Source organism: Acidovorax sp. (assembly GCF_021287135.1).
Taxonomy (GTDB): domain Bacteria; phylum Pseudomonadota; class Gammaproteobacteria; order Burkholderiales; family Burkholderiaceae_C; genus Acidovorax.
In genome coordinates this window covers 1-115,343 of sequence record NZ_JAJTBB010000021.1, presented here as the reverse complement: position 1 = coordinate 115,343, position 115,343 = coordinate 1, and the positions used below count along the sequence as shown (strand labels likewise).

At 64.0% G+C, this 115,343-nt stretch carries 92 protein-coding genes, 1 tRNA gene and 1 pseudogene (1 of these 94 running past the window's edge); 58 read left to right on the top strand and 36 right to left on the bottom strand.

Annotated features, from left to right (window positions below; genetic code table 11):
• The 3 genes from boxB to LWW96_RS05240 form a co-directional block, all read right to left on the bottom strand.
• Nucleotides 1-596, bottom strand: partial view of a benzoyl-CoA 2,3-epoxidase subunit BoxB gene (gene boxB, locus LWW96_RS05250; protein ID WP_291484722.1) — the 5' portion only. It extends 832 nt beyond the left edge of the window; only the first 596 of its 1,428 coding nucleotides appear in the window; the start codon lies at nt 594-596; its stop codon lies off the left edge, out of view.
• A 75-nt stretch (nt 597-671) separates the two neighbouring features.
• Nucleotides 672-2,342: a 2,3-epoxybenzoyl-CoA dihydrolase gene (boxC, locus tag LWW96_RS05245; RefSeq protein ID WP_291484720.1), complete on the bottom strand. Its 1,671-nt coding sequence runs from the start codon at nt 2,340-2,342 to the stop codon at nt 672-674.
• A gap of 153 nt (nt 2,343-2,495) precedes the next feature.
• Nucleotides 2,496-3,410, bottom strand: a complete 915-nt coding sequence (locus tag LWW96_RS05240; protein WP_291484984.1) for a helix-turn-helix transcriptional regulator — start codon at nt 3,408-3,410, stop codon at nt 2,496-2,498.
• Nucleotides 3,411-3,660: 250 nt separating this feature from the next.
• On the opposite strand from LWW96_RS05240, the gene LWW96_RS05235 reads away from it, so the two are divergent.
• Nucleotides 3,661-5,211, top strand: coding sequence for a benzoate-CoA ligase family protein (locus LWW96_RS05235; protein WP_291484719.1), 1,551 nt, complete (start codon nt 3,661-3,663; stop codon nt 5,209-5,211).
• Nucleotides 5,208-6,041, top strand: coding sequence for an alpha/beta hydrolase (locus LWW96_RS05230; RefSeq protein ID WP_291484717.1), 834 nt, complete (start codon nt 5,208-5,210; stop codon nt 6,039-6,041). The genes LWW96_RS05235 and LWW96_RS05230 overlap by 4 nt, the downstream gene beginning before the upstream one ends.
• Nucleotides 6,042-6,181: 140 nt before the next feature.
• Here the strand turns inward: LWW96_RS05230 and LWW96_RS05225 are convergent, their stop codons facing one another.
• The 3 genes from LWW96_RS05225 to LWW96_RS05215 form a co-directional block, all read right to left on the bottom strand.
• Entirely contained in the window at nt 6,182-6,667 is a 486-nt protein-coding gene (locus LWW96_RS05225; RefSeq protein ID WP_291484714.1) for an HU family DNA-binding protein, read from the bottom strand.
• A gap of 215 nt (nt 6,668-6,882) precedes the next feature.
• Entirely contained in the window at nt 6,883-7,014 is a 132-nt protein-coding gene (locus LWW96_RS05220; RefSeq protein ID WP_291484712.1) for a hypothetical protein, read from the bottom strand.
• Between the two features lie 6 nt (nt 7,015-7,020).
• Nucleotides 7,021-7,158 (bottom strand): hypothetical protein, encoded by a 138-nt coding sequence (locus LWW96_RS05215; RefSeq protein WP_291484710.1) that lies wholly within the window; start codon nt 7,156-7,158, stop codon nt 7,021-7,023.
• A 180-nt stretch (nt 7,159-7,338) separates the two neighbouring features.
• On the opposite strand from LWW96_RS05215, the gene LWW96_RS05210 reads away from it, so the two are divergent.
• Both LWW96_RS05210 and LWW96_RS05205 read left to right on the top strand, forming a co-directional pair.
• Complete coding sequence (locus LWW96_RS05210; protein ID WP_291484707.1) at nt 7,339-8,349, top strand: M14 family zinc carboxypeptidase; 1,011 nt, start codon at nt 7,339-7,341, stop codon at nt 8,347-8,349.
• A gap of 25 nt (nt 8,350-8,374) precedes the next feature.
• Complete coding sequence (locus LWW96_RS05205; protein WP_291484705.1) at nt 8,375-9,190, top strand: alpha/beta hydrolase; 816 nt, start codon at nt 8,375-8,377, stop codon at nt 9,188-9,190.
• Here LWW96_RS05205 and LWW96_RS05200 read toward each other — a convergent pair.
• Together LWW96_RS05200 and LWW96_RS05195 are read right to left on the bottom strand one after the other, a co-directional pair.
• The gene (locus tag LWW96_RS05200; protein ID WP_291484703.1) at nt 9,177-10,451 is read right to left on the bottom strand and encodes an SPOR domain-containing protein; all 1,275 of its coding nucleotides are present in this window, start codon (nt 10,449-10,451) and stop codon (nt 9,177-9,179) included. The two genes, LWW96_RS05205 and LWW96_RS05200, sit on opposite strands and share 14 nt — an antisense overlap.
• A gap of 240 nt (nt 10,452-10,691) precedes the next feature.
• Nucleotides 10,692-12,989 (bottom strand): heavy metal translocating P-type ATPase, encoded by a 2,298-nt coding sequence (locus tag LWW96_RS05195; protein WP_291484701.1) that lies wholly within the window; start codon nt 12,987-12,989, stop codon nt 10,692-10,694.
• A 150-nt stretch (nt 12,990-13,139) separates the two neighbouring features.
• Here LWW96_RS05195 and LWW96_RS05190 point away from each other — a divergent pair, with 150 nt between their 5' ends.
• Complete coding sequence (locus LWW96_RS05190) at nt 13,140-13,802, top strand: DsbA family oxidoreductase (protein ID WP_291484699.1); 663 nt, start codon at nt 13,140-13,142, stop codon at nt 13,800-13,802.
• Nucleotides 13,803-13,922: 120 nt separating this feature from the next.
• Here LWW96_RS05190 and LWW96_RS05185 read toward each other — a convergent pair whose 3' ends face one another.
• The 3 genes from LWW96_RS05185 to cphA (LWW96_RS05175) form a co-directional block, all read right to left on the bottom strand.
• A complete protein-coding gene (locus LWW96_RS05185) occupies nt 13,923-14,375 on the bottom strand; it encodes a CreA family protein (RefSeq protein WP_291484982.1) in 453 nt (150 codons plus the stop codon).
• A gap of 32 nt (nt 14,376-14,407) precedes the next feature.
• Complete coding sequence (gene cphA, locus LWW96_RS05180; RefSeq protein ID WP_291484698.1) at nt 14,408-16,987, bottom strand: cyanophycin synthetase; 2,580 nt, start codon at nt 16,985-16,987, stop codon at nt 14,408-14,410.
• Nucleotides 16,988-17,110: 123 nt separating this feature from the next.
• Nucleotides 17,111-19,321, bottom strand: a complete 2,211-nt coding sequence (gene cphA / locus LWW96_RS05175) for a cyanophycin synthetase (protein WP_291484697.1) — start codon at nt 19,319-19,321, stop codon at nt 17,111-17,113.
• Between the two features lie 232 nt (nt 19,322-19,553).
• Between cphA (LWW96_RS05175) and LWW96_RS05170 the strand changes: the two genes are divergently transcribed.
• The 3 genes from LWW96_RS05170 (at nt 19,554) to LWW96_RS05160 (ending at nt 23,115) form a co-directional block, all read left to right on the top strand.
• Entirely contained in the window at nt 19,554-21,860 is a 2,307-nt protein-coding gene (locus LWW96_RS05170; protein WP_291484695.1) for an ABC transporter ATP-binding protein, read from the top strand.
• 23 nt (nt 21,861-21,883) lie between these two features.
• The gene (locus LWW96_RS05165; protein WP_291484694.1) at nt 21,884-22,384 is read left to right on the top strand and encodes a DUF1854 domain-containing protein; all 501 of its coding nucleotides are present in this window, start codon (nt 21,884-21,886) and stop codon (nt 22,382-22,384) included.
• A gap of 299 nt (nt 22,385-22,683) precedes the next feature.
• Nucleotides 22,684-23,115 carry a hypothetical protein gene (locus tag LWW96_RS05160; protein WP_291484692.1) on the top strand — a complete coding sequence of 144 codons (432 nt, stop codon included), beginning with the start codon at nt 22,684-22,686 and terminating at the stop codon, nt 23,113-23,115.
• Nucleotides 23,116-23,213: 98 nt separating this feature from the next.
• Here the strand turns inward: LWW96_RS05160 and LWW96_RS05155 are convergent, their stop codons facing one another.
• The 3 genes from LWW96_RS05155 to gspF form a co-directional block, all read right to left on the bottom strand.
• A complete protein-coding gene (locus tag LWW96_RS05155; RefSeq protein ID WP_291484980.1) occupies nt 23,214-23,522 on the bottom strand; it encodes an EF-hand domain-containing protein in 309 nt (102 codons plus the stop codon).
• Between the two features lie 210 nt (nt 23,523-23,732).
• Nucleotides 23,733-24,653: a 5'-nucleotidase gene (locus LWW96_RS05150; protein ID WP_291484690.1), complete on the bottom strand. Its 921-nt coding sequence runs from the start codon at nt 24,651-24,653 to the stop codon at nt 23,733-23,735.
• Between the two features lie 7 nt (nt 24,654-24,660).
• On the bottom strand, nt 24,661-25,893 hold the full coding sequence (gspF, locus tag LWW96_RS05145) for a type II secretion system inner membrane protein GspF (RefSeq protein ID WP_291484688.1): 1,233 nt from the start codon (nt 25,891-25,893) through the stop codon (nt 24,661-24,663).
• Between the two features lie 219 nt (nt 25,894-26,112).
• On the opposite strand from gspF, the gene LWW96_RS05140 reads away from it, so the two are divergent.
• The gene (locus LWW96_RS05140; RefSeq protein WP_291484686.1) at nt 26,113-26,862 is read left to right on the top strand and encodes an SDR family oxidoreductase; all 750 of its coding nucleotides are present in this window, start codon (nt 26,113-26,115) and stop codon (nt 26,860-26,862) included.
• A gap of 228 nt (nt 26,863-27,090) precedes the next feature.
• On the top strand, nt 27,091-27,870 hold the full coding sequence (locus LWW96_RS05135) for a hypothetical protein (RefSeq protein WP_291484684.1): 780 nt from the start codon (nt 27,091-27,093) through the stop codon (nt 27,868-27,870).
• Between the two features lie 108 nt (nt 27,871-27,978).
• Here LWW96_RS05135 and LWW96_RS05130 read toward each other — a convergent pair whose 3' ends face one another.
• On the bottom strand, nt 27,979-28,998 hold the full coding sequence (locus LWW96_RS05130; protein WP_291484660.1) for an LLM class flavin-dependent oxidoreductase: 1,020 nt from the start codon (nt 28,996-28,998) through the stop codon (nt 27,979-27,981).
• A gap of 211 nt (nt 28,999-29,209) precedes the next feature.
• Here LWW96_RS05130 and LWW96_RS05125 point away from each other — a divergent pair, with 211 nt between their 5' ends.
• The 16 genes from LWW96_RS05125 (at nt 29,210) to LWW96_RS05050 (ending at nt 47,410) form a co-directional block, all read left to right on the top strand.
• Nucleotides 29,210-29,695, top strand: a complete 486-nt coding sequence (locus tag LWW96_RS05125; RefSeq protein WP_291484659.1) for a CZB domain-containing protein — start codon at nt 29,210-29,212, stop codon at nt 29,693-29,695.
• 381 nt (nt 29,696-30,076) lie between these two features.
• Nucleotides 30,077-30,445 (top strand): DUF2304 domain-containing protein, encoded by a 369-nt coding sequence (locus tag LWW96_RS05120; RefSeq protein WP_291484657.1) that lies wholly within the window; start codon nt 30,077-30,079, stop codon nt 30,443-30,445.
• Nucleotides 30,446-30,447: 2 nt separating this feature from the next.
• Nucleotides 30,448-31,920 (top strand): mannose-1-phosphate guanylyltransferase/mannose-6-phosphate isomerase, encoded by a 1,473-nt coding sequence (locus LWW96_RS05115; RefSeq protein WP_291484654.1) that lies wholly within the window; start codon nt 30,448-30,450, stop codon nt 31,918-31,920.
• A gap of 41 nt (nt 31,921-31,961) precedes the next feature.
• Nucleotides 31,962-33,053 carry a GDP-mannose 4,6-dehydratase gene (gene gmd, locus LWW96_RS05110; protein ID WP_291484651.1) on the top strand — a complete coding sequence of 364 codons (1,092 nt, stop codon included), beginning with the start codon at nt 31,962-31,964 and terminating at the stop codon, nt 33,051-33,053.
• Nucleotides 33,046-34,146, top strand: coding sequence for a DegT/DnrJ/EryC1/StrS aminotransferase family protein (locus tag LWW96_RS05105; protein ID WP_291484649.1), 1,101 nt, complete (start codon nt 33,046-33,048; stop codon nt 34,144-34,146). The genes gmd and LWW96_RS05105 overlap by 8 nt, the downstream gene beginning before the upstream one ends.
• Before the next feature lie 8 nt (nt 34,147-34,154).
• The gene (locus LWW96_RS05100) at nt 34,155-35,612 is read left to right on the top strand and encodes a hypothetical protein (protein ID WP_291484647.1); all 1,458 of its coding nucleotides are present in this window, start codon (nt 34,155-34,157) and stop codon (nt 35,610-35,612) included.
• A 41-nt stretch (nt 35,613-35,653) separates the two neighbouring features.
• Nucleotides 35,654-36,391 (top strand): ABC transporter permease, encoded by a 738-nt coding sequence (locus tag LWW96_RS05095; protein ID WP_291484645.1) that lies wholly within the window; start codon nt 35,654-35,656, stop codon nt 36,389-36,391.
• Complete coding sequence (locus LWW96_RS05090; protein ID WP_291484643.1) at nt 36,388-37,152, top strand: ABC transporter ATP-binding protein; 765 nt, start codon at nt 36,388-36,390, stop codon at nt 37,150-37,152. Before LWW96_RS05095 ends, LWW96_RS05090 begins: the two co-directional genes overlap by 4 nt.
• Before the next feature lie 90 nt (nt 37,153-37,242).
• A complete protein-coding gene (locus LWW96_RS05085) occupies nt 37,243-39,504 on the top strand; it encodes a glycosyltransferase (RefSeq protein ID WP_291484641.1) in 2,262 nt (753 codons plus the stop codon).
• Nucleotides 39,495-41,156: a glycosyltransferase gene (locus LWW96_RS05080; RefSeq protein WP_291484639.1), complete on the top strand. Its 1,662-nt coding sequence runs from the start codon at nt 39,495-39,497 to the stop codon at nt 41,154-41,156. The genes LWW96_RS05085 and LWW96_RS05080 overlap by 10 nt, the downstream gene beginning before the upstream one ends.
• Nucleotides 41,116-41,775, top strand: coding sequence for a NeuD/PglB/VioB family sugar acetyltransferase (locus LWW96_RS05075; RefSeq protein WP_366117931.1), 660 nt, complete (start codon nt 41,116-41,118; stop codon nt 41,773-41,775). Before LWW96_RS05080 ends, LWW96_RS05075 begins: the two co-directional genes overlap by 41 nt.
• A 246-nt stretch (nt 41,776-42,021) precedes the next feature.
• Nucleotides 42,022-43,044: a glycosyltransferase gene (locus tag LWW96_RS05070; RefSeq protein WP_291484634.1), complete on the top strand. Its 1,023-nt coding sequence runs from the start codon at nt 42,022-42,024 to the stop codon at nt 43,042-43,044.
• A gap of 5 nt (nt 43,045-43,049) precedes the next feature.
• Entirely contained in the window at nt 43,050-44,027 is a 978-nt protein-coding gene (locus LWW96_RS05065; RefSeq protein WP_291484978.1) for an NAD-dependent epimerase/dehydratase family protein, read from the top strand.
• A gap of 13 nt (nt 44,028-44,040) precedes the next feature.
• A complete protein-coding gene (locus LWW96_RS05060) occupies nt 44,041-44,742 on the top strand; it encodes a class I SAM-dependent methyltransferase (protein WP_291484632.1) in 702 nt (233 codons plus the stop codon).
• A gap of 6 nt (nt 44,743-44,748) precedes the next feature.
• The gene (locus tag LWW96_RS05055; RefSeq protein WP_291484631.1) at nt 44,749-45,135 is read left to right on the top strand and encodes a GtrA family protein; all 387 of its coding nucleotides are present in this window, start codon (nt 44,749-44,751) and stop codon (nt 45,133-45,135) included.
• Nucleotides 45,136-45,226: 91 nt separating this feature from the next.
• Nucleotides 45,227-47,410, top strand: a complete 2,184-nt coding sequence (locus LWW96_RS05050) for a hypothetical protein (protein ID WP_291484629.1) — start codon at nt 45,227-45,229, stop codon at nt 47,408-47,410.
• Nucleotides 47,411-48,344: 934 nt separating this feature from the next.
• Here the strand turns inward: LWW96_RS05050 and LWW96_RS05045 are convergent.
• From LWW96_RS05045 to LWW96_RS05015, 7 genes and pseudogenes are all read right to left on the bottom strand, one after another.
• Entirely contained in the window at nt 48,345-50,408 is a 2,064-nt protein-coding gene (locus LWW96_RS05045) for an acyltransferase family protein (protein ID WP_291484627.1), read from the bottom strand.
• Between the two features lie 192 nt (nt 50,409-50,600).
• Nucleotides 50,601-51,555: pseudogene (locus LWW96_RS05040) on the bottom strand (IS5 family transposase); the annotation flags it as partial.
• A gap of 145 nt (nt 51,556-51,700) precedes the next feature.
• Nucleotides 51,701-52,027, bottom strand: coding sequence for a hypothetical protein (locus LWW96_RS05035; protein ID WP_291484625.1), 327 nt, complete (start codon nt 52,025-52,027; stop codon nt 51,701-51,703).
• Between the two features lie 8 nt (nt 52,028-52,035).
• Entirely contained in the window at nt 52,036-54,306 is a 2,271-nt protein-coding gene (locus LWW96_RS05030; protein ID WP_291484623.1) for a pre-peptidase C-terminal domain-containing protein, read from the bottom strand.
• Between the two features lie 188 nt (nt 54,307-54,494).
• Nucleotides 54,495-56,339 (bottom strand): glycosyltransferase, encoded by a 1,845-nt coding sequence (locus LWW96_RS05025; protein WP_291484621.1) that lies wholly within the window; start codon nt 56,337-56,339, stop codon nt 54,495-54,497.
• Nucleotides 56,340-56,351: 12 nt separating this feature from the next.
• Complete coding sequence (locus tag LWW96_RS05020; RefSeq protein ID WP_291484619.1) at nt 56,352-58,355, bottom strand: tetratricopeptide repeat protein; 2,004 nt, start codon at nt 58,353-58,355, stop codon at nt 56,352-56,354.
• Nucleotides 58,356-58,575: 220 nt separating this feature from the next.
• Nucleotides 58,576-59,304, bottom strand: a complete 729-nt coding sequence (locus LWW96_RS05015; protein ID WP_291484617.1) for a TetR/AcrR family transcriptional regulator — start codon at nt 59,302-59,304, stop codon at nt 58,576-58,578.
• 346 nt (nt 59,305-59,650) lie between these two features.
• Between LWW96_RS05015 and LWW96_RS05010 the strand changes: the two genes are divergently transcribed.
• The 5 genes from LWW96_RS05010 to LWW96_RS04990 all read left to right on the top strand — a co-directional run bounded on the left by LWW96_RS05010 (nt 59,651) and on the right by LWW96_RS04990 (nt 66,809).
• A complete protein-coding gene (locus tag LWW96_RS05010; protein WP_291484615.1) occupies nt 59,651-61,021 on the top strand; it encodes an NAD(P)-dependent oxidoreductase in 1,371 nt (456 codons plus the stop codon).
• A gap of 30 nt (nt 61,022-61,051) precedes the next feature.
• Entirely contained in the window at nt 61,052-62,359 is a 1,308-nt protein-coding gene (gene preA / locus LWW96_RS05005; RefSeq protein WP_291484613.1) for an NAD-dependent dihydropyrimidine dehydrogenase subunit PreA, read from the top strand.
• 184 nt (nt 62,360-62,543) lie between these two features.
• Nucleotides 62,544-64,001: an NCS1 family nucleobase:cation symporter-1 gene (locus LWW96_RS05000; RefSeq protein ID WP_291484611.1), complete on the top strand. Its 1,458-nt coding sequence runs from the start codon at nt 62,544-62,546 to the stop codon at nt 63,999-64,001.
• Between the two features lie 73 nt (nt 64,002-64,074).
• The gene (gene hydA / locus LWW96_RS04995; RefSeq protein WP_291484609.1) at nt 64,075-65,526 is read left to right on the top strand and encodes a dihydropyrimidinase; all 1,452 of its coding nucleotides are present in this window, start codon (nt 64,075-64,077) and stop codon (nt 65,524-65,526) included.
• Nucleotides 65,527-65,552: 26 nt separating this feature from the next.
• Nucleotides 65,553-66,809: a Zn-dependent hydrolase gene (locus LWW96_RS04990; protein WP_291484607.1), complete on the top strand. Its 1,257-nt coding sequence runs from the start codon at nt 65,553-65,555 to the stop codon at nt 66,807-66,809.
• A gap of 98 nt (nt 66,810-66,907) precedes the next feature.
• Here the strand turns inward: LWW96_RS04990 and LWW96_RS04985 are convergent, their stop codons facing one another.
• The 4 genes from LWW96_RS04985 to LWW96_RS04970 all read right to left on the bottom strand — a co-directional run bounded on the left by LWW96_RS04985 (nt 66,908) and on the right by LWW96_RS04970 (nt 71,992).
• On the bottom strand, nt 66,908-67,945 hold the full coding sequence (locus tag LWW96_RS04985) for a bifunctional nicotinamide-nucleotide adenylyltransferase/Nudix hydroxylase (protein WP_291484605.1): 1,038 nt from the start codon (nt 67,943-67,945) through the stop codon (nt 66,908-66,910).
• 229 nt (nt 67,946-68,174) lie between these two features.
• Nucleotides 68,175-69,875 (bottom strand): NAD+ synthase, encoded by a 1,701-nt coding sequence (locus LWW96_RS04980; protein ID WP_291484976.1) that lies wholly within the window; start codon nt 69,873-69,875, stop codon nt 68,175-68,177.
• A gap of 5 nt (nt 69,876-69,880) precedes the next feature.
• Nucleotides 69,881-71,077, bottom strand: a complete 1,197-nt coding sequence (gene pncB, locus LWW96_RS04975; RefSeq protein ID WP_291484603.1) for a nicotinate phosphoribosyltransferase — start codon at nt 71,075-71,077, stop codon at nt 69,881-69,883.
• Between the two features lie 45 nt (nt 71,078-71,122).
• The gene (locus tag LWW96_RS04970; protein WP_291484601.1) at nt 71,123-71,992 is read right to left on the bottom strand and encodes a cysteine hydrolase; all 870 of its coding nucleotides are present in this window, start codon (nt 71,990-71,992) and stop codon (nt 71,123-71,125) included.
• Nucleotides 71,993-72,132: 140 nt separating this feature from the next.
• Here LWW96_RS04970 and LWW96_RS04965 point away from each other — a divergent pair, with 140 nt between their 5' ends.
• On the top strand, nt 72,133-72,810 hold the full coding sequence (locus LWW96_RS04965; protein ID WP_291484600.1) for an NUDIX hydrolase: 678 nt from the start codon (nt 72,133-72,135) through the stop codon (nt 72,808-72,810).
• A 32-nt stretch (nt 72,811-72,842) separates the two neighbouring features.
• Here LWW96_RS04965 and LWW96_RS04960 read toward each other — a convergent pair whose 3' ends face one another.
• The 3 genes from LWW96_RS04960 to metK form a co-directional block, all read right to left on the bottom strand.
• Complete coding sequence (locus tag LWW96_RS04960; RefSeq protein ID WP_291484598.1) at nt 72,843-73,298, bottom strand: hemerythrin domain-containing protein; 456 nt, start codon at nt 73,296-73,298, stop codon at nt 72,843-72,845.
• Between the two features lie 48 nt (nt 73,299-73,346).
• Nucleotides 73,347-73,532, bottom strand: a complete 186-nt coding sequence (locus LWW96_RS04955) for a DUF1328 domain-containing protein (RefSeq protein ID WP_291484596.1) — start codon at nt 73,530-73,532, stop codon at nt 73,347-73,349.
• A gap of 828 nt (nt 73,533-74,360) precedes the next feature.
• Complete coding sequence (gene metK / locus LWW96_RS04950) at nt 74,361-75,542, bottom strand: methionine adenosyltransferase (RefSeq protein ID WP_291484595.1); 1,182 nt, start codon at nt 75,540-75,542, stop codon at nt 74,361-74,363.
• 131 nt (nt 75,543-75,673) lie between these two features.
• On the opposite strand from metK, the gene LWW96_RS04945 reads away from it, so the two are divergent.
• The gene (locus LWW96_RS04945) at nt 75,674-76,531 is read left to right on the top strand and encodes a lysophospholipid acyltransferase family protein (protein WP_291484594.1); all 858 of its coding nucleotides are present in this window, start codon (nt 75,674-75,676) and stop codon (nt 76,529-76,531) included.
• Nucleotides 76,528-77,397: a lipid A biosynthesis acyltransferase gene (locus tag LWW96_RS04940; protein ID WP_291484593.1), complete on the top strand. Its 870-nt coding sequence runs from the start codon at nt 76,528-76,530 to the stop codon at nt 77,395-77,397. Before LWW96_RS04945 ends, LWW96_RS04940 begins: the two co-directional genes overlap by 4 nt.
• A 65-nt stretch (nt 77,398-77,462) precedes the next feature.
• Here LWW96_RS04940 and LWW96_RS04935 read toward each other — a convergent pair whose 3' ends face one another.
• A complete protein-coding gene (locus tag LWW96_RS04935; protein WP_291484592.1) occupies nt 77,463-78,368 on the bottom strand; it encodes an alpha/beta hydrolase in 906 nt (301 codons plus the stop codon).
• 48 nt (nt 78,369-78,416) lie between these two features.
• The gene (yihA, locus tag LWW96_RS04930) at nt 78,417-79,181 is read right to left on the bottom strand and encodes a ribosome biogenesis GTP-binding protein YihA/YsxC (protein ID WP_291484590.1); all 765 of its coding nucleotides are present in this window, start codon (nt 79,179-79,181) and stop codon (nt 78,417-78,419) included.
• A gap of 82 nt (nt 79,182-79,263) precedes the next feature.
• Here yihA and LWW96_RS04925 point away from each other — a divergent pair, with 82 nt between their 5' ends.
• The 5 genes from LWW96_RS04925 to LWW96_RS04905 all read left to right on the top strand — a co-directional run bounded on the left by LWW96_RS04925 (nt 79,264) and on the right by LWW96_RS04905 (nt 85,365).
• A complete protein-coding gene (locus LWW96_RS04925; RefSeq protein ID WP_291484588.1) occupies nt 79,264-79,893 on the top strand; it encodes a c-type cytochrome in 630 nt (209 codons plus the stop codon).
• Between the two features lie 161 nt (nt 79,894-80,054).
• Nucleotides 80,055-82,214 (top strand): cytochrome c biogenesis protein ResB, encoded by a 2,160-nt coding sequence (locus tag LWW96_RS04920; protein ID WP_291484587.1) that lies wholly within the window; start codon nt 80,055-80,057, stop codon nt 82,212-82,214.
• On the top strand, nt 82,211-83,539 hold the full coding sequence (gene ccsB / locus LWW96_RS04915; RefSeq protein WP_291484585.1) for a c-type cytochrome biogenesis protein CcsB: 1,329 nt from the start codon (nt 82,211-82,213) through the stop codon (nt 83,537-83,539). Before LWW96_RS04920 ends, ccsB begins: the two co-directional genes overlap by 4 nt.
• A gap of 150 nt (nt 83,540-83,689) precedes the next feature.
• Nucleotides 83,690-84,694, top strand: coding sequence for a protein-methionine-sulfoxide reductase catalytic subunit MsrP (msrP, locus tag LWW96_RS04910; protein WP_291484583.1), 1,005 nt, complete (start codon nt 83,690-83,692; stop codon nt 84,692-84,694).
• A 71-nt stretch (nt 84,695-84,765) separates the two neighbouring features.
• Nucleotides 84,766-85,365: a protein-methionine-sulfoxide reductase heme-binding subunit MsrQ gene (locus tag LWW96_RS04905; protein ID WP_291484581.1), complete on the top strand. Its 600-nt coding sequence runs from the start codon at nt 84,766-84,768 to the stop codon at nt 85,363-85,365.
• 128 nt (nt 85,366-85,493) lie between these two features.
• Here the strand turns inward: LWW96_RS04905 and LWW96_RS04900 are convergent, their stop codons facing one another.
• On the bottom strand, nt 85,494-86,312 hold the full coding sequence (locus LWW96_RS04900) for an MBL fold metallo-hydrolase (protein ID WP_291484579.1): 819 nt from the start codon (nt 86,310-86,312) through the stop codon (nt 85,494-85,496).
• 105 nt (nt 86,313-86,417) lie between these two features.
• Complete coding sequence (locus LWW96_RS04895) at nt 86,418-86,627, bottom strand: lipoprotein (RefSeq protein WP_291484974.1); 210 nt, start codon at nt 86,625-86,627, stop codon at nt 86,418-86,420.
• Nucleotides 86,628-86,642: 15 nt separating this feature from the next.
• On the opposite strand from LWW96_RS04895, the gene cyaY reads away from it, so the two are divergent.
• Entirely contained in the window at nt 86,643-86,972 is a 330-nt protein-coding gene (cyaY, locus tag LWW96_RS04890; protein ID WP_291484577.1) for an iron donor protein CyaY, read from the top strand.
• Between the two features lie 69 nt (nt 86,973-87,041).
• Here cyaY and LWW96_RS04885 read toward each other — a convergent pair whose 3' ends face one another.
• Nucleotides 87,042-89,447 (bottom strand): penicillin-binding protein 1A, encoded by a 2,406-nt coding sequence (locus LWW96_RS04885; protein ID WP_291484575.1) that lies wholly within the window; start codon nt 89,445-89,447, stop codon nt 87,042-87,044.
• A 270-nt stretch (nt 89,448-89,717) separates the two neighbouring features.
• Here LWW96_RS04885 and LWW96_RS04880 point away from each other — a divergent pair, with 270 nt between their 5' ends.
• From LWW96_RS04880 to LWW96_RS04805, 16 genes are all read left to right on the top strand, one after another.
• Nucleotides 89,718-90,797 (top strand): pilus assembly protein PilM, encoded by a 1,080-nt coding sequence (locus LWW96_RS04880; protein ID WP_291484573.1) that lies wholly within the window; start codon nt 89,718-89,720, stop codon nt 90,795-90,797.
• Nucleotides 90,794-91,402 carry a PilN domain-containing protein gene (locus tag LWW96_RS04875; protein ID WP_291484571.1) on the top strand — a complete coding sequence of 203 codons (609 nt, stop codon included), beginning with the start codon at nt 90,794-90,796 and terminating at the stop codon, nt 91,400-91,402. Before LWW96_RS04880 ends, LWW96_RS04875 begins: the two co-directional genes overlap by 4 nt.
• A gap of 1 nt (nt 91,403) precedes the next feature.
• Complete coding sequence (locus LWW96_RS04870; RefSeq protein ID WP_291484569.1) at nt 91,404-92,084, top strand: type 4a pilus biogenesis protein PilO; 681 nt, start codon at nt 91,404-91,406, stop codon at nt 92,082-92,084.
• Complete coding sequence (locus LWW96_RS04865; protein ID WP_291484567.1) at nt 92,081-92,623, top strand: pilus assembly protein PilP; 543 nt, start codon at nt 92,081-92,083, stop codon at nt 92,621-92,623. The genes LWW96_RS04870 and LWW96_RS04865 overlap by 4 nt, the downstream gene beginning before the upstream one ends.
• Nucleotides 92,624-92,640: 17 nt before the next feature.
• A complete protein-coding gene (locus tag LWW96_RS04860; protein WP_291484972.1) occupies nt 92,641-94,764 on the top strand; it encodes a type IV pilus secretin PilQ in 2,124 nt (707 codons plus the stop codon).
• 23 nt (nt 94,765-94,787) lie between these two features.
• Nucleotides 94,788-96,326, top strand: a complete 1,539-nt coding sequence (locus LWW96_RS04855; RefSeq protein ID WP_291484565.1) for a putative Ig domain-containing protein — start codon at nt 94,788-94,790, stop codon at nt 96,324-96,326.
• Between the two features lie 162 nt (nt 96,327-96,488).
• Nucleotides 96,489-97,625: a 3-dehydroquinate synthase gene (gene aroB, locus LWW96_RS04850; RefSeq protein ID WP_291484563.1), complete on the top strand. Its 1,137-nt coding sequence runs from the start codon at nt 96,489-96,491 to the stop codon at nt 97,623-97,625.
• Between the two features lie 71 nt (nt 97,626-97,696).
• Entirely contained in the window at nt 97,697-98,869 is a 1,173-nt protein-coding gene (locus tag LWW96_RS04845) for a deoxyguanosinetriphosphate triphosphohydrolase (RefSeq protein ID WP_291484561.1), read from the top strand.
• A 65-nt stretch (nt 98,870-98,934) separates the two neighbouring features.
• The gene (locus tag LWW96_RS04840; RefSeq protein ID WP_291484559.1) at nt 98,935-99,561 is read left to right on the top strand and encodes a DUF1415 domain-containing protein; all 627 of its coding nucleotides are present in this window, start codon (nt 98,935-98,937) and stop codon (nt 99,559-99,561) included.
• Entirely contained in the window at nt 99,561-100,499 is a 939-nt protein-coding gene (locus LWW96_RS04835) for an SAM-dependent methyltransferase (protein ID WP_291484557.1), read from the top strand. Before LWW96_RS04840 ends, LWW96_RS04835 begins: the two co-directional genes overlap by 1 nt.
• 3 nt (nt 100,500-100,502) lie before the next feature.
• Nucleotides 100,503-101,198, top strand: coding sequence for a transposase (locus LWW96_RS04830; RefSeq protein ID WP_291484555.1), 696 nt, complete (start codon nt 100,503-100,505; stop codon nt 101,196-101,198).
• Nucleotides 101,199-101,383: 185 nt separating this feature from the next.
• Nucleotides 101,384-106,057: a glutamate synthase-related protein gene (locus LWW96_RS04825; RefSeq protein WP_291484553.1), complete on the top strand. Its 4,674-nt coding sequence runs from the start codon at nt 101,384-101,386 to the stop codon at nt 106,055-106,057.
• On the top strand, nt 106,050-107,510 hold the full coding sequence (locus LWW96_RS04820) for a glutamate synthase subunit beta (protein WP_291484551.1): 1,461 nt from the start codon (nt 106,050-106,052) through the stop codon (nt 107,508-107,510). Before LWW96_RS04825 ends, LWW96_RS04820 begins: the two co-directional genes overlap by 8 nt.
• A gap of 304 nt (nt 107,511-107,814) precedes the next feature.
• Nucleotides 107,815-109,269: a pyruvate kinase gene (pyk, locus tag LWW96_RS04815; RefSeq protein WP_291484548.1), complete on the top strand. Its 1,455-nt coding sequence runs from the start codon at nt 107,815-107,817 to the stop codon at nt 109,267-109,269.
• A gap of 96 nt (nt 109,270-109,365) precedes the next feature.
• Nucleotides 109,366-109,451 (top strand) — tRNA-Leu (locus LWW96_RS04810).
• A gap of 68 nt (nt 109,452-109,519) precedes the next feature.
• Nucleotides 109,520-110,113, top strand: a complete 594-nt coding sequence (locus LWW96_RS04805) for a response regulator (protein ID WP_291484546.1) — start codon at nt 109,520-109,522, stop codon at nt 110,111-110,113.
• Between the two features lie 56 nt (nt 110,114-110,169).
• Here LWW96_RS04805 and LWW96_RS04800 read toward each other — a convergent pair whose 3' ends face one another.
• On the bottom strand, nt 110,170-110,943 hold the full coding sequence (locus tag LWW96_RS04800; protein ID WP_291484544.1) for a DUF554 domain-containing protein: 774 nt from the start codon (nt 110,941-110,943) through the stop codon (nt 110,170-110,172).
• A gap of 134 nt (nt 110,944-111,077) precedes the next feature.
• Here LWW96_RS04800 and LWW96_RS04795 point away from each other — a divergent pair, with 134 nt between their 5' ends.
• Nucleotides 111,078-111,659: a GNAT family N-acetyltransferase gene (locus LWW96_RS04795; RefSeq protein ID WP_291484542.1), complete on the top strand. Its 582-nt coding sequence runs from the start codon at nt 111,078-111,080 to the stop codon at nt 111,657-111,659.
• 130 nt (nt 111,660-111,789) lie between these two features.
• Here the strand turns inward: LWW96_RS04795 and LWW96_RS04790 are convergent, their stop codons facing one another.
• Complete coding sequence (locus LWW96_RS04790) at nt 111,790-112,182, bottom strand: hotdog fold thioesterase (protein ID WP_291484540.1); 393 nt, start codon at nt 112,180-112,182, stop codon at nt 111,790-111,792.
• Nucleotides 112,183-112,250: 68 nt separating this feature from the next.
• Between LWW96_RS04790 and polA the strand changes: the two genes are divergently transcribed.
• Complete coding sequence (polA, locus tag LWW96_RS04785; protein ID WP_291484538.1) at nt 112,251-114,926, top strand: DNA polymerase I; 2,676 nt, start codon at nt 112,251-112,253, stop codon at nt 114,924-114,926.
• The last annotated feature ends 417 nt before the right edge of the window (nt 114,927-115,343 follow it).

The window sequence follows — 115,343 nt, the reverse complement described above, 5'->3', positions numbered from 1 at the left end:
GTCTTCTCGTTGAAGGCGCCCAGGATGCGGGGGTTGTCCACGTCGCCCGACTGTCGCTGCAGCAGCGCCTCGGCCTCCTCGCGGCCGTCGCGGCCGAAGTGCTTGTGCAGCAGGTACACCATGGCCCAGAGGTGGCGCCCTTCCTCCACGTTGATCTGGAACAGGTTGCGCAGGTCGTACAGGCTGGGCGCCGTGAGGCCCAGGTGGCGCTGCTGCTCCACCGACGCGGGCTCGGTGTCGCCCTGCGTCACGATGATGCGGCGCAGGTTGGCGCGGTGCTCGCCGGGCACGTCTTGCCAGGCCTTCTCGCCCTTGTGGTCGCCGAAGTGGATCTCACGGTTGGCGTCGCCCGGGTTCAGGAAGATGCCCCAGCGGTAGTCGCGCATCTTCACATGGCCGAACTGCGCCCAGCCGCCCGGGTCCACGCTGACGGCGGTGCGCAGATAGACCTCATGGTTCGTCGAGCCCTCGGGGCCCACGTCGTCCCACCACTGGATGAAGTTGGGCTGCCAGCCCTCGAGCGCGCGCTGCAGCGTGCGGTCTTCGCCCAGGTTCACGTTGTTGGGAATCTTCTCGCTGTAGTTGATGGCGCTCATGGTTGTCTCCTGCAGGATGGGGAAGCCGGCGACCCGTTCGGCCTGCGCCAGAACGGCCGGGGTGGTGGTGGATGGCTAGACGCGGTTCCAGTCGAATCCGGCCTTCTCGCCCGTGCCATAGACCTTGAGCGCGCCCTTGTCGCCCACCGCGTTGGGGCGGTTGAAGATCCAGTTCTGCCACGCTGTCAGGCGGCCGAAGATGCGGGTTGCCATGTTCTCCTGGCCCGCAAAGCGCAGGTTCGCCTCCAGCCCGGTCAGCGCGTCGGGCGACATGGCGGCGCGCTCTTCGATGGCGATGCGGATTTCGTCGTCCCAGTCGATGTCATCGGGTGCGGCGGTGACCAGGCCCAGGCCCAGTGCGGCATCGGCGTCCAGCGCCTGGCCTGCGGCGGCGCGGGCGGCTTCCAGCGGGGCGCTTTCCGCGTAGAAGCGGCGCTGCAGGCGGCTTTGGCCGTTCACCAGCGGCAGCAGGCCAAAGTTGAATTCGTTGAGCGTGAGCCGGGGCGCGCGCGCGGCGTCGTCCGGCAGGGCCAGCATGTAGGTGCGGTCGGCCGCGAAGGCCAGTTCGGCCAGCGAGCCCGCGAAGGCCGAGCCTGGCTGCACCAGCGCGAACAGGCTGCGCGAGGACACATCCAGCCGCGCGAAGGTGCGGCGCAGCGCACCCAGGGTCTCACGCGCCAGCCAGTGGTCCTGGTGCGCCAGCAAGGTGGCGTCGCTGGCCAGCACGGCCTGCGCATCGCCCGCGGTCTGGAGCAGCCAGGTGCCGATCTGCAGTTCGTTGGTGCGCAGGTGCAGGATGGCATCGTCCAGCTCGCGCGCCAGCGCCAGCGGCCACCAGGCGGCGCCTGCGGCCTCGATGCCCGCGGCGTCCGTGGGCTGTGGCCCGGCGGGGGCGTGCAGCGTCAGCGTGGCGGTGCGGCGCATGCGGTCAATGTCGACATGGACGTGCGCGTAGCGCAGGCCGTCGGCTGTTTCGTCCCGCTCGATGCGCGGCAGCACGATGCCCCGGGCCTGCGCGGGGCGGGGGCTGCCCTGGGCCAGGCGCGCCGCCGTCTCCTGGACCACGGCGGCGAACTGCGCGGGCTTGGCAATGCGGTCCACCAGGCGCCAGTCCACCGCGCGCTGGCCGCGCACGCCCTCCACGCTGGTGCAGAAGATGTCGGCCAGATCGTGGCGCACATGGCGCTTGTCCGTGACGCGGGTCAGCCCGCCGGTGCCGGGCAGCACGCCCAGCAGCGGGACTTCGGGCAGCGACACGGCGGACGAGCGGTCGTCCACCAGCACGATCTCGTCGCAGGCCAGGGCCAGCTCGTAGCCGCCGCCGGCGCAGGCGCCGTTGACGGCGGCCACGAACTTGATGCCCGAGTGCTGCGAGGAATCCTCGATGCCGTTGCGCGTCTCGTTGGTGAACTTGCAAAAGTTCACTTTCCACGCGTGGCTGGAGACACCCAGCATGAAGATGTTGGCGCCCGAGCAGAAGACACGGTCCCGGGCGCTGGTGACCACCACGGTGCGCACGGTCGGGTGCTCAAAGCGGATGCGGTTGAGCGCGTCGTGCAGTTCGATGTCCACCCCGAGGTCGTAGCTGTTGAGCTTGAGCTTGTAGCCGGGGCGAATGCCGCCGTCTTCGGCAATGTCCAGGGTCAGGCGGGCGACCGGACCGTCCACCGAGAGCTTCCAGTGGCGGTACTGCGAAGGGTCGGTGCGGTAGTCAACGCGTGCAGGCGGCTGGGGCTCGGCGGTCATGGGCGTCTCTCTCGGAGAAAATAGGCAAAATAATGCAAATCAACCGTGTTGATGTGCATGATCATGCATGTTTTCGCCCAAGTCAATGCCTGCGGTGCCTGCACTGCCACGGCTGTGGTGGGCGCGGCTGGGGACCGCTGCGCGAATCGAGGCTCAGGTGGCGGCGCGGTCCATCAGCTGCCGCACGCCGGTGCGCAGCTGCCGCAAGCTCTCTTCCAGCGTGCGGCCGGAGGTGTCCACCGTCAGGTCGGCTTTCGAGTAGAAGGCCGCGCGCCCCTCCAGGATGCGGCGCAGGTCGTCCATGGCTTCCCGGCTGGCAGCCATCGGGCGCATGTCGCCTTGCGCAAGGACGCGGCCCATGTGCTCCTCGGGCGCGGCGCGCAGCCACACGGTGGTGCAATGCGCCAGCAATTCGTTGAACGTGGCGGGGTCCGAGACGATGCCCCCCGGCGTGGCAATCACGACGTCGGCGTGGATCTGCACCACCTCCTCCAGCGCGCGGCGCTCGTAGCGGCGGTAGGCCGTGGCGCCGTACAGGTCGTGGATCTCGCGCACGCTGCAACCGGCCAGGGCTTCGATCTCGCGGCTCAGCTCAATGAACGGCACGCCGAGATCGCGCGCCAGCAGCGGGCCCAGGGTGGACTTGCCCGCGCCGCGCAGCCCGATCAGCGCGATGCGCCCGTGCCGCGCCGTGTCGCTGGCGCCGCTGTTGAGCAGCGCGTGCAGCGCCAGCCGCGCCCGGCGCAGCTCGGCCTCGCTGCGGTGTTCCAGCAGTTCGCGGATCAGCAGCCACTCTGGCGAGCGGGTGGTGAAGTCGCCCAGCAGCTCGGCCAGCGGGCAGTGCAACGCGCTGGCGACTTGGTGGAGCACAAGGATGGATGCATTGCCCGTGCCGTACTCCAGGTTGGCAAGGTGCCGTTCCGACACCCCGGCCGCCTGGGCTGCGGCCTTGCGGGTCAGCCCGCGCTGCGCGCGCAGGTTGCGCACGCGTTCGCCCAGTGCCGTCAGCAGCGGGTTGCGGGCCTCGTCGGCGGTCTGCGGAAGTTCGGCGGTGTCAGAGGATTCCATGGAGCTTGGGCCGGGCCGCCGCGCCAGCGAGAGCGCGGAGGAGAGAGGGTTCATGCACTATAGTGCTTGACATCAGGTCAAGCACTAATTAAGGTTCATGCGGAGGCAAAATACTGCACATCTTCCGGTTCCGCAAGGACGCACATCAATGGCGTGCGCTGTGCTGATTGTCCCCGCCCGCCGACGCTTCCGGTTTTCCTTTTGATCCGCCAACGCGCCGGTGGCCCCCCAGGAACTTGGAGGCCCTCCCATGACCAGCCTGCCGGAACGGTTCAACTTTGCGGCGCATCTGTTCGATCTCAACCGGGAGCACGCCGGCCGCACGGCCTACATCGACGACCGCGGCCGCCTGGCGTATGGCGCGCTGGAAGACCGGGCGCGCCGGGTGGCCACGGTGCTGCTGGAGGCGGGCGTGCGGCGCGAGGAGCGTGTGCTGCTGCTGATGCATGACACCAGCGACTGGCCGGCGTGCTTTCTGGGGTGCCTGTATGCCGGCGTGGTGCCGGTGGCGGTGAACACGCTGCTCACGGTGGCCGACTATGCCTACATGCTGGCCCACAGCCGCGCCCAGGCCGCGCTGGTGTCGGGCGCGCTGCTGCCCGTGTTGTCGCAGGCCCTGGCGCAAGGCCCGCACGAGGTAGGGACGCTGCTGGTGTCCCAGTCCGTGGGCACGCTGCCCGCCGCAGCGCGCGATCTGGAGGCAGCCATCGGCGCCGCGCAGCCCTTGCCGGCCGCGGCGCCCACGGGGGCGGACGATCCCGGCTTCTGGCTGTATTCCTCGGGTTCCACCGGCAAGCCCAAGGGCACGGTGCACACCCACGGCAACCTGTGGTGGACGGCCGAGCTGTACGGCAAGCCCGTGCTGGGCCTCACCCGCGACGACGTGTGCTTCTCGGCCGCCAAGCTGTACTTTGCCTACGGACTGGGCAACGCGCTCACCTTCCCGCTGTCCGTGGGCGCCACGGTGGTGCTGATGGCCGAGCGCCCCACGCCCGATGCCACCTTCCAGCGCTGGGTGGAGCACCGGCCCACGGTGTTCTTCGGCGCGCCCACGGGCTTTGCGGGCATGCTGGCCTCGCCGCGGCTGCCGGAGCGCGCGGCGGTCGCCCTGCGCATGTGCTCCTCGGCCGGGGAGGCGCTGCCGGCCGAAATCGCCCAGCGTTTCAAGGCGCACTTCGGCTGCGACATCATCGACGGCATCGGCTCCACGGAGATGCTGCACATCTTCCTGTCCAACCGGCCCGGCGACATCCGCTACGGCACGACGGGCAAGCCCGTGCCGGGCTACGAGGTCGCGTTGCAGGGCGAAGACGGACAGCCCGTGGCCGACGGCGAGGTGGGCGAGCTGTACATTCGCGGCCCCAGCGCGGCGCTGCTGTACTGGGGCCAGCGCGACAAGACGCGCGAGACCTTCCAGGGCGGCTGGACCAAGAGCGGCGACAAGTACGTGCGCGACGCCGAGGGCTACTACACCTATGCCGGCCGCAGCGACGACATGCTCAAGGTCAGCGGCATCTACGTGTCGCCGTTCGAGGTGGAATCCACGCTGATGCAGCACCCCGCCGTGCTGGAGGCGGCGGTGATCGGCACGCAGGACGCCCAGGGCCTGACCAAGGCCAAGGCCTTCGTGGTGCTCAAGGACGGGCAGGCCGCCACGCAAGAGGCGCTGCAGGCCTTCGTGAAGGAGCGCCTGGCGCCCTACAAATACCCGCGCTTCATCGAGTTCCTTCCCGAGTTGCCCAAGACCGCCACGGGCAAGATCCAGCGCTTTCGGCTGCGCGAGCGGGAGGCGCGGGCATGAACGGCGAGAAGGCCGCCAGCGCCTTTGCCGCCGTGCCCTGGGGGGACCGCACGGTACGCCTGGAGTACCAATGGATCGCGCCGGAGCGCGAGGGCGCGCCGCTGGTGGTGTTCTTGCACGAAGGGCTGGGATCGCTGGCGATGTGGAAGGACTTCCCGCACCAGCTGTGCGCGGCGGGCGGGTTTCGCGGGCTGGTCTTTTCACGGCCGGGCTACGGGCGCTCCACGCCCCGGGCGCCGCAGGAGGCGTGGGGCGTGGACTTCATGCACCAGCAGGCGCAGCAGGTGCTGCCCGGTTTGCTCGCGGCCGTGGGTGTGCGGGAGCCGGTCTGGCTTTTCGGGCACAGCGACGGCGCGTCGATTGCGCTGCTGCATGCGGCCGCGTGTGCGCACAACGTGCGCGGGCTGGTGGTGCTGGCGCCGCACATCCTGGTGGAAGACATCACGGTGCGCAACATCGAGAAGGCCCGCGCCGCCTACCAGGCGGGCGACCTGCGTGCGCGGCTGGGCCGCTACCACGATGACCCGGATTCGGCCTTCTGGGGCTGGAACCGCATCTGGCTGGACCCCGCGTTCCGCACCTGGAACATCGAGGCCGAGCTGGCGTCGGTGGACGCGCCGGTGCTGGCCGTGCAGGGGCTCGATGACGAGTACGGCACGCTGGCGCAGATTCGCGGCATTGCGCAGCGTGTGCCCGGCACGCAGTTGCTGGAGCTGTCCAACTGCGGCCATTCGCCCCACCGCGACCGGCCCGCGGACGTGGTGCGTGAAACGGTGGCCTTCGTGCAGGCGGCAGACTCGCGCGCCCGAACAGCGGTCGGCCCGGCCTGAGCTGCGGACTGCGCTGCCGCGCGGGCCGGCGCGCGAAAAAAGAAAAGACCCGCGGCCGCGAGGCGACGGGTCTTGGGGGTGCGGCGGTCGGTGCACACCGGGCCGCCGCGCTGGCAGGGGAACTGCCGGGGGTCAGGCGCTCAGGCCGTGGCGTCCTTGAGCTTCTTCAGGGCGCGGGTCTTGATCTTGACCGACGCGGGCTTGGCGGGGAACCAGCGCTCTTCGCCCGTGAAGGGGTCCTTGCCGAAGCGCTTCTTCTTCGCGGGGATCTGCTGCAGGCCGATCTTCATCAGGCCGGGCAGCGTGAATTCGCCCGAACCCTTCTTGTGCACGGAGCCCAGGATCGCGGCTTCCAGCGCGGACAGCACGGCCTTGGCAGCCTTCAGCTCCACGCCGGCCTGTTCGGCCAGGTGGGCGAGCAGCGAGGTCTTGTTGAATGCGGCCTTGATGGGCTTGACGCCTGCGGCGGCTGCGGGCGCAGCGGCCTTCTTGGCTGCGGGAGCAGCGGCCTTCTTTGCCGCAGCGGGTGCCTTTTTGGCGGCAGCGGGCGCCTTCTTTGCAGCAGCGGGCGCTGCGGCCTTGACGGCCTTCTTTGCCGGTGCGGCGGTCTTCTTTGCAGTTGCCATGATGGTGATTTCTTGTGGGTTCAGAGTTGCACAGTGCCTCCCCTGCTTTGCAGGGAGGTGCGCAATTCTAGGTGCGGCGCGGTTGCGGCGCAAAACCTGAGAACCTATTCAAAATCTTTTCGGGGTCGCACAAGCACCTTGCCGGGATGGGATGCAAGGCGCGCTGCGCGAGAAATCACGGGCGGCAAGCCGTGCGCGCCGTCGCGCGCAAAGTGTCAACGAGGGTGTGCGCCCTGGTGCCGCAGGCGCCACACGTGCAGGCGCTGGCGCTGCAGGGCCATCAGCTCCACCAGCCCCCAGGCCAGAACGCACCCCAGCGTGCACCACCGCAATGCCTGTCGGGCCATGGCGCTTCAGTCGGGTGACGACGGCACGGCGGCGTCGTCGAACACGGACCATTCATGGGTGCGGGGCAGGTCGAAACTCAACCCACCCGGCGCATCAAAGAGTTCATCCAGCAGCCGCTGCAGTCCGAGCCATCTCCAGAGCATGATCGTGCGCCTCTTCGACAGGTTGAGTTGCAGGCAAGGTAACGCGCTTGTGTGACAGCTGCGCGTCGTTTCGCTGAAATCCCACACCCCGCCGCGCGGGCTGCACAGCGGCGGGGGCCGGGGCTATGCTCTGCGCCAATCCCTGCCGTCCACCCCCGCTGCGCCTGCCCCGCCGTTGCCATGAACACCCTGCCCGAGCTGCTGGCGCTGGAGAAGATCATCGAAATGGGCGCGCCGCACCTGCAGGTGCGCGTGGTGCGGGAGGTGGCGGTGGCCTCCGGCGCCCGGTTCCCCATCCATGCCATGGCCCTGGGCAACCCGGCGCTGGACGTGCCCGCGATGGGCTTCTTTGGCGGGGTGCACGGGCTGGAGCGCATCGGTGCCGAGGTGGTCATCGCCTACCTGCAGAGCCTGGTGATGCGGCTGCAGTGGGACACCCTGCTGCACCGCCAGCTGGAGCACATGCGCCTTGTGTTCATGCCGGTGGTGAACCCCGGCGGCATGTGGGCGGCCACGCGCGCCAATCCGCGCGGCGTGGACCTGATGCGCAATGCCCCGGTCGACGCCACCGACCGGGTGCCGTTGTGGATCGGTGGGCAGCGGGTGAGCGCCGGGCTGCCCTGGTACCGCGGGCGCCTGGGGGAACCGCTGGAGGTGGAAAGCGCCGCCTTGTGCGAGGTGGTGCAGCAGGAGCTGCTGGCGCGCCCGTTCAGCATGGCGCTGGACTGCCACTCGGGCTTTGGCGTGAAGGACCGGCTGTGGTTCCCGTTCGCCCACACGCGCAAGCCCATTGCGCACCTGGCGGAGATGCATGCGCTGCAGGAGATCTTTCTGCAGGCCCACAGCCACCATCCGTACACCATCGAGCCGCAAAGCGCGCAGTACCTGGCGCACGGCGACCTGTGGGACCACTTGTACCTGCAGGCCTGCCGCGAACGCCCGGAGCACACCTTTTTGCCGCTCACGCTGGAGATGGGGTCGTGGCTGTGGATCAAGAAGAACCCGCGCCAGCTGTTCTCGCGCAACGGCATCTTCAACCCGCTCATCAGCCACCGCCAGCAGCGGGTGCTGCGGCGCCACGTGTCGCTGCTGGACTTTCTGGCGCGTGCGGCCTGCAGCCACGACCGGTGGACGCCCGCTCCCGCGCAGCGGGCCGGGCGGCGTGCGCAAGCCCTGGCGGCCTGGTATTGATGTGATGCGCGAAGAGGGCTGCACCGTGCGCCAATGGATTCTGCTGCGGGGCCTGGCGCGCGAGACCGCGCACTGGGGCGACTTTGCGGCCCGCCTGGCCCACGCATTGCCGCAGGACCGCGTGCTGGCACTGGACCTGCCGGGCCATGGGGAATGGCACCACCAGGCGTCGCCCGCGTCGGTGCCGGCCATGGCGCAGGCGTGCCGCGCTGCGCTGGCCGCGCGCGGCGTGGCGCCGCCCTACCACGTGCTGGCCATGTCGCTTGGCGCCATGGTGGCCACACAGTGGGCGCTGGAGGCACCGGCCGAGGTGGCGGCCTGCGTGCTGGTCAACACCAGCTTGCGGCCCTTCAGCCCGTTCTACCAGCGGCTGCGGCCGCGCAACTACGGCACGGCGCTGCGCCTGCTGCTGGCCGGCGGGTCGGCAGAAGCGGTGGAGCGCACCGTCTTGCGCATGACCAGCCGCCGCACGGACGACGGCGTGGACGACGTAGTGCGCCAGTGGGCCGCCGTGCGCACCCAGCGGCCCGTGTCGGCCGGCAACACGCTGCGCCAGCTGCTGGCGGCCGTGCGCTACCGTGCCCCCGCGAGTGCGCCGGTGCCGCGCATGCTGCTGCTGGCAAGCCGCCAGGACGGTTTGGTGGACTGCGCCTGCTCACACGCCATTGCCGCAGCCTGGGGCGTGCCGCTGGTGCTGCACCCGTGGGCCGGGCACGACCTGCCGCTGGACGACCCCGCGTGGGTGGTGGAGCAGGTGGCAGCCTGGATGCGCTGCGCTGGAGGTGGTCCGAGGCCGACCGCCGGCCCGTGGGCCTCTGGGACGCGTGCTAAGGCTGCTTGAACACCACAGCCTCCAGCGCCATGGCGCGGATCGACTCGGCTGCGGCGTTGGCTTGCGCACGGCTGGCGTAGGGGCCCACGCGCACGCGGATGCGCCGGCCCTTGGCGCCCTGCAGCTCCTGGCGGAAGGCGGGCAGGCCTTCGTTGAGCAGCCGCGCCTGGGCCTTGCGGGCATTGGCTTCCTCGGCAAACAGCCCCACGTTGATGTAGTAGCCCGGTGCCGATCCGACGGGGGCTGGTGCTGGCGCCGGAGAAGCGGCTGACGCGGCCGGTGGGGCCGGCTTGGTGGCAGGGGAGGCTTTCGCGGCAGAGGCGGCAGGCTTGCGCCCGTGGTTGTCGGAAGCCGTCGCCTTTTTGGGCTCGGCCTTGGGGGCCGGCTTGGCCGGTGCGGAGGTGGCCGCCGCCGCAGGAGCCGGTGCGGCCGCGGTAGCGGGCGCCGGAGCCGGAGCCGGAGCCGGAGCCGGTGCAGGTGCAGGTGCAGGTGCAGGTGCAGGTGGCGCCGCGGACGCGGGGGCGGAAGCCGGTGCAGCGGCGGGCGGTGCCGCTTCGTCCGAGCCGGCCTCCACGGGCGGCTGGGCCTGGGGCGGCAGTTCGCCCACCGGCAAGGTTTTGGGGGTGGCGGACGGCGCGGTGTGGGCGGCCGTTGCCTGGGCCACGGTCACGGCAGGCTCCAGCGCCAGCGGGCGCGGCTGCGACGCGGGCCAGAGCAGGAAGGCGAGCACGGCGGCCGCTGCCAGGGCTCCGGTGGCCAGCACCACCGCTTGCAGCCGCTTGCGCGAACTGGCCTGCCGCTCCAGCAGCCGGCAGGCTTCGGGCAGGGTGCGCGAAGCGGCCAGTGCGCGGGCCACGCGCTTGCGGATGTCGGCGTAGAGCAGGGCGTTGCCGTACAGGCCCGGCACCGCAAAGGCCAGCACCGCCACGGCGCCCAGCACGCCCAGTTCCACGCCCATCGGCCAGTGGAGCACGGAGCGTCCCAGGGCGAACGCGCCCAGCGCCAGGCCTTCGGCGGCGGCCACGTAGACCAGTGCCGGCGTCCAGAGCTGCCGGAACACCATCCAGCTGATCGTGGCCAGGCAGGCGGCCCAGTTCCAGGTGGTGGTGGTGCGGCCCGTGGCGTCAAAACGCTCGAACACCGCGATGTAGTAATCGGTGTTCACCGGCCCCAGCGCCAGCCGGGACAGGGCCGTCATGGCGTTGTCCGACGGCGAATCCAGCCCCTGGGCCGGGATGATGGACGCGACGGGATCCGTGTGGTCGAGCATGGGCCGATTCTGTCACGCGCGGGGCGCGGCGCTACCGCCCTGGCGCGGCGGCGCAACGCCCTGCGGGCGGCAGCGGCGCGGCGGGCCAGGGCGCCGCGGCGGTTGCGGCCGGGCAGCACGCCGGCCCAACCCGGGCAGTGGCTGCGGGGGTGGGCGCAGCTTGCTATCAATAGCGGAGCTGCTTGCGCTTGCTGCATAAGCGCTGGAGGCAGTTTTTATTCAAATTCTGGACGCTTCCCGTCAGGCCCGCGCGCCGCGCAGCAGGCGCAGCCCGTTGGCCACCACGATCAGGCTGGCGCCCATGTCGGCAAACACGGCCATCCACATCGAGGCATGGCCCGCCACCGCCAGCACCAGGAACACGGCCTTGATGCCCAGCGCGATCACGATGTTCTGCACCAGCACGCCGCGCGTGTGGCGCGACAGCCGGATCACTTCGGGGATGCGGCGCAGGTCGTCGTTCATGATGACCACGTCGGCGGCTTCCATGGCCGTGTCGGTGCCCGCGCCCCCCATGGCAAAGCCGATGTCGGCGCGGGCCAGGGCGGGCGCGTCGTTGATGCCGTCGCCCACCATGGCCACGTGGGCGCCGTGCTGCGCCTGCAGGGCTTCGATGGCGGCCAGCTTTTCTTCGGGCAGCAGGTTGCCGCGGGCCTCGTCGAGGCCGGCCTCGTGCGCAATCGTGCGGGCGGTGGTGGCGTTGTCGCCCGTCAGCATCACCGTGGCCACGCCCAGCGCGCGCAGCTGCGCAACGGCCTCGCGCGAGCTGGGCTTGATGGTGTCGGCCACGGCCAGCACGGCCAGCACTTCGGCGCCGTCGGCCAGCAGCGTCACGGTGCGGCCCTGCTGCTCGTGGGCGGCCAGGCGCGCTTCCAGGGCGGGGCTGCACAGGCCGCGTTCTTCGATCAGCCGGTGGTTGCCCAGCACCAGCGTGCGCCCATCCACCTGGCCCTGCACGCCCCGGCCCGCCAAGGCGGTAAAGCCTTGCACCGCCGGGCCGGCCTGTTCGGCTGCCGAGCCGGCCGTGTCGTGCAGGCCCTGCGCAATGGCGCGCGACACGGGGTGGTCCGAGTGCCCGGCCAGCGCGGCCGCCCAGCCCAGCACCTGGGCCGCGGGGGCCGTGGTGGCCAGCACCTCTTGCGCCACCAGGCGGGGGCGGCCTTCGGTGAGGGTGCCGGTCTTGTCCAGCGCCACGGCGCGCAGCCGGTGCGCGTCCTCCAGGTACACGCCGCCCTTGATGAGGATGCCGCGCCGCGCGGCCGATGCCAGCGCGCTGACCACGGTGACGGGCGTGGCAATCACCAGCGCACAGGGGCAGGCGATGACCAGCAGCACCAGCGCCTTGTACAGCGCCTCCATCCCTCCCCAGCCCAGCGCCCAGGGCCCCAGCACCGCCACCAGCAGCGCGGCCACGAAAACGGCGGGCGTGTACACGGCGGCAAACCGGTCCACAAACTGCTGCGTGGGGGCTCGCGCGCCCTGGGCCTGCTCCACGGCGTGGATGATGCGCGCCAGCGTGGTGTTGCTGGCGGCGGCGGTCACCGTCACCTCCAACAGGCCGGTGTCGTTGATGGTGCCTGCGAACACGGCGTCCCCCACGCCCTTGTCCACCGGAATGCTCTCGCCGGTGACGGGTGCCTGGTTCACGGCGCTGGTGCCAGCCGCCACGGTGCCGTCCAGCGGAATGCGGGCGCCGGGCTTCACGCGCACCGTGGCCCCCAGCGGCACGTCGGCGCACGCCGCCACGGCCCAGCGGCCGTCGGGCTGGCGCACTTCCGCCGTGTCGGGCGCCAGGGCCAGCAGGCCCTGGATGGCATTGCGCGCCCGGTCCACCGCGCGCGCTTCGATCAGCTCGGCCACGGCGTACAGCGCCATCACCATGGCGGCTTCCGGCCACTGGCCGATCAGGAAGGCGCCGGTGACGGCCACCGTCATCAGCGCATTGATGTTCAGCCGCCCCTGGCGCAAGGCGGCCAGGCCCTTGCGGTAGGTGGAAAAGCCCGCCAGGCCAATGGCCGCGGCGGCCACGACCATGCCCAGGGCGCGGAATGCCTGCGTGTCGGGCGCGAAGAACGCCACCCCCTCGGCCCCCACCGCCAGGGCCAGCGCGCCGCCCAGGCGCAGCAGGCCGTCGGCGGGCGCCGCCGCGACCGAGGCGGCGTCCAGCGGCTCGGGGTCGAACCCCGCCTTGCGGATCGCGGCCAGGGCGGCCGGCAGCACGTCGGCAGGGGCGTCGATGGCCAGCGTGCGGGCCGCCAGCTGAAAGCCCAGCCCGCGGATGCCGGGCACGCTGGCCAGCGCGTGGCGGATCTCGCTTTCCTCGGCCGCGCAGTCCATGGCGGCGATGCGAAAGCGCGTGCCTGGCTGCGGCGAGCCGGTAGCGCCCGGCTGGGCGGCGGCTGCGGGTGCACAGCAATCGGGGCCGTGAGCGCCGTGGCTGTGCTCGGCATGGCTGTGGGGGGCGGGTGGCGGGGGGCTGCTGATGCTGCTGCAGGCGCTGCCGCAGCACGGGGTGGACGGAGTGTGTTCCTGGGTCATGCAGCCATTGGAAACCTTGAAGCCGCTTGAGGGTCAAGCGGGCGGCAGGGGGCTGGTGCCGGGGCCGTTTCAACGGCGGTTCCAACGCCCGGCTGGCAAGGGCATTGCCGCCGTTCTACCATTCATGCTTTGCCTTTCCGCACACCGCCTATGTCCGCCTCTGCCGCACCCACCACCCTCAAGATCGATTTCGTGTCCGATGTGTCCTGCCCCTGGTGCATCATCGGCCTCAAGGCGCTGGAGCAGGCGGCGGACCGCTTGAAAGGCGAGGTGGCGCTGGACCTGCACTTCCAGCCCTTCGAGCTGAACCCCCAGATGGCGCCCGAGGGCCAGGACATTGGCGAGCACCTGCATGAAAAGTACGGCGCCACGCCCGAGCAAAGCCAGAAGAACCGCGAGGCCATTGCAGCGCGCGGCGCGGCGCTGGGCTTCACCTTCAACCTGGACAAGCGCAGCCGCATCTACAACACCTTTGATGCACACCGCCTGCTGCACTGGGCCGAGGACAAGGGCCTGCAGACGCAGCTCAAGCACGCGCTGTTCAAGGCCTATTTCACCGACGGCCAAAGCCCCGGCGACCACGAGGTGCTGGTGCGCGCGGCGGGCGAGGTGGGGCTGGACACCGCCGAGGCGCGCGAGGTGCTGGCCTCGGGCCGCTATGCCGACGAGGTGCGCGAGCGCGAGCAGCTCTACCTGCGCAGCGGCATCCATTCCGTGCCGGCCATCATCGTCAACGAGCGCCACCTGATCCAGGGCGGGCAGCCGGTGGAGGTGTTCGAGCAAGCCCTGCGGCAGATTGCAGCGCAAGCGTGATGCTGCGAAATTGATAGCTGCTCGCGCTTGATGAATAAGCGCTGGAGGCAGTTTTTCAAAAAAACAAGGGGCCAGCGGCCCCTTGTTTTCGGTGGTGGAAGGGCTTCGCGCGCCGACTTTCTACTTGCGCAGCGGGATCGGTGTGGCCCGGTCCACCGGCACGGCGGTCACGCTGTTCTGGGGCGAGCCGTCGATAAGCTTGTCGGAGTAGGTGAGGTACACCAGCGTGTTGCGCGCCGGGTCCACCATGCGCACGATGCGCAGGCGCTTGAACAGGATCGACATGCGTTCGCTGAAGACTTCTTCCTGCTTCTTCAGCGGCTCGGGGAAGCTGATGGGCCCCACCTGCCGGCAGGCGATGGAGGCCTCAGCGCGGTCCTCGGCCAGGCCCAGCGTGCCCTTGATGCCGCCGATGCGGGCACGCGACACGTAGCACGTCACGCCCTGCACGGCGGGGTCGTCGTAGGCCTCCACGATGATGTCGTGGTCGCGGCCGATCCACTGGAAGGCGGTGTCCACCGTGCCGATCTTCTCGCCCGTGGCGGCCTGCGCGGCCCCAGCCAGCAGCAGCAGGGCCGCTGCCGCAGCACGCCGGCCCGTCTTCCTCACGCCGCAGCTCCCGCTTCGGTGCAGCGCTGCGCCAGGTGCGCCAGGGCTTCTTCCACCTGGTCCACCAGTACCAGGCACAGGTCGCCCGGCTGCAGCCGCGCCAGCGCGGCGTCGATGGCGATGAATTCGCCGCGGATTTCTTCCACGTGCTTGGTGCGGGGCGCGCCGGCCAGGCCCTCGCGCAGCAGGGCCATCACCTCGCCGTCGGCGCGGCCGCGCTGGGCGGCATCCTGGTACAGGATCACGTCGTCGAACGCAGCCCCCAGGATCACGGTCTGCTCGCGGATGTCTTCGTCGCGGCGGTCGCCCGCACCGCTGATGACCACGCTGCGCCGCTGGGCGGGCAGGGCGTCCACCGCCTGCACCAGGGCGCGCATGGCGTCCGGGTTGTGGCCGTAGTCGGCGATCACCGTGGCGCCGCGGTAGTCCATGATGTTGAAGCGGCCGGGCGCGTTGTCGCTGTCGTTCACAAAGCCCGACAGGCCGCGGCGGATGGTCTGCCAGGGCATGCCCACGCCCCAGGCGGCGGCGACGGCGGCCATGACGTTCTCGACCTGGAAGGCAATCCGGCCGTTGCGCGTGATGGGCACGTCGCGCAGGTGGATGGTTTCGCGCCACGAGCCCTCGGAGGCCACGATGGAATCCCCGTCCACATACACCGTGCGGTGGCCCTGGGCGCGGTGCGTGGCCATCACCGGGTGGTGGCGGTCCAGCGCAAAGAAGATGATCTTGCCGGGGCAGGCGGGCGCCATGGCCGCCACGATGGGATCTGCCGCGTTCAGCACGCCGTAGCCCGTGGGCGCCACGTTCTGCACGATCACGCGCTTGAGCACGGCCAGGTCTTCCACGGTGGTGATGTAGTTCAGCCCCAGGTGGTCGCCCGCGCCGACGTTGGTGACCACGGCGACCGAGCAGCGGTCAAAGCCCAGGCCCTCGCGCAGGATGCCGCCACGGGCCGTCTCGAACACGGCGGCGTCCACCTCGGGGTGCAGTAGCACGTTGCGGGCGCTCTTGGGGCCGCTGCAGTCGCCGCTGTCGATCTGGCGGCCGTTCACGTACACGCCGTCGGTGTTGGTCATGCCCACGCGCAGGCCCTGCGCCGTGAACAGATGGGCGATGAGGCGCGCCGTGGTGGTCTTGCCGTTGGTGCCGGTCACGGCCACGGTGGGAATGCGGCCGTCGTCGCCGTGCGCGAACAGCCTGTCCACCATGGCCTGGCCCACATTGCGGGGCTTGCCGTAGCTGGGGGCCAGGTGCATGCGCAGGCCGGGCGCTGCATTCACTTCCACAAAGCCGCCGCCTTGCTCTTCCAGCGGGCGCAGCACCGTCTCGGCCACCATGTCCACGCCGCAGATGTGCAGGCCCACCATCTGGGCGGCGGCCACGGCGCGCGCGGCCACGTCGGGATGCACGTCGTCGGTCACGTCGGTGGCGGTGCCGCCGGTGGAAAGGTTGGCGTTGTTGCGCAGGATCACGCGCTGGCCCTTGGCCGGCACCGCGTCCGGCGTCAGGCCTTGCAGGGCCAGGCGGGCCACGGCGATGTCATCCAGGCGGATCTTGGTGAGGGACGTGGCGTGGCCCTCGCCGCGGCGCGGGTCCTGGTTCACCTGGTCCACCAGTTCGCGCACCGTGTGCTGGCCGTCCCCCAGCACCTGGGGCGGTTCGCGGCGGGCGGCGGCCACGAGCTGGTCGCCCACCACCAGCAGGCGGAAGTCGTGGCCGGGCAGGAAGCGCTCGACCATCACCGTGCCGTACTCGGCCGCGGTGCGGAAGGCCTCTTCCAGCTGGGCGCGGTCGGTGATGTTCACCGTCACGCCCTTGCCCTGGTTGCCGTCCTGGGGCTTCACCACCACGGGCAGGCCCACCTTCAGGGCCACTTCCCAGGCTTCGTCCACCGTATCCACCGGCTTGCCCAGCGGCACCGGCACGCCGGCCGCGTGCAGCAGGCGCTTGGTGAGGTCTTTGTCCTGGCCGATGGACTCGGCCACGGCGCTGGTGGAGTCCACCTCGGCGGCCTGGATGCGGCGCTGCTTGGAACCCCAGCCGAACTGCACCAGGCTGCCCCGCGTGAGGCGGCGGTACGGGATGCCCCGCGCCACGGCGGCGGCCACGATGGAGCCGGTGCTGGGGCCCAGGCGCTCGTCCTCGTCCAGCTCGCGCAGCTCTGCGATGACCGCATCCGCGTCGAAGCCGCCGTTGCCCAGCGCCGCTTCAATGAGCTGCTGCGCGTATTCAAACGCCTTGCGGCCCACGGCCTCTTCGCTGTACTCCACCACGACCTGGTACACGCCTGCATCGGTGGTGGCGGTGGTGCGCGCAAAGGTCACGGGGCAGCCCGCCTGGGCCTGCAGCGCCAGGGCGGCCGTCTGCAGCACATGGGCCAGGGAGACGTCGCCGCCGCCCGTCTCGGGGTGCAGCGCCCCGATGGCCGGGAAGAGGGCGCGCAGCCGGGCTTCAAACCCGGGCATCTGGCCTACGGCGCGCTCGGTGTCCGAGCAGGCCACCACGGCCTCGATGGCCATGTGGCGGCTCCAGAGATTGGGGCCGCGCAGGGCCCGGGTGCGGGATACATCCATGGGGAGTCTCGTCTTGGTGGTGTTCGTTCAGGGTGCGTTATTGCAGCGGTGGCGTGCGCCGGGCGGCCATCGCACGCAGGCCACGGGCGGGGCCCGGGCCGGCGGCGCGGCCGCCTGTGGTCATCAGGTGGGCAGCCCCGCCGGGGCCGGCAGGTCGGGCTCAAAGGTCTTGATGCCCGCACCGATCAGGTCGGGTGCGATGTCCAGCGCCCAGGCCGCTCCGATGGCCGCCAGCAGGGCTTCGGTGTCGGGCACCACGGCGTTGCGGCCGAAGGTCAGGTCCGCCAGCGAGCCCAGCACGTGTTCCGCGCTGCCCGTGGCCAGCACCACGCGCCCGTTCTTCACGACCACGGCACGGCCGTTGTCCTTGGCGCGGTGCTCCACGATCACGGGCAGGTTGGCGTCTTGCGCGTACAGCACCACGGCCCCGTCCGACAGCGGCGCCAGATCGGCCACCTGCGGGATGGCGGCGTTGAGCACGGCCGCGCCCTCGGACAGCACCACGTCGACCTGGGTGCGCATCACCTTGGTCATCTGGTCCTGCTCGTGCACGTCGAATTCGGCCAGGGCTTCCACGCCGTCCATGTCCGTGACCACGCCCACCTGGCAGCGGTCGTAGGCCAGCCCGTCGCGCAGAATGGTGCGGGCGTCGCTCTCGATCACGGCAGCCTGCACCATCTTGTTCATGAGCAGGCGGTGCGCAGCTTCCCAATGGGCGCAGTCGGTGGATTCGACGCGGCGGCGGTCGAGGAACAAGCCCTCACGGCAGGCCAGGCCGGTGTGGTAGCCACCCAGGTGCATCAGCCAGGCCACGACGCGGGCGATGGTGGCGGTGCCCCGGGTACCGGCCACCCCCACCAGCGGGATGCGCCCGGCGGGCGCCGCGGCGTCGCCATCTTCCGACGGGAACAGGTGCTCGGCAATGGCCTGCCCCACGGGGCGGGGGGCGCCCTCGGCGGGCTTGAGGTGCATCAGCAGGCCGGGGCCGGCATTCACTTCGACGATGGCGCCGCCCTGGGCGTGCAGGGGCTTCCCGATGTCGCGGGCCACCAGGTCGATGCCGGCAATGTCCAGGCCCACCACCTTGGCGGCGAGCTGGGCGATGTAGGCCACCTCAGGGTGCACGTCGTCGGTGCAGTCCACGGCCACGTTGCCGTTGCGCTGCACCACCACCTGACGGCCTGCGGCGGGCACGGAGTCGGCCTCCAGGTCCTGGCGCTTGAGTTCCAGCTGCACCTTGGTGTCGGTGGCCAGGTCGATGATTTCGAGCGGGTACTCTTCTTCATAGCCGCGCCGCGGGTCGGAGTTGAGCTGCGTGTCGATCAGCTCCTTGACGGTGTTGCGGCCGTTTCCGGTGATGGTGACCACCTCGCCGCGCGCCGCGGCCACCACCTTGCCGCCCACCACCAGCAGGCGGTGCTCGTCGCCGGGGATGAAGCGCTCCACCATCACGTCGCTGCCTTCGGGGTAGGCCACGTGGTAAGCGGCTTCGATGTCTTCCTTCTTGCGCAGGTCCAGCGTCACGCCGCGGCCGTGGTTGCCGTCCGACGGCTTGACCACCACCGGCAGGCCGATGTCCTGCGCGGCTTCCCAGGCCTCTTCGGGGCTGTTGACGACCTGGCCCTCGGGGATGGGCACGCCGCAGGACTTGAGCAGGGTCTTGGTCAGGTCCTTGTCGCTGGCGATGCCTTCGGCAATCGCGCTGGTGAACTCGGTTTCGGCCGTCCAGATGCGGCGCTGGCTGGCGCCGTAGCCCAGTTGCACCAGGTTGCCGTCGTTCAGGCGGATGTGCGGGATGCCGCGGTCGGTGGCGGCGGTGACGATGCACGCGGTGCTGGGGCCGAGGTACTGGTCGTCCACCTCGGTGCGCACGCGCGCCACGGCAGCTTGCACGTCAAACGGCTCGTCGTTGATGGCGGCCATGATGAGCGCATGGCCCTGGGCCAGCGCCACGCGGGCCACGCTCTCGTCGCGAGCGCGGAACACCATGCGGTACACCCCGCGCTGGGAGGTGGAGCGCGTCTGGCCGAAACCGGTGGGCATGCCCGCCAGGTTCAGCAATTCGATCACGATGTGCTCCAGCACGTGGCCGCACCAGGTGCCTTCTTCCAGCCGCTGCAGGAAGCCGCCGCGCTCGCCTACGCCGCAGTGGTGCTCGATCAGGGCCGGCAGCCAGGCCGTGAGACGGCTGTTGAAGCCGGGAAGGGTGTTGGACGGGTAGTCCTCCAGTTCCCCCAGGTCCAGCCAGACCTCCAGCACGGGCCGGTACGTCCAGATGTTGGGGCCGCGCAGGTAGTTGATGCGAAGCAGTTGGATGTCGTTGAGTTTCGCCATGGAGTGCAGCGGGTGGGGTTGTCCGGCCGGATGAGGGCTGTACTTGAAAAAGTGAACTTTCGAGACTGGAATTGTGCTCCAGTCCGGAGACGCCGCGCAGCTGTCAGCCGACGGGGCTCCCCGGGCGTTATGGACGGATGCCGTCGCGCCGTGGCGTGCAGTATCGGGGAGAATTCTCGCTTTCGCGAGATGGGTCGCCCCAGGCCGCCGGGGGCGGAAAAACCAACCAAAAATGCAACATCACCATTCTGTGGACGCCTCGGGTGTCTTTGCTGGCCCGCAAGGGGCCGATTTGCGGGCCATGCTCGCTTCCGAAGAAAACGTGCTGGCCGCGCTGCAGGTTGACCTGAGCGCGGATCTGCGGTTTGCGGCCGGCTGGGTGGTGGTGACTTCCGAGCGGCTCCTGGCCTGCGATCCCGCCGGCACGGGCTGGCGCAGCTGGCCGCTGCGGGACGGCGTGGCGTTGAAGCTCCACGACCACGGCGGCGTGGGCACGCTGGAACTGCACAGCCCCGCCGCGCGCGAGGCGTTGTGGCGCTTCACGCTGGCGCACCACCCGCAGGCCCTGCGCCTGGTGCAGCGCTTTGACCAGCAGATGGCCCGCGGTGCCGGCAACCACGCGGCGGACGACGACGAACCCAGCTGCCCCACCTGCCACACCCCGCTGCCGCCCGACACCGATGAATGCCCCGCCTGCGCCCGCGCGCAGCCGCCGCAGACGTCCACCTGGGTGCTGCTGCGCCTGTGGCGCTTTGCCCACCCCTACCGCAAGCAGCTGGCCGCCGGCCTGGGCCTCACGCTGGCGTCCACGGCCGCCACGCTGGTGCCGCCGTACCTGACCATCCCGCTAATGGACGACATCCTGATTCCCTTCCAGAACGGGCAGAAGATCGACCCGAAGCTGGTGCTGCTGTACCTGGGCGGGCTGCTGCTGTCGGCCCTGCTGGCCTGGGGCCTCTCCTGGGCGCGCACCTACATCCTGGCGCTGGTGTCCGAGCGCATCGGCGCCGACCTGCGCACCACCACCTACGAGCACCTGCTGCGCCTGTCGCTGGACTACTTTGGCGGCAAGCGCACGGGCGACCTGATGGCGCGCATCGGCTCGGAGACGGACCGCATCAACGTGTTCCTGTCGCTGCACGCGCTGGATTTCGTGACCGATGTGCTCATGATCGTGATGACGGCGGCGATCCTGTTCTCCATCAACCCGTGGCTGGCGCTGGTCACGCTGGTGCCGCTGCCCTTCATCGGCTGGATGATCCACACCGTGCGCGACCGCCTGCGCACGGGGTTTGAAAAGATCGACCGGGTCTGGTCTGAAGTGACCAACGTGCTGGCCGACACCATTCCCGGCATCCGCGTGGTCAAGGCCTTTGCCCAGGAAAAGCGCGAAGCCCAGCGCTTTCGCGACGCCAACCAGCACAACCTGGAGGTGAACGACAAGCTCAACAAGACCTGGAGCCTGTTCACGCCCACCGTGTCGCTGCTCACCGAAGTCGGCCTGCTGGTGGTGTGGGCGTTTGGCATCTGGCTGGTGTCACGCAACCAGATCACCGTCGGTGTGCTCACCGCCTTCATTGCGTACATCGGCCGGTTCTACGGCCGGCTCGATTCGATGAGCCGCATCGTCTCGGTCACCCAGAAGGCGGCCGCCGGCGCCAAGCGGATCTTCGACATCCTGGACCACGTGAGCAACGTGCCCGACCCCGCCCAGCCCGTGAAGGTGGACAAGGTGCAAGGCGCCATCAGCATGCAGGGCGTGGGCTTTCGCTACGGCAGCCGCGCGGTCATCAAGGGGCTGGATCTGGACATCCGCCCCGGCGAGATGATCGGCCTGGTGGGCCACAGTGGCTCGGGCAAGAGCACGCTGGTCAACCTGATCAGCCGCTTCTACGACGTGAGCGATGGCTCCATCCAGGTGGACGGCATCGACATCCGCCGCTTTGCCGTGGCCGACTACCGCCGCCACATCGGCCTGGTGCTGCAGGAGCCCTTTCTGTTCTTCGGCACCATTGCCGAGAACATCGCCTACGGCAAGCCTGAGGCCACGCGCGAAGAGATCGTGGCGGCGGCCCGCGCCGCGCACGCGCACGAGTTCATCCTGCGCCTGCCGCACGGCTATGACTCGCTGGTGGGCGAGCGCGGCCAGGGCCTGTCGGGCGGCGAGCGCCAGCGCATCAGCATTGCCCGCGCGCTGCTGATCGACCCGCGCATCCTGATCCTGGACGAGGCCACCTCGGCCGTGGACACCGAGACCGAAAAGGAAATCCAGCGCGCGCTGGACAACCTGGTGCAGGGCCGCACGACGATTGCCATTGCCCACCGCCTGTCCACCCTGCGCAAGGCCGACCGCCTGGTGGTGATGGACCGCGGCGAGGTGGTGGAAGTGGGGCCGCACGACGAGCTCATGGAAAAGCAGGGCGCCTACTGGCGCCTGTACGAAGCCCAGGCCCGCCGCGCCGAGGAAGACGCGCAGGCGGCGGGTGTCCTTATTGACAGCAGCCTGTTGCATTCCGCCCACCCGGCGGGCCAGCCGTGACCGTTTTTTCGCAGGAAATCGCCATGAACACCCCGTCTACCGCCGCGATGCCCTTGCAGCCGGCCTTTGCGCTGGCCCGCAACGCCCATGGCCGGCTGGTTCTCACGCTGCCGGACGGCACGGTGCACGAGGGCGTGCTGCCGGTGCGGGCCTTTCCCATCGCGGCGCCGGGCGAAGGGCTGTCCCTGATGGGGGCGGACGGCCACGAGCTCTGCTGGGTGGACCGGCTGGACACCCTGGACCCCGCCGTGCGGCAACTGATCGAGGCGGAGCTGCAAGCGCGCGAGTTTGTGCCCACTATCGAAAAAATCCTCGCCGTTTCGAGCTTTTCCACCCCAAGTACCTGGCAGGTGGAAACCGATCGGGGGCCGGCAAGCTTGGTCCTCAAGGGGGAAGAGGACATCCGCCGCCTGGGCGGCCGCACCCATCTGCTCATCGCCGGTGGCGATGGCGTGCAGTTCCGGGTGCGCGACACCACGGCCCTGGACCGGCACTCGCGCCGTTTGCTCGAGCGCTTTCTCTGACGGAGGGGGCGCTACCCGGCCGGCCGGATGTGGCGCCGGGTGGCTGTCGCCCCCATAGCCCCCATTCCGACTGAGGGTGGACGCAGCGCTGCGCCTGGCTCTCGGTGCGCTGCGTGTGCCTGGTGTGCCGGGCAGGCGGGCGCTCGTTCTGCGGTCATTTCTAGGGGTAAACCCTAGTTTTGTGTCAATCGGTGAAAAAAGCCTAAATTTCCCCTTCTTTTTACCGAAATGGATGTACGAAGAGGCCGGAAAAGCCTCCGCTCCTTCTTTTCCATTGTCACAACTACCGGGCCACTGCCATGCAAATGCCACCTGTCGACCGATCGCCGAGTTGGCGTCCTCAGGGCGCTGATTTGTATTCCACGGGCGCTTCCGGCGCGCCGCCCGTGCGGCCTATCAACCCCTCCAATCCGGTGGAGTCCATGGACCGGCTCGGAGAAGGCGCCATCGTGCGGGAGCCCGACAAGCCCTCCGCCCCGGATGTTGCCAACCGCGACTGGACGGAAGTGAAGAAGAAGGAGACCGTGGAGGAGCCGCCCGAGCCGCCGAAAGAGCCCATCTACAAGCAGCTGCTGGAGTTGATCCAGTCCATGTGGCGGGCCAGCGGCAGCGCGGTGGAGGTGGCCCAGGACATCAACAAGATGACCTTGCAGGAGCGGCTGGCCCAGCAGGTCAAGAACGAGCCGCTGACCTATTCCGATCCCAAGGTCAAGCGCACGGGCGGCCTGTGAGCGGCCCGGCCGGCGTCTCGCGGCCTAAATGCTATTAAAAATATAGCTGCTACCGCTTTCTGCACAAGCGCTAGAGGCCTTTTTTGATCTGAAATGTTTCAGCGCGCTGCGGGCGCTGCGGTATCGCCGGCCGCCTGCGCCGCCTTGTTGCGTTCACGTTCCGCCCGGTATTTGGCGGCAAACGCGCGCACTTCCTCATACGACACGTAGCCGTCCTTGTCGGTATCCGCGTCGTCAAAGGCGGCAGAAAGCCGGGGAAAGAGCTTGACCTCCGTGCGGCTGAGCTTGCCATTGCCGTCAAAGTCCAGCATCTTGAATTCGCGCATGGCCTTGACTTCGCCCTTGGTCAGCCCGGCCTGCGGGGCTTCGGGCGTGCCGGGGGCTGTGGCGGATGCCTCCCCGGCCATGCAGACGGTGGCGGCCCCCGCCATGGCCAAGGCGGCAGCCCAGGCGGCGGTGCGGGCAGCGGCGGAGAAAAGTCGGTGGTGCAAGAGCAGCTCCCGGAAACGCTAGGCATGCATGGTGGCACACGCGGCTTGTTGCAGGGTGAATGCAACGGGGTCTTTGCAAGCTTTCACCCAGCGTTGCAAGACTTTGCGTGGTCTTTGAACCGTGGCCTACGCGCCAGCGGTTCTTTCGGTGTTGGAAATGCCGCTGCTCACGTGGCCTGCCGGCACATGCCGCGCGGCCGAAGTGACGTGGCCGGTCTGGTCGTCAAAGAAGAAGTCGGGCTCGAACTCGCGCAGGAACGGGCCTTTCTCCAGCCCGCCCAGGAACATCGCCTCGTCCACGCTGATGCCCCAGTCCAGCAGCGTGCGCACGGCGCGCTCGTGGGCGGGGGCGCTGCGCGCCGTGACCAGCGCCGTGCGGATGCGCATGGTGTGCGAGGCCTGCGCCTGCTGCTGCAGCCGGTGCAGCGCGGCCAGCAGCGGCTTGAACGGCCCGCCGGCCAGCGGCTGGTTGGCCTTGTCCACCTCGTTGAGCTGGAAGGCGGGCAGGCCGCCCTCCTGGTACACGCGCTCGGCTTCGTCCGAGAACAGCACGGCGTCGCCGTCGAAGGCAATGCGCACTTCGCCCGGAAACCGGTCGCCCGCGGGGGTGGAGTCGGTCATCACCCGCGCGGCCGGAAAGCCGATGGACAGCGCCTGGCGCACGTCCGTCTCGTTGGCCGACAGGAACAGGTGGGCGCCCAGCGGCCGGAGGTAGGCAAACGGGTCGCGTCCGCGCGTGAACACCCCGCGCTCGATGCGCATGCCCGCCGCCTGGGCCGAGGCGAACACGCGCATGCCGCTGGCCGGGTCGTTGCGCGAGAGCATCACCACCTCCACCCGCTGCACGTCCGGCGTGTTGAAGGCGAGCAGCTTGCGCACCAGCGAAAACGCCACGCCGGGCCGTGCGGGCTGGCGCACCAGGGCCAGCTGGTGGCGCATGTAGGCCTCCTCGTCGCCCGCTTCGAAGAGCAGGTTCTCTTCTTCGAAATTGAAGAGGGCGCGCGAGGAGATCGCCACCACCAGCTTGTCGTCCAGCGTCACAGGCATGGCAGGGTTACTTCACGAATTGGTTCAGCTGGATGATCGGCAGCAGCACCGCCAGCACGATCAGCATCACGATGCCGCCCATGGCCACGATGAGCAGCGGCTCCAGGATGGTGGCCAGCTGCATGGCGCGGCGCTGCACTTCGGTGGACAGCTGGCGCGCGGCGCGCTGCAGCATCACGGGCAGCTGGCCCGTTTGCTCGCCCAGGCGCGCGAACATCGATAGCAGGCCCGGAAAGCGCTTCTTCTGCGCCAGCGCGGAAGCCAGCGGGGCGCCCTCGCGGACCAGCACCAGCGCGTCCAGCGCGTCGGTGCGCAAGGCGCGGTTGTTCAGGGTTTCGGCAGCGGCCTGCAGCGCCTTCAGGATGGGCACGCCCGCACCCGCCAGCATGGCCAGGGTGCCCGCAAAACGCGCCGCGTTGTAGCCGCGCGCCAGCTTGCCCACCAGCGGCAGACGCAGCCATGCGGCGTCGAATTTTTGACGAAAATGCTCGAAAGTCAGCGCCCAGCGGGCGCAAACAGCTATCAAAATAATAGCAATCAGCAGCACCCAGCCATAGCTGCGCACAAACCCGCTGATGCCCATCATGGCGACGGTGAGGAAGGGCAGGGCGCGCTTGGTGCCGGCAAACACGCTCGCCACCTGGGGCACCACATAGCCCACCAGGAACAGCACGATCACGATGGCCACCACGGTGACGATGGCCGGGTACAGCGCCGCGCCCACCAGCTTGGCCTTGAGGGCCTGGCGCTCTTCCAGGTCGTCAGCCAGGCGCTCGAGCACCAGCCCCAGGTTGCCGCTGTGCTCGCCCGCGCCGATCACGGCGCAGTAGATATCCGAGAACTCGCGCGGGTGCTGCGACAAGGCCCGCGCAAACGTCGCGCCGGCATTCACTTCGGCCCGCAGCGCGGCCACCAGGTGGCGCTGGCGCTCGTCGTCCGCCTCTTCGGAGAGCGCCGCGAGCGCGCGCTCCAGGGGCAGGCCCGAGGACACCAGCCCGGCAATCTGCCGGGTCCAGATGGCCAGCGCCGTTGCGCCGAACACGGGCCGGGTGAACCACCGCCGACCCGCACCGGCCGCACTGCCGTCCATCGAGCGGCCGGTCTGCACCAGCTCCACGGCCAGGGGCACCAGCGCCTGGGCCCGCAGCAGGCTGCGCGCGGCCTTGGCCGTGTCGGCCTCCATGAGGCCTTTGCGGGTCTGGCCCTGGGCGTCCAGGGCTTCAAAGGAAAAAGCGGGCATGCGGAAGTGGCGGGCGGCAGTTGGGGGAGGTGCGGAGCGACCGGTGTTCCTGCCGCTGCGGTGAATGGTAGCGGCTCGCCAGCGCTTGCCACCGCCGGCCGCGCCGCGTGAGCGGCCGGTGAGGCATGACAAAAGTCAAGGCGTTGCCGCGGAGCAGGCGCAGAATTGTTGCCGATCTGTGGCGCGGGGTCGCAGGCGTTCACGACAAAGGAGTCTTTCATGCTGAAAAACAAGGTGGCATTGGTCACGGGCGCTTCGTCCGGCATCGGCCGGGCCGTTGCGCTGGCGTGGGCCCGCGAAGGTGCGAAGGTGGTGGTCTCGGACGTGAACGTGGAGGGCGGCGAAGAGACCGCGGCCCTGGTCCGTGCAACGGGCGGCGAGGCCTTGTTTGTGGCGGCGGACGTGGGCCGCGCTGCCGACGGGGAGGCGCTGGTGCGCCGCGCCGTCGCGCAGTACGGGCGGCTGGACGTGGCCTGCAACAACGCGGGGATCGGCGGCCCGCAGGCGCCCACGGCCGACTACCCGCTCGACGGTTGGGCCCAGGTCATCAATATCAATCTTTCCGGCGTCTTCTATGGGATGAAGTACCAGATCGCGGCCATGCTGCAAAGCGGCGGCGGCTCCATCATCAACATGGCGTCCATTCTGGGCTCCGTGGGGTTTGCCACCGCGCCGGCCTATACGGCCGCCAAGCACGGCGTCGTCGGGTTGACGAAGGCCGCCGCCCTGGAATACAGCGCGCGGGGCGTGCGCATCAACGCCGTGGGCCCCGGGTTCATCCACACGCCCATGATCAGCGGTCTGGAGCAGGACGCGGGCGTGCAGGCGCTGCTGGTGGGGGCCCACCCGATCGGCCGCCTGGGCCAGCCGGAAGAGGTGGCCGAGCTGGTGACCTGGCTGGCGTCCGACAAGGCGTCGTTTGTCACAGGCGCGTATTACCCCGTGGACGGGGGCTACCTGGCGCGTTGACCCGGGCTTCGCAGCGCGGGGTTGCGCCCGGCTGGCTGCCTGTGGCGTGGGCGAGACGCATGCCCTCTCGGCCGGGCTGTGGACCCTTCTGGGGTGCACGTGCGTGCGCTTAAGATGCGGCGGGCGAGGCGGTGCCGTGGCGCCAGGGAGCCGCACCTCGCGGCGAGCAGAGAGTGCGTTGCAAAGGCCGAGGGCCTCGCATGGGATTCAACCAAGAGGAGAAGAAAAGTGAACAAGACAATTGCCTGGGGAGGGCTGCTTGCGGCTCTGGTGCTGTCCGCATGCGGTGGGGGCAGCGATGACCCCGCGCCGCCGCCCGCGCCGAAGCCTCCCGCGACCGTGGTGCAAGGCGTCGAAGGCCTGTGGAATGGCGCCACCACCGACTCGCTGGATGTGTTCGGCGTGGTGCTGGAAAACGGCGAGACCTGGAACCTGCTGAGCGACAAGACGGGCGCTGCGGTGGGGCTGTCCCAGGGTTCGGTGCAAACGACCGGCACCGACGCCGTGTCCGGCAGCGCACGCTACCTGAATTTCGTGGACGAGGCCCACATCACCGACCGGAAGTCGACCCCGGTCAGCTACTCCGGCAAATACGTGGTGCGGGACTCGGTCCAGGTCACGGCTGCCAACGGCGTGAAGTTTGCGGGCAGCTACGGCGTGCTGTATGAGCAGCCGGCAGTGGTGAGCGAACTACCCGGCACCTATGCCGGCACGGGCTTTGGCAACCAGGTTCGCGAGCCGCTGGTATCGCTGTCGATCTCGGACGCGGGGCTGGTGTCCGTTCCTTCGTACCCCGGCTGCTCGGTCCGGGGCACGGTGGTCCCGCGTGCCAGCGGCCGCAATGTGTTCGACCTGCCTCTCACCTTCTCCGGGGCGACTTGCCCGGTGGGGGACGGCGTGGTCGTGCAAAGCGTGGTGCTCTACAACAACCTGACCCAGACCGTGGTGATCATGGGGCAGAGCGTCAGCAAGGCGCAAACCTACGTCTACACGGGCCAGAAGACCTGATATCGGGAAGCCTGACGGCGTCCGCCTGGGCTCTGGGCCGGGGTGGGCGCCGGGGGGCGGAGCAGATGCGGGCGCCGCAGGGCAGCGCGCTTGTGCAATCCGCCGTGCTCAGCTGCGGGGCCAGGCCTGCGCATGGGCCTGCGCTGCAATCTCCAGCGACCGCAGGCGTAAGGCCGGGTCGTAGACATCGCTCACCAGCATGAACTCGTCGGCCTGGGTGGCCTCGGCCAGACGCAGCAGGCCTGCGCGCACCGTGTCCGGACCGCCGATGACCGCCGCCGCGAGAAAGTCGCTGATGGCCGCGCGTTCCTGGGGCTGCAATTGGGCTGCGTAGTTCTCAACCGGCGGCAGCAGGCGGCGTCGGTCACCCGTCAGGATGCCCAGTACCCGCTGGTACGTACTGCTGGCAAGGTACTCGGCTTCATCGTCCGTCGGGGCGGCAATCAGCGGCACGCCGATGGTCACGTAAGGCCGGGGCCAGGCGGCTGACGGGCGGAACAGGCTGCGGTACAGCGCGATCGCCTGGTGCAGCATGCGGGGCGCGAAATGCGAAGCGAACGCATACGGCAGTCCCCGCTCGGCCGCCAACTGCGCCGAGAACAGGCTGGAACCCAGCAGCCAGATCGGCACGTTGGTGCCCGCGCCCGGCATGGCGATCAGGCGCTGGCCGGGCTCGGGCGCGGCAAGCAAGTGCTGCAACTCGGCCACGTCGCGCGGAAAGTCTTCTTCAGTTTCCACCCGGTTGCGCCGCAGGGCACGCATGGTGGCGGGGTCCGTCCCCGGGGCGCGGCCCAGCCCGAGGTCAATGCGCCCCGGATACAACTCCGCCAACGTGCCGAACGCCTCGGCGACGACCAGCGGGGCGTGGTTGGGCAGCATGATGCCGCCCGACCCCACGCGGATGCGCGACGTAGCGCCCGCGATGTGCCCCACCAGCACGGCCGTGGCCGAACTGGCGATCCCGGCCATGTTGTGGTGCTCTGCCAGCCAATAGCGGGCAAACCCCAGCTTTTCCGCATGTTGGGCCGTGCGCAGCGCAATCTGCAACGCATCGGCCACGGTTCCGCCGTCGCGTACGGCAACGAGGTCGAGGAGAGACAGCTGGGGGCGGGGGGGCGGAGGCGTCATGGCGGCTATTGTCTGGCAGCCCCTGCCTTGCGTTGCGGTGGCCGGCCAGAGCCGGCAGTGGCAGGAGGCTTGTTCCAGGGGGCAACCCCACCGGGGCGCCAAATAGTGGTAGCCAAAAACGCAGCGCGCAAACAAAATGTTTCAAAATTTATTCATGGGGCACCACGGTTCGCGCCGAGCGCAAACGCAACCCCGTCTGGGGGGATGACGCATGGGATTTTTCAGCCGTCTGTTCAAGTTCCGGGAGCAGGACCCGGCCAGCCCGGAAACCACGTGGGCTGTGGAGGAGAACGGCAGCGAATTGGTGCTGGATCCGGAAGACGCAGCCCTGCTCATGACCGAGCTGGACATCGACGCGGCCATCGCCAGCCACGAGCGTTGGAATCTGCGGCTGCAGGATATGGTGAGCGGCCGATCACAGGAGGTCATGCGGCCCGAGCGCGTCTGCCTGGATGATCGCTGCGACCTGGGGCGCTGGTTGTACGGCACCGGACGGGCGCGGCTCGGGAGCTATCCCGCGTTCGGAATGCTGGTGGCGCGGCACCGCTACTTTCACCAGCAAGCTGCCGAAGTGGTAGCGGCCTACCGCGCGGGCGACGGGCGCAAGGCCGAGGTGCTGCTCATGGGCAGTTGCCGCCATGCATCCAATCAGGTGGTGCTGTTGCTCAAGGAATTGAAACGCGGACTGGGACGGTGACCTGCTCCTGAGGGCGGCGCGCCGAATCTGCGCTGCCTCGTCCGCTTCTTTTGGTGCGAGGCGTACGCCGGCTCGGGAGCGGCCACGTTCATTTTCTGAGCCGGAGGCGTGTCAATGGGGCGCGCCCGCTGCTCTGCAACCTCGTTGGACATCGGCTGAGCGAGGGCTTCGCAGTTGACAATGTTCTAACGATTGTGGGGCGCGCGCATCGGCTGCGTTATAGCCCGGTTTTACAATGCGCGCCAAAACTACAGCTCTGCATTTTTTGAAAAGGGGCGCGCTCTTAACGCGGCTACCCGCCCTCGCTCGTGTAGGACTCCGATTCCTGCGCAAGCCCGCCTCTTCTTCGTGCTGCTCTAACTTAAGGAGGGGAACCCCTACATGGCGTCCTTGCAGGCGACTACTGCACTGATGGGAATCAGCCTTGCCGTGCTGATCCTCTATCTAGTGCGCCGCGACCACTTGTACTTGATGCTGGGCCTGTTCTGGGTGGCTGTGGCCGCCGCAGCAGCGCTGCTGGGTGCTTGGCCCGGCCTGATTGACCATCTGGCTGTCCTGTTCCGCATCAGCTACTCGCCAGCGCTGCTGTTACTTTTTGTTTGCATTGTTCTTCTTTTGAAGGCCTTGCACGTTGATATGGTCAACACCCGGGTTGAGCGCGACATGCGCCGCCTCAACCAAAGGCTCGCGATCCTGGAGGCCGAAATCCGCCGCTTGCGGGACCAGGTGCCTCCCTCCGATACCCCCTGAACATGACCCATTCCCTGCTTCCCGTCATCTTGTGTGGCGGCTCGGGCACTCGCCTGTGGCCGCTGTCGCGTGAAACCTACCCCAAGCAATTCCTGGCGCTCAACGGAGACGGTGTCTCCATGCTGCAGGACACGGCCCGGCGCCTGGACGGTCTGGCCTCCCATATCCCGCGCACCGCGCCGGTGGTGGTGTGCAACCAGGACCACCGCTTTCTGGCTGCACAGCAACTTCAGGAGGCGGGTTTCGCGGACGCCACGCTGGTGCTGGAGCCTGTGGGCCGCAATACGGCCCCGGCATTGACGCTCGCAGCCTTGGTGGCGCCACCGGATGCCATTTTGCTGGCGATGCCTGCAGACCATGTGATGACGAAACTGGAACCGCTCCACCAGGCGGTGGAAACCGCCTGGGACCTGGCCCAGCAGGGCCACATGGTGACCTTCGGCATCGTTGCGAGCCGCCCGGAGACCGGCTACGGCTATATCCGCAAGGGAAGCGCTGCTGGCGACGGCCATCGTGCCTTTGCCGTGGAAAGCTTTGAAGAAAAGCCCAGCCTGCAGGTGGCCCAGGAGTACGTCGCCAGCGGCAACTACCTGTGGAACAGCGGCCTTTTCATGGTGCGGGCCGACCAATGGCTGCGGGCCATGGAGGCCCTGCAACCCCAGATGCTCCGCGCGTGCCAGTTGTCCATCGAAGGATGCGCGCGCGATATGGACTTTGTCCGCCCCAACAGCGACGCCTTTGCCGCCTGCCCGTCGGACTCGATTGACTACGCCGTGATGGAGCACCTGCCGCGCAACCGCGTGCAAGGCATGGGCGCGCGCGTTGTGCCATTGGACGCCGGGTGGTCCGATTTGGGTGCCTGGGATGCGCTGTGGGACGTGTTGCCGCGCGACGCCGATGGCAATGCCCATGCGGGCCAGACGCTGGCCATCGACACCCGCAACAGCCTGCTGTTTTCCGAATCCTGCCTGGTGGCCGCCGTGGGGCTCGACAACGTCGTGGTGGTGGAAACGCCCGACGCCGTGCTGGTGGTGAACAAGAGTCGTACACAAGATGTCAAAAAGATCGTTGCAGAGCTGAAAGCACAAGGACGCAGCCTGGCTTCGACCCATCGCAAGGCTTATCGCCCTTGGGGTTGGTATGACAGCATTGATGGCGGCGAGCGTTTTCAGGTCAAGCGCATCGTGGTAAAGCCGGGTGCCCAGTTGAGCCTGCAGATGCACCACCATCGTGCGGAGCACTGGGTGGTGGTAAAAGGAACGGCTCAGGTCACCAATGGCGACCGAACGTTTCTTCTCGGAGAAAACGAATCCACTTATATCCCACTGGGGCATGTCCATCGATTAATGAACCCTGGGAAAGTGCCGCTGGAAATCATTGAAGTTCAATCCGGCAGCTACCTCGGTGAGGACGATATTATCAGATTCGAGGACAGCTATGGACGAGTGAATGAAAACCACCCTCCAGCCGTTTAACTCCTGCGTACTCGGAAATATTTAATTAATTGGAGAGAGAATTGAAGAAAAAAGTTGCGCTGATTACTGGTATTACAGGTCAAGATGGTGCATATTTGGCGGAATTCCTTTTGCAGAAGAACTACGAGGTGCATGGAATTCGTCGCCGCGCCTCGTTGTTCAATACGGACCGCATCGATCATCTCTATCACGATCCACACAACAAAGGCTACGACCTCACGCTGCATTATGGAGATTTGACAGACTCTTCCAGCCTCATTCGGGTGGTGCAGGAAGTCAAACCCGACGAAATCTACAACTTGGCAGCGCAAAGCCATGTCGCGGTGTCGTTCGAGGAGCCCGAGTACACTGCCAATTCAGACGCAATGGGGACCCTTCGCCTGCTGGAGGCGATTCGGATTGCTGGCCTCAAAGACACCACCAAGTTCTACCAGGCATCGACCTCGGAGCTGTATGGTTTGGTTCAGGAAACACCCCAGAAGGAAACCACACCCTTTTACCCTCGATCGCCGTATGCGGTTGCCAAAATGTACGCATACTGGATTACGGTGAACTACCGGGAAGCCTACGGAATGTATGCCTGCAACGGGATACTCTTCAATCACGAGTCTCCCATCCGCGGAGAAACCTTCGTCACGCGAAAGATTACCCGAGCCCTGGCGCGTATCAAGCTGGGCCTGCAAAGCAGCCTGTACCTTGGCAACTTGAACGCTCTGCGGGACTGGGGACATGCGCGGGACTACGTGGAAATGCAATGGCTGATGCTGCAGCAGGATATGGCGGAAGACTATGTCATCGCGACGGGCGAGCAGCACTCGGTGCGAGATTTCGTCAACTGTGCAGCGGAGGAAATCGGAATCCAGCTGCGCTGGGAAGGTGAAGGTGTCGAGGAGAAAGGGTATGACACGGTCACTGGAAACTGCATCGTGGCGGTGGATCCGCGTTACTTCCGACCTGCAGAGGTTGAGACGCTTCTGGGGGATCCCTCCAAAGCCAAGCAGAAGCTCGGCTGGGTGCCGCGCACATCCTTCAAAGAGCTGGTGTCCGAAATGATGCAGGAAGACTTGAAGGGTGCCCACCGCGATGAGCTGGTCAAGCAACACGGATTCAAGTATTTCAATCATCATGAATAAGCCGGAAAAGATGATTCCCGTTTATCAGCCGTATTTCAGCGGGCGTGAGAAAACGTATGTGAATGAATGCCTGGACACGACTTGGATCTCATCCAAGGGCGAGTTCATCCGGCGTTTCGAGCAGGGTTTTGGCGACTATATTGGCTCTTCAAATGTCACCAGCGTCTGCAACGGAACTGTAGCGATTCACCTTGCACTAGAAGCGCTGGGCATAGGGGCGGGCGACGAAGTCATCGTCCCGACATTTACGTACATCGCGTCGGTGAATACGATCATCCAGACGGGCGCCAAGCCGGTTTTCGTGGATTCTCTCGATAGCACGTGGCAGATTGACCCCGAAGACGTCAAGCGGAAGATCACGCCCAAGACCAAGGCGGTTATGGTGGTTCACCTGTATGGCCTTCCATGCGATATGGACGCGATGGTTGCGATTTGTGAGAAACACAAGCTTCTGCTTGTGGAAGACTGCGCGGAAGCCTTTGGTTCGCGCTACAAAGGGCGTCATGTGGGTACGTTCGGCGATATTGCCACGTTCAGCTTTTTTGGTAACAAGACCATTACCACCGGCGAAGGGGGGATGGTGGTTGCAAAAGAACGGGGCACCATTCAGCGCGCATTTCACCTGAAGAATCAGGGAGTTTCACAAACGCGGGAGTATTGGCACGATGTCGTGGCGTACAACTACCGCATGACCAATATTTGTGCTGCTATTGGTCTGGCCCAACTGGAGAACGTGGAGGAGATTCTGGCGAGAAAGCGGCAGGTAGCTGCCTGGTACCAGGAGGATCTCGCAGAACTCCCGTTGGAGACACACAGAGAAATACCCGATACGGTGCATTCGTTCTGGATGTGTTCGGTAGCGGTGAATGATGCAAAACAGCGCCAGCCCCTACGCGATTTCTTAAGAGCTCAGGGGATCGAGACACGTCCTGTGTTTTATCCCTCGCACACCATGCCCCATTGCGCAACGGGGGAGACCTTTACGGTCGCAGAATCATTGGCAGCGCGTGGTATTAATTTGCCAAGTTATCCGGGGTTGAGCCGCGAGGATGTGAGCTTTATAACGGGCAAGATCCGCCAGTTCTTTTGTTGAGCAGATGGATGAAATACGCTCTTGTTGCTACGACCGGTTGGTTGCTACTCGTAGACTTGCAAACAAAAAAAGTACAAGCCCTGGAAAATGGTCGTCCTGAATACTACGGCATCTCGTGGTTTCGTGATGATAATAATTTGGTACTTTCTCATACCGGATTGGATAGCGCCACTCTCACCGATATTAACGCTTATGCATTGTCGGAGCGAGGGTGGCTGTCTAAGGGGGATCTGCGTAGCAGAAACTTTTTGTCGGCACCGCATCAGATATTTTGCGCTCCAGATTATAGAGTAATTTGCGCAAACACCGGGCGAAACGTCATTAATGTATTTGATTTTAAAAAGCCAAACGTATATCAGGAATGTGGTGTTACCGATGCGCGTTGGGATCGCCTGTCGCTGGATGATTTGAAAGGCGACCATCTTAATTCGGTATTTCTGCGCGGCAACCTTTTGTACGTTATTGCGCATGGATTTTTAAAGGGTTCAAAGCTAGCAATTTTTTCGTACCCGGATTTGGAGTTGGTATCTGTTGAACCGTTAGGCAATCGCACAGGTCTGCACAATATATGGATCACAAATGATGGCCAGCGTGTAAGTTGTCATTCAGAGAATGGAAGTCTGATAGACCTTGATAGTAGGTTGCCAATTTGGGAGTCTGGTTCTGCCATCTACACTAGAGGCTTGGCTGCGACTAACGATTACGTTTTGATAGGAGAAAGTCAAAAAACTGTTCGGGATTTGCGGAGAAGTTCATTGAGCGGCATATGGATTCTCAGCAGAAATGACTGGAAAGCCATTGACCATATTTGTCTCGGCCCATACGGTGCTGTGAACGAAATTCGAGTGCTGGATGAGCCTGATGAGGCGCATCACGGCCATCGTTACACCGGTCTCGTAGCACTGTGCTCACAAGATGCCTATACCGATTTATCCCTGTCAAGGCTATCCACCTCAGCCGCTGCGTCTGCAGCTGCAGTGTTTTGGTCGGATTTTGCCGGCATTTTTGGGTCGCCTGCTTTCATGAATAATGGCGCAAAGAGCGCACGAAGCGATCAATTATGTCTCGTTGTCAAGAAGAATGATCAAAGCAAACAAATCGACTTTAGCTATAGCTTGGACGACCCCTTTGAATCCCACGTTTCTGCGATAGCTGGTTACCAGGGCAATGGTGCAGATAAATGCATGAATGCATTTCTTCTAAAATCGTTTGAGAATCAGGCCATATTGTCGTTATGGAAAAACGATGGCGAGTGTTGGGCGCATGTGCCCGGTGTGCAAATTGATAAGCAACCCCTCACCGGCAAGGTCCGGTTAGTTGTTTCCCAAAATAGGGTGACGCTTTATATAAACTCGAAAATCGTGCTTGAATGCCCGGCGCAAATATTCGGAGCAACAAGATGCGACTTTGGGTTAGGAATTCGCTGGATGGGTGCTGCAGTCCGTCCTGAAGAGGTGGCTAATTGAATTCATATGTTCACGGTATCTGGAAGGCTCGATATTTTTGGATGCATTTGGTTGCCTCGGATTTGCGGTCCAGATGGAGGAGGTCGTTTTTTGGTATTTTATGGACGATTATTCAGCCACTTGGCATGACGCTCTTGCTTGCTGTGGTGTTGAGTAAAATGTTAAGGGTTGATATTTATACTTATGCGCCTTATATTCTTTCTGGAATTGTCGTATGGGAATGCGTGACGGCTTGTGTTACGGGAGGGGCATTATCTTTCGTACAGGCGGATGCTTACATAAAGCAATGCAGACACCCGCTTGCAATATACACCTTACGTACAGTCCTCAGTAACTTGGTCGTGTTAGGACTGGCGAGTATTGCTCTTTATGGGTGGTCCGCAATAGTTCTACCGCAAAATATAGGTTTGCACTGGCTTTCGACGCTTACCATATTTCCTATCATTGGCTTGATTCTTTGGCCTCTTGCGACGCTTCTCGCGTATATTGGAGTGCGCTTTCGCGACGTCCCGCATTTCACTGGGCTGGTAATGCAAGCACTATGGTTCTTGTCGCCTGTCTATTTTGAAGAAAAGATGTTTCGTCAGGGTGGGTTGGATTTTCTGGTGGACTTTAACCCGATCTATCACTTGCTTCAGTTGGTGCGCGCGCCTCTGCTGAACGGACGCTGGCCGGCGACAGAAAATTATGCTTACGCGCTTGCCAGTGCTGCTTTGCTTGCTTTTATAGCGTGGATGGTAGGCTGTCGTGCAGAAAGAAAGGTTATTTTTTATCTATGAAGGCGCCATTCATATCGTTAAAGTCTGTAAATTTGCATTATGCAGCTGTGGCTTATAAAGAGCGATCTCTAAAAACTCTATTATCCCAGCTGTTTCGATGGGGCCAAAAGTCCGTTGAGATGGAGGATATTCATGCTCTCAAAAACATATCGTTGGAGGTGAAAGGAGGGGAGCGTATTGGATTAATAGGACACAACGGCGCGGGCAAGAGTACTTTCTTGAAAACTGTTGCTGGCCTTTACCCCATATCTAGTGGCAGCGTCAAGGTTGGCGGTCAGGTCCGATCACTATTTGATTTGAGTCTTGGATTTGAACCTGATGCAACTGGCCGTGAAAACATACTATATCGTGGACTTTTGCTTGGGTTGTCTCCGGCCTTCATGCGAGAAAAGCAAAAAGAAATCGTGGATTTCGCTGGCCTGGGCCATTTTATTGACTATCCGATCAAAACTTACTCTGCTGGTATGCAAGTGAGATTGGCATTTGCTATTTCTACGTCAGTTGGCGGAGATATCCTTTTGCTGGACGAAGTTATCGGGGCGGGGGACGCAAATTTCATGGAAAAAGCGAAACAGCGGATTTCAGATCTGATAGAGCACGCTGAAATTTTGATACTGGCATCGCATGACTTTGCAGCGCTAAAAAGATTATGTGTGCGAGGCCTGGTGCTCCAGCAGGGGAATATTGTCTTTGATGGGCCGATTGATGAGGCTGTCCAGTATTATAAAGAAAAAAATGCAGCCGGGATTCCGTCTGTATAAGGGAATAAAAGGAAGTACTTTTCGGAATCTGGACGTTATTGATCGAATCAGGATGGGACACTTTTGATGAACTTGAGAGTAATGTGGCTCTTGAACCACACTTCGGCCAGAAATTTTGAAGTACCGATGCTCAAAAGAGTCGGGGTATCGCAGATTTTTCTGCCCAAACGTTATCCCACGGACCCTTCATTCCGCAGTGCAAATGTCGATTACTCCGAAGACGAAAATTTACAAATTTCAGCAGCCGATCTCCAAATTCTGAATGACGCGAACTGGTACGGTGGGGCCGATCCTGAGGCATGGGAAGTTGCTAACAAAAATTTTGATCTCCTTTTTTTCATCTTGCATCAGCCTGATGTCTTAAGCCAAGCTGCACGCTATTTCAAAGGAGCGATATTATGGCGGGCCTACGGTCTGGATTCCTCACAGTCGTACGGCAGTTTGGCAAGGTACTTCAAACAGCGAGGCAATATTGAGAAAGTTGGCTCGCGTTTCTATTTTGGAGAAGCGTATCCCCATTTGGCAGATTCTGAGCCGTCCTACCTTCAGACGCGAAGGGTTTATTTGCCGCTCGGAATTGCAAATTCCGTTGTAAAAGATATTTGGCGAGGCGAAAAGAGGCAAATATATTTTGTTTGTCCATCTATTGGATTTAATGATTATTATAAAAAAATTTACCAGGATTTTTGTGATGCATTTGGCGATTTGGACTGTGTAATAGCAGGCTCTCAGCCTGTTTATGTTTCTGACCCCCGTATTCTGGGGTATGTTACGAACGAGCAGCATGTTGAAAATATGACTCAGAGTCGGGTCATGTTTTATCAATCCCAGGAGCCAAATCACATACATTATCATCCGTTTGAGGCTATCAGAACGGGCATGCCCTTGGTCTTTATGGAGGGTGGGATGCTTGATCGCCTTGGCGGTGAAAAACTTCCTGGCCGCTGCTCAACTATAAAAGAAGCCAGAAAGAAGATTGAACGCATTCTTGGGGGTGATGATGAGTTTACAGAACATGTTCGAAAGACCCAAGTTGTGTTACTTGAATCCATGCGGACTGAAAACTGTGAGGCGGCGTGGCGCATCGGTTTAGAGCGTATTGCATCTGAAGTCGAAATTCGGCGGGCGGAAAAGTCTCTCAGGCCGATGTTAAAAAAGAAGAAAAAAGTCGCAGTAATTCTTCCTGTGGAGTATCGGGGTGGCAGCTTGCGGGGCGCATTGGCGCTGGCGAAAGCCTTACTTCTTGGCAGCAGAAAGTGGGGCGAGGAAGCTGAAATAATTTTCGCTCATATTAATGCCGACTCTGCATATACGGAAGACGATTTTCAGGGCCTGCATCCTGACATCAGTCGAAGATCGTTTGCATGGAAAATTATATCGCCTGCTGAAGCGCGCCGTGCGATGCTATATGCTGGTCATAAAGATTGGGAGCCCGCATCTGACGCCTACATGGTTCCTGATGACAATATTCAGCAAATGACGGATTGTGATCTCTGGGTTTTTGTGAGTGATCGAATTCGCCATGCACTGTTGCCCATAAGGCCTTACGTTCTGATGGTTTATGATTATATTCAACGCTACCAAGACGTTGTTTCGGGTGATGCGAACATGGCATTCATCAATGCGGCAAGAGGTGCTGAAAAAATATTGGTCACAACTGACTTCACAGGACAGGATGCTCTTCAATACGCGGGTATTGAGAAATCGAAGATTGCACACGTTCCGATGTTGCCACCAGAAATCAAGACAGAGCTGCTTGAGACAGTGGCTGCGCCGAGCGCTCAAGAGTACTTTGTATGGACTACTAATGCCGCCCCTCATAAAAATCACCGCAATGCCGCCGAAGCACTTCGGATTTACTATGAAGAGCTGGGAGGTGAACTTGGCTGCATGGTCACGGGGGTTAACACCGAGGATATATTAAACGGCTCCTATGAACATCATAAAGCGATATCGTCGATCTTCGAGCGTAGCGCCGCACTGCGCAAACATGTGTCTTGGTTAGGTGAAATTTCCGATCAAAAATATTGCGATCTTCTTACGCGAGCAAAGTTTCTGTGGCACGCAGGCCTGATAGATAACGGTACCTTCAGTGTGATAGAAGCTGCCTCATTGGGTGTTCCCGCACTTTCTAGCGATTACCCTGCAATGCGTGAGATAGATGCCAAATACGCTTTGGAGCTAACATGGATGGACCCGAATTCCAGCCGTAACATGGCTCTTCAGCTGAAGTATATGGAAGGCAATGTGAAAGATCTGAGGGGCCGCTTACCATCCAAGGAGCAATTGGCATTGCACAGCGTTGAAAACATGTCATATAGCTATTGGAGTGAGGTGCGTGCATGCATGTAAAGGACTACGGCATGTATGTGGCTTATCCGCCTACTGTAGACCTGCGCGATCAAGGTCTCGGGAGGCATCTGGCCATGTTCTTGAATGGCGCTCATGAATTATCGAATGTTAGGTTTACCATTGTTTGCCCAAGCTGGACTAAGGAAAGCTTGCAGGAGCTCTTTGAAAGTGAGAATGTTTCATCGCGAGTTTATAAATTAGAATGTCCCGATGGGAAGCCGTATATACTAAAGCTGTATGAATTATTAAGAAAGTACAGTAAATATAGAAAACGAAAGGGTTGGTTCTCGCAATTTTCATCAAAAATGGTGGCCCAGGCCGGTTTTGCGTGGCGCTCGCTAACATCCCGTGCGGTGGCCGTCCACGACGTCTGGACTCTTTTTGTCTTTCTTGCTTTTGTCCTGCCATCGCTGCTGGTTGTGCTGCCGCTGGCGGCGGTAGTGTCGCCGATATTGGTTTTTTCAGCGCTTACTCGATGGGTAATCATTTTAAAACCGTTTTTGACTGTGCGTTTTCAGAGCATGCGTTGGGTGCGGCTGCTTCAAAAGTCGGCGTCCCTGCTTGAAAAGCCGGAGAGCAAGAATTGGGTCTTAGGTCTTTTTGATGAAATGCACGAGCGTGAAATTTCACGCATGCAGAAAATTGTCGAAAGAACGAATGTTGTTGCCTGGTATTGTCCTACCGCTTTTTGGCCTTCTTTTCATTCCATCGAGGCACCACGATTAATGTGTGTACCAGATGTGGTATTGTCGGATTTTCCTGTTGGATTCGCCGGTGTTGGGGGTGAAAGATTTGCGCGTACTTTTGAAATTATCGAAGATTCAATAAGACTTTGTAGTCATTTTGTCACTTATAGTGAGTCGGTGAAGTGGAAAACGCTTGTTGAAAAATATGGCGTGGAGCAAAATAAGGTTGCGGTTATACCGCATGCTCCTAGTGTGCTTCATCGTTTAGTGGAGATTAGCGGGTTTCCCGATAACGAACTCGCGTCCAAGTATTTTTGCCAGTCTCAATTGCAAAATGCATTTCAGCGCGGCGCCAACCCGACTTATACCTCCCTGTTGCAAGTAGCAAACCTTAAATTTATTTTCTATGCCAGTCAATTCCGCCCAAATAAGAATATTTTAACGTTGCTTCGCGCGTATGAACATCTCTTGCGAAGAAGATATGTGGGTCATAAACTTATTTTGACTGGTGATCCCTCACTCATACCGGAGATCGGGAATTTCGTTAAAGACAAGCGGCTGCAGAATGATGTAATATTTTTGCCACGGTTGACGGCTACGGAGCTTGCAGCTTGCTACAAGCTGGCAGATTTGGCAGTAAATCCTACTTTGAGTGAGGGTGGATGTCCTTTTACCTTCACTGAAGCGCTGTCGGTTGGTACGCCGGTCGTTATGTCGAGGATCGATGTTGCGGAAGAAGTACTTACCGAATCCGTCTTGCAAGAAGTGACTTTTTTTGATCCTTATAGCTGGAAAAATTGCGCGGAGCGTATTGAATGGGCTTTGAATAATAAAGATTATCTTTTGGGGATTCAAAAAAGGGCTTTTGACGTATTGGTTGAACGTAGTTGGTCTGATGTGGTAAGAGAGCACATGCAAGTGCTGGATGACATTTCAACCCGTAGAGAGTCAACGGAAAATGGATAAGCTTATTATTTTTGGATTCGGAGGTCATGCTCGTAGTGTGGGGAATGTCGCCCTTTCTCAAGGATTTAGGCATCTCATATTTGTAGAGAACACCGCGAGGTCTGGTGAGAATTTTCTTGGCCATCGGGTTGTCCCGAGCTTGGAGGAGGTGGACGCCTCCTGGGTATTTGCCCATGCGGCTTCGGGGGATGGGCTAAAAAGGAAGGCCCAGTGCGAGCAGATAGTTGATTCAGGTCTGATACTATTGGCCGTCGTTTCCCCCTCATCAAGCATTGGTGTCGGTAGCGTAATTGGAGAGGGATCGTTCGTTGGTGATATGTGTCATATCGGTCCCATGGCTCAGATTGGTACCGGTTGCATTTTAAACACCGGGTGTGTCGTGGAGCACGAGTGCATCGTTGGAGATTTCACGCATGTTTCTGTGAACTCAACGGTGGCAGGCCGCAGCCGAGTTGGCAGGTTATCGATGCTCGGGGCTGGGTCCGTGGTAATTGATGGCGTATCGATTTCCGACAGAATTACGGTTGGAGCTGGCTCGGTCGTAACGAGAGACATTGTTGAGCCAGGTACCTATGTGGGTGCGCCAGTCAAAAAGATTCGATCGCACTCTAAAGGTTAGTGTCGACTCGCAACGCATCGATGGCATCGGCTCAAGGGTGCCCGACAGCATGGTAATAAGTCACCAACACGGTTGCTAAGAGTACTCTGCAGCCCAATAGATGCAATTATTATGACCGTGGTGGCTAGTGATTTTCCTCCGCGTTGACGTTCCCGTGCCCGGGCGTGTGCGTCATTGAGGCTGTGGTTATGGAAAGAAAATTAGGTCGATGCTGGTGTGTGGCCTAGCTTTTGAAAGGTAAATGAAGTGAGCGCAGAAGAAAATCTCAACAAGATTCTGGTGTCCTTGGTGGTACCGGTCTATTCGGGTGCGCCCTATCTGCGGGAACTTGTAAAGTCGATTGAACGGGTGCGCGAAGCATGGATAAAGGACGCAGCGCCGCTCTGCCTGATAGAAGTTATTTTTGTAGACGATGATGCCATTGACGACTCCGCACGGGTGTTAGACGAACTGGCTGCTAACTGTGCCTGGGTACGGGTGCTGCACCTTTCACGTAACTTCGGCCAGCACCCGGCAACTATCGCCGGCATATTGCACAGCTGCGGCGACTGGGTGGTTACGATGGATGAGGACCTACAGCACTCGCCGGAATATATCGCGGCGATGCTGAATGTGGCGGTTTCCGGCGAGTTGGACGTCGTTTACGCAAATGCGGTTAATGACGTTCACGAAAGCCCTCTGCGGGATATCGGCTCGCGCTTGGCCAAGCGCATCACGGCAATTTTAGCTGGCGACATGAGCGTTTTGAAATTCAGCAGCTTCCGTGTCATTCGCGGCGTTATCGCCCGTTCGGCGAGCAGCGTGTGTGGCCACGAAACCTATTTTGACATCGCCTTGTCCTGGTTTTCCCGCCGCGCGGGCACTCTGCCTTTACACATCAAGGACCATCGTTTCATCGAAGGCAAGAAGAGTGGCTACTCGATGCGCAAACTGCTGTCCCATGCGCGGCGCTTGGTCATATCCAGCCGTGTCAAGGCTTTGCGTATCGGAGGGTACGTCGGGGTGGGGGCCATGCTGTTCGGGGCCGCATTTGCCGCCTATGTGGCGTTCATGGAGTTCTTTTTCCCAGGTGTTTTCGGAGCACGTGGGTGGAGTTCCTTGATTGTCTCTAGCATGATGTTTGGCGGCATGACCCTCTTTTTGGTCAGTGCCGCCCTGGAGTACCTGTCCATCCTGGTTTTGCGGGCGCAAGGCAAGCCCACGTTTTTTGTCGTCGACCGTAGTGGCGACGCGGTCATTGCCTCATACCTCAAGGAGACGGTCGCTTGATTGCCATGGAGCGCGCGGTCCTGCAGCCGGGCGGTGAGCCAACCGTTCAGTGGGTGTTGGTCTTTGGTGTTGGCTTGATCGGGGAGACACTCGTCGCCGAACTGTCCCGCCGTGGTTTTTCGCAAGCCACACGGCTCTTGTTTTCGTGGCAGCCGGCATCACGCACCTGGGAGGATGAGGCGGATGCAATCTGCGGATGGGTACGTGCGCGCGTGAACGTCCACGCGCACGCCGGCACAACCGCCAGCCGCATGTCATTCGATATCGTCTGGAGCGCCGGGCGGGGCGGGTTCGCTTCGAGCTGGGCGACGCTTGACCTGGAACTGTGCGCCTTTCAGGCCGTCATGGCTTTGTCTAGCCGTTTGCTGGAGATGCTGCCCCTGGCCGTACACCGTTTTCACCTTACTAGTTCCGCCGGCGGCCTATATGAAGGGCAGCGAAATGTTGGACTGGGGGATCCACCCGCGCCGCTGCGCCCTTATGGCCAGCTGAAGCTGGAGCAGGAGCAACAACTACGGGCTGTAGCGGGGCCAGTAGTCAAGCGCATCTATAGGCCGAGTTCGGTATACGGCTTTGTGTCACTGAAAAGTCGGCTGGGATTGATTGCTACGCTCATCAACAATGGCATGCGAGGACATGTGACTAATATCTTCGCGGAAGCGCTGACTTTAAGAGACTACGTCTTGGTGGGAGACATCGCTACTTTCATGGCGCAAAAAATCGAAATCCAGGAAGCCGCGCGAGATGATACCTATCTGTTGGCATCCGCGAAACCCACGTCTGTCCATGAGGTGCTGGTCCTTCTGGAGCGTGTTCTGGATCGGTCCCTGTATTTTGTCTTCTGGCCTACCCCGGACAACACGGCCTCCAACACCTACAGCCCCCACGTCCTTGCCGATGGCTTTCGACCGCAAGACCTGGAGACGGGGATACGGTCGGTGCTGCTTGGCATGCGCCATCAATTCTTCAAACACTATCCCTGAGGCTACCCCCCGCATGTCCGAACACGAGTTTGACGCACACGCCGACAGTTATCGGCAGACACTGGACAATGCACTCGCTGTGGGCGGGGGCGACAGCCTTTATTACGCCGAGCGAAAGTTCGCAGCGCTGCGGGCGTTTATGGCCGAGCGCTCGCGCGCCACACCAACGGCCATCCTTGATTTTGGCTGCGGGACAGGTACCAACCTGCCCTACTTGCACGGGCTTTTTGCCGGCGCCTCCTTGTATGGGGTGGACGTTTCGAGCCGCAGCCTGGAGCTGGCCGGTGAGCGCCATGTTCCAGACTGCCAGTTGACTTCGTACGATGGCAGAACTCTGCCCTTTGATGCGGCGAAGTTCGATGTGGTGGTGGTATCAAACGTTCTCCATCACATTGAACCTCCGCACCGTGCGGCAACGCTGAAGGAAATCGGCCGCTGCATGAAGCCCGGGGGCCTTTTGGTTGTGTTCGAGCACAACCCTGCCAACCCCGTGACACGCAAGGTGGTCCGGGATTGCCCGTTCGACGTGGGGGTGACATTGGTCGGCCAGCGGGAGGTACAGTCGGTTTTGCGTGACCTGGGTTATCGGGTCGCGAGCCTCTGGAACATCATTTTCTTTCCCGCCGCCCTGAAGAAAATGAACGTCGTCGAGCGGTCGCTGCGATGGTTGCCGCTGGGTGCGCAATATGCGCTGTTCGCCGAGTGGCAAGGGTAGGCCGCAGTGAACCATCCGCTGCTGCGCAAGTTGTCACGTTTCGCCATGGTGGGCGTCGCGAATGCCTTGGTTTATGCCCTGGCGACACGTCTGTATGCCGATGTGCTCGCAGTTAGCGCGGCTGTCGCGAGTGGGCTGGGCTACGCGACGGCTGTGCCCTTGGCCTTCTTCGGACATCGGCACCTGACGTTTGAAGCGAGGGGGGCGTTAACGCCGCAGTTTGCGCGATTCCTGGGTAACCACTTGTTGGGTTTTGCTCTGGCAGTGGTCATTGCTTGGCTGATGACTGATCTGCTGGGGTGGCCCATCTGGATGGGGATGGGCACCACGATCTTGGCGGTTCCGGTTGTGAGTTATCTGGTGATGGATAAGTGGGTGTTTGCCCGTCCATGAGTGACGTGATGCGCCACTTGTAGCGTGTTCGTATGTGTTTCCGATCGTGTTGTCTGATTGCAAGATTTCTGAGGTACGTTGCATGTCAAGGTTGACCCATATCGCTGCTTTTCTGCTGCTGGGGGGACTTGTGGCCACAGCCCTTTGGCTGCCGTTCGGCTTCGAAATGGGAGGGCTCATCGAAGAGTGGGGCATGCTGGGGCTCTATAGCAAATATGGCCATTTTTTTGTGACAGGACGAGACGGTGTTGTACCCAACTTCGCTATGCGGCCCCTGACCTTCCTGATGCCAGGCATCGCGAACAAGCTGAGTTCCCACTCCTTCGTGCCCTGGCACCTGTTGCTGATCGTCGCCCTGATGCTCAAGGGGGCCGTGGGGGGCTGGTTGGTCCTGCGGCTGTCGCACTCAAGGCTGTTGGGCGCCATGGCGGTGCTTCTGTTCATCGTCTATCCAGCCGACACGATGCACGTGTCGCTGAGGAGCCTGCACATCGTTTGGGCTATCACTTTTGTGATGTTGGGGGCCTGTGCGCTCATTGTGGCGCTTGAAAAGGAGGGTGATGGCTTCGCTGCCTATATCGCAGCGGCACTTGCCTCCGTCCTGGTTGTCGTCGGTATCGCGATGTACGAGGCCTCGTTCGCCATGCTCCTGTTGGCGCCAGGCTACTTTGTCGTCAAATTAGGTGCACGGGGTGTGATTCGTATCGCTTGGCAACGGGCGCGGATCTGGGTGGTATTCGGTGCGGGGCTCGGGCTGTACGGCCTGTATCTTGCTGGGGCTAGCGCCACAGGCAGCAGTTACCAAGGTAGCCTGGTCGGGGGAGGCGGTATCGTCGGGTTGCTCACCGAAACCCTGCCGAAACTCTTCACGGTAGGCGCCGTGCACGTTTTCTGGGGTGGGTGGGCGGAGTCATTTCGGTTGACCCTCGAGCAGCCGGTCAGTAACCTGATTTACTTGGTTGTGTGCACTATGGTGCTCGTTGTGGCTGCAGTGCTCACCGTTCGTGTACCGCGTAAACAGCCCTTTGACGAGGTTTCGTCGACAAGTGCCTGTAGACTGATGTGGGTAGGTGTTGTCATTGCACTGGCGGGCTATTTCCCGTATCTATTTTCCTTGCCTCACCTCTCGATCAGCCAGCGCACCTTCCTGGCTGCCAGTCCTGGAGCCGCCTTGGTCTGGGTGGGGGCGCTGGCATTCATTGTCGGCCGCAGCCGGGTTCTGGCGTTGCTTGTGTCGTCTGCGGCGGTATTGCTGGGTCTAACCTTCCAACTGCATCAGTTCAGCCACTACCAATATCTTTCGGATCTTCAACGCAAGCTGTTGGGCGAGGTGGTCAGCCAATACGGCCAGAGAGAAGGCTCCCCGCCTCTCGTGGTCAGGGATTACAGTAACCTGCTGGGCCACACCTGGATGTTTTTGCCCGAGAACCTGGGCTATGCTTTGTCGTACATCGTTGGGCGTCCCACGGGGCCAGTGGAAATCTGTCGGCAGCCCTCCGGTGAATGGATGCGTAGGGATGGATTGGGTCGCACCGGGCATTGCTATCAATTGGATGGGCAATGGGTTTTTGAAGAAGCTGAACCCGTCGGCGCCCTTGGCCGGCCTGTACCTGGCGGGTCACATAAAGTGATCAGATGGCCGGTTGCCACTGCAGTGACGCTGGATGTGGGGCAAGACATGCTCACGATTGACGGCGAGGAGTTGACCGCCAGACGCGGGGGCATCTCAAGAGACCAGAATGTTCCGGTTGACCCTACGGGGCTGTACGGTACTCGTTGGCCACTTGCCGGAAAGCTGTGGCAATCGAGCTATCGTGTTCGTGATTGCTACCGTTGGGATTTTGGAGATGTCTGGAGTTTAGAGTTACCTATCCGCGGCAACGGGTGGCGCGAGGCCGAATGGACTGTATCAGGACTCGACAAGACGTCTGCCGCGTGGAAAACATCACGGGCCGGCAGTTTGTTTTTTGAGTTGCTGCCAAGGGATACCGATTACATACTTCGATTCCGTCTATCCGCAGCGGCCAATGACCGCGTTCTCAAGAGCCTGATCGTGTCGGTGAACGGCAAGCAAATGTCGCTTGCCTTGAGTGGCCTGGAGGGTGTTGCCACCGTGCCGGTTGGCGTTTTGAAACGCGGCGAAAACGTGTTGATGTTTGAATCAGAGGTCGCGAAAGACTACTACGGTCTCTCCATAATGTTGGACCGTGTGATGCTTGAACCTCGATCATCGAACCTGTTGCCAGAAAGTGCAGTGACGAGCAGCGGATGTTGATTGGGCACCAGTGAATCGCCTTGACGCTGAACTGACATCCCGAGGTTGGACAGTTGCATTGCTGCGATTCGGATTGGGCTTTCCCCAACAGTGTTGATTTTCAAAGAATTTTGACCCACCGTTGAGTCTTTTCTGGGTGGAAGAAATCAACAGTCATGCCGTTGAAGTGCTAATAGACGCCGTTCTTGACCCAGTGCTCTGCCCGTTGTTCGTTGCTGAGCTTGTAGGCTTGCTTGAATTGCAGCAGGCTGACCATTAGACGGATGGGAAAACGGGATGCCGGTTGCGGCAACGCCAGCCCCTGCGACCTGCAGCGAGGAGGCCGAACAGGTCCCCTGTGCAATTGCCAGACCTTCACGGACCTACCGGACGTACCACAGCGCCACAGCCGCTAAGATCTGCGGCCAGGGTTGGCAACTGGCCAGTACAAGCAACGGGTGGCGCGGATCAATCATCTCGGGCCGAAGTGGCTAAAGAAATCGGCCTTGCACATCTGCAATACTCCAAGAATTAGAATCTGATTTGAAATATTTTCGAGGTATCAAGCACCAAGTGGAATTGCCGCAAACCCCGTGCTCATCCGGGTTCCTGGATCTTTACAAAGGCCGACTCGATAGCTTGCCCTGAAAATACGATTCTCAGTCGCGGGCAGTCGATGATTGCTTGAAGCGGCGAGCAGTGTCGCGGTGACCGCCTGCACGTCCGGTCAGAATAAGGCGTAATTTAATCCCGGTACCGCGTCACCGCCGGCCCATTGATCGGACTGCGGCTCAGCCGCTGATCCATCTTTATGTATCCCACGGCCCACTGGATGACGCTGCGCCGCTTCATCATGGCGCCCTGAACGCCCTTGTGATACCGCGCCATTGTCCTGAGCGCAGGATGCGCACGCACGCAATCTCCACGCCCCGGCCAATTGAAATGCCCAGATGCATTAATTTCTCTGCATGCCCGCCGCGACCGGAGCCTCGAGTTTTTTGCCATACCAAATCGATCCCGTCGACGTCAAATGCGCGGTATCAAAATGCAGGGGTGCTCCATTATCAAATATCGGGCAATGTCTTGCAGGACATGCTAAAGAAAGAACGGAAATATATTCCACGTCGCGACGATTTGAAAAATACTTGCTAAGTATTGCATCACGCTCGAAAACTACTTCTTCGATATCGTTGTCAGAAAATGCGCTGAAATTTTTGGCTTGAAGCCTTTGAGCAATAAGAACTGGAATGGCTTGCTTATATATGGCGCTAGGACCTATTATTTTTACATGAATTCCTTCTGAGGTTAGGAGGTGAATGGTCTTGTCCATCTCTGCAATTTGTGTAAGCTCGGCAGTCCAAACTGCTGACATTATCACGAGCGTTGGTTTGATTTCCTGTAGCGTTGCAATCGCAAGGTCATTGAATGCTCGGCAGTTAGGTCTGGTAGCCACGTCGACGCCGACCAAGGGTGCACAGGCCGATGCGGTCAGCTGGCCGATCGCAAAACCATCGCTTTCCATGGCATTTTTCAGGCCATGTGCATATTGTGCTAAATGACTATCTCCCCATAGCACAATAATGCGCCCTGTTTTTGGCAAACATAAGTCTGGACGGTAGTCGGCAAAACTCTGGTTTGGTTCCAGGAAACATGTGCCTTGACGGAAAAGTGACTTGAAGTCAAACTGCTGAAATGACAAGGCCTCGTTTACGCTAAATCCTTCCAGCGTAGGCGTTGAATTCTTTGTTGGACCTGAACTTAAGGGAACTGTATTTGAGAAAACTTCAGGTGTGGTTGAGTTTAAAGTCAAGGATCTTGCTTTCTGGTGCGTAACCCAATCATTGGGCGCTAATTTTTCTGGGATGGATCCATGAAATTTGGATGGAAAGCCTTCGCCTAAAAAACCCATTGTAGCCACTACCAATATAGTAGCCAATGACGCACCGGAGGTCGCGAAAAGGACAGGTTTTCGTGTCATAGGGGCCCACCTGCGAACCGGCTGCTCAACGATGAAGTATGAAAAAAAGGCCAGAATAACAGATGTAGATATCCCATAAAGTGCGAAATTAATGGGGTCGGCGTTTGGAAAAGCTCGTTTGCCTAAGACCACTAATGGCCAATGGATCAAATAAAGTGAGTAGCTAATTCTGCCTACCGATGTCATTACAGAGGCGCTCAGAAGTCGAGTGACAACGTTAGGTGCTGTTCCGCCAGCCCAGATTAACAATGCAGTACTCACACAAGGAACTAATGCCAGTAGTCCTGGAAATCTCATTTCTTTCGTAATGAAAAACATGCCAAACAATATTGCAGCTAGCCCAGAACCGGCCGTAAGAAAAGTTGCCTGCTGCATACGCTGGGTTGGTTTTAACGTTGAAGGGAGTAATGCAAGGAGGCTTCCCGATAGAAGTTCAAAGGCCCGCCAAGGGAGCATGTAAAAAGCTTGGCTGGGATCGCGGTTTAACATCCATTCCGAACCGAAGAGTGAAATCAAAAAAAGGACCGTTAACACGAGTGGAAGTGCTCGCCTCGCTGTCCTATAAACAAGTAGCACCAGCAATGGGAAAATGACATAAAATTGCTCTTCAACTCCTAAGCTCCAATAGTGCAATAGGGGAGTTTGATTTGCTGCTGGTCCAAAATAATTCGATTTCATCCAAAACCAAAAATTCGGGGCAAATATACCAGACCAAAATAGGGATTTTGAGAAATCAACGAACTCCATTGGGAAAAGCAACAGCCAGGCCGCAATGCAGGAGGCACTCGAAACAACGATGAAAGCTGGTAAGATACGTTTTGCTCTACGTTCGTAAAAATTGGTAATTGTAAAAATACCGGAGCTGATGTCGGAATAGATGGTTTTTGATATCAAATAACCAGAGATAACAAAAAATACATCAACGCCAATAAATCCACCGGGTAGATAAGTTGGCAAAAAATGAAATACAACAACCGCTGTAACTGCTAAGGCGCGAAGCCCATCAATGTCGGGTCGATAGGTGTGGTTATTTGTGGTCATATTTATAATATATGACCAATAATATATGGTTATCGGACATAAAGAAATCTAGTAAAATACTAAAACCATCGTGCTAATTTATTATTGATGTGGTTTTGGGGAAATTTTTGGATTTATATTATTCCTGACTAAACTGGTTTTGTTGCACAAGCCCCAATCAGGCCGAGATAACCCCAACTCAAGACGCAGCCACGCCATAGCGGGCACCGACGCAGGCGCCGTTGTTGGGCGTCCAAGTTGCGTGAAGCGCTTGAGCAAAGCCAACCGCACACGCAGCTCCGTCACGTAGTGCTCGCACTTGCCGGCCATCACCTCTCTTGCCGGCCATCACCTCTCGTCCAGCCGTTTGAAGTGTGCATCTTGATTTCCGACAAGATTCTTCGGTGCCGGACGACCCACTTTTCCAGACTCCCCCCAGTCTCTGGCAAGCTCTCGGCGCAGCATTCGCACAGACGCTCCCCCCCAGGTCTCTTTCCACGGCTTGTCGTTCTTGCGCGGGGGAATCGCCGCGTGCGCGCCTCTTTGCGCTATCGCCGCAGGCAGCCTTTGGTGTTATATGCACCATCGGTACTCACCCTGGCGATCGGTTCATGTGGCGGTATCGGCGCCAACAGTCCGGGCAGCATGAGTGCATCGCCCACACAGGTGTCCGTGACTTCAATGACCCAAATCTCCAGCGGGCGGGCATCAATACCCAGGTGCACCTTACGCCACTGCTTGCGGTATTCGGCCCCGTGCTTCTTGCGTTTCCGCTCCCTTTCGCCTAGGAGGTTGATGCCCGTGCTGTGCACCAAAAATCCAGCGTTGTGCTGCTGCGCCGGTAAGGCAGTCGCACCTGCAGTGTTTTGACGACGGCTGAGCGTGCTGAGTCCGGAACCCGCCAGTCCAGCCCCGCCAGACGCAGCAGGTTTTGAATGAGTCCCAGGCTGCCGCAGGGCCAAGCTCAACAAGCACTTGATGCTCGGGCGAAACTAGATGGCAGTATCCGTGAACGTCTGCCGGCGACCCCGTTTGCCGCTGGCTGCCGCGTACCACTGCATGTCTTTGTCCAGCAAGACAGTAGGGAGCTTCGGGCCCTGAGCACCGTGTTGTGCTCAGTTCAATTGGTGGTCTTGTCGCGGGCCTTTGCTTTTAGGGGTCCACTCATACGCCGAGACCAGCGCAATGGAGCCGTTTGTGGAACAAAGCCGCATCAGACCCATCCGCATTTGTTCTATAAGCGACCATGTGACCGTCCGGGATGCGACACCCGACCTACGCAGAAATCGATGCCCGAGATAGCCAGGTGTAGGTTAATAAACTGCCGCGTATAGAACGTCCTCGCGGTCGGCCCAGATGCTGCAAGTGCCATTTCCTACGACACTGACAGTCTTGTCTTGCGCCTGGGCGGAAAGCAAAAGTGCATATAGCGCTTTTCCTTGTGCGCTTCCGAGGTTTATAGCCCATTCGCTATTGTTGCCACAGGTCGGGGACTCCGTTTTTACACCTGCAATAAAGAAAAGGTAATTTGTAGAATTGATAATCATGAAGGTCACCTTGCCGGTTGATGTGCCTGCATGGCTCGCTCCCGAGAAAATTGTGAAAGCTGCAATAATTGCGATATGGGAAAGCTTCTTCATTTTTAAGCTCATTCGAGGATGATTTGAATGACGGGGGTAATGTCGACAACGCGCCTATGATAACTCGCGGCTAGCGTAACTCCGTTGAATTCGGTATATCCGTATAACATGACGTAGTACGTTCCAGGTGTCGGTGTTGGAAAATCACATGCCTCGTTGTTCCCAATCAAGTATGGTCGACAATCGTACGAGGACAGGGTGGGGGTTTGCCCAAGCTTGACGTACAGATCGGCATCACCGATACCGCCACTGGTCTGTACTTTCAGGTTTTGAGCTCCTGCAGGGACAGTAAAAGAGTAGTACTGTGACGAGCCGCTAACCCCTGATCGATCGGATTGCAGCAAAGGAGTCACGGTGCCCGCGCCAACACTCAGGTTGAATTGAGCGTTCACCGTGATATTTGAATTGATCGTGAACGAGCAAGCGCCAGTACCTGAGCAGGTGCTGCCGCTCCAACCGGCAAAAGTACTGCCTGCCGCGGGCGTGGCTGTCAGGGTCACTATGGAGCCAGGGGAAAGCGACTCGGTGCAGGTTGCTCCGCAATTGATCGCTCCGCCAGCCCGCGTGACCGTGCCCGTTCCCGTGCCGATTTTTGCGATGGAGAGCAGGCCGACCGGAACGGTGGTGAACGTTGCCGTCACGCTTTTCAGTGTATTGACTGTCACTGTGCAGGCGCCACTCCCTGTGCAGTCACCCGACCATCCCGAAAAGACATAGCCCGCCGCCGGGGTCGGAGTCAGGGTCACCGCCGTTCCGTCGGGAAAGGCCTCGGTACAGTCCAGTCCGCAGTTGATGCCTGCGGGGGAGCTGGTGACCGTACCGTTGCCAGCCTTGGTCACCATCAGGTCGGAAGTCCCGGAGGTGTCCAGGGGGAGTTTGGCTTGGGCCTGGCTGGACATCACCGCGGGCACACGGCCAGGATTCACGCCGTAGGGATGATTCGTTCCGAACGTCCAGCTGAGATTGCCCATTCCTCCAAGCACCAGGTGGCAATAACTCATGATAGTGCCGTTGCGTTGGCCAGTGCCTCCGCCGGTAATCGAGGATAACCCGGGCAAATACCCGGTCCGCCCCCCGCCGCCCAGAGACAGGCCGCATTGCCCGGTGGCATTGCCAGAGTAGCAGCAGTCAATGGCTCCTCCTGTATTGGGAGAGGGCGCAATGAAAGGGTTGTCATAGTCATGCGTGTGGGAGCTTCCGAAAGCGTGCCCGATCTCATGGGCCACCACGACGGAGTCCCAGATCACCTGCGGGCTCGAAGGATTGAAACTGCCTGAGAGGCCGGCGCTAACGCCATAGGCAATGCTGGGATTTGACAAGCTGCCTACATATGCGATCCCCGCTCCCACGGGCTTTCCACTCAACAAATGCACATGGTGGCGCGGAACGGATGCATTGGCGCCCGCATTCCAGTAAGCCTGCAACTCGTTGAGCATGAGGTCGGCGCTTGTCTGCGTCCATGGATCGGTTGGCGTAGTCCGGATGAGTATCTGCTTGAGGTTGAACCTCGTGGCAACCTCGGTTTGATACCGGCTGCTGATGTATGCCAGCAGGTTGGTGATGTAGGTGAATGTGGCGGCTTCCGTGCCAAATTTCTGGAAAAACTCGTAATCACTATCAATGATGATATCCGCGCGACGAAGGCTCCCAGCCTTTTCAGAGACTATGTTGTTCGCGTTGATTTGCCCTTGTTTTAGCAAAGACTCCAGTCGAACGTTTCGCTGTGCCGGATCTTTTTGAAGGAAGGTTGGCGTTACGCCGCAAGAAAATTCTCGATCCGTGAAATCTTTCTGCTGGTCAACAGTACGAGAAACGGCACGCCCATCGGCTTTAAGGCGTTCAGGGATCAGTTCGTTCAGGATGGTTTCATCGCCCTGGTGGATAATGGTGTGGATTTCTCCATCTGAACTTACCGATACAAAAGCATAGCTTTCAGGCGAACCTTCAATGGCCCCAATGAAATGGGCGGAGGTCGCTAGAGGAAATGTCCGGCTCCCTTTTTGATCAACAACGATGTATTGGGTATCGGCGCTGGTCACTTCTGAGCGGCGCAGCGCAAGACTGACAACTTTGGGATGAGCGTCGTCAATCTGGAGGCGCTCAATGCGCAGGGTTTCGCCCACCCGGGTGTTCAGGGCTGCCGTGGCCATCTGCTCCGAGTGAGGCTTTCCCGGAATGAGTTGCAGCGTTTGCTCGGCGAGCCCGGTCTTCGCGGTGGCAAGCAAAACGAGGATCAGCGCTGATTCAACCCATTTTCTCAATGAACTGGCGAACCTCATTGTTTTTGGTTTTCTATAAAAAAGAAAATCACGACCGTGTCGTGGCCTGCAGCGCTGGCCACAAGATTGTGACAATGTAAAGAAATGATAACCGCGCAAAATCTAATCGAAACCAGCGCCAATAGCAAGCGCATGCTTGCTGGGTTTCGATAGATTTTTTCGCGCCGAGCGGCGCGGGGTTTGGCCCGTCAGGGCGCTTTGCGTTGCCGCACGTCCCAGCGGGCGAGGCACAGCAGGGTGGTGGCGATCATGTACTTGCCCACGCTCAGCCATGAGTTGAAGATGCGCGACGTGCCGGCAACCCGCATGTTCATGGAGACTGGCACTTCCGAGATGGTGAGCCCCGCCCTTCGCACCAGCAGGAGGGCCCCGAGGTCCTGGTAGTCCAGCAGGGTGGCTTCTCGCGAAGCAAGCACGCGCATCGCGCTCAGGTTGTACAGCCGGAACCCGGAGGTCAGGTCACGCAAATCAAAGCCTGCAATGCGCCGGAACCATTGCCATGCGAGGTGCCGCAGTCGGCTTGCGCGTTCCGGGAAGGCGCCAATCACCAGGTCGGACTCGCTTTGCGCCGCCAGCAACGCCGGAATCTCTTCGACCTCGTGCTGACCGTCCGCATCCATGGTGATCACGGCCTGGTATCCCTGCGCCAGCGCGTAGCAAATACCCGCCTGCATGCCGCCCCACGCGCCCATGGGGAGCACGGGGTTCAATACGCGTGCGCCTGCAGCACGCGCGATGGCGCCGGTGCCGTCCGTGCTTTGGTCGTCAATGACCAGAACATCCCGCCAGCCTTGCGTGTGCAGCCGCTCGAGCAGCGCGCCAATGGTGGTCGCTTCGTTGCGGGCGGGGATGACGATCAGCACGCCGTCGCGAGGCTTGCCGCTCCAAGCCTCGGGCATGGCAAGTTCATACTGTTGGAACACGGAGCGCTCGCAGGTGGTGATGGAAAAGACGGAGTGCAAGGCCCTTTGGCCTGCTGCACCATACCGAGCGCGCAAGGCCGGATCGTCGCCCAGTTGGCGGATGGCTGCGCGCCAGCCCTCCAGGTCGTCCGGCGGTACCTGCAATCCCGCACCGGCGTGGGCCACCACCCACGGCATGCCGGAGCCGGGCAGGGCCGAAACAATGCAGGGCCGGGCATGCTGCATGGCTTCGAGCAGTACCATGCCGAAGGCTTCCGTGCGCTCCCGGGATGCCAGGCAGAACACGTCGCACTGCGCCAGGAGCGCGTGCTTTTGTCCGTCGTCGATGTTGCCCAGCAGGCGCATGCTGGGCGGGGCGCCTGCTGGGGTAAGTTCCTGGATTAATGCTTCAAGACTTGCCCGCAGTTCGCCATCTCCGACGATGAGTAACTCGGCGTCTGCCAGCGGGGCCACGGCCCGGATCAGGGTTTCAAAACCCTTGTAGTAGGTTAGCCGCCCGACCGACAGCAGGCGCAGGTGGCCCGGCTGCCAAGCGGGCTTGGTCAGCCCTGTGGAGTCTGAACCAGGAGGTTTAGACGTGTTCAGTCCAAGCGGCACGACGGCGCATTTCTCTTGCCACCGGCTCAGAGGCTCGCTGGCCGCTAGGTAGGAGGGCGAGGTGGCAATGACACGCGCGGCCCCCGCCAGCATCGCCTGCTCGAAAGGACGGTACAGTCTGTACGCCACCGCGACCACCGGCCGGATGCGCGACGCTACCACGTCGGAATGCCAATGCACGACCCAAGGTATGGCTCGGGCTTCACCTAGGGTCAGCGCCCACAGCGCTGAGTTGTTGGGCATGTGCAAGTGCAAAACGTCGGGCTGCACACGGGCGATGGCGTCCTTCAACGCCTTGCGGAAGCCCAGGGCGATCGGGGCGTAGACCAAGCTGACCTGCACGGGCACCCGGGTCAGCCAGTGGGGATCCTCGGGCAATGGGTCGCCGTGCACCAGGGCATGGGCGTCCAGCCCCTGCTGGCGCTGGGCTTCGATGAGATCGGCCAGGAAGACTTCCATCCCGCCGTGGTACGGTGGAAAGAACTTGCCGATGTGCAGAACCCGCAGCGCCATGAACAGCGCTCGTCAGGGCTTGGCGGGGGTTGCGGCGACCTTGGCCCGCACCTGCTGGTACTGCGGGTTTCGCGGATCCATCTGGATCGCTTGGTCCAGGTCCTTCATGGCCTCTGCAGGGCGGCCGGTGCTGTAGAACACCATGGCGCGTGCGTAGTAGGCGGCCGCTGTCGGCTTGGCGGCCACCAGGTCTTCGACCACCTTGGCCGCCTGCTTGTTGTCGCCCTTGCCCAGCAGTGCCATGGCCAATCCCTGCACATAGCGTGGGTTGTGGGCGTCGGTCTTGAGCAGGGTGTGGAACTCGCTCTCCGCGTCGTCAAAGCGCTGGACGGCCACGGCGGACTCCGCCTTGCGCAGGCGGATGGTGGGCTCGGTGCTGCGGTTGGCCTTGTCCTGCGCCACTTTCTGGAGGGCGATGGAAAAGCTCTCGTAGGCCGGGCCAAACTGGTTGAGTGCGAACTGCGATTCGCCCCGGTGGTAGTAAAGCGGCAGGTCCGAGTACCCCAGGGCTTCGGCCGCTGCGAAGGCCTTGAGCGCTTCGGCGTGCTTCTTTTGCTGCTGCAGCACCACACCAACGTTGAAACGCGTGCTGCGCCCCAACTCTCCACCGTCGCCCAGCCCGGCGGCGGTGGCAAAGGCGCGCTCGGCCTGGTCGGTGAAGCCCCTGCGCAGGTAATACGCGCCGAGGTTCATGAAGGGGCGGCTACGGCCTACGGCGCTGGCATCCGCCTGGAGATTGATTTTCTCGGCGGCATCGCCCCAGGCCGTGCTTTCGTCGCGCAACGAAAGGTTGCGTTCGAGCGCCAAGGCCCCGAGGCCCAGGCCCACAACCGCGCCCAGCACGTAGATGGTGCGTGGCCGGAACCCCGCCAGGGCCACGGCCAGCAGGCCTGGCAATGCCACTGCCCAGAGATAGCTGCGGTACAGGACGAAGGGGTCCTGGATCCAGACGGTCACGAATTCCGTCATGAACCACAGTGCCGGCAGCAGCAGGCACAGTCCGGCCAAGGCGACGGCTCCGGTGCGCCGCAGCACCAGCCACGCGGCCACCGCCAGCAGGGCGAGGTACCCTATTGCGCCGACGATGTGCCATGACGAGGCGAAGCCGACGGGGAACGCCGGGCGCAGGTCGATGGACATCCAGCCGATATTGGGCAGCGCCCACAGCAGGCCATAGCCAAAGAACAGGGCGGCCTCGTTCAGAACGCTCAACGGATACACCCGGGCTGCAGCGCCGGGGCGGACGGCTTCCAGTTGCTGGGCGAAGGCGAGGGATTGCGCGTCGAATGCCTTGCCCAGCACGTTCCCATAGAAGTGGAACAGCGTGCCGGCCGCCAGAGCGAGTACCGCGAGCGCCCCCAGCACCACCAGACTGGCCTGCTTGGCGCTCGGGCGGCGGATATAGATGTACAGGGGCACGGCTGCGGCGGCGGTCATCACCGCATGTTCCTTGGAAAGCACGGCGAGCACGTAGCTCAGGAAAGCGCCGGCATACCAGGCCGCCCGCCGGGTTTGCAGCGCCCGCACAAAGGCCCAGCAAGCCAGCACGGCAAACAGCGTGGCCATGACGATGGAACGTTGCACCAGGTACCCCACGGCGTAGACAGCCATGGGGTGCAATGCGAACAGCGCTACACCCACACGCAGGGCCGCGGTGCGCGACGCGCCAAAATGGGCTTGTTCCTCCATGTCGTCGGGAAACCGGGTGCTCGCCAGCAAGGCCTTGAAGAAGGCATACACCGCGGCCACCACGCCCAGGTGCAGCGCAATGTTCACAATGCGCTGCTTCCACCACCCGCTGCCCACCAACTGCTCGACCCACACGAAGCTGCCATAGGAGATCATGCGCTGCTTGATCTGCAGCAGGTTCCCGTAGGCGCTGAACACCGAGCCTTCGACGAGCCGCTGGTCATCGAACAGCAGTTCGTTGCTCAATCCGGGCAAATAGACCGCCAGTACGGCCAGCAGCACGACAAGCGCGAAGATAAAGGGTGCTTTTTTGCCGGATTCAGCCATTTAGGGGCGCTTTTTGAATGTTTGCCAACTGTTAACCGCGCGCCGCGGTTCGGGGCGTTGAGGCGGCGGCAGTTTAGCAGAGCAAAAATCAGGCGCAGACCGTGAAATGCGTCACACCCAAGAGGACGCCAGCCGCGGCCCGGGCGGAACTTTCCCATGACTCTCTATATTTCTGCGCGTTGCTTTTGCAATCGCAACACAATGTAACGATTTCGAAAAATCAGGCGTCGGCCGCAGGGTCCAGTGCGCTCAGCACCATGCGCACGATCAAATCCTCTGCGCTGGCGTAGTCGCGCTCGGTCAGGGCGGGTTTGCCCAGCAGCAGGGCGAATTGGGCTTCCTGTTCTGCATAGGCCTGGGTCACAGACCAGATGATGAACATCAGGTGCGTGAAGTGGACCCGGGCGATCCGCCCCTCGCGTGCCCAGCGCTCAAACGTGCGCACCTCGGTCTTGAGCAGGGGGGCCACGCGTTCGGTGATGGCTTTGCCATACCGTGGTGCACCGGCAATCACCTCTTTGGTGAATACCTTGGCGCCCTGGGGGCGCAGGCGTGAGTACTGCAGCTTGGCGCGGATGTAGCGGCGCAGGGCCTGCTGGGGGTCGTCGCTGTGTGACAGGGCCTCCATCCCTTCCAGCCATTCGGTGAGCACATCGTCCAGCACGCGGTGGTACAGCGCCTCCTTGCTGGGAAAGTAGTACAGCAGGTTGTGCCGGCTGATGCCCGCGGCCGCCGCAATGTTCTCCAGCGACGCGCCCTCGAAGCCGAACTGGGCAAAGTGATTCTCTGCTTCGACGAGGATGCTGCTTTCCTTGAGCAGGCGCGAGGCTGTGGGGGTGCGGGAGGTGGCAGCCTTCTCCGGGGTGGCGCTGCGTTGAAGGGGTGTTGCGGGAGCGTTGCGGGAGCGGGGCGCGCGCGGGGGACTCGAAGGGCGGACTGCATCTGTCATCGCACCATTGTGGAACAAACGGATGCCGGTTTGCGCCGCCGGCCCTGGCATGGCGATTGCTGTAGGGATTTTACCAATTGGTAAATTTTTACGGGTTGGTAAATTGAACCGCAATGCAGGGCACCGACACCCAGGAGGTCGCGGGCACCTGTCCCTTACAGCGAGGACCACGATGAACCCTCCGAAGTTTGCCGGCGCGGGCCCAAGCCCCCGTGCCGGGGGTGCGGGCCGCACTGTGGCCCACCCGCCGGTCGCCCGGCGCCACGCGCCGCCGGTGTGCCTGCCGGCCTGCCCTGTTTCCACCACGCGATTCCCGCGTCCGCTGCACCAACCGGAGGATTTCTAAATGGACACTCCCGCAAGCCGCGCCTGCGGCATCCACGCCGCACGCCTGAACCTGGCCGACTACGCCGCCAACTTCGGCGAGGCGCACCCGCCGCTCACCCGGCCGCAGGCGCTGATAGAGGCCGAGCGCTGCTACTACTGCCACGACGCACCCTGTGCCACGGCGTGCCCCACGGGCATCGACATTCCCTCGTTCATCCACCGCATCGCGCAGGACAACAACCGCGGCGCGGCGCGCGCCATCCTCACGGCCAACCCCCTGGGCGGCATGTGCGCCCGCGTGTGCCCCACCGAGGTGTTGTGTGAGCAGGCCTGCGTGCGCAACACCAACGAAGACAAGCCCGTGGAGATCGGCGCGCTGCAGCGCTACGCCACCGATGCCTTCTTTGCCCAGCCGGGGGCGCCGCTGTTCCAGCGCGCGGCGCCCACAGGCAAGCGCGTGGCGGTGGTGGGCGCCGGCCCTGCAGGCCTGGCCTGCGCCCACGGCCTGGCGCTGCGCGGCCACGATGTGACGCTGCTGGACGCGCGGCCCAAGCTCGGCGGTCTCAACGAATACGGCCTGGCCAGCTACAAGACGGCGGGCAATTTCGCGCAGAAGGAGGTGGAGTGGCTGCTGTCCGTGGGCGGCATCGAGGTGCGCACCCAGCAGCAGCTGGGCCGCGACTTCACGCTCGACAGCCTGCTCGCCAGCCATGACGCGGTCTTCCTGGGCCTGGGCCTGCAGGGGGTGAACGCGCTGGGCATTGCCGAGCCCACGGCCGCCGGGCTGCGCAACGCGGTGGATTTCATCGCCGAGCTGCGCCAGAGCAGCGACCTTTCCACGCTGCCGGTGGGCCGCCGCGTGGTGGTGATTGGCGGCGGCATGACGGCGGTGGATGCCGCCGTGCAATCGCGCAAGCTGGGCGCCGAAGAGGTCACGATCGTCTACCGCCGCGGGGCGGATGCGATGTCGGCCTCGGTGGTGGAGCAGCAGTGGGCGCAGACGAACGGCGTCACCATCCGCCACTGGGCTGCGCCGCAAGAGGTGCTGTGCGAGAACGGCGCCGTCACTGGCGTGCGCTTTGCGGCCACGACGCTGGATGCCAGCGGCAAGCTGGCGAGCACCGGCGAGACCTTCACCCTGGCCGCCGACATGGTGCTCAAGGCCATCGGCCAGACCTATGTGGCAGAGCCCGCGGGTGCGGCCGTCGCGCTGGAAGGCGGGCGCATCCGCACCGATGCGGCGGGCCGCACCAGCGTGGCGCGCGTGTGGGCGGGCGGCGACTGCCGCGCCGGCGGGCGCGACCTCACGGTGGAAGCCGTGGAGCATGGCAAGGTGGCCGCCATCTCCATCCATGAAGCGCTGAGCGTTCCTGTGGCCCTCGTGGCCTGACGTCGTCCACACCATTCACGGGAGCACCCCATGGCAGACATCCGCAGCAATTTCCTGGGCATCCAAAGCCCCAACCCCTTCTGGCTCGCCTCCGCGCCGCCCACCGACAAAGAGATCAACGTCACCCGCGCCTTCGAGGCGGGCTGGGGCGGCGTGGTGTGGAAGACGCTGGGCGAAGACCCACCGGTGGTCAACGTCAGCGGCCCGCGCTACTCCACGCTGATGTCGCAGGACCGCCGCGTCATCGGCCTGAACAACATTGAGCTGATCACCGACCGCCCCCTGCAGACCAACCTGGAAGAAATCCGGCGTGTGAAGCGCAACTGGCCCGACCGTGCCATGATCGTCTCGCTCATGGTGCCGTGCGTGGAAGACAGCTGGAAGCGCATCCTGCCCATGGTGGAAGACACCGGGGCCGACGGCATCGAGCTCAACTTCGGCTGCCCGCACGGCATGAGCGAGCGCGGCATGGGCGCGGCCGTGGGGCAGGTGCCCGAGTACATCCAGATGGTCACGGCCTGGTGCAAGCAGTACAGCCGCCTGCCCGTGATCGTGAAGCTCACCCCCAACATCACTGACGTGCGCCACCCCGCGCGCGCAGCCAAGGCGGGCGGGGCGGACGCCGTGTCGCTCATCAACACCATCAACTCGGTGATGGGCGTGGACCTGGACCGCATGGTGATGAACCCCAGCACCGACGGCTGGGGCTCGCACGGCGGCTACTGCGGCCCGGCGGTCAAGCCCATCGCGCTCAACATGGTGGCCGAGATTGCGCGGGACCCTCAGACCGCCGGCCTGCCTATCAGCGGCATCGGCGGCGTGACCACCTGGCGCGATGCGGCCGAGTACATTGCGCTGGGCTGCGGCACGGTGCAGGTGTGCACCGCCGCCATGGTCTATGGCTTCAAGATCGTGCAAGACATGTGCGATGGCCTGTCCAACTTCATGGACGAGCATGGCTACGCCACGCTGGAGGATTTCAAAGGCCAGGCCGTGCCGACGGTGAAGGACTGGAAGAACCTCAACCTCAACCACATCGAAAAGGCCGTCATCAACCAGGATGCGTGCATCCAGTGCGGCCGCTGCCACGTGGTGTGCGAGGACACCTCGCACCAGGCGATCACCTTCACCAAGGACGGCGGCGTGCGCAAGTTCGAGATCAACGAGGCCGAGTGCGTGGGCTGCAACCTGTGCGTGTCGATCTGCCCTGTACCCGAGTGCATCACCATGCGCGCGCTCGCACCGGGCGAGGTGGACCAGCGCACCGGCCAGCCGGTCTCTGGCGTCTATGCCAACTGGACCACGCACCCGAACAACCCGCAGCGGGTGGCGGCGTGACGGCACCGGGCGCACGGGGCGCGCAGGCCGTGGCAGCGGCGCGTGCTGCAGTGCGTCTGGTGCAGTTCTTGCGTGACCGATAGCATCGCTCGCTTCCCTTTCCCGCTGTCTGCCAGCCTGAGGAGGCTGGTGCCGACAGCGGGCCGTGTGCAACCCAACCACGTCTTTTGACAGGAGTACAGGCATGACCAACAGTACCGGCAGCGCTGCCCATATGGCGGGGCCCATGTCCGGCGCGGCGTCGAACACGCTCGCCAACGAAGATCTGCTCCCCACCACCGCCGCGCAGCGACACTGGACCTGGAAGGACTTTGCCGCGCTCTGGGTGGGCATGGTCGTGTGCGTGCCCACGTACACCATGGCCAGCTCCATGCTGGACCAGGGCTTCACCTGGCAGATGGCGGTGTGGCTGGTGTTCCTGGCCAACTGCATCGTGCTGGTGCCCATGGTGCTCATCGGCCGCGTGGGGCCTCGCTACGGTGTGCCCTTCCCCGTGCTGGCGCGGGCATCGTTCGGCGTGAAGGGGGCCAACCTGCCGGCCGTGCTGCGCGGCCTGGTGGCCTGCGGGTGGTTCTCCATCAACTGCTACTTTGGCGCGCTGGCGCTGCACGGGTTCCTCAACATCCTGGGCATGGGCCTGGCGGGCCCGGCTGAGGGGCAGACCATCAGCACTTCGCAGTTCGTGTGCTTCCTGGCGTTCTGGGCGGTGCACATCTGGTTCATCTGGAAGGGGCCGGAGTCCATCCGCATGCTGGAGGTGATCGCGGCGCCGCTGATGATCATTGCGTCCATCGCGCTGGTCGTCGTGCTGATGATGAAGGTGCCCTCGGGCCAGCTCTTCAACCTGCCTGCCAAGGTGGTCGAGGGCGGCCCCAAGACCTGGGCGGCGCTCACGGGCTTGGTCGGCTTCTGGGCGACGCTGGCGCTCAACATTCCGGACTTCACGCGCTTTGCCAAGTCGCAGAAGGACCAGGTCGTGGGCCAGGCCATCGGCCTGCCGATTCCCATGGCGCTGTTCTCCATGGTGGGCGTGATCGGCTTCTCGGCCTCGGCCATCCTGTACGGCAAGGCCCAGTTGTTCCCCGACGGCCTGCTCACGCAGATGGGCAGCGTGGCCGCGGGCCTGGGCCTGCTGGTGATCTTGCTCGCCAACCTCACCACCAACGTGGCCGCCAACCTGGTGTCGCCTTCGTATGACTTCAGCCAGTGCGCGCCGTCCAAGATCAGCTTCCGCATGGGCGGCCTGATCGCTGCGGGCATCGGCCTGCTGTTCATGCCCTGGAAGCTGCTGGCCACATCGGGCGGCTACCTCTTCACCTGGCTGGGCGGCTACGGCACGCTGCTGGGCGCCATCGCGGGCATCCTGCTGGTGGACTACTACCTGGTGCGCAAGAGCGAGCTGAAGGTGGACGACCTGTACCGCCGCGGTGGCGAGTATGAATACAGCAACGGCTGGAACCTGCAGGCGCTCATCGCCTTCCTGCTGGGCGTGCTGCCGTGCCTGCCGGGCTACCTGGCCGTGTCGGGCGTGGTGGACAAGGCGGGCATGCCGGCCATCTGGCTCACGCTGTTCGACTCGGGCTGGTTCTTCAGCCTGGCGGTGGCCGGCACCTACTACTACCTCACGGCCAAGAAGAAATGACCCTGGGACCCTGCCTGGGCCTGGTGGCAGTGCAGGGTCCCTTTTTTGATCCGAATCCCTGAAGGAGACCCCCATGAGCCAAGCCCTTGTGATCCGCGGTGGCACCGTGGTCAATGCCGACCGCGAGCAGCGCGCCGACGTGCTGTGCGTGGATGGCCGCATCGTCGCCGTGGGCGAAGGCGCGGCGGCCCAGGCCCCGGCGGGCGCAGAGACGCTCGATGCCAGCGGCCAGTATGTGCTGCCCGGCGGCATCGACCCGCACACCCACATGCAGCTGCCGTTCATGGGCACCGTCACCATGGACGACTTCTTCACCGGGACGGCCGCCGCGCTGGCCGGCGGCACCACGAGCATCATCGACTTCGTGATCCCCGACCCGCAGGAGCCGCTGATGGACGCCTACCGCAAGTGGCGCGGCTGGGCCGAAAAATCGGCGGCCGACTATTCCTTCCACGTCGCCGTCACCTGGTGGAGCGAGCAGGTGCGCGCGGACATGGGCACGCTGGTGCAGGAAGAGGGCGTGAACAGCTTCAAGCACTTCATGGCCTACAAGAATGCCATCATGTGCGACGACGAAACGCTGGTGAACAGCTTCAAGCGCGCGCTCGAACTCGGGGCCATGCCCACGGTGCATGCCGAAAACGGCGAGCTGGTCTACCTGCTGCAGCAGGAGGTCGCCAAGATGGGCATCACCGGCCCCGAGGGCCACCCGCTGTCGCGCCCCCCCATGGTCGAGGCCGAGGCCGCCAACCGCGCCATCGCCATTGCCGACGTGCTGGGCGTGCCCATCTACGTAGTGCACGTGAGCTGCATGGAATCCGCCGACGCCATTGCCCGCGCCCGCGCGCGCGGCCAGCGTGTGTACGGCGAGGTGCTGGCCGGCCACCTGCTGGTGGACGACAGCGTGTACCGCGACCCCGACTTTGCCCAGGCCGCTGCCTATGTGATGAGCCCGCCCTTCCGCCCCAAAGGCCACCAAGAGGCGCTGTGGCGCGGCCTGCAGTCGGGCCAGCTGCACACCACGGCCACGGACCACTGCACCTTCTGCGCCGCGCAAAAGGCCATGGGCAAGGAAAACTTCGCCAAGATCCCCAACGGCACGGGCGGCGTGGAAGAACGCATGGCCGCGCTGTGGGACGGCGGCGTGAACACCGGCCGCCTCACGCCCAGCGAGTTCGTGGCCATCACCTCGGCCAACGCGGCCAAGCTGTTCAACATCTACCCGCGCAAGGGCTTCATTGGCGAAGGCGCCGATGCCGACCTGGTGCTGTGGGACCCGCAAGGCACCAAGACCTTCTCGGCCAAGACCCAGTTCAGCAAGGGCGACTTCAACATCTTTGAAGGTCGCACCGTGCGCGGCATCCCCAGCCACACCGTGAGCCAGGGCCGCGTGGTGTTTGCCAACGGCGACCTGCGCGCCGAGCAGGGCAAGGGCCGCTACATCAAGCGCCCGGCGTTTGGGGCGAACTTCCAGGCCGTGCAAAAGCGCGCGCAGGACCTGGCCCCCACGGCGGTGGCGCGCTAACCGCTGCAATGCATCCGGAGAACACCATGGACACCAAAGTCAAACCCAACATCGAAAACCTGCGCATCAACGGCCAGCGCCTGTGGGATTCGCTCATGGAGCTGGCGCAGATCGGCGCCACGCCTAAGGGCGGCGTGTGCCGCCTCACCCTCACCGACCTGGACAAGCAGGGTCGCGACCTCGTCACCCGCTGGGCGCGCGAAGCGGGCATGACGGTGACCATCGACAAGATCGGCAACGGCTTCATGCGCCGCCCCGGCCGCAACAACAGCCTGCCACCCATCATGACCGGCAGCCACATCGACACCCAGCCCACGGGCGGCAAGTTCGACGGCAACTACGGCGTGCTGGCAGGCATCGAAGTCGTCCGCACCTTGAACGACCACGGCATCGAAACCGAAGCCCCCATCGAAGTGGCGTTCTGGACCAACGAGGAAGGATCGCGCTTTGTGCCCGTGATGATGGGCTCCGGCGTGTTCGCCAGGGCCTTCACGCTGGAGCACGCCTATGCCGCCACCGACACCGAAGGCAAGACGGTGAAGGGCGAACTGGAGCGCATCGGCTACATCGGCGACCAGGAACCCGGCGACCACCCCATCGGCGCGTATTTCGAAACCCACATCGAGCAAGGCCCGGTCCTGGAAGACAACGACAAGACCATCGGCGTGGTCAGCGGCGTGCTGGGCATCCGCTGGTTCGACTGCACCGTCACCGGCATGGAAGCCCACGCCGGCCCCACGCCCATGGCCCTGCGCAAGGACGCGATGCTGGCCGCCACGCGCATCATGCAAGACGTGGTGGCAGCGGCCCACCGCCACCCGCCGCATGGCCGGGGCACCGTGGGCATGGTGCAGGTGTTCCCCAACAGCCGCAACGTGATTCCGGGCCGGGTCAAGTTCAGCATCGACCTGCGCAACAGCACGGACGAACTGGTCGATGCCATGGCCGCCGAGGTCAAGGCCTTTGCCGACCAGGTGGCCAAAGAACACGGGGTGCAGGTGCACATCGAGATGGTGTCCAGCTACCCCGCGCAGCTCTTCCAGCCCGAGTGCGTGGACGCCGTGGGCCGCGCCGCCGCCAAGCTGGGCTACAGCCACATGCCTGCTGTTTCAGGGGCGGGGCACGATGCCGTGTACATGGCCAAGCTCGCGCCCAGCGGCATGATCTTCATCCCCTGCAAGGACGGCATCAGCCACAACGAGATCGAGGATGCGAAACCCGAGCACATCGAGGCCGGGTGCAACGTGCTGCTGCACGCCATGCTGGAGCGGGCAGGGACTTGATGCTATTGAAAATATAGCTGACGGCGCTTGATGGATAAGCGCTGCAGCCTGTTTTGTTCCAATTTTGGGGCCGGCGGCGGTTCGCCCAACCCAGTCGGCTAGCCCAGTTCGGTCAGGCCCAGAAAGTGGTCCAGCATGTGGAAGTGGTCTTCAAAGAATTCCTCTTCCAGGCCAGCCAGCTGGTCGATGCGCGTCCACTGCACCAGCGCCGCATCGTCGTCCGCCTGCACTAACGGAAGCGGCGCATCGCCCAGGTCGAAGTAGTGCGCGTGGGTGATGGTGCGGCCGCGCTGGCTGCGGTCCGGGTGGTCGAACACGGCCACCGACTGCAGGGCGGCGCGCAGGGTCGCTTCGGGCAGGTTGCAGTGGGTTTCCTCCACCAGCTCGCGCAGGCACGATTGCCACACCGTCTCGCGCTGCTCGATGAAGCCGCCGGGCACGGCCAGCTGGCCTTTGCCGGGGGCATGGGCGCGGCGGATCAGCAGCACCTGGTCTTGGCAGCGCAGCACGGCGTCCACCGTGACGAACACGGGCGGGTAGGGCGCGGCGGCCCAGGACTCACGGTAGCCGCGCAGCATGCGCCACTCTTCCTGCAGCGCGGGGTAGTGCGGGGTTTTCGCAAACTGCTCCAGCATCGCCAGCGTGCTGGCGGGGATCTCCCCGGCCAGCGGCGCCAGCGCCGCGGCCACGGTGGCGGGCGTGGCGCCAAAGTAGGCGTCGCGGATGGTGGTGGCGTCCATGCGGCCCTGGCGGGGCAAGTCGATCAGCGTCCACGCCGGGAAGGCGCGCAGGTAGCTGCTGGTGGCGTCCTTGAAGTGGCCCACCAGCGCGATGCGTGCGCCTGGCGCTGTGCGTTGGGCCACGCCCCGGCGCACCGCCTGCACCCACACGGCCTCGTTGTAGTAGTCGCGCACGGGCAGCACCTGCACGCGGGCGCGGTCGGCCTCCGGCAGGGCGCCCAGCAGCATGGCTTCGCGCTCCTGCCACGTGAACGGGTTCTTGGGCGACCGCGCCTGCCAGGCCGAGCCCACCACGACGATGACCTGGGGCGCCTGGCGCAGGGCTTCCAGCAGCAGGGCGATATGGCCGCTGTGCACAGGTTCAAAGCGGCCGATGAGGAGGGCGGTGTCGTGCATGGGTCTCCAGGATGTTTTTGATGTTTTGGGCCGCTGGGGCTTATCTGTAAAGCGCTGGCAGCTACGATTTTAGTAGTGATGGATTTCGGTGAATGAGGCGTGCCGCATGGTACTGGCGCGGCCCCGCCCGCGGATGCCGCGCAAGGGCCGCCCCGCCGCGCTGGCGTCGTCCCCCTTCCCACGCGCAGCGTGAGAGAAGGGGGAAGCCGCGAAGCGGCTCAGGGGGTTGTCACAAATACTTGGCCGCGATGGGCATCTGCCGCCCGCTGCCAAAGGCCCGCGCCCGCAGGCGCAGGATGGGCGGAGCCTGGCGGCGCTTGTATTCATTGCGCGCCACCATGGCATGGATGCGCTGCACCAGCGCCGCGCCGGCTTCGGTTTCTTGCAGCTGCGCGACCAGGGCCTGGGCCTGGGTGTGCTCGGCGGCGGACAGGCGGTCGCCCTCGATCAGCAGCTTGAGGATCTCGTCCAGCACCGGGTACGGCGGCAGGCTGTCCGTGTCGCGCTGTCCGGGGGCCAGCTCGGCCGAGGGCTCCTTGTCGATGATGGCCTGCGGGATCAGCTCGCGCCCCGCGTGCGCGTTGACGTGGCGGGCCAGCGCGAACACCTCCGTCTTGTACAGATCGCCGATCAGCCCCAGGCCGCCGTTGGTGTCGCCATACAGCGTGCAGTAGCCCACCGAGATTTCGCTCTTGTTGCCCGTGGTGAGCAGCAGGTGGCCGAAGGCGTTGGAGTATTCCATCAGCACGGTGCCGCGGATGCGGGCTTGCAGATTTTCGAGCGGCAACCCTTGCAGCGCGGTACCGAAGCTGGTTTGAAACTGCTGCGCATAGCCCGCCACCAGGTCGGCGATGGGGTGCGTGTGCAGCTGCACGCCCAGGTTCTGGCACAGCACCACCGAGTCATCCACCGAGCCGCTGCTGGAGTAGCGCGAGGGCATGGTCACGCCCACCACGTTCTCGGGGCCCAGCGCCTGCGCGGCCAGCGCCAGCGTGAGTGCGCTGTCGATGCCGCCCGAGCTGCCCACCACCGCCTGCGTGAAGCCGCAGCGCCGCGCGTAGTCCGTGAGGCCCAGCACGATCTGCTGGCGGTAGAACTCCAGCGTGGGCAGGCCCTGCGCGGGCACGGGCGTGGGGCGCTGGCCGTCGGCCGTGAAGAAGCGGCCGCCTTCAAACTGCAGCGTGCGCACGTCCTCCACAAAGCGCGGCGCCTCGAAGACGATGCCCGCCTCGGGCTCGGCCGCGAACGAGGCGCCGTCGTACACCAGCTGGTCGTGCCCGCCCACTTGGTTCACGTACAGGATGGGCAGGCCGTGGCGGCGCGACGAGCCGCCAAACAGGGTGTGCCGCTGCTCGCGCTTGCCCACATGGCTGGGGCTGGCGTTGATGCTGATGACCAGGTCGGGCGCTGCGTCCCGCAGGCGCTCGAACGGGTTGACGATGTAGTCGGCGCCGTGGTCGTTCCAGCCGTCTTCGCACACCAGCAGGCCCACCTGGGCGCTGCCCACGCGCAGCACCTTGGCCACGTCGGGGCCGGGCTCGAAGTGGCGGCGCTCGTCAAAGACGTTGTAGGTGGGCAGCAGCTGCTTGGCATATTGCAGGCGCACGGCGCCGCCCTGCAGCACCAGCAGGCTGTTGTGCAGCTTCTTGCCGGGGCCGCTGGTGGGCGTGGGTGCGCCCACCACCCAATGCAGCTGGGGCAGCTCGGCCGAGGCCCGTTGCAGGGCACTGACGCCGGCCGCGATGCGCTGCTGGAAGGCGGGCTCGTCCAGCAGGTCGGCGGGGTAGTAGCCGCACACGGCCAGCTCGCTGAACACGATGAGCTGCGATTGGTCGCGCGCCGCCTGCTGTGCGGCCTGCACCATGCGGGCCACATTGCCTTCAATGTCGCCGACGGTGAAGTTGAGTTGGGCGAGGGTGATGCGTAGCATGATCGTCACGTCTCCTTGACCTGGAACACTTGGCGCAGGTACGCCAGATAGGTTTCATCGTCGCACAGCGTCTTGCCCGGCGTGTCCGACAGCTTCGCCACCGGCTGCCCGTTGGCACGCACGAGCTTCATCACGATGTTGAGCGGCTGGTGGCTGGGCCCCATGTCGTTGGTGAGGTGCGTGCCAATGCCAAAGCCCAGTTGCGTGCGGTCGCCAAAGTGGCGGTACAGCATGAGGGCGCGCTCCAGGTCCAGCCCGTCGGAGAAGACCAGCCGCTTGGTGTGCGCGTCGATGCGCAGCTTCGCGTAGCGCGCCAGCGCCTTCTCGCCCCAGGCCACGGGGTCGCCCGAGTCGTGCCGCAGGCCGTCGAAGAGCTTGGCGAAGTACAGGTCGAAGTCGGCCAGGAAGGCGTCCATGCCGACGGTGTCGGTCAGCGCAACGCCCAGGTCGCCGCGGTACTCCTGCACCCAGTCTTCCAGCGCGGCCTTCTGAAAATCACGCAGGCGCACCCCCAGTGCCTGGTAGCTTTGCAGGTACTCGTGCGCCATCGTGCCGATGGGCACCAGACCCAGGTCGCGCGCCAGCAGCACGTTGCTGGTGCCCTTGAACCACTGCGGCGCCTCGCGCGCAAAGGTCTGCACCACCTCGCGCTGCCAGGCGCCGCTGTAGCGGCGGCGCAGGCCAAAGTCGAACAGCTCGAAGGGGTGGCGCAGGGTGGCCTGTTGCGCCAAGTCTTGCAGCTGCCGCACCTTGGCGGCCAGACGCTCGCGGCCGTGGGCCAGCGCCTGGGGCGCGTCGATGCGTCGGAAGTACAGCTCGTTGACGATGGCCAGCACGAAGATCTCGAAGCCCATCACATGCACCTGCGGCCCTTGCGCCACGATGTGCAGCTGCTCCCCCTCGGCCCAGGCGCGGATGAAGCTGCGCTGGAACTGGAAGATGCGCAGAAAGTCCACAAAGTCGCTCTTGATGTAGCGCAGCCCGCCCACGTAGGCCAGCTCGTCGGGCGTGAAGCGCAGCGTGCACAGGTGGTCCAGCGCGGCGTTCACCTCGGGCAGCAGTTCGGCCAGCGGATAGGCGGGGGTGTTGCGGCACACAAAGCGGTACTCGCTTTGTGTTTGCGGGTGGCGGTGCAGCAGCGCCTGCCACATCGTGAACTTGTAGAGGTCGGTGTCGAGCAGGCTGGTGATGACGGGGGCCATGTGATGCTCCTTGATGGATAGCTGCTGGCGCTTTCTGGATAAGCGCTAGAGGCTGATTTCATTCATATTGAAGAGCTGTGCGCCGGCTGCACGCATGCCGTCCAGAAACGCCTGGTGCTGCGCCTCGAAGCCGGCCACGGGGCTCATGCCATCGGTCAGCAGCACGATGCGGCGGGGCTGCCAGCCCGTCACCAGCCGAGGCAGGTGCTGCACGAGGTGCTCCGTGGTTGCGCGCACGCAGTGGCTGCTGGCCTCGCCCGCGATCAGCAGCACATCGGCCTGGCCCAGCTGGCCCAGCAGGGCGGTGTGGAGTGCGGTGCGCTCATCTGCCGCATCGGGCACCTCGGCTTGGATCGCGCTGTAGTGTTCCGTCCAGGGATTGGTGCCCTTGAACACGTTGTGCACCGCGCGCTGGCGCTGCAGCTGCCAGGCCCCGCAGGCCGCCAGCACGTCGGCATGCACGCCGTGGCCCCAGCTGCCCACTTCGCAGTGCACGGGCCACACCATCAGCGTGTAGCGGCCCTGGGCTTCCAGCGCGTCCAGGTACTGCAGCGTGCGCGGCAGGCCGGCGCTGTGGCGCGGGGCGAACTCGCCGGCCCGCACCTGAGCGGCGGTGATGGGCGTGAAGGGCGTGAAGGGCGCCACGTCCGCCCCCGCGCCGGTCTGCCAGAAGCCGGGGTGGGCGATGTCAAAACGCTGGTGCGAATCGAGCGTGACGGTGATGGCATCGAGGCGCGCGCCCTGGCGGCGGATGAACTGCGCCAGGCGCTGCAGGTCGGCATGGGCGCCCGGCACAGGCAGGGCGGGGGCGACGCGCTGGCCAGTGAGCACGTCCGTGGGCTGCCAGGCGGCAGGCAGGTCGCAGAAGTCGTTTTGCGGGTCGATCACCAGAAGCTGGAGGTTGCTGCGGTCCATGGTCTTCTCCTTGGTCAGTGCAGCCAGTGTAGTGCTGTTAGTACAGAAAATAAACTAACTAACGTGCAAGCAGGTGTTTCCGCACAGTAGTGCAATCGACTGGGGTTTGGGTTCGTTCATCGCTGTGACAAACTAGGGCCATGAGCCCTTCTGCCGCCGACTCCGCCCTGATCTGCACCGTGGACGTGGTCTTGATGACCCTGCAGCAGAACGCGCTGCACGTGGCCTTGCTGCGCCGCGAGCGCGCGCCGTTTGCCGGGGTGCTGGCCCTGCCGGGCGGCTACATCCATGCGCACGAAGACGCCGACGCCCAGGCCAGCGCCGCGCGCGTGCTGCGCGACAAGGCCGGGCTGCAAAGCCCCTACCTGGAGCAGCTGGCCACCTTCTCGGGCCCCGCCCGGGACCCGCGCGGCTGGTCGCTGGCCGTCGCGTATTGCGCGCTGGTGCCGCCTGAGGTGCTGGCCGGTGCGCCGGCGCTGACCCTCGCGCCTGTGGCGCAGCTGCCGCCGTTGCCGTTTGACCACCGGGCCATGGTCGATGCCGCCGTGGCGCGCGTGCGCAGCAAGAGCCAGTATTCGTCCATGCCCGTGCACTTGTGCGCCGAGCCGTTCACGCTGCCGCAGCTGCAGGCGGTGTACGAAACGGTGCTGGGCGAGCCACTGAACAAGGTGAGCTTTCGCCGCAAGATGGACGAACTGGACTTGCTGGAGCCCGTGCCCGGCGCGCTGCAGACCGGCGGCGCGCACCGGCCGGCGCAGCTGTACCGGGTGCGCGCGGCCTACCGGGGCCGTTTGTCGCTGAGCGCGCGCGGCCTGTAGCGCCGGTGTTCTGCGCCGCCGCTGCCGGGGTGCTACGCAGTGGCCGCCTTGGTTTCCTCGTACACCGCAAGGTAGTCGGCAGCCAGCGCGGTCTTTTGCCGCTCGGTGAGCAGCTTGCCGGCCATCTGGAAGAAGCGGTGCTCTTCTTCGGTGAGGTGGTGTTCCACCTTCTCGGCCAGTTTCTTGGCCAGTGGGAGCCACGCCGGCGTGGCCGGGTCGGCCGCCTCCAGGGATTCCACCAGTTCGTCGATCTGGTGGTGCTCGGAAATCGCGTGGCGTGACAGGTCCACGCCCGCGTCGTGCGCCATCAGCGGAATGTAGAAGTGCCGCTCTTCCGCCAGCTCGTGCGCCGTGAGCTCGGTCTTGAACTGCTCGAACAGCTCCTGCCGCTGCGGAGTGTCTCCGCTCGTTCCGATGAGCTGGCGGTACAGGGTGCGCTGGCGCTCGTGGCTCTCGCGCAGGGCTTCAAAGATGTTCGTTGTGGCCATGGAGACTGTGATCGTGCGTGGAGTGAGGCGGGAACGGCAGCGCGCCGGTCACTTGAGCACCTTGCGCGCGGCGCCCACGCCGACGGCCGCGAGCACGACAAAAACAATCGCAACGATGAGGAAGATGACAAACAGGACCTTGGCAATGCCGGCGGCGCCTGCGGCAACGCCGGTGAAGCCCAGCGCACCGGCAACCAGCGAGATCAGGGCAAAAATGATGGCGTACTTCAGCATGGGGGGCTCCTACGGGAAAGGGGGCAGGCATCGCTGCAACAGGTGTGGGCCAACGATACCGGCGCAGCCGTGCGCGGGGGCGTCAGCGGGGGCTGGGCCTCGGTGTAGGAGAGGGCCGCCGCGCGGAGGGCGCGGGGATAAGAAAAGCCGCAGCGCGGGCGGCGCTGCGGCCGGGGGGGGGCGGCGTGCAGGGGAAGGTTGCCGCCGGGTCCGGGTTGGGCTACGGCCGGAAAGCCGCGCTAGTGCGCGGCGGGCTTACAGCCCGGCTGCCGCACGCAGTGCGGCAGCCTTGTGGTCTGCGTTCACATCGCTGTGCGATATGAACTCCGCCCCAAAGCCCAAGGCTTGCTGCGCAAACACCGGGCTTTACAGCCCGGCCGCTGCACGCAGGGCCGCAGCTTTGTGGTCTACGTTCACATCGCTGCGCGATATGAACTCCGCCCCAAAGCCCAAGGTTGCTGCGCAAACACCGGGCTTTACAGCCCGGCCGCTGCACGCAGCGCTTGGGCTTTGTCCGTCTTCTGGCCTGCGCCCACATCGCTGCGCGATATGAGCTTCGTCCACGTACGGAAAGCCGCGCGTTCCGCGCGGAGGGCTTACAGCCCTGCTGCCGCACGCAGTGCGGCAGCCTTGTCGGTACTTTGGTCTTCGTTCACATCGCTGGCGCGATATGAACTGCGCCCGAAGACCGATACCGCGCTATTCGCGCGGCGGGCTTTAAAGCCCGGCTGCAGCGCGCAGCGCCGCAGCTTTATGGTCTACGTTCACATCGCTGCGCGATATGAACTCCGCCCCAAAGCCCAAGGTTTGCTGCGCAAACGCCGGGCTTTACAGCCCGGCCGCTGCACGCAGCGCTTGGGCTTTGTCCGTCTTCTCCCAGCTGAACTCGGGTTCTTCGCGGCCGAAGTGGCCGTAGGCGGCGGTCTTCTCGTAGATCGGGCGCAGCAGGTCCAGCATCTGGATGATGCCCTTGGGGCGCAGGTCGAAGTGCGCGCGCACCAGTTGGGCGATCTGGTCGTCGGGGATCACGCCCGTGCCTTCGGTGTACACCGTGATGTTCATCGGCTCGGCCACGCCGATGGCATACGCCACCTGGATCTGGCACTGGCGGGCCAGACCGGCGGCCACGATGTTCTTGGCCACGTAGCGGGCCGCGTAGGCGGCGCTGCGGTCCACCTTCGTCGGGTCCTTGCCGCTGAACGCGCCGCCGCCGTGGGGGCAGGCACCGCCGTAGGTATCCACGATGATCTTGCGGCCGGTCAGCCCGCAGTCGCCTTGCGGGCCGCCGATGACGAAGCGGCCGGTGGGGTTGATCAGGTAGCGCGTATCCTGCAGCCACTCCTTGGGCAGCACGGGCTTGATGATCTCTTCGATGACGGCTTCGGTGAACGAGGCCTTCATCTTCGTCTGCGATTCGCTCTGGTCAGGGTGGTGCTGGGTGGAGAGCACCACGGTGTCGATGCTGTGGGGCTTGCCGTCCACGTAGCGCATCGTCACCTGGCTCTTGGCGTCAGGGCGCAGGAAGGGCAGGCGGCCGTCCTTGCGCAGCTGGGCCTGGCGCTCCACGAGGCGGTGCGCGTAGTAGATGGGCGCGGGCATCAGCTCGGGCGTTTCGTCGCAGGCATAGCCGAACATCAGGCCCTGGTCGCCGGCGCCGGTGTTCAGGTGGTCGTCGCTGGCATGGTCCACGCCCTGGGCGATGTCGTTGGACTGCTTGTCGTAGGCCACGAGCACGGCGCAGCCCTTGTAGTCGATGCCGTAGTCGGTGTTGTCGTAGCCGATGCGCTTGATGGTGTCACGCGCCACCTGGATGTAGTCCACGTGGGCGTTGGTGGTGATCTCGCCGGCCAGCACGACCAGGCCGGTGTTGGTCAGCGTTTCGGCGGCGACGCGCGAGCGAGGGTCCTGCTGGAAGATCGCATCGAGAATCGCGTCCGAGATCTGGTCGGCCACCTTGTCGGGGTGGCCTTCGGAGACGGATTCCGAGGTAAAGAGAAAGTCGTTCGCCATTTGAATAAACTCCTGTGTTCCGGCATTTAGGGCGTTGCCCTCACCCCGTAGGAGCTTGGCGAACGCTTTAGCAGATTTGTTTTACGTCGCCCTGCAAGTTGCTCATTTAACTCAGCGACCCGGCCATTTTAATGCCTGTTGTGTTCCGATTCTTTTCCGTATTTCCGCTGTGGTTGCTGCACATCATGGGCGCGGCCATGGGCTGGGTGGCGTTTGCCGCCTCACCCACGTACCGGCGCCGCTTCCTGGCCAATGCGGCGCTGGCCGGCTATTCGTTTGCCCAGGTGCGCGGGGCCGTGGCCCACGCGGGCCGCATGGTGGCGGAGCTGCCGCGCCTGTGGCTGGGCGCGCCGCTGCCCTGCAGCCTGGTGAACGAAGCCTGCGTGCACGCGGCCTATGCGGCGGGGCGCGGCATCGTCTTCCTCACGCCGCACCAGGGGTGCTTCGAGCTGTCGGCCCAGGTGGCGGCACGGCACTGGAGCGCCGAGCGCGGCCCCATCACCGTGCTGTACCGCCCCGCCCGCCAACCCTGGCTGGCCAAGGTGATGGAGACGGCCCGCAACCGCCCCGGCATGCTGGCCGTGCCCACCACGCTGTCGGGCGTGCGCCAGATGATCAAGGCGCTGCGCCGCGGCGAGGCCGTGGGCCTGCTGCCCGATCAGGTGCCGCCCGGGGGGCAGGGCCTGTGGGCCCCTTTTTTTGGCCGCGATGCCTACACCATGACGCTGGCGGCCCGCCTGGCGCAGCAGACCGGCGCGGCCGTGGTGCTGGCGCGCTGCGAGCGCCTGTCCTGGGGGCGCGGCTACGTCACCCACTTTGAAACCTTGCCCGCACCGCTGTCCGACCAGATGGACCAGGCGGTGCTGCAGATCAACCAAGCCATGGAACACCTCATTCGCCAGTGCCCCGAGCAGTACCTGTGGGGCTACGCCCGCTACAAGCAGCCGCGCGCCGAAGCCGCGGCGCCGGCCGCGGGGGCAGCCGCATGACGGGCCGCCTGGGCGTGTGGTTCATGGGCGTGCTGGCGCGGCTGCCGCTGCCGGTGCTGCGCGGCATGGGCTGGCTGCTGGGGCAGGTGGCCTATGCGCTGGTGGTGCGGCGGCGCAAGGTGGCGCTGCGCAACCTGGCGCTGTGCTTTCCCGATTGGACCGAGGAGCGCCGCCGCGCGGTGGCGCGCGCGAACTTTGTGGCCTTCTGCCAGACCTGGCTGGACCGCAGTTGGCTCTGGTCCGCGCCGCGCGCCGTGGTGGAGCAGCGCGTGCGCCTCACCGGCGCCATCCACGAGCTGGACGGCGACACGCCCACCATCCTGTTCGCGCCGCATTTCTATGGCATGGACGCGGGCGGCCTGGCGCTGCCGCTGCATTCCACGCGCGCCTTCACCTCCATCTTCGCCACGCACCCGGACCCGGCCGTGGACGCCTGGTTCATGGCCGGGCGCCAGCGCTTTGGCGATGTGCGCATGCTCAACCGCTCGGACGGCGTCAAACCCATCATCGCCAACCTGCGCAAGGGCGGCCTGCTGTACCTGCTGCCCGACATGGACTACGGCCGCAACGATTCGCTGTTCGTGCCGTTCTATGGCGTCACGGCCGCCACCATCCCGTCGCTGTCGCGCTTTGCTCGGCTGGGGCGGGCCAAGGTGGTGGGCGTGTATTCGCGCATGACGCCCACGGGCTACGTGGCCGAGGTGTCGCCCGCCTGGCCGGACTTTCCCACGGACGACGTCGAGGCCGACACGGTGCGCATGAACCGCGAGCTGCAAGCCGTGATCGACACGATGCCCGAGCAGTACTACTGGGTGCACAAGCGCTTCAAGACGCGGCCTGAGGGCGAGCCAGGCGTGTACTCCTGAACGTCTTTCAGAGATTTTTAAGTCAAATCGGCCTCTAGCGCTTGATGGATAAGCGCTGGCAGCTATTATTTGGATAGCAAAAAGCGCCGCAACTCCATCGCCACGCGCTCCGGGTGCTCATGCACCACCCAGTGCGACGCCTGCTCCACCTTCTGCACCTGCAGCTGCGCAATCCAGCCCGGCAGTCCGTCCAGCAGGCCGGGCAGCAGGGCGGGGTCGTCCATGGCCCACAGCACCAGCGTGGGCACGGTCACCGTCAGCATGGATTCGGGCAGCGTGAGGGCCTGGGCGCCCGGGTCCCCGTCCCGCGGCGGGCGGATGGGGCTGGCGCGGTAGTAGTTGCATGCGCCCGTCAGCCCCTGCTGCCACATCGCACGGTACTGCGCGCGCACGGGCTCGGTGAGCCAGGCCGGCGGCTGGCCCTGGGGGTTGTCGAAGAATGCGAACAGGCGCCGAAAGCCGTCTTCGGCCAGCAGCGCCTCGGCGTCCGGGCGGCACAGGAAGTGCATGTACTGGCTCGCGGCCTGCTGCGCCGCGCTCTGCGACAGCTCGCGCACGAAGGCGCCGGGGTGCGGCGAGTTGATGATGGCCAGCCGCTTCATCCGCTGCGGCTGCTGGTTGGCCAGGTTCCAGGCCACGGCGCCGCCCCAGTCGTGGGCCACCAGGCATTCCAGCACGCCGCCGGGCGTCTCGGCCGCAATCAGCGCGGCCAGGTCTTGCACCAGGTGCTTGGCGCGATAGGCCTCCACTTCCGCCGGGCTGCTGGAGGCGCCAAAGCCCCGCAGGTAGGGCGCAATGCAGCGGTAGCCGCCGTTCTCCGGCCGCGAAAAATGCAGCAGCAGTTCGTCCCAGATGAAGGCGCCTTCGGGAAAACCGTGCAGAAACAGCAGGGTGGGGCGGCCTGCCACGCCGCTGGCGCGGCAGCGCAGGGTGATGCCGTGGGGCAGGGCGACGTCGCGGGTCTGGATCATGGCGCTATGCTATGAATTTAATAGCTATTAGCGCTTGATACATAAGCGCTAGAGGCTGTTTTGGTCTGAAATTTCCGGAGCGCCGGCCTGCGGGCCGGCTTCCGGACCGTCCGGCGCCTCGGCCTGTGCCTGGGGCGCGGGGCGCTCCGGGTGGGCCCACTGCCACAGCAACTGCGCCACGTCGTCCACGCCCTGCTTCTTGAGGGCCGAGAACATCTTCACCTCGCCGCCGCCGGCCTGCAGTCGCGTAATGGACAGCACCTTGGCCTGCTCGGAGCGCGTGAGCTTGTCGGCCTTGGTCAGCAGCACCAGGAACTTCAGGCCTTCCTCCACGCGCGGGCGCACCACCTCCAGCAGGGCTTCGTCCAGCTCGGTCAGGCCCAGGCGCGGGTCGCACAGCAGCACGATGCCGGAGAGGCTGGTGCGGCTGATCAGATAGTTCACCATCACCTGCTGCCAGCGCTGCTTGTCGGTGCGCGAGACCGCCGCATAGCCGTAGCCCGGCAGGTCGGCCAGCACGGCGTCCGTCACGCCCTGCTTGCCCAGGGCGAACAGGTTGATGTGCTGCGTGCGGCCTGGCTTTTTGGATGCGAAGGCCAGCTGCTTTTGCTGCGTGAGCGTGTTGATGCAGGTGGACTTGCCCGCGTTGGAGCGGCCCACGAAGGCAATCTCGGGCACGTCGATGGGCGGCAGGTGGTGCAGCTGCGCGGCGGTGGTAAGGAACCGGGCCGTGTGCATCCACCCCATGGCGGTCTTGGCGTCAGGTGCGGGCGGAAGCGGGCCAGCAACTGGCGTGGGGGAAGATATCGTCATGGGAGGGGAACAGGTTCCTAGGATGCAAAGGTGCGTCATTGTAGAATCGCGGGGTTTGCGCACATAAACCCACACCCTCGATATGAAGTTGCTCGCCTCTTTGTTGACGGCTGCCGCGCTGGCAGCACCTGTTTTCTCGGCTGTTGCAGCGGGTGACGCACCCCCGGCGGCCAAGCCGGATCTCGTCAAGGGCGAGGCCAGCTTTACCGCCGTCTGCGCGGCATGCCACGCGGCGGACGGCAATTCGACCATCACGGTCAATCCCAAGCTGGCGCAGCAACACCCCGAATACCTCGTCAAGCAGCTGCAGGAGTTCAAGTCCGGCAAGCGCAACAACGCCGTCATGAAGGGCTTCGCCTCCATGCTGTCTGACGAGGACATGAAGAACATTGCGTACTGGGTCGCCTCCAAGCCCGCCAAGACCGGCTTCGCGAAGGACAAGGATCTGGTCACCATGGGCGAGCGCATCTACCGCGGCGGCGTGCCGGACCGCAACATCGCCGCCTGCGCTGGCTGTCACAGCCCGAATGGCGCAGGCATCCCCGCACAGTACCCCCGCCTGTCGGGCCAGCACGCCGACTACACCGTGGCGCAGCTCAACACCTTCCGTGACGGCACGCGCGCCAACAGCGTCCAGATGACGCAAGTGGCGGCCAAGCTCAACGACAAGGAAATCAAGGCGGTGGCCGACTACATTGCCGGCCTGCGCTGAGGGCTGTCACGGCCTGATTTGATTTCCGTCAAGTTTGTGGCCCGCGCCGCGGGTCTTCACGGAACCGACCGCCAATAAAAAACCCAAAATGGGCGGGTCCATCGCAACGATGGTCCCGCCCATTTTTTCTTTCGCCCGCGCCCTCACCACTGTTTTCATCCATGTCCGACACCACGCAAGGCCTGCATATCCAGTCCGGTTCCCGGGCCCTGCGTGCGGGGATCGAACTGCTGTCTTCCATGCGGTTCGCCATCTCGCTGCTGACGGTGATCTGCATCGCCTCGGTGATCGGCACCGTGCTCAAGCAGCACGAACCGGCGGTCAACTATGTCAACCAGTTCGGGCCCTTCTGGGCCGAACTGTTCGGCGCCATCCAGCTCAACGCCGTGTACAGCGCCTGGTGGTTCCTGCTGATTCTGGCCTTCCTGGTGGTCAGCACCTCGCTGTGCATCGCGCGCAACACGCCCAAGATCCTCAGCGACCTCAAGGCCTACAAGGAAAACATCCGGGAGCAAAGCCTCAAGGCCTTCCACCACAAGGCCGAGGCCGCGCTGCCGGGCACGGCCGAGGCCGAAGCGCGCCGCATCGGCACCCTGCTGGCCGGAGGTGGCTGGAAGGTGCGCCTGCAGCAACGCGACACGGCCGCAGGCCCGGGTTCGGGCTGGATGGTCGCGGCCAAGGCCGGTGCGGCCAACAAGCTGGGCTACATCGCGGCCCACAGCGCCATCGTGCTGGTGTGCGTGGGCGGGCTGCTCGACGGGGACCTGATCGTGCGGGCGCAGATGCTGCTGGGCGGCAAGACGCCGTACCAGGGCGGCGGGCTGATTGCTGATGTGAAGCCCGAGCACCGGCTTTCCGAGCGCAATCCCACCTTCCGGGGCAATCTGCTGGTGGCCGAGGGCACCCAGTCCAGCACCGCGATCCTGAACCAGTCCGATGGCGTGCTGCTGCAGGAGCTGCCCTTCGCGGTGGAACTCAAGAAGTTCATCGTGGAGCACTACTCCACCGGCATGCCCAAGCTGTTCGCCAGCGAGATCGTCATCCACGACAAGATCACCGGCGAGAAGACGCCAGCCCGCGTCGAGGTCAACCATCCGGCCAGCTACCGGGGCATCGAGATCTACCAGTCGAGCTTTGACGACGGCGGCTCGCACCTGAAGCTGCGCGCGCTGCCCATGGCGCCCGGCGGCAAGGCCTTCGACATCGAGGGCATCGTGGGGGGCTCCACGCAACTCACCGGCCAGGGGGCTGCGGCCGGCGCGGACACGCTGACGCTGGAGTTCACGGCGCTGCGCACCATCAATGTCGAGAACTTCGGCGCGGCAGCCGGTGCAGCCGGCAGCGGGGCGGATGTTCGCAAGGTGGACCTGCGCGAGTCGGTGGAATCGCGCCTGGGCGCCGCCAACAAGACGGTCACCAAGAAAGAGCTGCGCAACGTCGGCCCCAGCGTCAGCTACAAGCTGCGCGACGCGGCGGGGCAGGCGCGGGAATTCCACAACTACATGCTGCCCGTGGACACGGGCGACGGCGTGCCGGTGTTCCTGCTGGGCGTGCGCGAATCGCCCGCCGAGCCGTTCCGCTACCTGCGTGTCCCGGCCGACGACAAGGGCGGCATGGAGGGCTTCCTGCGCATGCGGGAAGCCTTGAGCGACCCCGCGGCGCGGGAGGAGGCGGTGCGCCGCTATGTCGGGCAGGCCATCGACACGTCCCGCCGCGACCTGGCCGAGCAGCTGCAGCAGTCCGCGTCGCGCGCGCTGGCGCTGTTCGCGGGCCGCGGCATGGTGGACGGCAAGCCCACGGGCGGGCTGCAGGCCGTGTCCGATTTCATGGAAGCCAACGTGCCCGAGGCCGAGCGCGCGCGGGCCGGTGAGGTGCTGGTGCGCATCCTCAACGGCACGCTGTTCGAGCTGGCCCAGCTCTCGCGCCAGCGGGCGGGCCTGCCCCCGCTGCCGCAGGACGATGCCACGCGGGGCTTCATGACGCAGGCCGTGCTGTCCCTGTCCGATGCGCAGGTCTATCCCGCGCCCGTCGCGCTGGAACTGACGGACTTCACGCAGGTGCAGGCCAGCGTGTTCCAGGTGGCGCGAGCCCCCGGAAAGAACATTGTCTATCTGGGATGCGCCTTGCTGATCCTGGGCGTCTTTGCCATGCTCTACGTCCGCGAGCGGCGGGTCTGGGTGTGGGTAGCGCCGCAGGAGGGCCGCACCCACGCCACCATGGCCTTGTCGGCGAACCGCAAGACGCTGGACGGCGACAAGGAATTCGTACAGCTTGCGCAGAAATTGATTGGAGCCGGCAAGGCCCCGGAAGGCACCGCATGAACACCGCCACCATCACCCTGAACGAGGGATTCTTTGCCCGCCGCAACTGGTTTGACTGGCTGTTCGCCGCCATTGTGGCGGCGGGCGGGCTGTATGCCTTGCAGCGCTACGGCGCCTACATGGATGTGTATGAGAAGGGCATTCTGCTTAGCGCCATCCCCTGTGCCGTCTGGCTGGGCTGGTTCTGGCGGCCCCTGCGGACGCTCATGCTCGCCGTGGCGGCAGTGGCCCTTCTGGCCATCGGCCTTTATCAGCAGGATGGCGCCGGCAGCCTGGCGCGCGCCGATACGGTGTTCGGCCTCAAGTACTTTCTCTCCAGCCAGTCCGCCATCCTGTGGATGAGCATGCTGTTCTTCATCAGCACGGTGTTCTACTGGCTGGGCATGTTCGCCAGGGGCGAAGGCAAGACCATGGGCCTGCTGGGCTCGCGCGTGGCCTGGCTGGCAGTGGCGATGGCGCTGATCGGCACGCTGGTGCGCTGGTACGAAAGCTACCTGATCGGGCCGGACATCGGCCACATCCCAGTCAGCAACCTGTACGAGGTGTTCGTGCTGTTTTGCTGGCTGACCGCCGTGTTCTACCTGTACTACGAGCAGCAGTACGGCACGCGCGCCCTGGGCGGCTTCGTGATGCTGGTGGTGAGCGCCGCCGTGGGCTTTCTGCTGTGGTACACGGTGGTGCGCGAGGCGCACGAAATCCAGCCGCTGGTGCCTGCGCTCAAGAGCTGGTGGATGAAGCTGCATGTGCCCGCCAACTTCATCGGGTATGGAACCTTTGCCTTGTCCGCCATGGTGGCCTTTGCCTACCTGATCAAGCAGCAGGCCGCCGAGACGCGCTGGTACAAGCTGGCTCCCCTGTGGCTGCTGGGCGTGGTGCTGTGCTTTGAGCCCATCGTGTTCCGGCAAGGTGCCACGGACAACGGCGGCAGCTACTGGATGGTGTACTTCGGCATTTCCGCCTTCATCGTGGCAAGCATCCTGCTGGGCCGCAAGCGCATTGCCGAGCGCCTGCCGTCCTTCGAGGTGCTGGACGACGTGATGTACAAGTCCATCGCCGTCGGCTTTGCGTTTTTCACCATCGCCACCGTGCTGGGCGCCCTGTGGGCGGCGGAAGCCTGGGGGGGCTACTGGAGCTGGGACCCCAAGGAAACCTGGGCGCTGATCGTCTGGCTCAACTACGCCGCCTGGCTGCACATGCGCCTGATGAAGGGCCTGCGCGGCACGGTGTCCGCCTGGTGGGCACTCGTGGGCTTGGTCGTGACAACCTTCGCTTTCCTCGGCGTGAACATGTTCCTGAGCGGGCTGCACAGCTACGGCACGCTGTAGCCGTCGGCCTCGCAGTGCAGGCGAGAGCGGGATAGGGCTGTTTTGCGCGGCACTGCAGTGAGGAAGCCTTCGGTGTAACCTGCGCGGCGGGTGGAACGAACTAACCCCTGTTCTGCTCTACCGACCCGCATTGCCTTCCGGAGACTCCCCATGTTGATCCCCCGCCGAGATACGGGTTTTGTGCACCCGTTTGCTTCAGAAATCACGCCCCAGGCGGTGTACCGGGACCGCCGGCGTCTCCTGCAACTCATGGCCAGCGGCGCTGCGGGGGCCGCCATGGCGGCGTGGGCGGCGCGCGACGCGCTGGCCCAGGAGGGCGGGGCGCCCCGGCCAGGCAAGCTGGCAGCTTTGCCGGCCAGGCGCTCGGCCGTGGACGGTGCCGCCACGATGGAAAAGCTCACGGACTACAAGGACGCGAGCACGTACAACAACTTCTACGAATTCGGCACTGACAAGGCCGACCCTGCCCGCAACGCCCACACGTTGAAGACCCGCCCCTGGACGGTGGAGGTGGAGGGGCTTGTCAAGAAGCCGGGCAAGTACGGCATTGAGGACCTGCTCAAGCTCAGCGCCCAGGAGGAGCGCATCTACCGGCTGCGCTGCGTGGAAGGGTGGTCCATGGTCATCCCGTGGGTGGGCTACTCGCTGTCCGAGCTGATCAAGCGCGTGGAGCCGCAGGGCAGCGCGAAATATGTGGAGTTCGTCACCCTGGCCGACAAGGCCACCATGCCGTACGTGGGGTCGCGCGTGCTCGACTGGCCCTATGTGGAAGGCCTGCGGCTGGACGAAGCCATGCACCCTCTCACGCTGCTGGCCTTCGGCATGTATGGCGAGGTGCTGCCCAACCAGAACGGCGCGCCGGTGCGGCTGGTGGTGCCGTGGAAGTACGGCTTCAAGAGCGCCAAGAGCATCGTGAAGATTCGCTTTGTCGAGCAGGAGCCAGGAACGGCCTGGAACAAGGCGGCCAAGCAGGAGTACGGGTTCTATTCCAACGTGAATCCTGAGGTGGACCATCCGCGCTGGAGCCAGGCGACCGAGCGGCGCATCGGCGAAGACGGCCTGTTCGCCAAGAAGCGCAAGACGCTGATGTTCAACGGCTACGGCGCCCAGGTCGGTCCGTTGTACGCCGGCATGGACCTCAAGAAGTTCTACTGACGGACCCCTGCGGGCTCGCTGTCCACCGCCAGGTGTGTCCCGGCGGGTGTCGCCTTTTTTTGTTTCACCGCATGCGAAAACTGCTGGCCGGCCCGGCCGCCAAACCTGTGCTGTTCGTGCTGTGTCTGCTGCCGTTGGCGTGGCTGGTCTACGCAGCGTGGGCCGACCGGCTGGGGGCCAACCCGGCCGAAGCGCTGGTGCGTGCCACGGGCGACTGGACACTGCGCAGCCTGTGCCTGGTGCTCACCGTGACCCCGCTGCGCGTCATCAGCGCCACGCCGCAGCTGGCGAGGTTTCGGCGCATGCTGGGGCTGTTCGTGTTCTTCTACGGGGCGCTGCACCTGCTGAGCTACGCATGGTTCGACATGGGCTTTGACGTGGCCGAGATCGTGCGTGACATTTTCAAACGCCCGTTCATCCTGGTGGGCTTTGCAGCGCTGGTGCTGCTGTTGCTGCTGGCCGCGACCTCGTTCAACCGTGCCATCAAGCGCCTGGGGGCCCGCCGGTGGCAGGCGCTGCACCGCAGCGTGTATGCCGCGGCGCTGTTGGCGCTATTGCATTTCTTCTGGATGCGCGCCGGCAAGAACGACTTCGGCGAAGTGGCCGTGTATGCGGTGGTGGTAGCCCTGCTGCTGGGCTGGCGGGTGGCCCGCCGCTGGCGCAAGGGATGAGCTGCGGCCGGTCGCTGTCTCGCGCCAAGCCATCGACCAGCCCGCGATGCGTTCACCTCTCTAGCTATATTTTTGATAGCTGCTTGCGTTGATACTGCAAGCGCTAGCGGCTATTTTTGCCAAAAATATTACCGCGGAGTTCCGGGGCGCATCTGGCGCGTCACCGGATCGATGTAGCCCGTCGGGATCTGGTAGGCGCGGTCGTCGAAGAGGTCGATGCCGCACATGAGGTTTTCAATCCACAGGAAGAAATCCTGAATGGCCGGTTTGCCCATGATGGGAGCGCCGTGCTGCGGCACGATCATCGAGATGTCCAGCTGGCGCGCCATCCGGGCCCACAGGCGCAGGATCTTGTTGGAGACCATGTAGCGGCGGTGGAAGGCCTCCATGCGCGGGATGTGGGCCCGCAGGTCGGTCACGGGCACGCGAGCTTCGGCGCCAGACATCAAGGACACCCCCAGGTCCCCGGTGAACAGGATGCGGCTGACCGGGTCGTAGAAGTGGAAATTGCCCTCGGAGTGCATGAAGTGGGCGGGCAGCAGCACCAGTTCGTGGCGGCCCAGCGGCAGGTGTCCACCGCTGTCGGGCACGCCGATCACCCGGTTCTCGGTCTTGCCCACCTTGGTGAAGTGGGGCGCAAAACGCTCCCAGATGCGCGAGATCACCAGGTTGGCTTTGGTGCTGGTCATCCAGCGGTCCAGCGACGCAATGATGTCCGGGTCCGCATGCGAGGCGATCAGGTAGGACAGCTTGTGCGGGGGGAAGTGCTTGGTCATCCCCATGAACAGCTCGTTGAAGGCCAGGTTGCCGCCCGGGTCGATGATGGCGCCGGTGTCATCGTCCACGATCAGGAACTGGTTGGCCTGCACGGCCTGACCGTCTTCCTCAATCAGATCGGTGAACATCAGACAAGCATGGTTCTTGTCGCGGTAGAGTTCCAGGGCCATAGCCATCCTACGGTGCAATAAAGCCCGAACTGTACGATTACCCCTGCAATTGATCCTTGATAGAAATCAAGTGCCGCCAGAGTTGGCGGCGCGCTCCGCAATGCCTCAGGGCGCGGCGGACGCAGCGCTGGCCGGCGGCTGCGGGGTGGGGGAGGCGCTGGAACCCGGTGTCAGGGTCTGGGGCAGGGTTGCCCGCTGGGCCGCCTGGGGAGCGCTGGGCAAGTAAAGGGGACCGCGCTGCCCGCAACCCGCGAAGGCCGCCGCACAGGCCGCAAGGACAACAGACCTGACTAGAATTTGAGAAGCCTTCATCAACATGCGCAAATTGTAATGACCGACCTTGAATTCATGGACCGCGCCGAAAAGCTGCTACTGGCGGTTGAGCGCAGTTGCGACCACATCAACGACACCACGGAGGCCGACGTGGATGCGCAGCGCTCGGGCGGCATGGTGACGCTGTCCTTCCCCAACCGCTCGCAGATCGTGGTCAATCTGCAAAAGCCGCTGCAGGAAGTCTGGATGGCGGCCCGCTCGGGCGGCTACCACTACCGCTTTCAGGACGGGCGCTGGCAGGACACCAAGGGAGCGGGCGAGTTCTTTGAGTGCCTGAGCCGCGACGCCAGCCAGCAAGCAGGCGTCTCGCTGAAATTCTCCGAGTGATCTCGGCGCGAGGGGCGCGCCCAGGGTGCCGCGCGCCCGCAAATTCCTGACTTCGCCCGTTGGCGGGTGTCAGTTGCGGAAGAGATCGAGAATGCGGTTGCGCTCTTCCGCCGCGGGTGGCGCCTGGGGCGCCCCGGCGGCAGGTGCCGCAGAGCGGCCGGCGTCTAGGCCGACGCTGCCCACCCCACTGTTGCGGGCGTACTCCTCGTAGAACCACTCGCCACCCACATTCACCACGCCCGGCGGCACGGTCGGCTCCATGACCGGGACGCCCTTGAGCGCGCGCTCCATGAAGCTGATCCACACGGGCAAGCTGAGGCCACCGCCGGTCTCGCGGCTGCCCAGATTGCGGGGGGTGTCGTAGCCGATCCACGTGACCGCGGCGATCGTCGGCTGGTACCCAGCGAACCACGCGTCCACTGAGTCATTGGTGGTGCCGGTCTTGCCGTACAGATCGGGGCGCTTGAGCGTGGCCTGGGCCCGCGCTGCGGTGCCGGTCCGCGTCACTTCCTGCAGCAGGCTGTTCATGATGAAGGCGTTGCGTGCATCAATGGCCCGCGGCAGCGTGGCAGTGGTGGGGGGCGTCGTCTCGGAGATCACGCGGCCCTTGTGGTCCGTCACCTTGGCAATCAGCCAGGGGTTGATGCGGTAGCCACCATTGGCGAACACGGAGTACGCCGTAGCCATCTGCAGCGGGGTCACCGATCCGGCCCCCAGCGCCATCGTGAGATAGGCCGGGTGCTTTTCCGCGTCGAAGCCAAAGCGCGTCACCCAGTCCTGGGCCGTCTTGGGTCCCACGGCCTGCAGGATGCGGATGGAGATCATGTTCTTTGACTTTGCCAGGCCCGTGCGCATGGTCATCGGCCCGTCGTACTTCCCATCGTAGTTCTTGGGCTCCCACGGCTGCCCGCCCGTCACGCCGGCGTCAAAGAACAGCGGCGCGTCGTTGATGACGGTGGCGGGAGTGAATCCTTTTTCCAGCGCTGCGGAATAGATGAAGGGCTTGAAGCTGGAGCCGGGCTGGCGCCATGCCTGCGCGGCGTGGTTGAACTTGTTCTTGTCAAAGTCGAAGCCTCCCACCAGCGCCCGGAGGGCGCCGCTGCGCGGATCCAGCGCGACGAACGCACCCTCCACCTCGGGCAACTGGGTGATCTCCCAGGTGCCCTTGGGGGTCTTCACCACCCGGATCACGGCGCCGCGGCGGATCTTGATGTTGGGTGGCGCCTTGTCGCTCAGGCCCGACTGGGCCGGCTTCAGGCCATCGCCCGTGATTTCCACGGCGTCGCCATTGGCGCGCGCGGCGGTGATCTTGCGGGCCGAGGCCTCCAACACCACGGCAGACAGCACGTCGCCATTGTCAGGATGGTTGGCCAGCGCGTCATCGATTGCGTCTTCGACCTCCTGCGGGGCTGTGGGCAGCGTCACGAACTTTTCGGGGCCGCGGTACTGCTGGCGGCGCTCGTAGTCCATGATGCCGCGGCGCAAGGCGCCATAGGCGGCTTCCTGCTCCGCTGCATTGAGGGTCGTGTAGACGTTGAGCCCCCGCGTGTAGGCCTCGTTGCCATACTGGGCGAAGATCAGTTGGCGGACCATTTCGGCCACGTACTCGGCGTGAACGCGGGTGCTGTCCGGGCCGGACCGGATCTTCAAGTCTTCCTTCTTGGCTTGTGCCGCCTGGTCCGCCGTGATGAAGCCGTTTTCTTCCATGCGGTCGATGATGTACAACTGTCGCACGCGAGCGCGTTTGGGGTTGCTGATGGGGTTGTACGCGGAGGGCGCCTTGGGCAGGCCTGCCAGCATGGCAGCCTCGGCAATCGAAACCGATTTCAAAGGTTTTCCGAAATACGTCTCCGATGCGGCAGCAAAACCATAGGCTCGATTCCCCAGATAAATCTGGTTCATGTAAATCTCGAGGATCTGGTCTTTGGTCAGTAAATGCTCGAGTTTGAATGTAAGTAAGATTTCGTAAACTTTGCGAGTAAATGTTTTTTCTGACGACAGATATACATTTCGCGCAACCTGCATCGTGATGGTGGACGCGCCCTGGCTTTTGACCCGGCCCAGATTCGCCAGCCCGGCACGGATCACCCCCTTGTAGTCGACCCCGCCGTGTTGAAAGAAGCGAGCGTCCTCGATTGCCAGCACGGCGTCCTTCATCACCTTGGGAATCTCGTCGATCGGCGTAAGGTTGCGCCGCTCTTCGCCAAACTCGCCCAGCAGGGCGCCTTCCGAAGAGTAGACCCTCAGCGGTAGCTTGGGGCGGTAGTCCGCGAGATCCGAGATGTCGGGCAGGTTGGGGTAGGCGACCGCAAGCGCGAGGGCGATGGACAGCGCCAGCCCCAGCGCGCCCGCCACCGCCAGCCCCGTGATCCAGAGCAGGATGCGGCCCACCCAGTAGAGCCAGGAACGTGGGCGGGGAGAGGGAGCGGTGGACGCGTCCGGCTTGTCTGCGGACTTCGGGGGAGAGGACGGCATAGCGCTCCGAGAGGGCAAGGAACCGTCATTATAAAAATGCCCAGGCCACCTCCCGCCCTTGCCGCATTTGGGGCAGCCAAATACACCGCTCAGCGGCCTCGTCTTGCCACTGAACGGGGTTGCAAAGGGGCCAAGATTCGTCTGCTTTTGGCAACGCTCCCCGCCTGTTACTTGGGGAAAAATCTTTGCTGGAGAACTATCTTACTGATAGCATTCATGTGAAGTGTTAAGTTTTGTTGCCTCATTTTGGCAAGTTACAGGGGACCAATCTTGAGCTCAATGGGGTCTTTGTTCGGCCGGCAGTCTCCGCCGTTGCTCGGAATTGATATCAGCTCGTCCAGCGTCAAGTTGGTAGAGCTAGGCCGCGATAAGGCGGGAGGGCTGGTGCTGGAGCGTTGCGGAATCGAGCCGCTGGAGCGGGGTTGGATCACGGACGGCAACATTGAAAAGTTCGACGAGGTCGCGGATGCCCTGCGCCGGCTCGTCAAGAAGACCGGCGCGCGAACGAAAAACGTCGCGCTCGCCTTGCCGCCATCGGCGGTGATCACCAAGCGAATCACCCTTCCCGGGGGAATGTCCGAACAAGAACTGGAAGTGCAGGTCGAGTCGGAAGCCAATCAGTACATCCCGTTTTCGCTCGACGAGGTGAGCCTGGACTTCTGCGTCATCGGCCCCAGCAAGAATTCGCCCGGGGACGTGGACGTCCTCATCGCAGCCTCGCGCCGAGAAAAGGTGCAAGACCGGCAAGGTCTTGCAGAGGCCGCTGGCCTGAAACCCGTCATCGTGGACATTGAATCCCACGCCTCCCGGCTGGCTGCGGGGCGTCTGATCGAAGCGCTGCCCAAAAAAGGCGTCGATGCGATGGTCGCGCTTTTCGAGGTGGGTGCCCTGACGACGAGCATGCAGGTCATCAAAAACGACGAGGTGTTGTACGACCGGGACCAGGCGTTTGGCGGAGCTCAGCTCACGCAGCTGATTGTTCGGCAGTACGGGTTTTCGGTGGAAGAAGCCGAAAGCAAGAAGCGCAGCGGTGACCTTCCAGAAGACTACCAATCGGCAGTCCTTCGCCCCTTTGTGGACAGCATGGCGCAGGAAATCGGCAGAGCATTGCAGTTCTTCTTCACCAGCACCCCGCACAACCGGGTCGATCACATCATGCTTGCCGGCGGCTCCGCGCCTCTTCCAGGCCTGACGGAGGCAGTTACCCAGCAAACCGGCTTTGCTTGCAGCGCAGTCAATCCGTTTGATGGCATGGAAATCGGAAGTTCCGTTCGTCTGAAAAAAATGGTGCGTGAGGCGCCGTCCTACCTGACCTCATGCGGTCTGGCCATGCGGAGGTTCCTGCAGTGATTTTGATTAACTTACTTCCCCACCGGGAGGTTGCCCGCAAGCGCCGGAAGGAAGCTTTTCAGGCAACCATGTTTGCCTCGTTCCTGGTGGGCCTCGCCATTGCGGGTCTGATCTACTGGTGGTTCCAGGTCATGATTACCGCCCAGCAAGACCGCAACCGGTTCCTTCAGTCCGAGATCAAGGTTCTGGAAGAGCAGATCAAGGAAATTGCAAACATTGAGGATGAGATCACCGCTTTGCGGGCGCGCCAGAAGGCTGTGGAAGATCTTCAAGCGGATCGCAACCTGCCGGTGCATTTGCTCAACGAATTGGTACGGCAGATTCCTGAAGGCGTCTACGTCACCAGCATCAAGCAAACCGATCAGGTGATTGCGATGCAAGGTTCTGCGCAATCCAACGAGCGAGTGTCTGAAATGCTCCGCAACCTGTCGGACAACACTCCTTGGCTATCAAAGCCCGAGCTGGTCGAAATCGTTGCTGGCAATATTGCCTTGGCGGCCAAGGACCAGCGCAGGGTGTTCAATTTCAATTTGCGGTTCAGATTGATGCGCACCGGGGAAGCCCAGAAAAACAAGGATGCGGCGAGCGCGTCGACCGGGAAATAACATGGCAAAAAAATCAACAAAGCAAATTGATTTCGCTGCCTTGCAGGACAACTTTTCCAGGCAATTTAGAAATCTGGACCCCAAGGACCCGTCCCTGTGGCCTGTTCTCCCCAAGATACTGCTGTGTGTTTTTATCGCAGTGGCGGTAGCGGCCGTGGCATGGTTTGCCAAGATCAGTGAATATGAGGACGAGCTTGCTGCGGAAGTGGCGAAAGAGGAAACGCTGCGGAAAGATTACCAGACCAAACTCACCAAAGCCGTCAGTCTCGAGGCCTTGAAAAGGCAGCGCGAACAAGTGCAGCAGTACGTGATCCAGTTGGAGAAGCAACTTCCGAGCAAAGCGGAGATGGCCGCCTTGCTGTCCGATATCAATCAAGCGGGCCTCGGGCGCAGCCTCCAATTTGACCTGTTCCGTCCGGGGCAGGTGGTTGTGCGAGAGTACTACGCGGAACTCCCCATTCAGATCAAGGTGACCGGTAAATATCACGATATGGGCTATTTTGCGGCAGATATTGCGAATCTCTCTCGCATTGTGACTCTGAACAATATATCGATAGCGCCACCCAACAAGGAAAAGGATGGATCCACGTTGACGATGGAGGCGACGGCGCGGACATTCCGCTATCTTGACCCTGACGAGATCCAGGCGCAAAAGCAAGCGGTGAAAGGCGCCAAAAAATGATTTCTCATAAGCTAATTTCATTAGCACTCGTGCCTTTGGCGCTGGTGGGATGCGGATCTTCAGGTGACGACGAATTGCGTCAATGGATGGCGGATTTACGGCAAACGACGAAGCCACGCATAACTCCGCTCACGGAACCTAAACAGTTCAAGCCGCAGAGCTACGAGATGGAAGGCGGAGTGGAGCCGTTTAATCCTGTCAAGCTGACGCAGGTATTGCGACGCGAATCGATGCAATCTGCATCGAATGCCGCGCTGATCGCGCCAGAGATGTCGCGTCGCAAAGAACCTTTGGAAGCCTATCCGCTGGACACCATGTCCATGGTCGGCAGCCTGGACAAAAAAGGCACGCCCACCGCTCTCTTGAAGGTGGACAAGCTGCTTTATCAGGTTCGTATTGGTAATTATATTGGTCAAAATTACGGGAAAATAACTAAAATCACCGAAAATTCGATTCAATTGCGGGAAATTGTGCAAGATGCGACCGGCGACTGGGTTGAACGCACTGCATCCCTAGACCTGCAAGAGGGCAAAAAATGAAATATTCGAAGAAGCATATGACCAAAATTTGTCGAATTGCAGTGGGGATTTCTCTAGCCGTCCTTGCACCGCTGCATGCGATGGCCGAGGCCGTAATCCAATCCGTTTCCAGCAGTGTGCAAAACGGTGTGGATGTGCTGCGCATTGAGTTCAAAGAGCCTTTGCAAGGGGTTCCGACTGGTTTTGCGATTCAATCTCCTCCGCGGATAGCCCTGGATTTTCCCAATGCCACCAACGGCAGCGGCAAAAACAGCTTTGAGATGAACCAGGGCAACATTCGTTCTGTCAATGTGGTTCAGGCCGGTGATCGTTCTCGAGTAGTTCTCAACCTCAAGCAATCCACGTCCTACCAAGCCGATATTCAGGGAAATTCCTTGTTGATTTCGCTGGGAACCGTAGCGACAGCCGGGGCTGCGTCGGCCCCGGCACAGTCCCAGGTTTTTGCAGATTCTGGTAGTGCAGATACCCAGACGTTGAAGGACGTGGATTTTCGGCGGGGGGCTGATGGGTCCGGGCGGGTTGTGGTGATGCTGCCGTCAAGTCAGGTGGGTGTGGACATCCGCCAGCAGGGCAAGGGATTGATCGTTGATTTTTTGAAGTCCGCATTGCCCGAAGGACTTCGTCGGCGCTTGGACGTGGGGGACTTTGGAACGCCGGTTCAGGCTGTCACGACGGTCCAGCAAGGCGATCGGGTTCGCATGACGATTGATCCCGTTGGAGAGTGGGAGCACAGTGCCTACCAGAGCGATAACCAGTTTGTCGTGGAAGTCCGCCAGAAGAAGGTGGATCTGAATAAGCTTACCCAGGGCCCCGGGTACAGTGGAGAGAAGCTGTCGCTCAATTTTCAGAATATTGAAGTCCGCTCACTTCTACAAGTGATCGCCGATTTTACGAATTTCAATATTGTTACGTCGGATACTGTAACCGGTTCGCTGACCTTGCGGCTCAAGGATGTTCCTTGGGATCAGGCACTCCAGATCATCATGGAGGCCAAGGGCCTGGGCATGAGAAAAACCGGTACTGTTCTGTGGATCGCTCCTAAGGACGAAATAGACGACCGTACCAAAAAAGACTATGAAGCTGCGCTTGCTATTCAAAAGTTGGAGCCGTTGAGGACTCAAGCGTTCCAGATGAACTATGCCAAGGCGGTGGATATGGTGGTGCAGCTCACCTCGTCCGCTGGCGGCGGAGGGGGAGGGAGCGGAGGAAACAAGTTTCTCTCTGAGCGGGGAAGTGCGATTGCAGAGCCTCGGACTAATCAGCTTTTTGTGACCGATACACCGAGCAAGCTCGAAGAGGTGCGCAAATTGCTCGCGACCTTGGATGTGGCGGTCAGGCAGGTCATGATTGAGGCCCGGATTGTTGAAGCTTCCGACACGTTCGGTAGGTCGTTGGGTATCAGGCTGGGGGGCACCGATTTGCGTGCAAATCGCGGAGGCACGGGCGGTTACAGCCTCGGCGGCAGTAATAGTGTCGTCGTTGGAACAAGCTACGGAAATGCTGTTGCTTCTTCAGGGGCGGGTGGAGTGACCAATACAAATGGCACTTTCGTCAATCTGCCGGCTCAAGCGCAGGGTGGTTTTGATCCTGCCAGTTTTGCGATCTCGATTTTCAATTCGGCTGCTAACAGATTTTTGAACCTCGAGATTTCGGCAATGGAGGCTGACGGGAAAGGCAAGATTGTGTCGAGCCCGCGGGTTGTGACGGCGGATCAGACCAAAGCGTCCATTGAACAAGGTACTGAGTTCCCCTACCCTGTGACGGCCCCTAACGGGGGGACCGTTATAGCCTTCAAGAAGGCTGTTTTAAGGCTGGAGGTTTTGCCTCAGATTACGCCAGAAGGTAATATTATTCTTGATCTGGATGTCAATAAAGATAGCCCGGGGGAAATTCTTCAGAACGTACGTGCTATCAATACAAAGCATATTAAGACGCAGGTTTTGGTCGAAAACGGTGGGACGGTGGTGATTGGTGGCATTTTTGAGCTCTTCGAGAACGATGCAGAAGCCAAGGTACCCTTCCTGGGGGATATTCCTGGTGTTGGAAACTTGTTTAAAACCAAGACAAAACAGGCAAACAAGCAAGAAATGCTGATATTTATTACGCCGAAAATAATTGTTGACCGCACGGCGTCGCGATAATTAATTTTTGATTGGGATGACAAATGTTGAAAATTACCAAATTTTTACCCTTGGTGCTGGCGGGTGTTTTGTCCGCCTGTGGTGGAGGTGGCGGCAGTGCCGGTGATACTCAAGAGAACTACACCATCACGCTCAGGTCGGAAAAGGTTCAGCTTCCTTTGAACATTGCTGGGGTTGCTCCTGGCCTGGGGGCATACCGCCCATATACAACCACCTTGTACGTGGAAGCCCGCAAGGGGAACCTTCCCATTCCAGGGGGGGATGATATTTTTGGTTGCAATGTCGCTGGTGGTTTGGATTCCGGGGCTCTTTATTACCTGGATGGAAAAGCAGAGCATGAGACCGAAGTGGATGATGGAAATGGTGGGAAGATCAAGGTTCCCAATGCATACCGGAATATCACTTTGGGTTCCAATGCGGGTGGAAACTCCTTCCACTTCCATGCGGGGGACCAAGCCGGAACTGCACGCATCACTTGCTCTGTGATGGATCCGCGCGATAGCCAGCAAAAATCGGCTAGCGTGACTATTTCTGTAGGGGGCACGACTGGCAAACCCGCGAGCGTAGTGATCGAGGCGGCAACTCCGGGTTACTTGGGAACGAAGAACAGTACCGACCCGAACCTTCGCAACCAGATGGGCATTCAGGCGTTTGTCATGGACGACGCCAATCAGCCCACCGCAAGTTCTGCAGGAGCGAATGTGCAAGTTCGCATTCTGTCGGGAACCGATGCTGGGGATAGCGCACGCTTGGTGGCTGGTTCGCAAAGCGGCAGCGTTCTGCAGCTGCCTTCTATCGGTGGGGTTGCAACTTTCACGCTGTTGAGCGGTACGGAAACCGGGCGGATCTTTTTGGAACTGACCTCGGACCGGTTTGACAACAACGTGGCCAATGGGATTACCGACCCAATTACTACCATCCGAGCAGTTTCGGTGTTGGAAGCATTGACTAACCCGATTGGTCTCGCGGACGTGGACTTGGGAGACGTAACGAAGGAAGTTCCCTTTACCGCGTTGCTGAGCGTCACGGGTGGCTTGCCGCCGTATACGTGGTCTGCGACTGGTTTGCCGGCCGGCCTTTCGATTGACTCCAGTACCGGGATGATCAGTGGCAAGCCCAGCAAGGATGCTCAAGAGCGAGAGTACCGTGCAACGGTGACGGTGGTTGACCGCAACAAGCTGGCCGCAACCGCGACTGTGCGGTTGAAGCTGGTGGGCGGACTTCCAGAAGACTTTGCGATCGGCGACTGCAATTCCAACAAGGTATGTTCGCTAGGTAACGCTCCAGTCGGCGTGAACTTCACGTATTCGTTTGTGTCCTCGGTCAGTGATGTGACCTGGAAATTCACCAGTTTGCCGGCATGGCTGACGAGTGGTACAACCAGTTCCGCTGGGGTTCTTAACGGAGTTCCCAAAGTGGCAAACTGCGGCACCCAGACGTTCCTTGTGACTGCTACCAAGGGGGCAACTTCTGTGACTCGCACGTTTAGCATCAAGGTGGTGACCAATCCTTCGCCTCCCGCGGGCGGTGATCCCGCCGATTTCACGTGCCCTGGCATGTGATGTGTTGATGCTGCCTGTTTAGGCAGCCTTCATAAAATTCGACAAGAAATCCCCGGCATGCCGGGGATTTTTTATTGGCGCAGAGTCCGATGCGTCTAACCCTGTGGCCGGCACACCGCGCGTTCCAGGCACAATCTGCAACCGCGGCGGACAGCCCGCCCGATGCCAAAGAGATCTATCCCACGCACCATGCCATCAGCAGCCCAAGAAGTTTCCATCTCCCTCGGCGAGCGCAGTTACACCATAGCCATTGGCAGTGGTTTGCTGGCCGACCCCCTCTCTTACGGCGGACTGCCCAAGGCGAGTGCTGCGCTCATCGTGAGCAACACCACGGTGGCTCCGCTGTATGCGCAGGGCTTGCGGGCCGCGTTGGCGCCGCATTACGCGCAGGTGCATGAAGTTCTGCTGCCCGATGGCGAAGAGCACAAGACGTGGCAGACGCTGCAAACCATCTTCGATGCGCTGCTGGAGCACGGCTGTGACCGCAAGACGGTGTTGTTTGCGCTGGGCGGTGGGGTGGTGGGCGACATGACGGGGTTTGCCGCAGCCAGCTACATGCGGGGGGTGCCGTTTGTGCAGGTGCCGACCACGCTGCTCTCGCAAGTGGACTCTTCGGTGGGTGGAAAGACGGGGATCAACCACCCGCTGGGCAAGAACATGGTGGGCGCGTTTTACCAACCGCAGCGGGTGGTGTGTGACCTGGATGTGCTGCGCACGTTGCCGGCGCGGGAGTTCAGTGCCGGGCTGGCCGAGGTCATCAAATACGGCCCGATTGCCGACATGCAGTTCTTCGAATGGCTCGAGCAGAACATGGATGCGCTCGTGGCCCAGCAGCCCGGCGCACTGGCCCATGCCGTGCGGCGCAGTTGCGAAATCAAGGCCGCCGTGGTGGGTCAGGATGAGCGGGAGTCCGGCCTGCGCGCGATCCTGAACTTCGGCCACACGTTTGGCCATGCCATCGAAGCGGGCATGGGCTACGGCGCCTGGCTGCATGGCGAGGGAGTCGGTGCCGGCATGGTGATGGCCGCCGAGCTGTCGTGCCGGCTGAAGTTGGTGGATGCTGCCTTTGTCGCCCGCCTCACGGCACTGATTCGCCGGGCCGGGTTGCCCACCCAGGGGCCGGTGCTGGACCGTGCAGACAATGCAGGCCGCTACCTGCAACTGATGCGCGTGGACAAAAAGTCCGAAGCCGGGGAGATCCGATTTGTGCTGATTGACGGGCCGGGCCAGGCGGTCGTCCGGTCCGCGCCGGACGCCGAAGTGCGCGCAGTGATCGACGCGTGTTGCGGCAGAGACTAGTCAGCTCTGGCGTTTTAATGCTATTAAAATTATAGCTGTTTGCGCTTGATGGATAAGCGCTAGAGGCAAATTTGAGCACTGATTCCGATCTGGAAGTTTATGCTTGCCGCCCCGGGGCCTCGCGGGGCCGGCGGTATCCCGAAGTGCCCGCGCCCACGCGCACCGAGTACCAGCGGGACCGGGACCGCATCGTGCATTCCACGGCGTTTCGCCGGCTGGTCTACAAGACGCAGGTCTTTCTCAACCATGAAGGGGACCTGTTCCGCACCCGGCTGACCCACTCGCTGGAGGTGGCGCAGCTGGGGCGTTCGATTGCACGGTCGCTGCAGATCAATGAGGACCTGGTGGAGGCGGTCTCGCTCGCACACGATCTGGGTCACACCCCTTTCGGGCATGCGGGGCAGGATGCACTGCACGCCTGCATGGCGGACCACGGCGGCTTCGAGCACAACCTGCAGAGCCTGCGCGTGGTGGACACGTTGGAGGAGCGCTACCCCCAGTATGACGGCCTGAACCTCACGTTCGAGACACGCGAAGGCATTCTCAAGCACTGCTCGCGGACTCACGCGCAGCAGCTGGAGGCTGCGGAACCCGGCGGCGTCGGGGCGCGCTTTTTGCGCCGCGAGCAGCCGAGCCTGGAAGCGCAGCTGTGCAATCTTGCCGACGAGATCGCCTACAACGCCCACGATATCGACGATGGCGTCCGGTCCGGCCTGATCACGCTGGAGCAATTGCAGGAGGTGCCCCTGTTCGACCGCTACCGCGCCGCAGCGCTTGCCGACCACCCGGATCTGGCGAGCCCGGAGCGCCAGCGGCGGCTGTTGTACGAGGCCATACGGCGCATGCTCAGCGAGCAGGTGTACGACGTGATCAGCGCCACGCAGGCGGCGCTGGACCAGCACCGTCCGCACAGTGTGCAGGCAGTGCGCGAGTCTCCGCCGCTGGTGATGTTCAGCGATGCCATGCGCGCGCGCTCGCTGGAGCTCAAGCAGTTTCTCTTCAAAAATTTGTACCGCCACCCGCGGGTGACCGAAACCACCGCCCGCGCGCGGGAGGTGGTGCGCGACCTGTTTGCGGCCTACACGGCGGCCCCGCAGGAAATGAAGCCCGCGTTCGCGCAGCGTGCCTGCGCAGACGACGGCCCTCTGAGGGCCCGGGCGGTCGCGGATTTCATCGCGGGCATGACGGACCGCTTCGCCGCGCGGGAGCACGAGCGGCTGACCGGGCGCCGGCTTCTCGACTGAGCGGCGGGCCGCGCGGGGAGGGCGCCGTAAAATCTGCGGCTTTCCCCTCTGCAACTCCCCTCTTCATGACCACCACTCCCCCTGCAGCGCAGGCCGCCCCGGGCGAAGCCGCTGCGCCGTTTGTCCGCGACACCGTTCGGTGGCTGGAGCGGGCGGTGATCGGGCTCAACCTGTGTCCTTTCGCGAAAGGGGTACATGCCAAAGGGCAGGTTCACTACGCCGTGACGCTGACCGACGACCCCGCCGAAGTCCTGGCGCTGCTGCGCAGCGAACTGAGCGCACTGGCGGCCGCCCCGGCGGAGGTGCGGGACACCACCCTGCTGGTGCTGCCGAACTGCCTGCAGGATTTTCTGGACTTCAACGATTTCCTGGAGGTGGCTGAAGCACAACTGGACGACCTCGCGCTGGACGGCACCTTGCAGATTGCCAGCTTTCATCCGCAGTTCCAGTTTGCCGGCACGGCGGTGGACGATGTGTCCAACTGCACCAATCGCGCGCCTTACCCCACGCTGCATTTGCTGCGAGAAGACAGCATTGACCGGGCGGTGGCCATCTTTCCGGATGCAGAAATGATCTACGAGCGCAACATCGAGGTCCTGGAGTCCTTGGGCATGTCTGGATGGGCCGCCTTGGATGTGGGGCCCACCCCGCCGGAGCGCCCTGCGTCCGAACCGTCCCAGGGGAAAGTTTGATGAGCCGCAACAAGTCCTCCCACACCGCGGTCCGTGGTAACCCTCAGGGCAAGGCGGCGCCGGCCGATGCGCCGCAGCTGCTGGAACTGCGCCCCGGGCAGTCGGTGGAATTGCTCAAGGAGCTGCACATCCTCACGCGCGAGGGGCGCCTCAACCAGGATTCCCGGCGCAAGCTCAAGCAGGTCTACCACCTGTTCAATTTCATCGAGCCCTTGCTGGCAGGGCTGTCCTCGGACGACCACGCCCCGACGCTGGCGGACCACGGTGCAGGCAAGTCCTACCTGGGCTTCATCTTGTACGACCTGTATTTCAGGGCCCTCGGGCGGGGCCATATCTACGGGGTGGAAACGCGGCTGGAGCTGGTGCAGCGGTCGCGCCAACTGGCGCAACACCTGGGCTTTGAGCGGATGTCGTTCCTCGCGGCGTCGGTGGCCGAGTCGGCGGACATGAACGAGCTGCCTTCGCAGATCGACGTGGTCACGGCGCTGCACGCGTGCGACACCGCCACCGATGACGCCATCGCGTTCGGTCTGCAAAAGAAAGCCCGCGCCATGGTGCTGGTGCCGTGCTGCCAGGCGGAAGTCGCGGCCTGTCTGCGCCAGGGCAAGGCGCTGCAGTTGGCCCGCACGCCCCTGGCTGAGCTGTGGCGCCACCCGCTGCACACCCGCGAACTGGGCAGCCAGATCACCAACGTGCTGCGGTGCCTGCACCTGGAAGCCAGCGGCTACCGGGTGACGGTGACCGAACTCGTGGGCTGGGAGCACAGCCTCAAGAACGAACTCATCATTGCGCGGTACACGGGGCAGAAGAAGCGCAGTGCCGTGGAGCGCCTGCGGGCCATCTTGGCAGAGTTTGGCCTGGAGACGGCGCTGGCGCAGCGTTTCGGCCTGCATCCTGCGGGCGGGGCGGCGGCTGCCGAGGTGGTCGCGGCGGGCTGATTCATGGCCCGACTGCCCCGACTGACGCTGCCGGGCCATCTGCACCACGTCCTGCAGCGCGGCAACAACCGGCAACCCATCTTCGCCGACCGCGAAGACTACGAAACCATGCTGGCCCTGCTGGCGGACAACGCGCCGCGGCATGGCATCGCCGTTCATGCCTATGTGCTCATGGGCAACCATTTCCATCTGCTGGCCACGCCGTCCACCGCCGACGGGCTGCCGCAATGGATGCAGGCCGTCGGGCGGCGCTATGTGCAGTACTTCAACCGCCGCCATGGGCGCACAGGCACCCTGTGGGAGGGCCGCTACCGGTGTGCCATCCTGGAGCCGGAGCGTTACCTGGTGCCCGCCATGGTGTACCTGGACTGGAACCCCGTGCGGGCCGGGCTGGCGGCCCAGCCGGCAGACTACCCCTGGTCCAGCCATGCGCACTGGGTGGGGCTGCGCAATGACCGGCTGCTGACGCCCCATGCGCAGTACTGGGCCCTGGGCAACACCCCCTTTGCGCGCGAGGCAGCCTATGCCCAGCGGGTGCAAGTCGGCATCGGCTCTGCCGAGCAGCAGGCGCTTACGGATTCAGCGCTCGGCGGCTGGGCTCTGGGCTCCCCGGAGTTTGTGGAAGCGCTGCAGCAGCGCACCCCGCGCCGTGTGGCCCGCGGCCGGGCCGGGCGGCCCCCGGCGGCCCGGCCGGAATAAGGCGGCTGGCCGTGCGCCTCTTTCTTTCGAGGGCGACCGGCGTGCCTTTTTAATATGTCCCCAATAAAAATTTCTAAAAATCCTTGTTGGAATTAATTGTGATCTGACCCTAATTAATTCACTTGCCAAAGCATGTTGCAATGCACTAATCTCCCACTCCCTGCGAAAAATATGAGGAGTGCGCCATGACCACGGCTGCCGAGATCCAGCATCTGCAACAACACGGTTTGTATTCATCGGGCAACGAGCACGACGCCTGCGGCCTGGGCTTTGTGGCCCACATCAAGGGCATCAAGCGCCACGACATCGTGACGCAGGCGCTGAAGATCCTGGAGAACATCGACCACCGTGGTGCCGTGGGGGCCGACAAGCTCATGGGCGACGGCGCAGGCATCCTGATCCAGATTCCGGACGCCCTGTACCGTGAAGAGATGGCCAAGCAGGGCGTGACCTTGCCGGCCGCCGGCGAATATGGCGTGGGCATGATCTTCCTGCCCAAGGAGCATGCCTCGCGGCTGGCCTGCGAGCAGGAAATGGAGCGCGCCATCAAGGCCGAAGGCCAGGTGCTGCTGGGCTGGCGCGATGTGCCGGTGAACCGCGACATGCCCATGTCGCCCACCGTGCGCAAGAAGGAGCCCATCCTGCGCCAGGTGTTCATCGGCCGCGGCAACGACGTGATCGTGCAGGACGCGCTGGAGCGCAAGCTGTACGTCATCCGCAAGACCGCCAGCGCCAACATCCAGGCTCTGAAGCTCAAGCACAGCAAGGAATACTACGTTCCCTCCATGTCCAGCCGCACCGTGGTCTACAAGGGCCTGCTTCTGGCCGACCAGGTGGGCACTTACTACCTGGATCTGCAGGACGAGCGCTGCGTCTCGGCCATCGGCCTGGTGCACCAGCGCTTTTCCACCAACACCTTCCCCGAGTGGCCGCTGGCCCACCCCTACCGCTATGTGGCGCACAACGGTGAGATCAACACCGTCAAGGGCAACTACAACTGGATGAAGGCACGCGAAGGCGTGATGGCCTCGCCCGTGCTGGCGGCCGACCTGCAAAAGCTCTACCCCATCAGCTTTGCCGACCAGTCCGACACCGCCACGTTCGACAACTGCCTCGAACTGCTGACCATGGCCGGCTACCCCATCAGCCAGGCCGTGATGATGATGATCCCCGAGCCCTGGGAGCAGCACACCACCATGGACGAGCGCCGCCGCGCCTTCTATGAATACCACGCCGCCATGCTGGAGCCCTGGGACGGCCCGGCCTCCATCGTGTTCACCGACGGCCGCCAGATCGGCGCCACGCTGGACCGCAACGGCCTGCGTCCCTCGCGCTACTGCATCACCGACGACGACCTGGTCATCATGGGCTCCGAATCGGGCGTGCTGCCCGTGCCCGAGAACAAGATCGTGCGCAAGTGGCGCCTGCAGCCCGGCAAGATGTTCCTGATCGACCTGGAACAGGGCCGCATGATCGACGACGATGAGCTCAAGGCCAACATCGTCAACACCAAGCCCTACAAGCAGTGGATCGAGAACCTGCGCATCAAGCTCGACAGCATCAAAGCTGGTGCTGAGGCCGCAGCGCCCCAGTCCGCGGGCCTGCCCCTGCTGGACCGCCAGCAAGCCTTTGGCTACACGCAGGAAGACATCAAGTTCCTGATGGCGCCCATGGCCAAGAACGGTGAAGAAGGCATTGGCTCCATGGGCAACGACAGCCCGCTGGCCGTGCTTTCGGGCAAGAACAAGCCGCTGTACAACTACTTCAAACAGCTGTTCGCGCAGGTGACGACCCCGCCGATCGCCCCGATCCGCGAAGCGATCGTGATGTCGCTCAACAGCTTCATCGGTCCCAAGCCCAACCTGCTGGACATCAACCAGGTCAACCCGCCCATGCGGCTCGAAGTGAGCCAGCCCGTGCTCGACTTCGCCGACATGGCCAAGCTGCGCCACATCGAGAAGCACACGCAAGGCAAGTTCAAGAGCGTGACCATCGACATCACCTACCCGCTGAGCTGGGGGCGTGAGGGCGTGGAAGCCAAGCTGGCGTCGCTGTGCGCCCAGGCCGTGGATGCGATCAAGGGCGGTGCCAACATCCTGATCATCAGCGACCGTGCAGTGAGCGCCACGCAGGTGGCCATCCCCGCGCTGCTGGCGCTGTCCGCCATCCACCAGCACCTTGTGGGGGCCGGCCTGCGCACCACGGCCGGCCTGGTGGTCGAAACCGGCACGGCCCGCGAAGTGCACCACTTTGCGGTGCTGGCGGGCTACGGCGCAGAGGCCGTGCACCCCTACCTGGCCATGGAAACCCTGGCCGAGATGCACAAGGAGCTGGGCGGCGACCTGTCGGCCGACAAGGCCATCTACAACTACGTGAAGGCCATCGGCAAGGGCCTGTCCAAGATCATGTCCAAGATGGGCGTGAGCACGTACATGAGCTACTGCGGCGCCCAGCTGTTCGAGGCCATCGGCCTGAACTCCGAGACCGTCGGCAAGTATTTCACCGGCACCGCCAGCCGCGTGGAAGGCATTGGCGTGTTCGAGATTGCCGAAGAAGCCATCCGCATGCACAAGGCCGCGTTTGGGGACGACCCGGTGCTCGAAACCATGCTGGATGCGGGTGGCGAATACGCCTGGCGCGCCCGTGGCGAAGACCACATGTGGACGCCCGACGCGATTGCCAAGCTGCAGCACAGCACGCGCGCCAACAACTGGAACACGTACAAGGAATACGCCCAGATCATCAACGACCAGAGCAAGCGCCACATGACGCTGCGCGGCCTGTTCGAGTTCAAGATCGACCCGTCCAAGGCGATCTCGATCGATGAAGTCGAGCCCGCCAAGGAAATCGTCAAGCGCTTTGCCACCGGCGCCATGTCGCTGGGCTCCATCTCGACCGAGGCGCACGCCACCCTGGCCGTGGCCATGAACCGCATCGGCGGCAAGAGCAACACGGGCGAGGGCGGCGAAGACCAGCGCCGCTACCGCAACGAACTCAAGGGCATCCCGATCAAGCAGGGCGACACCTTGAAGAGCGTGATCGGCGCCGAGAACGTCGAGGTCGATCTGCCCCTGCTGGACGGCGACTCGCTGCGCAGCCGCATCAAGCAGGTGGCTTCGGGCCGCTTCGGTGTGACGGCCGAGTACCTGTCGTCTGCCGATCAGATCCAGATCAAGATGGCCCAGGGCGCCAAGCCCGGCGAGGGCGGCCAGCTGCCCGGCCACAAGGTCTATCCGTGGGTGGCCAAGACGCGGCACTCGACCCCGGGTGTCGGCCTGATCAGCCCGCCGCCGCACCACGACATCTATTCGATCGAGGACCTGGCGCAGCTGATCCACGACCTCAAGAACGCCAACCCGCAGGCCCGCATCCACGTCAAGCTCGTCTCCGAGATCGGCGTCGGGACGGTCGCGGCGGGCGTGTCCAAGGCGCACTCCGACGTCGTGCTCATCTCCGGCCACGACGGCGGCACCGGCGCCTCGCCGCTCACCTCGCTCAAGCACGCGGGCGGCCCCTGGGAGATCGGCCTGGCCGAGACCCAGCAGACGCTGGTGCTCAACGGGCTGCGCGACCGGATCGTCGTGCAGGTCGACGGACAGCTCAAGACCGGCCGCGATGTCGTCATCGCCGCGCTGCTCGGCGCCGAGGAGTACGGCTTCGCCACCGCGCCCCTCGTCGTCAGCGGCTGCGTGATGATGCGCGTCTGCCACCTCGACACCTGCCCGGTCGGCATCGCCACCCAGAACCCGGAGCTGCGGGCCCGCTTCTCGGGCAGGCCCGAGTTCGTCGAGACCTTCTTCGAGTACATCGCCGAGGAGGTCCGCGAGCACCTGGCTGCCCTCGGCTTCCGCAGCCTCGACGAGGCCATCGGGCAGGTCGACGCGATGCGGGTGGACCGGGCGATCACCCACTGGAAGGCCTCGGGCATGGACCTGTCGCCGATCTTTGCCAAGGTCACCTCGCCCGACGGCTCCGGCATCAAGCACGCCAAGGCCCAGGACCACGGGCTCGAGCGCGCGCTGGACCACCGGCTCATCGAGATCGCGGAGCCCGCGCTGTCCGACGGACAGCCGGTCACCGGCGAGATCGACGTGCGCAATGTCAACCGCACGGTGGGCACGATGCTCGGCCACGAGGTGACCAAGCGATACCCAGAAGGCCTGCCGGACAACACGATTGACATCACGCTGACCGGCTCGGCCGGCCAGTCCTTCGGTGCCTTCGTGCCCGCAGGCGTCACCCTCCAGCTCGTCGGCGACGCCAACGACTACGTCGGCAAGGGCCTCTCCGGCGGCCGCATCGTCGTGCGCCCGCCCAAGGGTGCGCCGATGTCCGCCGAGGAGAATGTCATCGCCGGCAACGTGATCGGCTATGGCGCGACGACCGGCGAGATCTATCTGCGCGGCCAGGCGGGGGAGCGCTTCTGCGTGCGCAACTCGGGCGCCACCGCGGTCGTCGAGGGCGTGGGCGACCACGGGTGCGAGTACATGACCGGCGGTGTCGCGCTCATCCTCGGGCCGACCGGCCGCAACTTCGGGGCGGGCATGTCCGGCGGTGTCGCCTATGTGCTCGACCTCGAGGAGGGCCGGGTCAACAGCGAGCTCGTCGACCTGTGGGAGCTGCGCCCCGACGACGTGATCACGGTGCAGCAGCTGCTCGCCCAGCACGTGCGGTGGACCGGCTCGCCGGTCGCCCAGGGCCTGCTGGACGACTGGGAGAGCGCGGTCTCGCGCTTCACCCTGGTCCTCCCGCGGGACTACCAGCGCGTCCTCGACGTGCGCACCCAGGCCCAGACCGAGGGCCTGGACCTCGACGGCAACGAAGTGTGGGAGCGGATCATGGAGGCCTCTCGTGGCTGACCCTCAGGGCTTTCTGAAGATCCGGGAGCGCGAGCTCCCGGCCCGCCGGCCGGTGCCGGTGCGCATCAAGGACTGGAAAGAGGTCTATCAGGAGCAGGAGCTCGGCCAGCTCCAGCGCCAGGCCTCCCGCTGCATGGACTGCGGAATCCCGTTCTGCCACAGCGGTTGTCCTCTGGGCAACCTCATCCCGGAGTGGAACGACCTCGCGTGGAAGGGGGACTGGCACGACGCGATCGAGCGCCTGCACGCCACCAACAACTTCCCCGAGTTCACCGGCCGGCTCTGTCCCGCGCCCTGTGAGACGGCGTGCGTGCTGGGCATCAACCAGCCGGCCGTGACGATCAAGCAGGTCGAGGTCACCACGATCGAGCGGGCCTTCGACCGCGGCAACGTCCAGCCCCAGCCGCCGGAGTGGCTGACCGGCAAGACCGTGGCCGTCATCGGCTCCGGCCCCGCCGGCCTCGCCGTCGCACAGCAGCTGACCCGGACCGGTCACACCGTCGCCGTCTACGAGCGGGCGGACAAGGCGGGCGGCCTGCTGCGCTATGGCATCCCCGAGTTCAAGATGGAGAAGTCCGTCCTCGACCGCCGCCTGCGCCAGATGTCGGCCGAGGGCACCCGGATCCGCACCGGCGTCAAGGTCGGCGAGGAGCTCACGGGTGACGACCTGCGCAAGCGCTATGACGCAGTGGTGCTCGCGGTCGGCTCGACCGTTCCCCGCGACCTCCCCGTCCCCGGCCGCGAGCTGGCCGGCGTGATGCAGGCGATGGACTATCTGCCGCCGGCCAACCGGGTCGCCGTGGGCGAGAAGGTCGAGGGCCAGGTCACCGCCGAGGGCAAGCACGTCGTGGTGATCGGCGGCGGTGATACCGGCGCCGACTGCATCGGCACCGCGCTGCGCCAGGGCGCGGCCTCGGTGACCAGCCTCGAGATCATGCCGCGGCCGGGGGAGGAGCGGGCGGCCGGCCAGCCGTGGCCGACCTATCCCATGCTCTTCCGCGTGGCCTCGGCCCACGAGGAGGGCGGCGAGCGCGTCTATGCCGTCTCCACCACCGAGCTGGTCGGCGACGACGAGGGCAAGGTCGCCGCGCTGCGGCTGACCGAGGTCGAGCGCGGCGACACCGGCTTCGCGCCGGTGGCCGGCAGCGAGCGTGAGATCCCGGCCGACCTGGTGCTGCTCGCCATGGGCTTCGTCGGCCCCGAGCGTGCCGGCGTGGTCGAGCAGCTCGGCGTTGACCTCGACGAGCGCGGCAACATCGTGCGGGGCAACGACTACCAGACCTCCGTGCCGGGCGTCTTCGTCGCCGGCGACGCAGGCCGAGGCCAGTCGCTGATCGTGTGGGCGATCGCCGAGGGCCGCGCCGCGGCCAACGGGGTCGACGCCTTCCTCATGGGGCGCCCCTCCACCCTGCCCCGCCCGATCAACCCGACCGACCGGCCCCTGATGGTCTAAAGGCCCGCCGGCCGGGTCTGATCAGCCGCGTTCACAGCGATCCGGTATGCCGCGCGCTCACCCCGAGCGCGCGGCATACCGCTGTCTGAGAGTCCACTGGGCAGGACATGCCGTGTCCCCCGCGGTCCGGACGGCGTGTCCTCCCCAGTCGACTGGGCGGGGTGGTGATCTCGCGACCACTCTCGCCGGGGGCATGGCGCCTCGCGTGGCAGCCGCGGTGTCGCCCGTCGGCACCGATCCTGACCTGCGGCGGGGACGCAGAGGACGAATGGGAGTAAAAACGCTTGCACGCTATCCTTGAGGCATGCGTCGAGCCAAGATCGTCTGCACCCTAGGTCCCTCCACCGACTCCATCGAGCGCCTCCGCGAGCTGGTCGCCGCCGGCATGGACGTCGCCCGCTTCAACCTCTCCCACGGCTCCTATGAGGAGCACGAGGCCCGCTATCGCAATGTGCGCGCCGCCAGCGACGAGTCCGGCCACGCCGTCGGCGTCCTCGTCGACCTCCAAGGCCCCAAGATCCGCACCGCCCGCTTTGCCAGCGGCCCCGTGACCCTCTCCGTCGGCGACGAGTTCACGATCACCACGCGCGAGGTCGACGGCGACGCCACAATCGTCGGCACGACCTACAAGGGCCTGCCGCGCGATGTCGAGCCCGGTGACACCCTCCTCATCGACGACGGCAAGGTCTCGCTCGTGGCCACCGAGGTCACCGACACCGACGTCAAGACCCTCGTCACCGAGGGCGGCGTCGTCTCCAACAACAAGGGCATCAACCTGCCCGGCGTCGCTGTCAGCGTCCCGGCCCTGTCCGACAAGGACAAGGACGACCTGCGCTGGGCGCTGCGCCTCCAGGCCGATGTCATCGCGCTGTCCTTCGTGCGCAGTGCGGCCGACATCGACGACGTCCACGCGATCATGGACGAGGAGGGTGTGCGCCTGCCCGTCATCGCTAAGATCGAGAAGCCGCAGGCCGTCGAGAACCTCACCGAGATCGTCCGCGCCTTTGACGGCATCATGGTCGCCCGCGGCGACCTCGGCGTCGAGCTGCCCCTCGAGCAGGTGCCGCTGGTCCAGAAGCGCGCCATCGAGCTCGCCCGCCGCCAGGCCAAGCCGGTCATCGTCGCCACCCAGGTGCTGGAGTCGATGATCGAGAACTCGCGCCCGACCCGCGCCGAGGCCTCCGACGCCGCCAACGCCGTCCTCGACGGTGCCGACGCGCTGATGCTCTCGGGCGAGACCAGTGTCGGCAAGCACCCGATCACGACCGTCGCCACGATGGCCCGCATCATCGAGAACACCGAGGAGCACGGGATCACCCGCATCGCGCCCCTCGGCACCACGCCCCACACCGTGGGCGGCGCCGTCACCCGCGCGGCCGCGGAGGTCGGCGAGCAGGTCGGCGCCAAGCTGCTGATCGCCTTCACCCAGACCGGCGACTCCTCGCGCCGGATGTCGCGGGTGCGTCCGCTGATCCCGATGATGGCCTTCACCCCCGAGCAGGCCGTGCGCTCCCAGCTGGCCCTCACCTGGGGCGTCGAGACCTTCCTGGTGCCCCCGGCCCGCCACACCGACCAGATGGCCCTCCAGGTCGACCGCACCCTGCTCGGCACCGGCCGCGTCCAGGAGGGTGACCGCGTCGTCATCGTCGCCGGCAGCCCTCCCGGCATCCCCGGCTCGACCAACGCCATCCGCGTCCACCGGATGGGCGACGCCGTCAACGGTGTCGCGCCGGCCTACGAGGACCACGCGGGCCTCTGACGACCATGTCGTATGCCGCGCGCCCGGCCCCGCTCGGGGCCGCGGTCGCGCGGCATACCCCGTCATTGCCCGCGGCGTATGCTGTGGGCGCACCCGGCCGGGGTGGTGGAATGGCAGACACGGGGCACTCAAAATGCTCTGCCCGCAAGGGCGTGCGGGTTCAAGTCCCGCCCTCGGCACCAGTTCGGGGCCGACCGGCCCGACCCCAAGCGTGGCGCCCGGGCGCCCCGCGCAGACGTCAGGAGCAGCAGTGACCGAGAGCACCGACGGCATCCGCGTCCTCGTGGCCGAGGACGAGGCCATCATCCGCATGGACCTCGCCGAGATGCTGACCGACGCCGGCCACGAGGTCGTCGGCCAGGCGAGCGACGGCCAGCAGGCCGTCGACCTGGCCCGGGAGCTGACCCCCGACCTGGTGATCATGGACGTCAAGATGCCCGAGCTCGACGGCATCTCGGCGGCCGAGGTCATCGGCCAGGAGCGGATCTGCCCGGTCGTCATGCTGACCGCGTTCAGCCAGAAGGAGCTCGTCGAGCGGGCCCGTGACGCCGGCGTCATGGCCTATATCGTCAAGCCCTTCACCGCCAGCGATGTCGCGCCGGCGATCGAGATCGCCCGCTCCCGCTGGCAGGAGGTCAAGGCGCTGGAGTCGGAGGTGGCCGACCTGTCCGACCGGCTCGAGACCCGCAAGGCCGTCGAGAAGGCCAAGGGCGTGCTGATGAAGCAGCTGGGCCTGAGCGAGTCCGACGCCTTCCGCTGGATCCAGAAGACCGCCATGGACCGGCGTCTCGGCATGCGCGAGGTCGCCGACGCCGTCATCGCAGGCATCCCGCAGAAGAAGTAGTCGCCCCCCCGGCGCCGCCGCCTGGGCAACCCCGGGCAGCACCGGCGCCTGCCGCGTCAGCGCAGGGCCACGACCAGCTGCGTGAGCAGCGGCGCGACAAAGATCGCGGGCAGCAGGTCGCCCACCGGCAGCTGCCTGACGTCGAGCAGCCGGAAGGCGATGCCCACCAGCAGCAGGCCGCCGACGGCGGTCAGCGCCGCGATGTGGGCGTCGGGCAGCAGCGATCCGAGCAGCACCCCCAGCAGGGTCAGCGTGCCCTGGACGACACCGACCGACACGGCCGAGAACAGCACTCCCACACCAAAACTCGCCGCGAACGCCAGTGACGCGAAGCCGTCCAGCATCGCCTTGAGCGTCAGCTGGTCGATGCCCTGGCCCAGGCCGTCTGACAGGGCGCCGAGGATCGCCAGCGGGCCGACACAGAAGAGCAGGGTCGCGGTCAGCCACCCCTCGATGAAGCGCTCCCGCGCGTCGTGCCCGGACCCGGCGCCGTCACCGAGCCGGGAGCCGACCCTCGTCTGGGCCCACCCGGCGAGGGTCGCCAGCCGCTCCTCGATGCGCAGCAGGGCGCCCAGCACGCCACCGATGATCAGCGACCCCAGGACGATCAGGACGGGCGTGCCGCGTCCCGTCGCCGAGGCGAGCGCGGGGCTGGTGACCTCGATCGCCGACAGTCCGGCCATGAGCAGGGTGGTCAGGCCGAGTGCGCTGGTGACGACGGAGCGCACCCGCTCGGAGAGGCGATGGCCGACCAGCATGCCGGCCACGCTGCCGACGACGATGGCGGCGACATTGATGACGGTCCCGAGGCCGGGGAAGGACAGATCCACGGGGTCACTGTAGGGGCAGTGGGCACCCCCCTTCCGCAGGGGCAGGCCCGTGACCTAGAGTGCGCTTGGACGCCCCCTCAGGCGTCCCGGTGATAGGGCACCGCAGACCGCACGACCGATTGTGGAGGTTGCTGGTGTCCCGGTGTTCAGGCCCTCGTCCTGCGGTCACCACCGCACCCGTCACCGAGCGCACCATCGGCCAGCTCGCCGAGCTCTGGGTCGCCTGCCGCGTCGAGCAGGGCGCGAGCGCCGAGGCCGCCTGCCGGGTCGCCGAGGAGCGCCTGCTCTGCCTGCTGGACCGCCCCGACGTCAGGGGCGTCATCGCCGAGAAGGACGGCGCGGCAGTGGGATTCGTGATCCTGACCGCTCGCCCGCTCGCGGTGCTCAGCGACACCGAGACCGTCGTGCTCGACACCATCTTCGTCGTCCCGAGCATGCGCCGGCAGGGAGTGGCCAGGGCCCTGCTCGTCGCCGCGACCGCCTGGGCAGACCAGCACGGCGCCGAGCAGATCATCAGCTCCGTGCCCAGCCACCTGCGCGAGAGCAACCGCTTCTTTGCCCGGCTCGGCTTCGGTTCCGCGGTCGTGCAGCGGGCGACGACCCCGGCGTCCCTGCGCAGGCGCCTCACGGGCGAGCGCGACCAGCCCGCGCTCGAGCAGCTGGTCTCCCGGCGCCGCAGCATGCGCGCCCGCGCGCAGCGTCACCTCGCGAGCTGAGCCCGGCCAGCCGAGGAGGTATGCCGCGCGCCGGCCCGGCCCCGCGGCATACCCCTCGCGTGCACTCGTTTTGGCCCAGTTGGGCACGTTCGCCCCGGGGCGATCGTGCCCAACTGGGCCAAAGAGGGGGTCAGGAGCCGGGGGCGGCGTCGCGGAGCATGCAGGTCAGCCGGCAGGTGCACACCCGCTTGTCCTGCTCGTCGGTGACGACGATGTCAAAGGTGGCCAGGGTGTTGCCGACCGTCAGGGGAGTGGCCACGCCGGTCACCCAGCCCGAGCGCGCGGCGCGGTGGTGCGTGGCGTTGATCTCGATGCCCACGGCCACCCGCCCCTCGCCGGCGGCCAGCGCCGCACCGATCGAGCCGAGGGTCTCGGCCAGCACGACGGAGGCGCCGCCGTGGAGCAGCCCATAGGGCTGGGTGTTGCCGGCGACCGGCATCCGCGCGGTGATCCGCTCCGGCCCCACCTCCAGCAGCTCGATCTCCATGCGCTCCAGGAGCGTGCCCTTCGACTGCTCACGCATGAGCGCCATCGCGTCGGTCATCAAGGTGCCTTTCTCGGTTGTCGGTCTCGGGCTCTAGGCTGCCATGCGTGAGCCGACTGCTGCTGCTGGATGGACATTCGCTGGCCTACCGGGCTTTCTTCGCCCTGCCGGTGGAGAACTTCTCGACGAGCACGGGCCAGCACACCAATGCCGTCTACGGCTTCACCTCGATGCTCATCAACGTCCTGCGCGACGAGGAGCCCACCCACGTCGCGGTCGCCTTCGACGTCTCGCGCCAGACCTTCCGCACGGAGCAGTACGCCGACTACAAGGCCGGCCGCTCGGCGACGCCGGGCGAGTTCAAGGGGCAGGTCTCCCTCCTGCACGAGGTGCTCGACGCCCTCAGGATCCGCACCGTCGAGGTCGAGGGCTTCGAGGCCGACGACGTGATCGCCACGCTGACCACCCAGGCCGAGGCCGAGGCGATGGAGGTGCTGATCTGCTCGGGCGACCGCGACGCCATCCAGCTGGTCACCGACTCGGTCACCCTGCTCTATCCGCGCAAGGGCGTCTCCGATCTCGCGCGCATGACCCCGGCCGCCGTCGCCGACAAATACGGCGTGCCCCCCGAGCGCTACAGCGACCTCGCGGCGCTGGTCGGCGAGACCTCCGACAACCTGCCGGGCGTCCCCGGTGTCGGGCCCAAGACCGCGGCCAAGTGGATCGGCCAGTTCGGTGACCTCCAGGGCATCGTCGCCGGCGTCGACCAGATCAAGGGCAAGGCCGGCGAGAGCCTGCGCGACCACCTCGAGCAGGTGCTGCGCAACCGCCGGCTCAACCAGCTCGTGCGCGACCTCGACACCGGCGTCACCGTCGCCGACCTCGAGCGGCAGAACTGGGACCGCGAGCAGGTCCACCAGGTCTTCGACGGCCTGGAGTTCCGGGTGCTGCGCGACAGGCTCTTCGCCACCGTCGAGGCCCCCGAGGCCGAGGCCTCCCAGGGCGGCTTCGAGCTCGACGGCTCGGTGCTCGACCCCACCGAGGTGCCCGGCTGGCTGGCCGAGCACGGCGCCTCGGGCGAGGCGGCCGGCCTCCACGTCGTCGGCAGCTGGGGGCGCGGCACGGGCGACGCCAGCGCCCTGGCCATCGCCACCGCCGCCGGGCCCGCGGCATACCTCGACCTGACCACGCTCGACGACGCGGCCGATGCCGCCCTCGCGGCCTGGCTGACCGACCCTGCCCAGCCCAAGGTGCTGCACGACGCCAAGGGGCCGCTCCACGCCCTCCACGCGCGGGGCTGGGATGTCGAGGGCGTGACGATGGACACCGGGCTGGCGGCCTATCTCGTGCGGCCCGACCAGCGCTCCTATGACCTGGCCGACCTCGTCCTGCGCCATCTCAAGCGCGAGCTGCGCGCCGAGTCCGAGGACACCGGCCAGGGCCTGCTCGATTTCGCGGCCGACGACACCGCTGAGGCCGAGGGCCACATGGTCCGTGCCCGGGGCGTGCTCGACCTCGCCGATGTGCTGGGGGAGCAGCTGGCCGCGATCGGCGCCACCGAGCTGCTGGCCGACGTCGAGCTGCCGCTGATGCACATGCTCGCCCGCATGGAGCGCACCGGCATCACCGCCGACACCGAGGCGATGACCAGCCTCGAGAGCGACTTCGCGGGCAAGATGCGCCAGGCGCAGCAGGACGCCTATGCCGCGATCGACGGCGACGAGATCAACCTCGGCTCGCCCAAGCAGCTCCAGACCGTGCTCTTCGAGCGGCTGGGCATGCCCAAGACCAAAAAGACCAAGACCGGCTACACCACCGACGCCGACGCCCTGACCGACCTGTTCGCCAAGACCGAGCACCCCTTCCTTGAGGCGCTGCTGCGCCACCGGGACACCTCGCGGCTGCGGGTGACGGTCGAGGGGCTGCTGAAGTCCGTCGCCGACGACGGCCGCATCCACACGACCTACCAGCAGACGATCGCCGCGACCGGCCGGCTCTCCTCGACCGACCCCAACCTCCAGAACATCCCCATCCGCACCGAGGAGGGCCGGCGCATCCGCGAGGCCTTCGTCGTCGGCGAGGGCTTCGAGTCGCTGATGTCGGCCGACTACTCCCAGATCGAGATGCGGGTGATGGCCCACCTCTCGGGCGATGAGGGGCTGATCGAGGCCTTCCGCACCGGCGAGGACCTCCACCGCTTCGTCGGCTCGCGCGTCTTCTCGGTGCAGCCCGAGGACGTCACCTCCGAGATGCGCTCCAAGGTCAAGGCGATGTCCTATGGCCTGGCCTACGGCCTGTCCGCCTTTGGCCTGTCCAAGCAGCTGACGATCTCGACCGGCGAGGCACAGGGCCTGATGGACGGCTACTTCGAGCGCTTCGGCGGCGTGCGCGACTACCTCCAGGAGGTCGTCAAGCAGGCCCGCGTCACCGGATACACCGAGACGATGCTCGGCCGGCGCCGCTATCTGCCCGACCTGACCAGCGACAACCGCCAGCGCCGGCAGATGGCCGAGCGGATGGCCCTCAACGCCCCCATCCAGGGCTCGGCCGCCGACATCATGAAGGTCGCGATGCTCCGCGTCGAGGCCGCGCTGCGCGAGCAGCAGGCCCGCTCGCGCGTCCTGCTCCAGGTGCACGACGAGCTTGTCCTCGAGATCGCGCCGGGCGAGCGCGACGACATCGAGACGCTCGTGCGCACCCAGATGGGCAAGGCCATCGACATGGACGTCCCACTCGACGTCAGCGTCGGCGTCGGCGACTCCTGGCACGACGCCGCCCACTGACCGACCCGCACCAGACCAGAACGCCCCAGACCAGAACGCACGGAAGGACGAGGTGCGCATGCAGGACAACAGGACCGGTCGACGGCCCCCGCCCTGGGCCTGGCTAGGGCTGCTGGTCCCCGCGCTCGTCGCGTTCGGGACCTACTCCGACTCGCGCTTCTCGCCCGTGGGGTGGATTGCGGCTTTCGGACTGCTGGTCGCCTGGCTGGTGCTGCTCGCGAGGAGCAGCCGCTAGGGCGGGGCCGAGCGCACGAAAAGGTATGCCGCGCAGCGAATCGGTGGATTCTCGTGGTCCTCGCAACACCTGTTGGTTTAGGTGGTCAGTAGTAGATCACGCAGGCGCTCGGCTGGTTTGTCCCAGTCGAGCGTTTTGCGTGGTCGGCCGTTGAGCTGCTGGGCGACGTATTCGAGGTCGGC

Coding starts and splice junctions, on each gene's coding strand:
- boxC (WP_291484720.1), bottom strand. CDS start 2,342: ATGACCGCCGAGCCCCAGCCGCCTGCACGCGTTGACTACCGCACCGAC.
- LWW96_RS05240 (WP_291484984.1), bottom strand. CDS start 3,410: ATGGAATCCTCTGACACCGCCGAACTTCCGCAGACCGCCGACGAGGCC.
- LWW96_RS05235 (WP_291484719.1), top strand. CDS start 3,661: ATGACCAGCCTGCCGGAACGGTTCAACTTTGCGGCGCATCTGTTCGAT.
- LWW96_RS05230 (WP_291484717.1), top strand. CDS start 5,208: ATGAACGGCGAGAAGGCCGCCAGCGCCTTTGCCGCCGTGCCCTGGGGG.
- LWW96_RS05225 (WP_291484714.1), bottom strand. CDS start 6,667: ATGGCAACTGCAAAGAAGACCGCCGCACCGGCAAAGAAGGCCGTCAAG.
- LWW96_RS05220 (WP_291484712.1), bottom strand. CDS start 7,014: ATGGCCCGACAGGCATTGCGGTGGTGCACGCTGGGGTGCGTTCTGGCC.
- LWW96_RS05215 (WP_291484710.1), bottom strand. CDS start 7,158: ATGCTCTGGAGATGGCTCGGACTGCAGCGGCTGCTGGATGAACTCTTT.
- LWW96_RS05210 (WP_291484707.1), top strand. CDS start 7,339: ATGAACACCCTGCCCGAGCTGCTGGCGCTGGAGAAGATCATCGAAATG.
- LWW96_RS05200 (WP_291484703.1), bottom strand. CDS start 10,451: ATGCTCGACCACACGGATCCCGTCGCGTCCATCATCCCGGCCCAGGGG.
- LWW96_RS05195 (WP_291484701.1), bottom strand. CDS start 12,989: ATGACCCAGGAACACACTCCGTCCACCCCGTGCTGCGGCAGCGCCTGC.
- LWW96_RS05190 (WP_291484699.1), top strand. CDS start 13,140: ATGTCCGCCTCTGCCGCACCCACCACCCTCAAGATCGATTTCGTGTCC.
- cphA (WP_291484698.1), bottom strand. CDS start 16,987: ATGGATGTATCCCGCACCCGGGCCCTGCGCGGCCCCAATCTCTGGAGC.
- cphA (WP_291484697.1), bottom strand. CDS start 19,321: ATGGCGAAACTCAACGACATCCAACTGCTTCGCATCAACTACCTGCGC.
- LWW96_RS05170 (WP_291484695.1), top strand. CDS start 19,554: ATGCAACATCACCATTCTGTGGACGCCTCGGGTGTCTTTGCTGGCCCG.
- LWW96_RS05165 (WP_291484694.1), top strand. CDS start 21,884: ATGAACACCCCGTCTACCGCCGCGATGCCCTTGCAGCCGGCCTTTGCG.
- LWW96_RS05160 (WP_291484692.1), top strand. CDS start 22,684: ATGCAAATGCCACCTGTCGACCGATCGCCGAGTTGGCGTCCTCAGGGC.
- LWW96_RS05155 (WP_291484980.1), bottom strand. CDS start 23,522: ATGGCCGGGGAGGCATCCGCCACAGCCCCCGGCACGCCCGAAGCCCCG.
- LWW96_RS05150 (WP_291484690.1), bottom strand. CDS start 24,653: ATGCCTGTGACGCTGGACGACAAGCTGGTGGTGGCGATCTCCTCGCGC.
- gspF (WP_291484688.1), bottom strand. CDS start 25,893: ATGCCCGCTTTTTCCTTTGAAGCCCTGGACGCCCAGGGCCAGACCCGC.
- LWW96_RS05140 (WP_291484686.1), top strand. CDS start 26,113: ATGCTGAAAAACAAGGTGGCATTGGTCACGGGCGCTTCGTCCGGCATC.
- LWW96_RS05130 (WP_291484660.1), bottom strand. CDS start 28,998: ATGACGCCTCCGCCCCCCCGCCCCCAGCTGTCTCTCCTCGACCTCGTT.
- LWW96_RS05125 (WP_291484659.1), top strand. CDS start 29,210: ATGGGATTTTTCAGCCGTCTGTTCAAGTTCCGGGAGCAGGACCCGGCC.
- LWW96_RS05120 (WP_291484657.1), top strand. CDS start 30,077: ATGGCGTCCTTGCAGGCGACTACTGCACTGATGGGAATCAGCCTTGCC.
- LWW96_RS05115 (WP_291484654.1), top strand. CDS start 30,448: ATGACCCATTCCCTGCTTCCCGTCATCTTGTGTGGCGGCTCGGGCACT.
- LWW96_RS05105 (WP_291484649.1), top strand. CDS start 33,046: ATGAATAAGCCGGAAAAGATGATTCCCGTTTATCAGCCGTATTTCAGC.
- LWW96_RS05100 (WP_291484647.1), top strand. CDS start 34,155: ATGAAATACGCTCTTGTTGCTACGACCGGTTGGTTGCTACTCGTAGAC.
- LWW96_RS05095 (WP_291484645.1), top strand. CDS start 35,654: ATGCATTTGGTTGCCTCGGATTTGCGGTCCAGATGGAGGAGGTCGTTT.
- LWW96_RS05090 (WP_291484643.1), top strand. CDS start 36,388: ATGAAGGCGCCATTCATATCGTTAAAGTCTGTAAATTTGCATTATGCA.
- LWW96_RS05080 (WP_291484639.1), top strand. CDS start 39,495: ATGCATGTAAAGGACTACGGCATGTATGTGGCTTATCCGCCTACTGTA.
- LWW96_RS05075 (WP_366117931.1), top strand. CDS start 41,116: ATGACATTTCAACCCGTAGAGAGTCAACGGAAAATGGATAAGCTTATT.
- LWW96_RS05065 (WP_291484978.1), top strand. CDS start 43,050: ATGGAGCGCGCGGTCCTGCAGCCGGGCGGTGAGCCAACCGTTCAGTGG.
- LWW96_RS05060 (WP_291484632.1), top strand. CDS start 44,041: ATGTCCGAACACGAGTTTGACGCACACGCCGACAGTTATCGGCAGACA.
- LWW96_RS05045 (WP_291484627.1), bottom strand. CDS start 50,408: ATGACCACAAATAACCACACCTATCGACCCGACATTGATGGGCTTCGC.
- LWW96_RS05035 (WP_291484625.1), bottom strand. CDS start 52,027: ATGAAGAAGCTTTCCCATATCGCAATTATTGCAGCTTTCACAATTTTC.
- LWW96_RS05030 (WP_291484623.1), bottom strand. CDS start 54,306: ATGAGGTTCGCCAGTTCATTGAGAAAATGGGTTGAATCAGCGCTGATC.
- LWW96_RS05025 (WP_291484621.1), bottom strand. CDS start 56,339: ATGGCGCTGCGGGTTCTGCACATCGGCAAGTTCTTTCCACCGTACCAC.
- LWW96_RS05020 (WP_291484619.1), bottom strand. CDS start 58,355: ATGGCTGAATCCGGCAAAAAAGCACCCTTTATCTTCGCGCTTGTCGTG.
- LWW96_RS05015 (WP_291484617.1), bottom strand. CDS start 59,304: ATGACAGATGCAGTCCGCCCTTCGAGTCCCCCGCGCGCGCCCCGCTCC.
- LWW96_RS05010 (WP_291484615.1), top strand. CDS start 59,651: ATGGACACTCCCGCAAGCCGCGCCTGCGGCATCCACGCCGCACGCCTG.
- preA (WP_291484613.1), top strand. CDS start 61,052: ATGGCAGACATCCGCAGCAATTTCCTGGGCATCCAAAGCCCCAACCCC.
- LWW96_RS05000 (WP_291484611.1), top strand. CDS start 62,544: ATGACCAACAGTACCGGCAGCGCTGCCCATATGGCGGGGCCCATGTCC.
- hydA (WP_291484609.1), top strand. CDS start 64,075: ATGAGCCAAGCCCTTGTGATCCGCGGTGGCACCGTGGTCAATGCCGAC.
- LWW96_RS04990 (WP_291484607.1), top strand. CDS start 65,553: ATGGACACCAAAGTCAAACCCAACATCGAAAACCTGCGCATCAACGGC.
- LWW96_RS04985 (WP_291484605.1), bottom strand. CDS start 67,945: ATGCACGACACCGCCCTCCTCATCGGCCGCTTTGAACCTGTGCACAGC.
- LWW96_RS04980 (WP_291484976.1), bottom strand. CDS start 69,875: ATGCTACGCATCACCCTCGCCCAACTCAACTTCACCGTCGGCGACATT.
- pncB (WP_291484603.1), bottom strand. CDS start 71,077: ATGGCCCCCGTCATCACCAGCCTGCTCGACACCGACCTCTACAAGTTC.
- LWW96_RS04970 (WP_291484601.1), bottom strand. CDS start 71,992: ATGGACCGCAGCAACCTCCAGCTTCTGGTGATCGACCCGCAAAACGAC.
- LWW96_RS04965 (WP_291484600.1), top strand. CDS start 72,133: ATGAGCCCTTCTGCCGCCGACTCCGCCCTGATCTGCACCGTGGACGTG.
- LWW96_RS04960 (WP_291484598.1), bottom strand. CDS start 73,298: ATGGCCACAACGAACATCTTTGAAGCCCTGCGCGAGAGCCACGAGCGC.
- LWW96_RS04955 (WP_291484596.1), bottom strand. CDS start 73,532: ATGCTGAAGTACGCCATCATTTTTGCCCTGATCTCGCTGGTTGCCGGT.
- metK (WP_291484595.1), bottom strand. CDS start 75,542: ATGGCGAACGACTTTCTCTTTACCTCGGAATCCGTCTCCGAAGGCCAC.
- LWW96_RS04945 (WP_291484594.1), top strand. CDS start 75,674: ATGCCTGTTGTGTTCCGATTCTTTTCCGTATTTCCGCTGTGGTTGCTG.
- LWW96_RS04940 (WP_291484593.1), top strand. CDS start 76,528: ATGACGGGCCGCCTGGGCGTGTGGTTCATGGGCGTGCTGGCGCGGCTG.
- LWW96_RS04935 (WP_291484592.1), bottom strand. CDS start 78,368: ATGATCCAGACCCGCGACGTCGCCCTGCCCCACGGCATCACCCTGCGC.
- yihA (WP_291484590.1), bottom strand. CDS start 79,181: ATGACGATATCTTCCCCCACGCCAGTTGCTGGCCCGCTTCCGCCCGCA.
- LWW96_RS04925 (WP_291484588.1), top strand. CDS start 79,264: ATGAAGTTGCTCGCCTCTTTGTTGACGGCTGCCGCGCTGGCAGCACCT.
- LWW96_RS04920 (WP_291484587.1), top strand. CDS start 80,055: ATGTCCGACACCACGCAAGGCCTGCATATCCAGTCCGGTTCCCGGGCC.
- ccsB (WP_291484585.1), top strand. CDS start 82,211: ATGAACACCGCCACCATCACCCTGAACGAGGGATTCTTTGCCCGCCGC.
- msrP (WP_291484583.1), top strand. CDS start 83,690: ATGTTGATCCCCCGCCGAGATACGGGTTTTGTGCACCCGTTTGCTTCA.
- LWW96_RS04905 (WP_291484581.1), top strand. CDS start 84,766: ATGCGAAAACTGCTGGCCGGCCCGGCCGCCAAACCTGTGCTGTTCGTG.
- LWW96_RS04900 (WP_291484579.1), bottom strand. CDS start 86,312: ATGGCCCTGGAACTCTACCGCGACAAGAACCATGCTTGTCTGATGTTC.
- cyaY (WP_291484577.1), top strand. CDS start 86,643: ATGACCGACCTTGAATTCATGGACCGCGCCGAAAAGCTGCTACTGGCG.
- LWW96_RS04885 (WP_291484575.1), bottom strand. CDS start 89,447: ATGCCGTCCTCTCCCCCGAAGTCCGCAGACAAGCCGGACGCGTCCACC.
- LWW96_RS04870 (WP_291484569.1), top strand. CDS start 91,404: ATGGCAAAAAAATCAACAAAGCAAATTGATTTCGCTGCCTTGCAGGAC.
- LWW96_RS04865 (WP_291484567.1), top strand. CDS start 92,081: ATGATTTCTCATAAGCTAATTTCATTAGCACTCGTGCCTTTGGCGCTG.
- LWW96_RS04860 (WP_291484972.1), top strand. CDS start 92,641: ATGACCAAAATTTGTCGAATTGCAGTGGGGATTTCTCTAGCCGTCCTT.
- LWW96_RS04855 (WP_291484565.1), top strand. CDS start 94,788: ATGTTGAAAATTACCAAATTTTTACCCTTGGTGCTGGCGGGTGTTTTG.
- aroB (WP_291484563.1), top strand. CDS start 96,489: ATGCCAAAGAGATCTATCCCACGCACCATGCCATCAGCAGCCCAAGAA.
- LWW96_RS04840 (WP_291484559.1), top strand. CDS start 98,935: ATGACCACCACTCCCCCTGCAGCGCAGGCCGCCCCGGGCGAAGCCGCT.
- LWW96_RS04835 (WP_291484557.1), top strand. CDS start 99,561: ATGAGCCGCAACAAGTCCTCCCACACCGCGGTCCGTGGTAACCCTCAG.
- LWW96_RS04830 (WP_291484555.1), top strand. CDS start 100,503: ATGGCCCGACTGCCCCGACTGACGCTGCCGGGCCATCTGCACCACGTC.
- LWW96_RS04825 (WP_291484553.1), top strand. CDS start 101,384: ATGACCACGGCTGCCGAGATCCAGCATCTGCAACAACACGGTTTGTAT.
- pyk (WP_291484548.1), top strand. CDS start 107,815: ATGCGTCGAGCCAAGATCGTCTGCACCCTAGGTCCCTCCACCGACTCC.
- LWW96_RS04790 (WP_291484540.1), bottom strand. CDS start 112,182: ATGCGTGAGCAGTCGAAGGGCACGCTCCTGGAGCGCATGGAGATCGAG.